We start from the raw sequence: 115,343 nt of genomic DNA, 5'->3' as shown, positions 1-115,343 counted from the left end.
TGCGCAGACGATCTTCGATGAAGAGGTGCCCGCGGGCGCGCTCGACATCGAGATCTTCCGTGCCGATCACACGGCTTACTCAAAGAAATTGCATCGCGTGGTCATGATGAGCGAAGCCCCGGATCACACCCCGGATGACTTCGTGCTCCTATCCGGAACGAAGGTACGCGAGATGTTGGGGAACGGGATCGCACCGCCAGCGGAGTTTTCGCGCCCCGAGGTTGCGCAGATCCTGATGGACTACTATCAATCCATGCGGTAAGGAATGGTTCGAGCCGCCGTGCACCACGCGCGGCGCGATCGCGCGTGGTGCGCGGACGCCCCGCGCGTTTCCGCAAGACGCTTGCGGCCCCGCGACCCGATACATCACCTCAGATTTTTTTTGTACGACGGGTAGACGGCATTGATCGCCTTTGAAAAGTTGGCGAATTCCATGGTGACACTCGCCAATTCGACGCCGGCGAAATTGGTATTGGTGACATCGGCGCGTCTGAGAATGGCACCACCGAGGACGGCATCGGTGAGATCGACGTCGGTCAGGTTGGCGTTACGAAAATTAGCCTCCTGCGCCGAGACGCCACGCATGTTTGCCCCCCGCAGATTGGCACCTTCGAAGTTGGCAAGATTGATGACGGTAAAGCCCTCGGGCGTCAGGCTGGTGAAATCCGCTGCTTGCAGGGAGGCCCCGGCGAGGTTTGCATCGTTTAGGTGACAGTCACGCAGGTCGGCGCCGCTCAGTTTGGCCTCGCGAAGATTGGCACGGATAAAGAGTGCGTTCGCCGCGGTGACGGCGGATAGGTCGCTGCCAGCGAAGTCGGTTCCGCGAAGGTCGGCGTGCGCGAGGTTTGCACCTTGGAGATCGGCGGATCGGACATCCGCTTCGCGCAGATCCGCGCGCTCGAGATTGGCGCCGGCGAGATTCGCACCGCTCAGGATGGCAGCGCGTGACGGCCGTTCGGCGCCGAGATGGGCTCGCCTGAGATCAGCGCCTCTGAGATCGGCCCGCGTCAGATCCGTGCCGACTAGGATGGCCTCGATCAAGCAGGCATCGGTCAGCAGGGCGTCGACGAGATCGCTCGAGGCCAGGTTCGTTCCGGTGAGGTCTGCCCCGTGCAGGTCGGCGCCGTTCAGTTGCATGTCGCGCAAGTCGGCGCCCGCTAGGCTGGTTGCATCGATCCGTTCGAGCACCTCGCCGGTTTCGCGGTGTTTGATTTCGATCATCCTCGCATCCCCTATGTTATTGTTTCACAGCAGCACAGCCTGATCGCGACATCCTTGCAAGTCGGTCAGAATCCAGCCGATCCGGCACCACCAACGTCAAGCAATCGACAGCCTTGCTTCCCCTCGCTACCATCCAGGGCCGGAAGCGCGAACCCGCCAGCGTGGGCCGACTCCCGAAGCGCGGCATCGCTCCCAGGCTCGCCCCGCCAGAGGGTGCCACGGGGCATCCGAGGCTGGCCCGCGCGCGCGGCGGCTCTGGTTCCGCAGGTCATTGAGCTGACTCTTTTTTTGATGATCAGCGGCGGCAAGGACAGGTCTTGCGAGTATAACAAGAGTTCAAATACCACCAGGAGTCCACATGCACATCGAAACCCTCGCGATCCACGCTGGCTTCGCCCCCGACCCAACCACCAAGGCCGTTGCGACACCCATCTACCAGACCACCAGTTACGCGTTCGATGACACACAGCATGGCGCTGATCTGTTCGATCTGAAGGTGGCGGGGAACATCTACACGCGGATCATGAATCCGACTAGTGATGTCCTCGAACAGCGCGTGACGGCCATGGAAGGGGGCGTCGGCGCCCTCGCTCTGGCATCCGGTATGGCCGCCGTCACCAATGCCATCTTCACCATCGCCCAGGCCGGTGACAATATCGTCGCGGTTTCGACCCTCTATGGCGGAACCTACAACCTCTTCGCCCACACCTTACCGCGGCTCGGGATCGAAGTCCGCTTTGCTCCGCCGAATGACCTCGACGCCATGGCCGCACAGATCGATGCGCGGACCAAGGCGATTTTCTGTGAGTCGATCGGGAATCCCGCTGGGAATGTCGCCGACCTGCGTGGTATCTCCGACCTGGCGCATGCGCATGGTCTGCCCGCCATCGTCGACAACACCGTGCCGAGCCCCTATCTGTGTCGACCGTTCGAACATGGCTGCGATATCGTGATCCATGCACTGACTAAGTACATGGGTGGTCATGGCACCAGTATCGGGGGGATCCTGGTGGATTCGGGACGATTCCCCTGGGCCGATCATGCGGCGCGCTTTCCGATGCTCAATGAACCTGACGTGTCCTACCACGGGGTCGTCTATACCGAGGCCCTAGGTCAGTCGGCCTATATCGGTCGGGCGCGCGTCGTGCCGTTGCGGAACATGGGCGCGGCCATCTCTCCATTTAACAGCTTTCTGATTTTGCAGGGAATCGAAACCTTACATGTACGCATGGATCGCCACTGTGACAATGCGCTGGCGGTCGCGCACTATTTGCGATCACAGCCCCAGGTGGAATGGGTTCGCTATGCCGGACTCCCGGACAGTCCCGATTTTCCTCTGGTTCAGCGCTACATGGATGGTGCGCGCGCCAGCGCGATCCTCTCCTTCGGCATCAAGGGCGGGCGCGACGCGGGCGCACGCTTCATCGATGCGCTCAAACTCGCGGTGCGTCTCGTCAATATTGGTGATGCGAAGACCTTGGCCTGCCATCCCGCGACCACGACCCATCGGCAACTCTCGCCGCAAGAACTCGAGCGGGCCGGTGTGTCCGAGGATTTGGTGCGGCTCTCGATCGGGATTGAGCACATCGATGACATCCTCGCCGATCTCGATCAGGCCCTAGCCGCGGCGTCCTAGGACGCGGTTGGTGGGGGACGCGGCGCGCTGGCATGGCGTGGGATCAGCGTCACCCACCCACGCGGATAGGACACGAAGCGAATCACGCTATGGATTCGGCGAAACGGACGCACATGAGTCTGCAGCGGTGGGCACCATCGGCGATTTGATCCGACACCCGAGCGCGCGTCTGTTCGCTCACTCGCGAGTCGCCGCTCACCGGCCTTGTTATGATTTCGCTTACATGGAGCCGCTTCCAGATGCAAAACTTCGTCTTCCACAATCCCACCAAGATCCTGTTCGGCGCCGGGCAGATCGCGGCCATTGGTCCGGAAATCCCGACCGGCGCGCGTGTGCTCATCACCTATGGTGGCGGCAGTATCATCAAGAACGGGACCCTGGATGAAGTAAAGCAGGCCTTGGCCGAGGTCGCGACGGTCGAGTTTGGAGGAATCGAGCCGAACCCGACCTATGAAACCCTGATGCAGGCCGTCGAGTTGGCCCGTCGTGAGCACGTCGACTTCCTGCTCGCGGTGGGTGGTGGCTCGGTCATCGACGGAACCAAATTCATCGCCGCGGCGATTCCCTTCGATGGGGACCCCTGGGAGATCCTGTCCAGGCAGGCGCCGATCCGGGCTGCCGTTCCCCTCGGGACCGTCTTGACCTTGCCCGCGACCGGGTCGGAGATGAATGGGGCGGCGGTCATCACGCGGGCGGCGACGCACGATAAGCTCGCCTTCATCGACCCCAGCGTGTTTCCGCGGTTTTCCGTGCTCGACCCCACCAAGACCTTCACCCTGCCGCCCCGCCAGATCGCCAATGGCATCGTCGACGCCTTCGCCCACATTGCCGAGCAGTACCTGACCTACCCGGCCGACGCCAAGGTGCAAGACCGGTTCGCGGAAGGACTGTTGCTGACGCTGATCGAGGAAGGCCCGAAGGCCCTAGCCGAACCGCGCGATGAGGCGGTTCGTGCAAACCTAATGTGGACAGCAACCTTGGCCCTGAACGGCTTGATCGGCGCGGGTGTCCCGCAGGACTGGGCAACCCACATGGTTGGCCATGAGATCACCGCACTCCATGGCTTGGATCACGCGCAGACGCTCGCGGTTGTGTTGCCCGCGATGCTGCAGATCCGCCGGCTCGACAAGCGCGCGAAGCTGCTCCAGTATGCCGAGCGGGTCTGGAACCTGACTGAGGGGCAGGAGGATGAGCGCATCGATGCGGCCATCACTCGGACCCGGGACTTTTTCGAATCATTGCAGGTCCCGACACGCCTGTCTGGATACGGGATCGGCGAGGAGGCCATCGCGCCGCTTGTTGCTCAACTCGAGCGCCATGGCATGACCCGCCTGGGCGAGCGAGCGGATGTCGATCTCGAGCGCTCTCGCCAGGTGCTTGAACTCGCGCTCTAGTCGCCCGGACGGGGCCGCCGCGCTGCTGCTGGCGGATTGCGCGTCCTGAGGACGGGCCATGCCCAGGCGGTGCATCAGGCTGGGCTTCTGGTATACTGAATCCCACTCGGATGACGGGTTTTTAAGTTGAAAAGGTTGGCTTTTCAATTGCCTGATCTCTTTTGCATGGATTCTGTCGATGAGGGGACATCGCGTCACCGCGATGCGGGCGCGCGCCTCTAGGCGTCGGCCCGCGGCCACCGTGACGTCCCAGTCGCCTGCCCTGGCAGAATCGCAAACCGATGGGCCATCCGTTGATTCACCTGGGTGAATGACCAGAGCCTGTCGTGCATCCCTGCCGATGTCGAGGAGCCATGTCTGCTGAAAACGTCTTCTTCGTTCCCGTGCGGGATCTCTGCCAGCGTGATGTCGTCACCTGTGAACAAGACACATCGCTGGTGTCGGCCGCGGCCGTGATGAGCGAGCGCAACATCTCAAGCATCGTGGTCTGCGCCGATCAGGTTCCGGTCGGTATGGTCACGGATCGCGATTTGCGCAACAAGGTTGTCGCGCAAGGACGCAGCCCAAGCGATCTGCTGGTCAGCGATGTCATGAATCGCCCACTCGTGACGATCGGAGAGGACGACTATCTCTTCGACGCCCTCTATCTGATGACGCGGCGTCGCATCCATCGCTTGTGTGTCATTGACGCCAACGGCGAGCTCTGTGGGATCGTGACCGATTCGGACGCACTGCGACTGCAAAGCCGCTCACCACAGCTCCTCATGAAAGAGATCGAGGAGGCGACAGGAGTCGACGAACTCAAAAGCTTGCATCGCAAACTTGAACAACTCGTGATCCATCTGGCCGGCACCGGGGTCGCGACCAAGGATTTGGTTCAGACTGTCGCTCACCTCAATGATCGCATTCTGATCCGCTTGATCGAACTGGTGCGCAGCGCGCGTTATCCGGATCTGACCGATCGTTTCGCCTTCCTCGCCCTCGGCAGCGAGGGCCGACAAGAACAGACCCTGTCGACTGATCAGGACAACGCCATCGTCTTTGCCGACGACCTGTCCGAGAGCGAACGTGAGCGTTTGGCGGCCTTTAGCGAAGATCTCATCGATCGCTTGATCGAGATCGGTGTGCCGCCCTGCGCGGGTGGGATCATGGCGAAAAATCCAGCCTGGCGGCGCAGCCTCTCCGAGTGGAAGCTGGTCCTCGAGAAATGGCTCCGGACCCCGTCACCCGAGAACATTCTGTCCGGGAGCATGTTCTTCGATTTACGCACGCTCTATGGCGATTCGGGCTTCGAGTCCGAACTCAAGGCACATATCCAGAGCCAACTGCAGGCCAACAATCTCTTCCTGGCGCACAGCGCGGCCAATGCGGTGGGCTTCAAGCCGCCATTGGGCCTCTTAGGACAGATCAAACCCGAGCGGCGTGGACCCAATCGCGGCAGTATCGAGCTGAAGAAAGCCGGCATCTTTCCGATCACCGAAGGGATCAAGGCAATGGCGTTGCAGGCGGGGGTCGGCGATGGCGGCACCCGCGGACGCGTGTTCGGACTTGAGCGGGTCGGTGTGCTGCGCCCGGAGCAAGCGGATCATCTGATCACAGCGCTGGATTTTCTCGTGACCCTCCGATTGCGCGGCCAGTTGCTAGCGATCGAGCAAGGGCGTACCCCCAATAATTATCTCCCACTCGAGCGTCTGAATCGGATCGAGGAAGGGCGTTTGAAGCTTGCCCTCAAGGAGGTCAGTCGTTTTCAGACCTTCCTGTATGGCCGGTTCCATCTCAATCAAATGAGTCGCTAAGCTCTGCTACCGCGCACACGCTGCTGGACCTTGAGCGTGTGACGCGGGCCGGGCGGTGCCTGATCAGCGCTCATCGTCATGACCGTACGCGATCGCGATCCTGTGTCTTGCCGCTGAACGCAAGGGAATGCGGTTCCGCACCCGGTGGTCGATCCCCTCCCGTCAACCCCGAGCGGAGACGGCCGTTTCGGTCTCTCCCGTCAGGATGCGCCCCGCATGGCGGATCGGTAACGAATAGTGACCCTCACCGGGTAGAACATGGAGGTGGCAGTGGGGGAGATGGGCGGCGTACCAGCGGGCGTGTGCGAGCGGGACAGTGTTGTCCGTATCGCCGTGCCAAAGATCGATCGGGTGCTCCAAGGAGGCGAACGCGATCCCCCAAGGCCTGGTGTAGAGGTCGAGATCTTGTCGGGAACCCAGGGCGCCTGCCTGCATGGCGGCCTGCACGCTCCGCGTCAAGATGCTCGCGACCCGCGGCGCGCGCAAGACCGCGCGATCAGCCGGACCCGCGTTGCCGGCGCGCACGCGGTCGATCAACCAGGGAGACGCGCCGATCAGGGTCGGTAGCGCGCCTCGGTGGAGGACCGCGGCGAGTCTGGGGACGCGGCGCGTCAGGGTGAAGCTCAACCGGGTGCCGAGCCGCATCTGGAGTCGCACTGAGTCGAGGAAGATCGGCCCGAGTGGACAGACCAGGGTGCACCGCGCAATCCGGTTTGGGATGCATGCGAGACAGGCCAGGGCATAGGGACCACCACCCGACACTCCAAGGAGGTCGAGTTGATCAAGCCCCAGGTGGTCGGCCAGTGCCTGTGCGTCAGCCGCCCAGCTCAGGAGCGTCCGTTGTGGGTCCGGGGCGGAATCACCATAGCCTGGGCGGTCGGGGGCGATGATACGCACGCCGGCATCCCGGGCAGCCAGATCGAATAACTCCGCTTCAAGGCGCGAACTTGGGAAACCATGACAGTAGAGGGTGGGCCGTCCCAGCGGGTCACCGTACTCGCAATAGGCGAGGAGGCGTCCATCCGGCAGCATCACCTGATGGAGGGTGGGGCTGCACGGTTCGGAAGCGGACTGGCGCAGAGGGGCCTGCGTCGCACTCATGGCCGCCGAGACCCGAACCGAAGTTCAAACCGCGTGAGACGATATCCCACGCTGGTTGCGCCAGGCCAGGATGGCCTCCCGATCGATGGTCTGGTCATGAGCATAGAGCCGCTTGAGCTTGGCGTGATCCGAGTGTGAGAGCGCGGACAGCAGCTCCGCAACGGTCATGACAGGTCCGTCGCGCAACTGCCCGCCGCCGGTGACGGCCGCAAGGTAAGTGGTACGGTCCCCGATGTCCATGCGCGATTCGATCGCGCAATCGAGCCAGCTGCTCGCGGCCTTGATCAGGGGCATCCCGGCAGGGGTGGTGTCGTGTGGCAGATCGGCGAATTTGTCGCCGGCATGGCCGCTTGCGAGACCAAAGCGGTGGACTAGATCGACTGCATCGCAGGGAAGCAGATGAAGCGCGAAGCGGTCACTCCGCTCGATGAGATCCCAAGTGAAATGATGTTTCGCGACCGCGAGTAGGATTCTCGGCAGCTCAGGCACGATGGATACGCGAGTGACGGAGGTGGCGATGAATCCTCCCCGACGCCCATCAGCGCACGCCGTGACCAGCCACAGGGGTGGGTCGTAACGGTGAAAGATGGCGTTGACCACGGACTCGGTGGCGGCAGGCAGCTGCTCCTGTCCGCTGCCGAGTCCGGGTGGCTGAGTCGTCATCGTGACGGACCCCTAGCAGGGGCTTGGGGGGATCAGGGTTTCGAGCTGTTCCATGATGCTCTGCTCGATCCGTTCCCTGAACGGCTTGAACAGGAACCCGAGGTGCACCTCAAGGGTGAGCAGACTGTCGGTGACCTCAACACAGCCGCTCGCACCGGACCGCGCAAAGTCGAGCCGATTGCCGTTCCAGGTGCACTCGGCATCCAATTCGCTGACCAATAACTCAGCGAGAGCGTCGACCTGGTCGAGGGCCCGATCGAGTCCGAGACGATGGATGCGTTCGATGAAGATGTCAGCCATGATGCTATTGTTTGATGTTCAGATGCATCGGTCAAGTCGGCTGACATGACACGCGCGGTCATGAAGGCGCAGTCTGGATCCATCCATGGATGGCCATGGGTGGGGCCGTTCCCGGCGTGCGTGCGTTCATGCGTCACTCGATTGCTCGAGATCCTCATAAACCTCGGGCCGGAACCGTGGTGTGCAGAGGGCGAGAAAGATCAGGTCGCTAGACCCGGTGTTGGTGATGCGTTGCCCATGATCGCTTGGGATGTAGACAAGATCGCCAGGGCCAACCGGGCGCGGGGGGATGCCGTGGAGTTCCATCACACCCGTGCCCGCGAGGATCAGATAGCGCTCAATGGTTCCACGCAGACGGTGCCAGCGGGTCGTCACCCCCGGCGTGACCCGCGCACGCACGATCGAAAGGTTTGGATCCTCGGCGCGGTTCCATGTTTCGAGGATATGGCAACCTTCCACGAAGAAATATTCCAGACTCTCGTCGGGAGACTGGATCAGTCCGGTGGTTGTGAAGCTCATAGGTTCGTGCTGCGCGCTAGGCGGTAGGCGGCGGAGCGCCGATCTCCACCCCGTTGACGCGGCAGTGCTCGACGATTGAGTTCCGATTCGATGGTGTTACAGAACCGGCTCTCGCCGAGCACCCAGGCCTTATTGGTCGCATCCCGGATGCGGGTTACGCGCGCTTTATCCTCAGGCATCCTGCTCTGTTTCGCATAGGCATTCTGACGGGCCTTGGCACCACGCCCGAGACGCAGGTATTCGCGGTGCGGGGTCACCAAGGCGTCATCCGCACCCAGGGCATTTGCCCCATAGCTCGACCAGTCGTACTCCGCGTTGTCATCGACGAGTCCTGCTCGGACGGGATTGGCCTCGATATAGTGGGAGACCGCAAGCAGATAGTCCTTAGGATCAAGCAATGTTGCGCGATAACGGCCCTCCCAGAGGGTACCGCTGCGGGCATAGCGAAAGTTGAAATGCTGAACATAGTAACGTCCGACATACTGCATCAGCTTCCCCACGCCATTGTCGGTGTGCGGCGTCAACAAAAGATGGAAATGATTCGGCATCAAGACGTAGGCATGCAGCTCGCAATCGAATTTTTCGGCCGCCGCACCGAGTTTTTCCCACATGAACCAGTAATCCTCTTCGTCATAGAGGATCCGTTCACGGTTGTGCCCGCGCTGAATCACATGCTGAGGGTAACCGGGTAAGACGAAGCGAGGTAGACGGGCCATGCTTAGGGTCGGAGCCAGTAGGTTGTCCTGCATCGAAGTATAGAACTGATCCAATCAACGAGTAGGGCACGCGCGATTTGTTTTCCTGATTGTTGACCCAGTTCAAAAAATGCCTCAGTTGTCATCGGTCACTGCAAGGGCCTAGGACCGGACCCATGCAAGGATGAGGATCGAAGGTGTCACAGATCGAGCGATGGCCGGTCACCTGGTCTGGGGTCCGGGTAACGGGGTATCATGAGTGAATTTTCGCGCCGGAGTGTTCGATGATCGACATCAATCCCATTGCCTATCAGATCAGTGATCTCAAGGGACGGATCGACTCCCTTAGGGGGTATCTTTAACTACCCGGAACGCCAGGAACGGCTGACCGAGGTGTTGCGGGAACTCGAGGATCCCAGCGTGTGGAGTGAGCCCGAGCGGGCTCAGGCACTTGGGCGCGAGCGGGCGACCCTCGAGGCCATTGTCGTCACCATCGACGAGCTCACGACCGGACTCACCGATGCCGATGATCTCCTCGCCATGGCGGCCGAGGAGGAGGACGAACCCACGCTTGTGGCGCTCGCGGCGGATCTCGAACGGCACGAGGCGCGCGTCGCCGAGCTTGAGTTTCGTCGCATGTTCGCCGGGGAGATGGACGCAAGCAACGCCTTCGTGGATATCCAGGCCGGTTCGGGTGGCACGGAGGCGCAAGACTGGGCCGAGATGCTGCTGCGCATGTATTTACGGTGGGGTGAGCGTCGGGGGTTCAAAACGGAACTCCTTGAGGTCTCCCCTGGCGAGGTCGCCGGGATCAAGTCTGCCACCATCCTTTTCACCGGAGAGTATGCCTTCGGTTGGCTGCGCACCGAGACCGGGGTGCATCGTCTGGTGCGCAAGTCGCCGTTCGATTCAGGAAACCGTCGTCACACTTCGTTTGCCGCTGTGTTCGTCTCTCCCGAGGTCGACGACAGTATCGATATCGAGATCAATCCCGCCGACTTGCGGATCGACGTCTATCGTGCGAGTGGGGCCGGTGGTCAGCATGTGAACCGGACCGAATCCGCTGTGCGTATCACCCACAATCCGACCGGGATCGTCGTGCAGTGCCAAACCGACCGCTCCCAGCACAAGAACAAGGATCACGCGATGAAACAGCTCAAGGCCAAACTCTATGAGCTGGAGATGCAGAATCGCCGCGCGAGTCAACAGGTGATCGAGGATAGTAAGTCCGACATCGGCTGGGGCAGTCAGATCCGCTCCTATGTGTTGGACCAATCCCGCATCAAGGATTTGCGCACCCATGTCGAGATCGCCAATACGCAAGCGGTCCTCGATGGCAATCTTGATCCATTCATCGAGGCGAGCCTGAAAAGTGGTCTCTGATGATGTGCGTGAACAGGAGAGAGTTGGGGTGAGTGAAGAATCCGAGCCGGTCGGCCAGGCCGAGTCCGCTGATCCACAGGTCGTCGATGAGCACAAACTGATCGCGCAACGACGCGAGAAGTTGGCGCAGATACGGGCGCAAGGGCCAGCCTTTCCAAATGATTTTCGCCGCGATGTGATCGCGGGCGAAGTGCTTGCGGAGTACGGCGAGAGCACGCCTGAGCACCTCGACGCAGCGCCAGTCCGGGTCAAGGTCGCCGGTCGTCTGATGAGCCGACGGGTCATGGGCAAGGCAAGTTTTGCGCACCTCCAAGACCTGTCGGGGCGCATCCAACTCTTCGTTCAGCGCGACCTTGTTGGCGAGGAGAGCTACGCCCGTTTCAAACGGGATTTCGACCTTGGCGACATCCTCGGCGCCGAGGGGGTCCTATTCAAGACCAAGACCGGCGAACTCTCCATCAAGTGCGAAACGCTGCGCTTGTTGACCAAGGCGCTGCGCCCACTGCCGGAGAAATTTCACGGTCTCTCGGACATGGAGAGCCGCTACCGGCAGCGCTACCTTGATCTGATCATGAACGCGGGCACGCGCGAGACCTTCCGCATCCGCACGCGTGTCATCCAGTTCATCCGTGACTATCTCAACGCGCGTGGCTATCTCGAGGTCGAGACACCCATGATGCAGGTGATTCCAGGGGGCGCCGTGGCCCGACCCTTTATCACCCATCACAACGCGCTGGACATGCAATTGTTTCTGCGGATCGCGCCAGAGCTCTTCCTCAAGCGACTGGTGGTCGGTGGGCTGGAGAAGGTCTATGAGATCAATCGGAATTTCCGCAACGAGGGATTGTCGACGCGGCACAATCCCGAGTTCACCATGCTCGAATTCTACGAGGCCTACGCGGATTACCTGGATTTGATGGATCTGACCGAGTCGATGCTGCGTGCGATGACCGAGAGCGTCTTGGGTCAGACGCGGATCCGCTATCAGGGGCGTGAGTATGACTTCGCACGACCCTTCGTGCGCATGACTGTGCGAGAGGCGATCCTGCATTTCAATCCTGGTCTCGCCGCGGCTGAGCTCGATGATCTGGAATCGCTCCGACGGGTTGCCGAGCGTCTCGAAATCGCTGTCAAACCAACCTGGGGATTGGGAAAACTGCAGATCGAGCTGTTCGAGCGGACCGCTGAACATCGACTCATGGAGCCGACCTTTATCACCGAATATCCCACTGAGGTCTCACCACTGGCGCGGCGGAATGACCGCAACCCCTTTGTCACCGATCGGTTCGAGTTTTTCGTCGCAGGACGCGAGATTGCCAATGGGTTCTCCGAGCTGAACGATGCCGAGGATCAGGCCGAGCGGTTTCGTCAGCAGGTCGCCGAGAAGGATGCCGGGGATCTCGAGGCGATGTACTACGACACGGATTATATCCGCGCCCTCGAACACGGCATGCCGCCAACCGCCGGGGAGGGCGTGGGCATTGATCGGCTGGTGATGCTGTTGACGGATTCTCCATCGATCCGCGACGTGCTGCTCTTTCCTCACATGCGCCCCGAGGGAAGCTGAACGCCGGCCGAAAGCCAGTCTCGCGTCACGATAGGCGTGGAGCGCTCCGGGTCAGCGGCCTCTTGGAAAGCTGGAGCACCTGCGCGGCTCGGCGTTCGCGATGGGCCTCGCGCGCCCGTTGCCGTGTTCAGGATTGCGTGTGCTCGCAACGGATCTGTGTGGGCGCGACCCCGGCGCGGCGGATGAGGCGTGCGAGTTCCTCGACCGGTGCGGCCGGTCCGGCAAGATAGAACTGTCGTCCTGTCAGATCGGGATGGTCGGCTTGCATGACGGCCCAAACGTCGCGCGGCTGACAACCGAGCAAGGGTGTGAAGAAAAAGTTATCCAATGCATCGGTCAAGGCACGGCCCCAGCGCCCGTGGTGATGGCCTTCGCCATGGTTGGTGTCCCAATAGAGGTGATAAGACTCGATGAGATCGATCGAGACCGCATGTTCGATCAGGCTCTTGATGGGTGCGATCCCGTCACCAAAGGCGATAAAGACGGCTGGCTCGGGCGCGTCTTCACAGAGTACGAACGAGCCGTGGGGCCCCTCGACGTGGATCAGATGGCCGGGTCGCAGTGGTTTGAACACGGCCTCGGAGAAGGCATCCTGGTCACGCCGAACATCGAACCACAGATTGCGTCCATTGCATGGACAACTGGCGATGTGCAGTTCGCGGCTCGCGCCCCCTTCGAGCGTCAGCCGGACCCGCTGACCAGACATGAAGCGCAGCGTTTGTGTGCGGGGTGTCTGCACGTTGAGCGATACGAGTTGTGCGGATATCGGCTCGACCTTGCGCAGGCTCGCACGGATCTCCTGATGAGGTAGATCGGCGACCGATTGCGCCTCGGCGGCCTCGATCACCAGATCGGTCACCGCCGTGTGCGAGCAGGTGAGCAGATACCCCATGGCCTTTTCGCGCTCACTCAAGACATAGTCGTGATCACGAATGCGGCGAGTTTCGCCGCTGATTAGGCGTGCCTTGCAGGCGCCACAGTTGCCACTGGAGCAGCCGTAATTCAGATTGAGTCCAGAGCGGACCGATGCCTCGAGAATGGATTCATTGCCTTCGACGAAATAGTCGTGTCCGCTTGGAATCAATTTGACATGTGCGGCCATGATGCGCAGTAAGGTCTCTCTTGCGAAAAATAGATCCTGTTCGGACGGTGCGGGCGTGACCTCCGCTTGCCGTTGGGCCTCGCCGAGCCAGTCATGCAGCGCGCGGACCGCCGCCGCCAGATCACCCTGGTCGGGCTCCGTGACCAGGGCTCCGAGACGTACCCCGACCTCTTGCAGCAGGGCCTGCGCGGCATTCAGGGCAGACCATTGCTCTCCCAGTGTCGTGCTCATGGCCCGCAGGCGCGCGATCAACACCTGCGGGCTGGGAAGTTCGGCATCCCGCGATTCGGTCTTTGGCAAGGCGTCGAATTTGATGCGTTCGACCCGTTCGAGCGCTGAGTCGTCACCAAGGTTGACGCGTGGGTAAGCGCGCAACAAATCGCTGACCGCCACCGATCCCTCGAAGGTTGCGATATCGCCGCTGCGGATGCGTCGTTGTAACTCAGCGCGCGTCACGCCAGCCAAACGAGCGGCTCGTGAAAGGCTCAGGTAATCCATGATCATGCGCTCCGGTTGGGCGGATTTGAATCGCCAGGATAGCCCATCGAAGTTGGTCCCCGTCGCCCCGATTCTCTCAACAGCCAACGCGTGGGGAGGTCACCGGCCATCCTGGATGGTCGCCCGCAACCGGCGTGGTGATCCTGAAGTCTTGCCACAATAAGCCTCCGCCCATCATCGCGGAACAAGTCGAGGAGAGAACCGTGAACGAGACGAATCAAATCGAGATCGAAGCCGCTACCTTTCGCGCGCTGGTCGCGCATCTGCAGTCCCGGACCGATGTCCAGAACATCGACCTGATGAACCTGGCGGGTTTCTGTCGTAACTGTCTGGCAAAGTGGTACCTGAAGGCCGCGGGCGAACAGGGACATGTCCTGACAGAGGAGAGCGCACGGGAACTCATCTACGGCATGCCCTATGCCGAATGGAAAACCCGCTATCAACGGGAGGCGAGCGCCGAGCAGCTGCAACGATTCAAGGACACCGAGTCGCAGCATGCCTTTGTCAGTGAGTCGGTCCAGCGGGACAGCACGACGGCGTCCTAACCGGGCTTGTGTGCGACGCTCGCGGCACACGCCCGGTTGGGAACCAGCGGCTGCGACGATTTAGAGATCGCCGGTGGCGCCCGCGGTCATGATCTCCTCAATGGTGTCCCGCACCGAGATGGCACGGTCCATGAGGCTCGCCGGCAGACCGGCCATGCCAATGACCTGATTGAGGTCCAGCGTCGTTAGCCATGCTTGACCGTCATCGTCCTCGATCAAGGTGATGCGACAGGGGAGATAGGCGGAGAAATCGATGTTTTCCTGGAGCATTTCATGGGCGATACGCGCGTCACAGAACTGGAAAATCTCGATCCGTCGCGTTTCGACCCCCATCGACTCGAGTTCCTGATAGAGTGGCAGGTGCGAGACCATCTTGAAGTTGAGGGTGTTCGCGCGCAGCAACATGGAGTCGACCGCTTCGTCCATCGAGACATCCTCGGCGAGCGGTATCTTATACACGGTATCAGCGATCGACATCCCTTCGGCCTGCACGGACGAGACCAGCATGGCGAAGGGCAGAAGGGCAATGAGGCAGGACTGTCGGATTGCGTTCATGGTGACTCTCTTCGGTGGGCGACGTCCGGGTCGGCGCCGCGGTTCAAGGGCCGCCGTGCGGGAGGAGTGCACGGCGCGTTCGGGGTGGAGCTGGACGATCGCCGTGCGACCACGTTGCATGCGATACGGTGTCGTCGCAGTTTCAGTCGAAACGGTAGTGTTTTTCGACCGGCTCGAAGATCTCCCAAGTACATTCCAGGCCAGCGGGGAAGGTGATCAGGTCGCCACGGCCGAAGGTCATGGGGGTGCCACCGCTGGGCGTCACCTGGAAGCGACCACGCATGACGTAGCATGTTTCGGCACGATCATAGCGCCAGGGGAAGGTCGAGGGTTCTTTTTTCCAAACCGACCAATCCTCGACGCCGAGCACGTCAAGCTTGGCCGGTGATGGCTTGTGTTCGCAATAGATCTCGAATTCACTCATCGTGTAGACTCCCGAATCAGGCTGATCATCGCGGCATGCTGATGGATCAGGACGTCATGGTGACCGCAAGCGGGGTCTTTTTCCAGTCATCGCGCGTCCGGCTGATTGAGGACACGTGCCGCGCGAATCACATTGAACGCAGTTGACTGTTGTCACCAGGAACTCATGACGAAACCAAACCTCGACGATCCGTTCGATCCGCGCGTGGGGCGCCTTGCCGAGCATCTGCAACGCGCCCGCCTGCGGGTGGCGGTCGCCGAATCCTGCACCGGGGGCTGGCTCGCCAAGGTGCTGACCGATCGGTCGGGCAGCAGCAATTGGTTTGATCGCGGCTTCGTGACCTACACCAATGCGGCGAAGCAGGACATGCTCGGCGTGAGCGCGACAACACTGGCCACCCAGGGTGCGGTGAGTGAAGCGACCGTTCTCGAGATGGTTCAGGGCGCGCTCGCGCGCAGTCAGGCGCAGGTTGCGGTCGCGATCAGCGGCATCGCCGGTCCTGGTGGCGGAAGTGCCGAGAAGCCCGTGGGAACGGTCTGTCTGGCCTGGGCTTGGCCCAGCGCGCGCAGCGAGACGGCACGCTATCACTTCCTGGGTGACCGTGATGCGGTGCGGCGCCAATCCGTGATGGCCGCACTCGACGGACTCCTAGAGCGTCTGGCCATGGCGGACTGAGGCAAGTGTGAGCGGGCGACCATCACCGGATCCGCGCGGGATGATGTCGCTGCTTGAGGCACCCTCACCCTGCCGTTTGCCGAATCCCTATGCGATAATCGAGCGGCACCAGCGGCGACACCAGGGTCAACACAGGATGGGGCGCCTAGGCCCTTAGGATGAACCATCGCCGCGCCGGCCGCCCGAGCGGGGTATGAGCGTATCGGGCTCGTGCATCCCAACCGAGAAGCCGAGACCATCGGATCGGACCTAACAGGACCTGATGCCTTTCGGGATCAGGCTCAATGGAGATCGAATGGACGAGAATCGCAAAAAGGCACTCGCTGCCGCACTGACCCAGATCGAAAAGCAGTTCGGTAAGGGCTCGGTCATGCGCATGGGGGATGTGGGCGCGGTGCGCGAGGTCGAGGCCATTTCGACCGGTTCGCTCGGGCTGGACCTCGCGCTCGGGATCGGTGGGGTGCCGAAGGGACGGGTGGTTGAGATCTACGGCCCGGAATCATCGGGCAAGACGACGCTGACGCTGCACATCATCGCCGAGGCGCAGAAAACGGGCGGCACCGCGGCCTTCGTCGATGCCGAACATGCCCTCGACCCCATCTATGCCGAGAAGCTCGGTGTGAACATGCAGGATCTCTTGGTCTCGCAGCCGGACACGGGGGAGCAGGCGCTCGAGATCACCGACATGCTGGTGCGCTCCGGAGCCGTTGACGTGGTCGTCGTCGACTCGGTTGCGGCCTTGACCCCCAAGGCCGAGATCGAGGGCGAGATGGGCGATTCGCATGTCGGTCTGCAAGCGCGGCTGATGTCACAGGCGCTGCGCAAGCTCACTGGGAATATCAAGCGTTCGAACTGTCTGGTCATCTTCATCAATCAGATTCGGATGAAGATCGGTGTCATGTTCGGCTCGCCCGAGACGACCACCGGCGGCAATGCGCTCAAATTCTACGCCTCGGTCCGTCTTGACATCCGGCGCATCGGAAGCATCAAGAAAGGGGATGAAGTCATCGGCAACGAGACTAAGGTGAAGGTCGTGAAGAACAAGGTTGCGCCCCCCTTCCGGCAGGCCGAGTTCGATATCCTCTATGGCCAGGGGATCTCGCGTGAGGGTGAGATCATCAACCTGGGCGTGACTGAAGGCTTCATCGAGAAATCGGGTGCCTGGTACAGTTACGGGGGGAATCGGATTGGCCAGGGGCGCGATAATGTCCGCGTTTTTCTGTGCGAAAACCCCGAAATCGCGCATGACATTGAAATGAAGATCCGCGCCAAACTCCTGCCGAAGCCGAGTGATGTTCCGACCGCCCCCGTGGCACCTCCGGAGGAGGCCTGAGTCGGAATGAGAGTTTAAGCAGACGCTTGGAGCGCACGACGCCGAGATCGCGCGATGCACGAACCGAATTCAACGGCTAAGATCGAGGAACTCGCCCGACGCCTGCTGGCGCGTCGCGAACACTCATCGCTCGAGTTGATGCGCAAGTTACGTCAACGTGGTCATGACGCGAGTGCGATTGCCGGCGTGCTCGATCGACTGGTGTCCGAGGGAGCGTTGGATGAGGTTCGAATGGTCGAGCAATATGTCGGTGAGCGTGCCGCGAAAGGGTTTGGCCCCCTGCGGATTCGTGCCGATCTCCTTGAAAAAGGGGTGTCCGAGACACTCATTGATCCGCAACTCGAGGCCGTGCGCAATGACTGGGACGCCTATCTCGCCGAAATTTGCGACCGACGCTTCGGTCCCGAGCCGCCCGAAAATCTGGATGAGTATGCCCGACGCGGCCGCTTCCTCGAACAACGGGGATTTCCCGTCGAGATGATCCGTCGTTTCCTGCGCTGGCCCGATTGAACGGCCCGTGCCCCTCGTAGAACCGAGCAAACCCATGATCACCAGTGCTGAACTCCGTGCGAGTTTTCTCGATTATTTCGTCGAACGCGGTCACGCGCTGGTGCCATCGAGCCCGCTGATCCCGGCGAACGATCCCACCCTCCTGTTCACCAACGCCGGGATGGTGCAATTCAAGGAGGTGTTTCTCGGGCGAGAGCGTCGCGCGGAACCACGTGCCGTCAGCGCGCAACGCTGTGTGCGTGCCGGAGGGAAACACAACGACCTCGAGAATGTGGGTTACACGGCTCGCCACCACACCTTCTTCGAGATGCTCGGTAACTTCAGTTTCGGCGATTACTTCAAACGGGATGCGATTGAGTTTGCCTGGGATTATCTCGTCCGGGTCCTCGGCCTGCCGCCGCAGCGTCTGTGGATCACGGTGTACACCGAGGACGATGAAGCCGCGGATATCTGGTTGAACGATATTGGGGTCGATCCCGCGCGCTTTTCCCGTTGCGGCGCGAAGGACAACTTCTGGTCGATGGGCGAGACTGGACCCTGCGGACCCTGCTCCGAGATTTTTTACGATCACGGTCCTGAGATCCCCGGCGGCCCACCGGGCTCGCCTGACGAAGACGGTGACCGCTACGTCGAGATCTGGAACCTGGTCTTCATGCAGTTCAACCGTGATGCCGATGGGCAACTCACGCCCTTGCCGCGACCTTCAGTCGATACCGGCATGGGCTTGGAGCGACTCGCGGCTGTGCTGCAACAGGTGCATAGCAACTACGAAATCGATCTGTTCGTCCGCCTGATCGATGCCGCGGCCACCCTGACCGGCTGCGACGACCGTGAGAACAAATCGTTGCGGGTCATCGCCGATCATATTCGTTCCGTGGCCTTCCTCATCACGGATGGGGTGACGCCTGGCAACGAGGGACGAGGATACGTCCTGCGCCGAATCATGCGCCGAGCGATCCGTCACGGTTATCAGATCGGATGCACCACACCCTTCTTCCATCGTCTGGTCGAGACCCTCATCGCTGAGATGGGAGCGGCTTATCCCGAATTGGTCGCGGCCCGCGCGCACGTCGAGCGGATCATCCTGCTCGAGGAAGAGCGTTTTGCCGAAACCTTGGAACATGGGATGCGGCTCCTTGAGGAGGCGATCGCGACGCTCTCGGGCATGCAGATCCCGGGGCCGACCGTCTTCAAGCTCTATGACACCTATGGTTTTCCCACCGATCTGACCGCCGATATCGCCCGTGAGCGCGGCCTGACACTCGATCTGGCCGGCTTCGAGCAGGCCATGACGCAACAGCGCGAGCGCGCGCGCGCGGCGAGCCAATTCGGCACGACCTCGAATCATGCGATTGATGTGCAAGGTGAGACCGAGTTCTGCGGCTACGAGCGATTGCAGGACGAGGCGAATGTGGTTGCCATCTTTTCCGCGGAGGGTTCGCGTGACCAACTGGCCCAGGGTGAGGAGGGGTTAGTAGTCCTGGATCTCTCGCCCTTTTATGCTGAGTCGGGTGGTCAGGTCGGTGATCGTGGCTGGCTGATCGGCGAAACGGGTCGCTTCGAGGTGTTCGACACCCAGAAACAGGGGGAGGGCACCATTTGTCACATTGGGCGGGTGCGTGAAGGGGTGTTGGCGGTGGGCGATCGTGCCACGGCCCAGGTCGATGGCGAGCGTCGGCGAGCGACCGCGCTCAATCACTCCGCGACCCATCTCTTGCATGCCGCATTGCGGACTGTGCTCGGAGGCCATGTGCAACAGAAAGGCTCGTTGGTGGGGCCGGAGCGCCTGCGGTTCGATTTCTCGCACTATGAGGCGGTGACGCGGGAGCAACTCGTGGCCATCGAGCGGCTGATCAACCGCGAGGTGCGCGAGAACCATCTGGTCGAGACCCGCATCATGAACCTCGAGGATGCGAAAGCCTCCGGTGCCCTGGCCCTGTTCGGCGAAAAGTATAGAGAACAGGTGCGGGTGCTGCGGATGGGTGAATTCTCGACTGAGCTCTGCGGCGGCACCCATGTGAAGGCGGTTGGCGACATCGGTTTGGTGAAGATCATCGGTGAGAGTGGGATTGCATCGGGGGTGCGACGCATCGAGGCCGTGACCGGTGAGCGGGCGATCGACTGGATCGAAGCCGACGAGGAACGCCTGCTCCGGGTCGCCGGGTTGCTCAAGGGCGGGCGCGAGGAGGTTGATCAACGGGTCTTGCAACTGTTGGAGCGGAGCCGCCGACTCGAGAAAGAACTCGAGCAACTCAAGGCGAAACTCGCTCAGGCCTCGGGGCAAGACCTTGTCGGTCAGGCAGTCGCGGTGGGCGGAATCAAGGTCCTGGCGGCACGGCTGGATGGGAGTGATTCGAAGGCTCTGCGCACCACCCTGGATCGGCTCAAGGACCAACTCGGCTCGGCCGTGATCGTGCTGGCTGCCGAAACGGATGGAAAGGTGAGCCTCATCGCGGGCGTCACGAAAGACCTCACCGGCCGACTCAAGGCTGGTGATCTGATCCGTGAGGTAGCGTCTTGCGTTGGTGGGAAGGGCGGGGGGCGCCCGGACATGGCCCAAGCCGGTGGCAGTGATCCCGCGGGACTCCCCGCGGCCTTGGACCTGGTCGAGCCCTGGGTGCGACAGCGGCTTGATGGCTGATCCGCGAGCCTCGTGCGCGTTGCACTGACGTGAGATGGGTGTCCGGCATGTTTGAGATTGAGACTGAACTGAGGTCGAGAAACGAGGCGTACGCATGATGAAACCAGACCGCACTGCACAGACCGGGATCCCTGCATGGCGCTGATCGTTCAAAAATACGGCGGCACCTCGGTCGGCAGCATTGAGCGCATCCAGACTGTTGCCGCGCGCGTGAAGCGCTCGCGCGATCAGGGGGACCAAGTGGTGGTCGTGGTCTCGGCCATGTCCGGTGAGACCGATCGGCTGATTGGCTTGGCGCGAGAGATTCAGGAGCGCCCCGTCCCCCGTGAGCTAGATGTGCTGCTCTCAACCGGCGAGCAAGTGACCATCGCGCTGCTGAGCATGGCGCTCGAGGCGGCTGGTTGTCCGGCGCGCTCGTACACCGGCGCACAAGTGCATATCCTGACCGACAGCGCTCATAACAAGGCACGGATCCGCGACATCGATGCCGCGCGTGTCGGCGCCGACCTTGATGCCGGGCGCGTGGTCGTGGTCGCGGGTTTCCAGGGCGTTGATGAGTTGGGTAACATCACCACACTTGGGCGTGGTGGTTCGGATACCTCCGCGGTGGCCATCGCCGCGGCGCTCAAGGCAAACGAATGCCAGATCTACACCGACGTCGACGGTGTCTATACCACAGACCCACGCGTCGAACCCAAGGCACGCAAGCTTGACCGGATCACCTTCGAGGAGATGCTGGAGATGGCGAGCCTAGGTTCGAAAGTCCTGCAGATCCGTTCAGTTGAGTTCGCCGGCAAATACCGGGTGCCCCTGCGTGTGCTCTCGAGCTTCGGCGAGGGCGATGGCACGCTCATCACCTTCGAGGAAGATATTGTGGAAGAGGCCAAGATCTCGGGAATCGCCTTCAGTCGTGACGAGGCCAAGTTGACCGTGCTCGGTGTGCCCGATCAACCGGGTGTCGCCTATCAGATCCTGGGCCCCATTGCCGATGCCAACATCGAAGTGGACATGATCATCCAGAACATCGCGGCGCAAGAAGCGACGACGGACTTCACCTTTACCGTCCACCGCAATGACTTCCCGCGCGCCCTGGAGATCCTTGACCAGACCGCCGCGCATCTGGGCGCTCGCCAAGTGCTCGGAGATACCGGGATCGTGAAAATCTCACTCGTCGGCGTGGGCATGCGTAGCCATGCCGGGATCGCCAGTCTGATGTTCTCGACGCTGGCCAACGAAGGTATCAATATCAGGATGATCTCAACCTCGGAGATCAAGATTTCCGTCGTGGTCGATGAGAAATATCTTGAGCTTGGCGTGCGTGCGCTTCACGCCGCGTTCGGGCTCGATGGTTCGACATCATCGAGTTCGCTGTCCTAGACTGGTGCCATGCGCCAGACCCCTCTGTTGGTTTTTTTGGTGGGTTGATTCGCTCGATTGAGCACAAACCATCATCCTTGTGGGCATGAGACGTTGTACCGCTGTAACCCGTACGACTGCTGGATGAGTGGGCTGAGGCGGCCCTCGTGACGTAGGGTCGGACTGTACGGGTTGTTTATGAAGCCATCTCGGGTTCTCGATCTGGGTAACCCGTTTCACTCAAGTAAGGGACTTAAATAGGGAGAGAGTAGCGATGTTGATCTTGACTCGCCGCGTTGGCGAAACACTGATGATCGGGGACGAAGTGACGGTAACCGTTCTCGGTGTCAAAGGAAATCAGGTGCGGATCGGTGTGAACGCACCGCGCGACGTCGCTGTGCATCGTGAGGAGATCTACGAACGGATCAAACGCGAGCAGTCCGAGGGGACGGCACCTGTGGTGATGCCGGGCAATCATCTAGACTGAGTAGCCAAGGACGCGTCGCCAGGTTAGAATTAGCCCTGCGATGCAATCGTGAGCCTCTAACCATGAGGCTCACGGTTAGCCAGACCGGCTCCCACCCTAAAACCGGTCCATTGCATCATGGAGAGATGGCCGAGTGGCTGAAGGCGCTCCCCTGCTAAGGGAGTATAGGCTAATCCCCTATCGAGGGTTCGAATCCCTCTCTCTCCGCCATCAGCCCAGCGATGACGCGCCTTCAGGCGCGTTTTTTGTTTCTACCCGACATACAACCCGCCATCCTCAGGCCCCGCTCGCGCAGTCCGGTGAGCAGCTCAAGCCAGCTCGCCTCGGACTCGCGGTGGCCATCTTCGACGGCGATGAGCTCCTGGTGGCCGTGCTCGGTGACGCCGATGACGACCAGCAGGCACAGGCGGTCGTCTGCGGTCGCGGACCTGTGGCACCCGCACCGCAACCGCGCCGATCCCGGTCTGCACCGTGCGCTCGGGCAGGTCGCTGTTGCGCACCACCGCACGGCGCCCGTCCTCCAGGCGCCGGTCGCCGTAGGCATCCAGGAACACGGCTCGCTCCGCCTCCACCGCCTTGGTGATCAGCTCCCGGCGGGCCCCCTCGCGCAGCAGCGCGTGCAGCGCGTCGGTTTCCTCGATCTCTGGTTGTGAAAGAACGCTCAGCATAGACTCGGACATGGCGTATCCACCTCTGCTGACTGTGATCTTGGCGGTGATCAGTCAACAGGATACGCCAACCCTCCCGGCCTACGCGTACACCAGAAATCACCATAACTCTGCTGATCGCGCTGGTCATCTATCTGGGCATGCTCGGTCCGAGCGCACGGGTGAGCGTGGAGGACCTCTATTCCGGAGCAGTGCACCGGGTCGACAACGTCCCCCTGGGCGTGGCCGCCGTGGGTTCGGCGCTCTCGCAGGTGGGCTACGGCGTCACCCGGCTCTTCGAGCAGGCGTTCTCTACCCCGGCGATGACCGATTATGGGTTTGCCGCACCCCTGCAGATCCTGCAGCACGTGCGCGCGGGGACCCTCTCGCGCCCGCGGCTCGGAGCGGCCAACAGCCCGACACCGGGCGCGGACATCGAGCGCTCCTTCGTCAACTACATCGCCGAGTGCGTGCTCTACGACGTGGACACCGGACAGCGCTCCCTGGACAGCGTGCTGCGTGATCCGAGCTGGACCGGTGCACTGGCGGTCGCCAATCCGATGCCGACCACCGAGCTGTGGTTGGGCGGCGCCCCGGTCGTGAAGGCATGCGACGACGCCTGGGCGGATCTATCCGCCTACACGACGAGCGAGTTCCTGCCGGCGTTGCGCGGCTCGCTCGCGGCCACCCTCGCTGTGCAGGCCGGGGAGGTGGACAACGCCGTGCAGACCGCGCTGGATGCCGTCGCCGGCGCCGGGGTGGACGCGCAGAACTATATGGTGATGTCGGTGGCGGCGAGCTTCTTGCCCAAGGGCGAGGCGCAGGTGTGGGAGGAGCTCGGGCGCTGGGAAACCGCTGCGACCATCACCCAGGCGGCCCAGCAGCGCAACACCCAATGGGCGGCCGAGGAGACCCTGTTCGCGCGTATCGTGCGCCCCATGATGACCTTCTTCGAGGCGTTCCTGTTCGCCGTCTCCCCGCTGATGGTCTTCGCCATCGGGCTCGGCACCATCGGCATCCGGATGATCGGCAAGTACCTGTTGTTCGGTCTGTGGATCCAGCTCTGGCAGCCGATCCTCGCCGTGATCAACCTCTACATCATCCTGACGACCCAAGGCAAACTCGACGCCCTGCGCAACGCCGGCATGGGCAACCTGGAGCTGCCCTCGATCTTCGCGCTGTGGAAGCTCGACTTCATCCTCTCGGATTATCTCGGGGTCGGCGGGATGCTCGCGGCGAGCACGCCGGCGATCTCCCTGATGCTGATCTACGGCTCGGCGGTGACCGCGACCCATCTGGCCGGGCGCCTGCAAGGCGGGGACCACATCAACGAGAAGATCGCGAGCCCCGATGCGGTGAATCCCGCGGCCGCCTTGTCGATGGGATCGCTCAAGACCCATGCCCCGCTCACCGGCACGACGACGCCGAACGCCAATTCCGTGCTCTGGTCGGCGGATGTCGGGCGCTCCATGCAGGACAGCGTGCGCTCCGGCGAGCAGGCCGTGCAGCAGGCCAGCTTTCGTTTCTCCTCTGCCTTGGGTGCGGCCGCGAGCGCAACGGCCTCCCGGTCGGGCGAGAGCTTCGACGCGCGTTCGAAGGGCTGGGAGTATGCGGCCACGGGCAGTGCGACGGATAAGACGCTCCTGGCCGAAGCCGAATCGATCGCCTCGGGCTACCGGCAGGACGAGGTGTCGCGCTCGGGCATCGCAGCCGCTTTGGCAGGCGGTCTGTCGGGCGGGCGAAACGATCAAGGACGCGCCGGGAAGGCGTCGATTTCGGGCGAGCTTCAGCGAACCTACGGCGTCGATAAAACGATCGCCGATTCCCTTGCCGGCGAGATCTCCCGACGCGTCACGGGTGACGCGGGGTTCGAGGCCCGCCTGGCCGAGTCGATCAAGATCGACGAACAGACTGGGCACCGAAACGTGTTCTCGCAACGGCTCACCGACGAGGAGAGCGCGCGCCTGACCCGCTCCGCCGACGATGTCGTCACCACTTCGCTCTCGCTGGAACGCGCGCGGTCCATGGAGAGTCGCTACGGCGCGATGGGTCGCTTCGGAGCCTCGGAAATCGGTCATGCCATCGCCGAGAATCCGGCAATGATGACGCGGGTGATGCAGGAGATCGATCGGCGCAACCTTGCCGGGGATCACCAGACGCTGGCGGGTTCCTGGGCGTACGCGAAGAACATGACGGCGGCGTCCGCGCAGGCGGCGGCCGGGATCGCACTCCTGATCGGCCATGCGGACGGTGCGACCACGCGCACCTTCAGCCCCGCCGAGGCGCAAAGCGCGAAGGAGGCGGGATACGGCATTCTGGGGGATCTCTTCGGGACCCATCGTCCCGGACCCGACAGCGACCCGAACCGTCACGCCGGCCTTGCGGACGGAGCGCCAAGCTTCGGAACGGCACGGGAGACCTTCGAACGGGCAGGGGTGAGCGATCCGAGCGCACGGGTGGCCGGGTTGCACGGCGAGATCGACGCGCACGGGCGCATCGCCGGCAGCGCCGACGATCCGTCCGCCGTCGAGGAATTCCATGACCGAAGTCGCGACGCGGTTGCGAGCCGCCGAGAGGCGCACGAGGCGGAGGTGCGTTCGCAGAACCGCGAACGGCTCGGTGCGCTTATCGATCGGCAGGCCATCCTGCCGCGCTCCGCCGCACGGACACTGCACAACGAGGTCGGCGGGATCCTGATCAAGGCGGCCGAGGTCGGGACTCTGACGGCGGCCGGCGCGGGAGGGAGTCTGGATCGCACGGTCGCGGCCGCGAAGGCGTTCGGATCCACCTTGGCGGGCGGGGGCGGTGTGGCGGACGCGCTCGCGGCCGGAAAGGCGGCTGCCGGCGGCGAAGCCGGCTGGACCAAAGCCGTCGGCACCATCGTCGCGGCGCGGATGCAGGAGGTCGCCGGATTCGGGTTGACATCCGCCCAACACGAGCTGTTTCGGGAGTCCACCGGATCGGTGTTTGCGGACCTGCCCAGTCAAGCCCAACAAGCCGCCAGAGCCGCGGTGGTCGCGGAAGCCGGGGGCGGGGCTCGGGGTGAACACATCGCCGAGCTGATCGAGCGCGCGGCGGTCTCGCGCGAAGACACCGACCTTCGCCTGATCGGAAACTACAACAGCCACGGGGCCGCGACGGAAAAAAAACTTAACAATCCGGGTTAGGCTTGCATCGAACGCCGACGCCGACTGAAACCCCGATCCAAGTCTCGGCAGGCGCGGGCACGGGGGCGGGTACATCGACCGTCGGCGGTGCGGCCGGAGGCGTGCTGGACATCATCGCAAACGCCGAGTCCGGCGGGAACTACAATGCCTGGTACGGCAACGCGGGTCAGAATGCGGTGGATCTGTCGACGCTGACGCTCGATCGGATCCGCGATCTGCAAAAGGACTTGGTGAAGACCCGGGGTGGCTCTCCGATCGGGCGCTACCAGATCCTCGACGACACGCTGGATCGCCTCGCGGTGCGGATGGGTCTCTCGGGCAGCGAGCCATTCACGCCCGAGCTTCAAGACCGGATGGGTCTGCTCTTGATGCGCGATGCAGGCTTCAACGCCTGGCAGCGCGGGAGCATCGACGACGCGACGTTCAATTATCGACTGTCCAAGGTTTGGGCCGGACTCCCGATGGACGCGTCGAACCAAAGCTACTACGAGGGCAAGGCGGGCAATCGCGCCACCGTGGATTATGCTGTCGTGATGGACGGGCTGCGACGGCTCAAAGGATCGGGGACAGTGGAGAGAGGGTCTTGATGATGAAACCGAAACACGTCTTTCGCGCGCTGCGGAGCATTCCGCGGCGCGTCCGGTGGATGCTCGCCGGACCGGTTGTGATTGCGGCGGCATTCGCGATTGATGCCGATGCGGGTTTTGCGTCGCTGATGGTCCTGACAGCCGTCGGCGTCGTGCGGACTCTCTTAGATGGCGAACGAGCTCCGAGTGTTGACGGGGACGAGTTCGATGAGGAGGACGATCCATCCTATGGTCGTTTGTTTCCGCTCCGTCTCGTGAGGAATCCGTTCGATCCGAGTGACCCCTTTCTCATGCGACGGCACGATGATGCGGACATGCATCATCATCACTTCGAGAGCGACTGATCCGGGTGGTTTGAAGACCGGATCCTTGTGCCCACGAGCCGAGGTCCGCTCGTCGGACGCGATCGCCATGATCCCGATCCGGTGATGATGACGTCCGTGATCGCGATCGCGCCGCGATCGCCGAGGTGGCAATCGCGGCTTTTCATGACCTGGATATCGACAGCCAGACGGGACCCTCCATCATCGACGCGCTCCGTGCCGCCGAGGCATGCGACCTCCGCTGCTGGTTCGGCGTCGATGGATTATCGTTGCCAGTGGAATGCGACGGGTGTTCTCTATGGGATTGGGCCACCGAGGCCGCGACCCTGTCGCGACCCGAGGGGACCAGTTCAAGCTCGGCCGGCGATCGTGTGCGCGGGCATTGCAGTCGAGCCATTTCCCGTGATCGGGCGAGGAGACGACTCGGATCTACCGCTCGGCGCCTCGTCCCCGGCGACCGTTCTGGACACGTAGCGGTCGCTCGCGGGCAGCCCGCTGGATGGCTCGGTTTGCGCCCCAGAGCGGACATCGACCGTCTCGCTGCCACCGAGCGCTTGCCCCCGGCTATCCGCCATGGCGCACTTCGCCGATACGTGCGCCCAAGCGCTCTTTGCTGTACTGCGCCGACGTTCGACTTGGATGTGTAATGAGGCACCTCGCCCATACCGCAGTGGCAGCATAAACCGGCCATGGTCATGTATTGGTTCGCCGCCGGGAAAACAAACTCGCTTTCAGTCGATCCAGTTCCTGCGGGATTTTCCCGAGATTGATCTGGGCTTGAACGACGCCCTGTAACAATTCAAGCTTCTTGTCCCTCCCAATACCCTTGGTATGAACAAACTCCACGACGCGATCAAAGATCTGCTTACCCGAAAACTTGGTCTTCCAAGTTCCATGGGTCAGGGCAGTGGAAAAGTGATTTTGCTGGCGATTCAGCTCCACTTCCAGCCAATCGCGTGTCGCCATGGAGGGCAGTTGGGCGGCGTGCTGCGAGAACCACCGGCTTGACTGAATGTATTGGAGGGCCGAGGCTAGGCCAACCACCGCTGCGCTTTTGGGGGGATATGTGGGGAAGTCCGCGTTGCGCTGCCGGCGGACCGTATCCAGAACGGCGCAACAGGCCATCCACCAGACCATACACGTCACTGCCTCTATCATTCTTTCCTCAATCTGCTCCTTGCTGCGCCGCCCGGTGTTGTAGGCACAGGCCGCCAGCGCCTCGGGATCGAGCGCCAGATTCTCGATCTCTGGGGATTCGAGGACATAAACTCTCAGGTCATCGCCCGGATTCTGCCAGCGACCGGAGTTGCTGTGCCCGAAATCGCGATCAACCACGCCGAATACATGACGCAACCCGTCCCTCCAAGCGTCCTCAACCACCGCCCGGATGGTCTCGTTGCCGCCTCCGACGTAGATGGCAACCGACTCTCCCGCCCACGCGGTGGTAAGAACGCGGCGCGTGTCTTCGTCCTCTACCCAGACCACCAGCGGCTGCGCCGCATAGAGCGCCGAGAGGACGGTCACGGTCCCTCCCTGCGGCAGCGCGGGTCATGTGCGGGCAGGAGCAGCACCCGCTGGAACGGCAGCGCCTGATCCCAAGGGTAGGCCGAGTGCGTTGCCACCAGAATCTGAGCTTGCGGAACGAGCTTGCGCAAGGTGGGCAGGAGTTTCGCCTGCCATTGCGGGTGGAGGTGCAGTTCCGGCTCATCGATGAGCAAAAGGCCGTCGAACCCCTCGACGATTAGCTGTCCTGCCAGCGTCACCCATTCCAATTCACCAGAGCTGGCACGATCAAGTTCGCACATGGGTTGCGGCCCTATCTCAGGGATGTCGCGCAGGATGAAGAGGTCGTAGGGACGCTCAGCCTCCCCGGTCGGAAGCGCGTCGATCCACGTATCTCCCGAGTCGTGCCAATCGCGCCAGATATCATTCAAGCGGTCAAGCCACCGCTGATCCGAGGCATCTTCGGACGAAAAGCCGCGCTTAGCTCGTTCGCTGACAATGCGCTGCTTTAGGCGATAGAGGCGGTACCGCTCGTTCTCCGCCTCTTCCCCCGCTAGCCCCGAAAGCCTGACCCCACCGAGCTGGAAGGGGGTGCGCCAAGAGGAGAGGTACTCGATAGGGCGCTCGTCGACGAATTGACGGCGAACCAACTCGGGCAACCGTTTAGGTCCCTCAGCCCCTCCGAGTAGCTCAAGTCGCCATTCGGCGACTGTGCGTACCACCCGGACATCGCAAGGGGCGTAGGCGCCAAGCTCGGTGCCTGGGGCGCTGCGAATGTGAAAGGTGAGTGCAATCGATGCGATATCGGGAATCACCGTCCGCCAATGGTCGTCGTCCGACTCCTGACTGAGCGAATTACGTATCAGCCGCTCGCGCCCCATCGCGATCAAGACTGCCTCCAAGAGCGAACTCTTTCCAGCGCCATTGGGCCCAGCGATGACGAGCACATCGGTGGGGTCGCCCAGAGGACTTCGGAACGATACCTTGTAGGACTTTTGAAAGGCGCGAAAACCTGATACCTTGATGTCCACCAGACGGATATTGCTCATTGGGCCCTCTTGGGAACCACGGGGTGGGCCCGATCACGCGGCTGGCCCGCGTAGGAGCGGAACCATGCCTCTTGGCCCACCATCGGAAAACGGCTGACCACGCTTTCCGTGTGAAAAAAGATGGAGTCACCTCCCTGCTTCGGGCGCAGAAAACCAAAGCTGCGTCCCGGATACCCCTCGACGACACCAATCCGCCGCCCCTCCACGAGGCCATAGCAGAGGCGATCACACAACTCGACCAACTGGAGCGCGTCCGGGCGCTGACTCACGTCGCGTTGCAGGCACTGCAAGAGAACGCCATAGAGTTCGCGTCCGAGGTGCCGGAACTGGGGGTGCACCTGGAGCGCCTGAGGCATGGGTGGTGATGCCGCGGCCTGAATGCGTGGAACGGCGGCGAAGCCCTGCCCGAACGGTAGGTCCCCAGTAAGAAGTTGATATCCCAGCGCCCCAACCGCCCAGATATCGGCTGGTGGCTCGGGCGAAGTCGGGGACTCGATAACCTCGGGCGCCATGTAGGGGAGCGCGCCGATGGCGGTCTTGGAGGTGGTTACCGTGCCCAGACGGGCTGCCTCCTCGATCTCCTGGGCCGCCATCTGCGCCACCCCGAAGTCGGTGATCTTCAGTCCGGTGAAGCCCCACCCCCCCAGCACCATGATGTTGCCGGGTTTGAGGTCGCGGTGGACGATGTTGTGCCGATGAACCGCCGCCAGTCCGCGTGCCAGGTGGTGAAGCACCCAAGCCGCGGCGTCAGGGTCGAATTGGGGAATTTCATCCAGCAGGGCGTCCAGATTGCGTCCATCGATAAACTCCTCGATCAAATACTGGCGCTGGTTGTCTTCCAGGTAATCGAAGGTACGGGCGGCGTTGGGGTGGTTGATCTGCGCGCTCAGACTCGCGCTGCGTTTAAACCGCTTTTCCCCAGACGTGTTGAAGGGGGTCTTGAGGGCGACGGGCCGATTCAGCACTATATCGGTTGCGGAATAGACCTCCTGCATACCTCCGGCGGCCAAGTAGTCGCCAATACAATAGCGACCAGCGATAACGTCTTGAGGGGCGTGGATTGGCATCAGAAGATCACTTCCGGATGGGTGATATCAAGAGTCACGAAATAGCGCTCATTCCACGGACGGGTCGATGCCCCCAAGGTGATGACGCAGGAGCCGTCGATGACAAATCCGGGCCAGACGGGAAGATTGTTGCGGTAGACTTCGCCATCACACTCGCGCACGGAGAACTGCAGACCGTCGTAATGGAGGACGATGGTCGCCACGCCGGTGGTGGGATGGGCTAGCCGCAAAGCGGGTTGAGCGCGGTTCATCTCGGTCGGCTGACCCCGATAAACCGTAACCGCCCGATGCCGATCTCGTAGGCAATGAGCGCGGATTCGCTCGCGATACTTCCCGATGGAAGACCCTGACTCCGGAGTTCCGTTCAGTAAACCCATGAGAATAGGGTCACTCACCGCGACGAGTGGCTTGGCAGTGGCTTGGGTGTATCGCAAAGCCAGTTCCTTGGCGTGTTCGGACAGTTCAAGTAATAGATTTGTCGATCCGAATCGGGGCTCCAGCACACCTGCCTCCATGAGGGGGTAGAGCGACAGGTTTAGGATTCCCTCGTCATCGAATCGCCAGTGCTCGGCGCCCAGCGATGCGGCGACCAGGCCCGCAGTCTCCAAGACGAGCAGCGCGTTGGCGATCTGCAGCAGCGTGCGCAAGACGTCACCCTCATCGGTCGGCCCGGCAGCCATCCATTCGATGAGCGTCTGGCCCTCGATAGACTCCTCGACGATGGCCAACTGGTCGTCTGGGAGCGACAATAGGTCGTAGACGTCAGCGAGATGACGACTTTGGCTGGCTGATAGAGTAGCGATCTGGGATTGAAGCTGCGGGCGGTGCTCTTCGGTCCATCCCCGCTTCACCATGACGTGTCGATCAAGGTGGGAGTCGCGGGCACGAACGCTATGGTCCATGCATTGAGGGTCGAAGTCGTAGCGGCCGGCCTGACTCATCATGAATCCGATTGTTTCGACGATGGGGAATCCTGCCCTGGGGTTATTGGCTCCAGGGTCACCTGAAGATCAGGGCGCTTGTCGGGATGCGTGCTGGGATCGTTCGGGGGCGCCTCGGAGTCAGATGGCGGAGGGGAGGTAGTTGTACTGGCCACCGTCGCTGGTTCGGATTTGGAGCGACTTGCGGCAGGACTATTGCCTCTTTTCGGGGTTGTGCGGCGCGGCTTGGTGGATTTCCTGGAGCCACTAACAGAGGCGGTTGCATTCGGCGCGTCGAGGCACCCAAGAACCAAGCGATGATGTTGTCCAGGCGTCCAAACATCGCAGGCTGCCTGGCTGCCTTCCTGCGAACTATCGAGCAGCCCTACGGCGGTGGTGGCATTGTCTTCGCCTCCGCACCACAGGGCGATGTGGACCATTCGATCGACCAGCGCCGAGCTATTACGTTGGGCGGTTCTCGCCAAGGCCGGGAGCAGGAGATCGACGTATTGATGAACACCGTCGGTAGTAATCAGTGCGAGGTGATGGGTAGGGGAAATCAGCCCGACGTGGGGCACTAGTCCTTGTCCGATGCCGATGAATTGCACCAGTCCTCGCCCGAGCGGCAGGGAGTCGTCCTGGGTCAGTTGTGAGACACCCCCTTGGGCGTCGATGCCGTAGATGCGTGAGTCGCCTACGTTGACCCAGGCCCGCTGTTCCCCTCGAACCCCGACCGCCGACAATGTGCTCCCTTCCTTGCCGCGCCAACGTTCATGAACGGTTTGGTTGGCGCGGCGGGAAGCTCTCTCAACATGCGTTGGGAGGGAAACATCCGAGAACTCCAACAGGTCGGCGATGAATGCCGAAAGGGCAGTGGCGGCGGCCGCCCCTCCCTCGCTGCCCCCTCCGATCCCGTCGGCGACCGCGAGCACCCAGGCGGTCTGACCGTCGTCTTGCCATCGGGCCATTACGGCACGGTCCTGGTTCTCGGAACGCACGTTGCCCTGGTGGGTGCGCATCGCAAACCACTCCGGGATCGCCGCATCCGCGCTGCGATCGGGCGCATGGGCAAGGCAAGACTCTAGGAACTCTTTAACTACGGCAAACGGGCGGGACATGAACACCAGGATCTAATGTTGATTTCCGGACTGCGGCAGCGATCTGAAGCCAGAGCGCATGCTGTTGATTTTTAAATGGTTAGGTTGTAGTCAACCTGGGTGGATAAGCTGAAGTCGAGTCTACGCTGAAGCTGGTCCGATGACTAGGTACGGGGCAGGTAGCCTGAAGCACGAGAGCTGAGTCCCACAAGAGCGGGGCAGCAAAAGGAATACGGTCAGGTCGCCCGTTCCACATTGGTCTTCGGCTGCCGCATCGAGCGAGATCTGGGAGGCAAGCATGGCACCGTTCGATCATCTGCATCTGTGATTATCCGCCAGCCGGTTAGATAGCGCGTCCGGTGCGTTGCCTAAGCCGTTCCTCGCCGCTCCCGGCTGAGTGACCGGTTGGGGGCCGTAACCGGCCCATTCGGAGGGTGACTGCCAGCGTCCGCAATGCGCGTTTTGCTGTCAGTCGAGTCGCCGGAGTGGGTGACGGTTCGGCTCCATGACCGATCGATGGATCCGAGGATCCTAGGGGTAGGTCACGGCCGAATTCCGCCGCCCCGCAGTCCCGGATCGTATCGTCGCGCCTGATTGCACGATCGTTCAAGAGACACCAGTTCGATGGGATGTTCCGGGAGATTCCCGCCCTGATCGTCAACCTTACCCCTCCGCCAACCGCTCCCGCAACCGCGTCAACCGCCCGGCCCCGGTCTGTTTGACCGCCATGGCGAGCGCCTTGGGCTGGGCGATCAGCACCACCAGCCGCTTGCCGCGGGTCACGGCGGTGTAGAGCAGGTTGCGCTGCAGCAAGGTGTCATGCTGGGTCGCCAGCGGGATGACCACCGCCGGGTACTCCGAGCCCTGGGCCTTGTGCACGCTGGTGGCGTAGGCGAGCGCGAGGGCGTCGAGCTCGCCGGTCTCGTAGGTGACGGGGCGCCCGTCGAAGTCGATGGTCAGGAGCCCTTCTTCCAGATCGATCGTGCGGATCCGCCCGATGTCGCCGTTGAAGACCTCCTTGTCGTAGTCGTTCACCAGCTGGATGACCTTGTCGCCCGGGGCGTAGGTCCAGCCGAAGCGCTCGATGCGCGGCTGTGCGTCGGGATTCAGCGCCGCCTGCAGGGCGACGTTGAGCGCCCGCGCCCCGAGCCCGCCGCGGTTCATCGGGGTCAGCACCTGGATGTCGCGCACCGGATCCAGACCGAAGCGCGCCGGGATGCGTTCGGTCACCACCCGCAGGAGCCGCTCGTGGATCGCCTCCGGGGTGTCGACCCGGATCAGATGAAAGTCGCTGTCCGGTCCGTTCGGGGCCGCCGGCTCCGGTTGGTGACCGGCATTGATGCGGTGGGCGTTGACGATGATCCGCGAGGCGGCGGCCTGGCGGAAGATCTCGGTCAGGCGCAGGGTCGGCAGGGTGCCAGAGGCGATCAGGTCGGCGAGCACCGCACCGGGTCCGACCGAGGGGAGCTGATCGACATCCCCGACCAGCAGCAGCGCCGCAAAGCTCGGCACAGCGCGCAGCAACTGGTTCATCAGCACGATGTCGACCATCGAGGTCTCGTCGACCACCACCAGATCCGCCTCCAGCGGATGCTCGGCATCGCGCTTGAAGCCCATCACCTGCGGGTCGAATTCAAGCAGCCGGTGGATGGTCTTGGCCTCCCGGCCGGTCGACTCGGAGAGCCGCTTGGCGGCACGCCCGGTCGGGGCGCACAGGAGGACCGCCACGCCCTTGGCCGCGAGGATCCCCAGCAGGCTGTTGACCACCGTGGTCTTGCCCACACCCGGACCGCCCGTGATGATGGCGACCTTGGCCTTGAGCACCGTCGCGACCGCGGTGCGCTGCGAGGCCGAGAGCACTTGTCCGGTGCGTGTCTCCACCCACGGCAGCGCCTTCTCGGCGTCGATCGGACCCCAGGGCGGCGGATCCTGCGCGAGCCGGCGCAGATGACCGGCGACCCCGCGCTCGGCGCGCTGCAGGGGTGCGAGGAAGAGGGCAGGGCGCTCGCCGATCGGCTCGGCGACCAAGCGCTCCTCGGCCAGCTCGCTGTCGATCGCCGCCGCGATGATTGGGGTGGGGATCTCCAAGAGACGCACGGCCTGCGTGCTCAGGTCATCCCGCCAGGCGGCGCAGTGGCCTTCGGTGGAGAGCTCCTGGAGCACATGCCGCACCCCGGCCTGTGCCCGGATCGGCGCATCGCGCGCGATGCCGAGGCGCTCGGCAATCGCATCGGCGGTCTTGAAGCCGATGCCCCAGATGTCCAAGGCCAGGCGATAGGGATTCTCCCGGACCTTCTCGACCGCGGCGTCCCCGTAGGTCTTGTAGATGCGCACTGCGCGCGCGGTGCCGACACCGTGGGACTGCAGAAACACCATGATCTCGCGGATCACCTTCTGCTCGGCCCACGCCGAGGTCACCCGCTGTTGGCGCTTCGGACCGATGCCCGGCAGCGCGAGCAGCCGCTCCGGGGTCTCCTCGATGACCGTGAAGACGTCCTCGCCGAAGGCCGCAACCAGGGTGCGGGCGAAGTGCGGTCCGATGCCCTTGACCATCCCCGAGCCGAGGTAGCGCTCGATCCCCTCCAGGCTGCGCGGCGGGACGATCCGCAGATTGGTCGCCTTGTACTGCAGCCCGTGCTGCCGATCGTTGACCCAATGCCCCTCGGCCTCAAGATGCTCGCCGGGCGAGACACTGGCCGCGGAGCCGATCAGGGTGACCAGATCCCGCTGACCGCGCACCTGGACCCGCAGCACGCAGAAGCCGCTCTCGGGGCTGTGGTAGGTGACGCGCTCGACGGCACCGCTGAGCGGCTCGGTCGGGGCGGGCGATGCAGGCGGCGCGGTGGGATTCATCGCCGGATTGTAGACCCGGCGAACGCTGTCGAGGGCCGGGATCGTCAACCGCCGGAGAGTCGCGTGTCGCGGGTGAACATCACTGCCGTTGCAGCCCGGCGGCCACATCCCTGAAGGACGCCAGTGCCGCTTCCAGGTGCTCGATGATCTCTTGCTGAAGCACATCCGGCGGCGGCAGGTCATCGAGATTCTCCAGGCTGTCGTCCTTCAACCAGAAGATGTCCAGGCTGGCCTTGTCGCGCGCCATCAGCTCGTCGTAGCTGTAATACTTGAAGCGCTCCGTTTCGCTGCGCTCGTGCCGGTTGTCCGGGTGGTAGCGGGCGATGAAATCCTGCAGATCATCAAGCTTCAAGGTTCGCGTCTTCAGCGTGAAGTGCTTGTTGGTGCGCAGGTCGTAGAACCAGACCCCTTTGGTGTGAATCCGACCGTCCTTCGGCGCGGCATCGAAGAACACCACGTTCGCCTTCACGCCCTGTGCGTAAAAGATGCCCGTGGGGAGACGCAGGACGGTGTGAAGGTCGCAGTTCTCCAGCAGCTTGCGGCGGATCTTCTCGCCGGCGCCACCTTCGAACAGCACGTTGTCCGGCAGCACCACCGCTGCCTTGCCGTCCACCTTCAGCATGCTGACGATGTGCTGCAGGAAGTTGAGCTGCTTGTTCGACGTGGTTTCCCAGAAATCCTGCCGCTCGTAGGTCAGGGCTTCTCTGTCTTCCTCACCCTCTTCGTTGGTGATGGTCATGCTGCTCTTCTTGCCGAAGGGCGGATTGGCCAGCACGTAGTCCACCTTGCGTTTCGGCTCCGAGATCAGCGCATCCGATCGCGCGACGGAAGGCTCGCCGTCCAGCTCGCCGAATCAGCGCGCGCGGGGTGAAATACTGCCCCGCACCGCTCTTGGTGTCTTCCGCGTTCTTCTGCAGCAGACCTTCGTAGAGATCGCCCTTGGTGTCGGCATCCAGGCTGATCCAGCTCTCGGCATCGATCAGCTGCACCAGCCGCGAGAGCTTGGCCGGATCCTGGATCTTGTTCTGCGCCTTGAAGAAGATGGCGCCCAGCATCCCCTGTTCCTGACCCAGCCGGTGCAGGGTGACGAGGTAATGCGCCTCCAGCGGCTCGCCCACCTTCGAGGTGAGACTGGCCCAGTCGTATCCCTTGGGGATGCGCGTGTCGCGGTTGTACGGCTCCTGCGCATATTCATGCGCCAGCTTCAGGAACAGCAGATAGGTGAGCTGTTCCAGGTAGTCGCCGTAGCCCACGCCGTCGTCGCGCAGGGTGTGGCAGAAGTTCCAGAGTTTCTTGACCAGGGTGGATGCGTTCATTCGTGGGCCTTGTTGTCCAACCGCGCACGCGCGGCCAGCATGGCGTCGTGGATTTTTCGTGCGAAGACGTCGCGCGGCGGCAGCACGGCCAGGTACTCGGCCACGTGGATGCCGGATTTGTCCAGCTCCAGCAGCTCGATCTGTTCGTGCTTCTTGCCGGTGCACAGGATGATGCCGAGCGGCGGCCCGTCACCCGGCTCCTGGTCGTGCCGGGCCAGCCAGCGCAGGTACAGCTCCATCTGGCCCTTGTACTCGGCCTTGAAATCGCCCAGCTTCAGCTCGACGGCCACCAAGCGGCGCAGCTTGCGGTTGTAGAACAGCAGGTCGATGTAGAAATCGTCACCGTCGAGTTGGATACGCCGCTGCCGCGCCACGAAGGTGAAGCCCGCGCCAAGCTCCAGCAGAAAGGTCTCCAACTCGCGCAGGATGGCGTCTTCCAGGTCTTTCTCGAGGTAGCGGTCGTTCAGGCCCAGAAAGTCCAGCACATAGGGATCCTTGAGCAGCATGGGCGGCGTGAGCTCGTCCTTGGCGCGCAAAGCGGCCAGCTCCATGCGGATCAACTCGTCGGGCTGGCGGGACAAGGCGGTGCGCTCGAAGAGCATGGAGTCGATGCGTTCGCTCAAGGTGCGCACGCTCCAGCCCTCGATACGGCACATCTCGGCGTAGAACTCGCGCTGCAGCGGGCGTTTGAGCGGCAACAGCTCGCGAAAGTGCGACCAGCTCAATTGTCGCCACAGCGTGGCGACAATCTGCTCGTCGGGAAACGCCTCGGCGAACTGCACTATTCGGTGTAGATTCCTGCGCTCGAACCCGCGCCCGTGCTCGGCCACCAATTGTCGCGACAGCGTGGCGACAATCTCCTCCCCGTACCCGGCACGCCCGCCGGCCAGCACGTCTTCGCGGATGCGCCGGCCGATTCGCCAGTACAGCATGGTGAGGCTGACATTGACCGCCACGGCGGCCGAATGGCGCGCCTCGACGATCATCTGTCGGATGTCGCCCAGCAGAGCGGTGTCGACGGTGGCGTCGGCGTCGGCCAACGCGGTGGCGGGCGCGGCCTTCCCGGCCCCTTTCTTGGCGGGCATGGCGGCAGGCTTTCGGCTCATGCGGGCTCCTTGACTGCACGCCGCTTGGCCACCTTGCGCGTCTTGGGCTGCTTCGCACGTTCCGCCCGTTCGGCGCGGATGCGTTCCAGCAGAACGCTGGCGGGCTCGTCGTTGGGGTCCTGCGGGACCAGTTGGCCGGAGAAGGCGTCGCGGAGGATGTTTTGGCGTTGGGCGGTGGATTGTTTGAGGGATGTGAGGATCGCCATCTCCTGCCGAACAACAGCGCTCAGATGCATCGCTATGAGCGACATGAGTGCCCGGATTTCACCCGTTCCAGGCAAAGGCACCTTTACTGCAACCACCTGCTGAAGATTCAATCCTGGTTTTCCCGCTCCGTAGGCTTCCTTATCCAACTGTCCACGCCCTCCGGCATCCGCAGTCAGAAACAAATGAACGAACTCGGCCAATGCTGAATCTACTAGTCTAATAAGCGCGACGTGCTGACTGACATAGGCCTCATCAAGAACCGCAGTAACCTGTGCTGTTTTCCCAACGTTGGCGCCCGTAATGGTGAGCAAGAGATCGTTTCGTTGAACGCGAGTACGTGAACCTTCAGCGCTGCTGGGCGGGTTCACGAACGCGATGTCGGATAGATCAAGCCAGTCTTTGTTGATGTTTTGCGAGCGTATGAATGTTGCGCCTTGCGCTGCGTAGTATGCGGCCCAACCCCTGGAACCGCTTGTAGCGAACTCCGAGAGCATGTCCAGGCTCGCCCAAACCCAACCCTCCGGCAATTTCGGCAAACCGCTGGTACTGGGCCTCACCGGTTCGGGGTATTTCTTCTGCCAGTCTTTCGGCGGGGTCTTGCCTTGCTCCTTGAACTTGGCCAGTTGGTTGGCTTCCCAGCGAGCGCGACGCTCGGTGAGGATGCGTTGCAGCAGTTGCGCGCCGGTTTCAGACGGCCTGTTGTGCTGGCGCCATTCGGCGGTGAGCACGCCTTCCACGGCGGCTTTCAGCAAGGACTGGCGGTATTGTCCCAGCTTCTTCTGCGCTGCTTTGAGTTCGGCCACGCCGGCATCGAGGTCGGAGAGCAGTTCTTCGAGCTTTTCGACGATGCGGAGTTGTTGATTCGGTGACTGAAGGATGAATCTGAATGAGGCGATGTCTCTTGGTCTAACCGCAGGATAGAGAGCGCCCTGCACAACTTGGCACATTGCATCGACAAAGCCATCTGTCTGCACGAGAAAGAAAAGAAACTCTGGCTTGATCCATTTTGATCGCAAGATATGAAAGCCCGTTGAACCAATTGCCCCATCAAAATTATCCTTAACCAACGCAACCGCATTCAAGTTCGGTCGTGTCATCGAGACAAGAACGTCGCCAGACTTCAATACTTGCTTGGCACGGCTCGGAGCCGCATCAACTTGTAGAGTTTTGGCGCCATGGATCGTCTTGTTTTCGCGATCAATGCTGCTGATATCCACGTAGACGAAATCGTTCGAGGGTCCGCATTGCTCAACGGGTTCAGACGCAGCTTCACCGAGTGATATCAGTGGATCGGCATTCATATCACTCACGCCACCAACTCCTCATTCATCGGCATTCGTGCCTATTTCCCGCCCTTCGACAAGCTCAGGGCGAACGGTGGTGATAATTCGATCGTGGTGAGCCCTTCGGTTTGGCTCAGGGGAGCCCTGTCATTCCACAGGCTCAGACCCTTCTACAAGCCTGTCCCGAGTTGAGTCGAAGGGCTCAGAACGAACGGCGGTAGTAGGAATAACAACGGCCTGCAAATCCGTTCGTGCTGAGCTTGTCGAAGCATGAACGGATTTGCCGCGCGCCAACTTGGAAACCTCCGCCCAATCGCCGCGCATCATGGCCTCCTTCTTCTTGCGGCTCCAGCCCTTGATTTTCTGCTCGGCTGACAATGCCTCCTCGCGAGTGACGCATTCCTGGCACCAAGCCAGGACGACCGGCCGCCGCGACGCGGTGTAGCCATCACATTCGCCGGTCTGATGTTGACCAAACCGACGCTCCAGATCGTCCGTGTGGCCGGTGTAGTAGGAGCCATCCGCGCAACGGAGGATGTAGACCCAGAATGGTTTCACGGCTCAGTCTTCCTTATTGGCGGGTGGTGTGGAACTTCCTTCGACCAGCCTGTCCTGAGCACAGCCTCGGAGCGTAATTTTCCGTTCATCCTTCGACCCTTCGGCAAGCTCAGGACTCAGGACGAACGGAAAATTGACAAAGTGTCTTTTTCGGAATTCACCTAGAGAAAGTTCAGGTTGCAAATGCGCCCACGCGGCGTCCTCCTCATCGGATAACCAATCCCTGGACAGGGTGGATTCGCTGAGTGCCAGACCGCTTAAGGCTTCATCATCTAACATCACGCCACCAACTCCTCATTCATTTCATCCATCAGCCCATCCAGCTCCTTGCCGAACAACCCCCACGCTTTCTGCAAGCCGCCCTTGTCGGCCAGCTCGGCGTAGTCGAAGTCATCCCGGCCGATGCTGCATGAGCTGGCGATGTGGTCCTTCATCAGCCGCAGCCATTCGGTCTGCTCGGGCGTGAAGGCCGTGCCGCGCTGGGCATTGTGGCGGAAGATCCATTCCTGAAAGCGCTTGTCCACCTGCTCGCTGAAGGGCTTGAGCTCGGTGTCCAGGCCCAGGGCTAAGCGCACCAGCGAGACCAGGTCGGTAAGCTGGCGGCGGCTGGTCAAGCCTTTCACCTGGCCGGCCTGGACACGGGCGTAGGCGCTCCAGAGGCGCTCTGTGGTCAGCATCAGCGGTGGTTTGCTCAGGTGCTCGTGCAACTCCTCGATCATGTCGAAGGTGAGCTGTCGGCGCCGGTAGGGCTGCTGGTAGAAAAAGTCCAGGGCCGCGATTTCGTCTTTGTGGGCGGCGATGTAGTCCGCGAAGCGCTGGACGAGCGCGTTGGCCAGGGTTTCCGCCTGCTCGCTGAAGCCCGAGAAGGTCACCTGATCGAGGTTGATGTGATCGATGAGCTGCTCGCGTTCGCGGCGGGCGCCTTCAATCTCGTCGCGCAGCTCGGGTTTATCGAAAGGGGCGCAGGCGGCGGCCACGCGCTCGGCGCGGGCGGCTTCGATCTCCTCGGGAGACAGGGTGTCTTCGCTGCGCGTGATGCCTTTGGCCCGGGCGTTGTCGAGCGCGGCGGCGACGACGGCATCCGGGTCGAGCGCGACGATCAACCCTTTGCCTAGCTCGGCGACCGCGATGCCGCCTGATGCCTTTTCGATACGCGCCCGAGCCTTATCGTCCAGTTGCTTCGCCGTCTGCTGCACTTCGTTGAGCGACAGGTCCTCGGCCGATTCGTCCATGGGCTCGCCGGACAGGATCGAATACATGCGCTGGATGGTGCTGATGCACACCTGCGAATGCGGATCGATGCTGGACGAGGCCAAGCGCTGCACGTTGTACAGCTCGGTGAACTTGCGCGGATCGTCCGGCGGCGTGTAGGCCATGAACTTCTGGTGCGCCTGTTTGCCGAGGTTACGGGTGTCGACCAGGAACAGAATGCGCTTGGCTCCGCCGAACTTGAGCAGGCGGTAGACTGCGGTGATGGCAGTGAAGGTCTTGCCCGCGCCGGTGGCCACGTGCACCAAGGCACGCGGCTTGTAAAGCGCCAGCGACTGTTCCAGCCCGGTGACGGCGCCGATCTGGCAATCGCGCAGGTTCGTCGAGGGGAGCGCCGGCATCTGCTCGGCCAGCCGACGACGCAGGGTTTCCGGCTGGGCCAGCCAGGCGACCAGGGTTTCGGGTCTGAAGAAGTGGAAGATCTCACGGGAGCGCGGAGCCGGGTCGGCGATGTCCGTGAAGCGGATGGTCTGGCCGGTGGCCTCGAACCGGAAGCGCAACGGCGTGTCGTCGGTGCGCCATTTGAGATGAGCGGCGCCGTAGCGCTCGGTCTGGACCTCGGTGACGGTGAGGTTTTCCCTGGCGCTGTCCTCCTTGGCCTCGATCACGCCCACGCCATGGCGATTCACAAACAGCACGTAGTCGGCTGGACCCGAGTCGGTGGGGCATTCGCGCACGGCTACACCCACGGCCGCCGACAGGTCGAGCTGTTGCAGTCCTGGACGACCCAGCCGACCTGTTCGAGCTTTCGGTCGATGTGCTGGCGCGCCTTCGCTTCCGGGGTCATAGGTCTCGTGTCGAAAGTGCGTGCTGATTTGTCGGGTCGGCCTCGGTGTCATGCGCGTGCGCCTTCGACCGGCGATTGCCGAACCGGTGGTTGGCGAGCGTTTCAGCATGTGCTCGCCGAGGATGGGTTGTCAGTCTATCCCGGATCGCGCGAGCTATTGTCAAATCTGGTGTACAGCCGACAGCTCCAGGACCGGATGGCGTTGCGTCTCGCAAACGACGCCGGCATGAGTAGTTGGATGCGTGGTGGGATCAGCGATCACGACTTCGCCCACAACTTGTCCCGCATCTGGGCCGGGCTACCCAAGGATGCGTCGAACGAGAGCTTCTATCAAAAAGACGGTGTCAACAAAGCCCACATCGATTACGGTGTCGTGATCGCAACACTCGGTGAAATTTACGAGCGATCGGGATCCTGAAGCGTGGGCGCTTCGCGGGTGAACGGCACATTGTCTTCGACTCCACGGCAATGTCGAGACGACGTCCCAAGAACGAAACGGAGGTCAGGAATGAACAGCATCAAACGCGTGTTGCGCGCATTGAAAACGGTGCGGTCGCGTGTCTGGTGGATCATCGGTGTGCCCTGCGGTTTCGTCGGCGTGTTCATGCTCGACAGGCACCTGGCCATCACGGTGTTGGTTTTCGGAATGGTGGCCCTCTGGTTGACCTTCCCGCGAGACGGGCACAAACCAAAGGCGGATGCGGAGAGCGATGACTTCTGGATCAACCCATCGACCGGAATGCCGATGGATTCTCCGAGTGGCGTTGATGCAACTGGTTATTCCTACGGCGAGGATGCGTTTTGAAAGTGGGTTTCGGAGTTCCGCGTCCCGCTCGGGGCTCACGAAAAGAAGCTGGTTCGCCCATGCAACGGGAGCGGTCTTCTCCCCACGCCGACGGAACCGACCAGTACGCACGGCGGGTTGCCGAGTGGAGGTAAACGAAATCATGACGTCGGATATGAGGATCAGGAACGAGACGAACGACGATATCGCCGCGATCGCAGAGGTGACGGTCGCGGCGTTTCGGGACCTTGAGATCAGCAACCAGACCGAACACTTCATCATCGACGCGCTCCGCGCCGCCGAGGTCCTTGCACTCTCGCTCGTCGCGGAGGTCGATGGCCGTGTCGTCGGCCACATTGCCTTCTCGCCCGTCACCCTGTCGGACGGCACACCGGACTGGTAAGGACTTGGCCCGGTTTCGGTCTTGCCCCAGGTTCAGCGCCGAGGGATCGGCCAAGCCTTGGTGCGTGAAGGCTTGTCGCGGCTTAAGCGCATGCAGGCGCGCGGCTGCTGCCTGGTGGGGCATCCGGAGTACTACCGAAGATTCGGGTTCGAGAACTGCCCGCAGCTCGTCCTCGAAGGCGTCCCGCCGGAGGTTTTCTTCGCCATGTCTTTCGACGGGACGCTGCCGCGGGGCACCGTTGCGTTCCACGAGGGATTCGGGGCGGTCGATCCGTCGGCGCATGCGAACGAGGTTTGAAGGCGCCTGATTGGTGATGGATCGTTGAGTGGGGCCATAGACCCGATGATCTGTCTTCAACGCGTCAGTGCGCTAGTTGCGCATCGTCGGCTGGACGTCGTTGGCTATGCTGACCTGATCGCAATGCTTCGGGACGGGGAGTGGCAATGGGGCGACGACCAGTTCTGGGTAGAGCCGACCGACGATGACGACATGCCGGCCCAAACATGGTCGGTGCTCGATGGCGAGGAGATTTCGGCCACCCTGGTCGATAGTCTGGAATCTGCCGCCCGTAAGGGCTGCGCGCTCGCCCTCCACGCATTGGATCTGATTTACGCGCCTGGCGAGGACGATGAACCGGAGGTTGGCAGTTCCTACTGGAATTCTAAGGAGTAGCAGGGTCGCGTACTCACCGGTAATGCCGTGGTGGTCATCTGCTCCGGCACCTCTCGTCGCATGAGGGCCATGCCCATGGGTTTCCAGAACTGGGCGGAGCTGTCGTTCTCGACGGAGAGGGATTCGTTAAAGCCATTGCCGTTCATAACGTTACTGTTGGAATAGCGCAGTCCGGGTGAGCACCAATGTTCCCGGGCGTGCCAGATGCCGCAGCGGGTCCGTTCCGAGCCGTTTAGGTCGATGGTGGCCTCGAAGCGGTCGGTGTCGATGCGTCTGAAACTGGTGTGCGTATGAGAAGAACACCTTCGCCATCTCAGCCCCTGGGCTTTTCGCCGCTATGGCCTCCGTTGACATGGCCATGAGCCGACTACTTCACTCCAAATCCTGCCAAATCCGTTTGACGCCCCTTCGTGCCGGGGTCTATAAGCAGAGTCAAGTGGTGCAACCAGATCGGGGGAACGACTTGGAAGATCGCTGGCGGTCGGTCGATGAGATCGCGGAATATCTCGGCGTTTCCAAGGACACGGTGTACGCCTGGGTGACCGGCAAGGGCATGCCTGGGCACAAAGTTGGGCGGTTCTGGAAATTCAAGCGGCAGGACGTGGACGAGTGGGTGCGCAGCGGAGGTGCGGTCGATGCCGACGCGGGGAAGCAGGACGAATAGGGAACGAAGCGAGGGCATGTCCTACCTGGAAGGTCACCGTCAGCGACTGCGAGACCGCTTCAATGGGAGCGTTCTCAGCGCGTTCGAGGATCATGAGGTTCTCGAGCTGCTGTTGACCTATGCCGTCCCGCGCAAGGATGTGAAGCCCATTGCGCGCGCCTTGCTGGATCGGTTCGGAGCGCTCTCCAACGTACTCGATACCCCGGCGGCGGAACTGGCCAAAATCGACGGAATCGGCGATTCCGCAGCCACGCTGCTCAACCTGATGCCGGCGCTCACGCGGCGCTACCTGCGAGTTCGCTGGGGGCACAAGCCGCAACTCAGCACGCGCGAGGACCTGGGTGGCTCGGCATGAGCGTGGCGATCGAAAAAGACATGGTGCTGAAAGGACCGCTGTGGCCCGAGCCGGTTCGCGTACTCAGTGTCGAGCACTTCGGCGCCATGCTCCAGATCGACGCCGTCGGCACCCGCACGCGCCAGTTCTATCCGGGCATCATCGTTACGGCAGAGCAGGCGCAGCGGCTGACGATCGTCTCCAGCGCCAAGGGCATGGACTTCTCCGGGGACCCCGAGGCCTTCCATCTTGCCATCGAGGCCCTGCGCATCCGCCTCGCCTACGAGTACGACCCGCACTTCGCGGTCAACGCCTCGGCCATCACCCCGCTGCCGCATCAGCTCGATGCGGTCTATCGCTACATACTCAAGTCGCCGCTGGTGCGTCTTCTGCTCGCCGACGACCCTGGTGCCGGCAAGACCATCATGGCCGGGCTGCTGCTCAAAGAGCTGCGCTTCCGCGGACTGGCGGACCGCGTGCTGATCGTCGTACCGCCGCTAGTCTCCCGCCAATGGCAGGAAGAGCTCATCGAGAAGTTCTCCGAGGAGTTCACCATCGTCGACAACGGCGTGCTCAAGGCTAATGTCGGCCGCAACCCCTGGACCGAGAACGACCGCTGCATCACCTCGGTCTACTGGGCCGCGCGCGACAATGTGCTCGAGACGCTCAAGGAGGCGAACTGGGACCTGGTCATCGCCGACGAGGCCCACAAGATGGCCGCCTACAGCCATGGCGTGCGCGCGAAGCAGACCCGCAAGACTCGGCTCTATCGGCTCGGCGAAGAGCTCTCCGTTCGCACTAAGCATCTGCTGTTGCTGACCGCCACGCCGCACAAGGGCGATCCCGAGAACTTCCGTCTCCTGCTCGAATTGCTCGACAAGGATCTGTTTGCCGATCGGCACATCCTCGAGGAGGCCATGTCCTCGGCGGACAACCCGATCATCCTGCGCCGGCTCAAGGAGGAGATGTGCCGATTGGACGGGTCGCCGCTGTTTCCTCAGCGCACCGTCAAGACCGTCACCTTTGATCTCAGCCGTGCGGAGCGCGCCCTCTACGACGCGGTCACGGAGTACGTCACCGAGCATTTCAATAAGGCGATGCTCGAGGAGAAGCGCAACGTCGGCTTCGCCATGACCATTCTGCAGCGGCGCCTGACATCGAGCCTCGCCGCCATCACCGCGTCGCTCAGCCGTCGTCACGAGCGTCTCCAGGAACTGCTCGAGCAGGTGCGTGCGCTCGCCGCCACGAAGGCCAGGGCGACACTGCGCGGCGGCAACGGAGATGCTGCCATCGATGATCTGCTCGGCGGCGCCGAGGTGGATGATCTCGACGACCTCTCCGAGACCGAGCGCTGGGACGTCGAGGATTCGCTGGTCGAACGTCTCACCAACGCCGAGTCCATCGGTGAGTTGGAGGCCGAGGTTCACGCACTGGAGCGGCTCTTGCGTCAGGCGTGCGCGGCGCTGGGCAGTGGCATCGAGGCCAAACTGATCCAGCTCACGGACGCCATCCTGCGCGACGAGGGCCTGGCCGCGCGGGGCGAGAAGCTGCTGATCTTCACCGAGGCCAAGGACACGCTCACATTTCTCGTGGAGCAGCTCCGCGCCCAGGGTTTCATCGTCGCCGTCATCGAGGGTTCGCTCTCCATGGATCAGCGGCGCCAACAGCAGGAGCTGTTCCGGGGTGAGGCGCAGATCATGGTGGCGACCGAGGCCGGTGGCGAGTCCATCAACCTCCAGTTCTGCAACCAGATGGTTAACTACGACATCCCGTGGAATCCCAACCGGCTCGAACAGCGCATGGGTCGTATCCACCGTATCGGCCAGCAGAACGAGGTCTTCATCTTCAACCTCGTCGCGACCGATACCCGCGAGGGTGCCGTACTGGCCGCGCTGCTGCGCAAGATGGAAGAGATGCGCAAGGGGCTCGGTTCCGACCGCGTCTTCGATCTGGTGGGCGAACTGCTCGAAGACCACGAGATCTCGCTCTCGGAGCTGATCATCGATTGCATCACCAACCGTCGGCGCCTCGCCGACGCGGTGACCAGCATCGAGCAGGCCGTCAGCCCCGATCACCAACACTCGCTGATGGCCGCCCGTGAGGAGGGGCTCGCACGCCGCTTCGTGAATCTACCCGAGCTGCGCATCGACGCCACGCGCTCAGCGGGCCAGGCCTTGCTGCCGTCACACCTGGAGCTGTTTTTCACCAGAACCCTGGAGCGCCATCGCGGCCGTTGGGAACGGCGGGCCGACGGCAAGCTGCGGGTCGAGCGGGTGCCGGTGAATCTCCGTCACGAGCAGGAGATCGACTTCCGACGCCGTCATGGCACCGTGAACCGAGCCTATCTCTCCCTCACCTTCGACAAGGCCGAGGTCGGCGAAGACGGCCGCACCGAGCTGCTCGGTCCCGGGCACCCACTGTTCGAGTCGATCCTTAAGGCCGCCGAGACCGGCTTCACGGATTCCCTGGCGCGCGGCGCCGTGTTCTTCGACGTCGACGCGCGTGGGCCGGAGCGACTCTGGTTCTTCCGCGGTGTGGTCGGCGATGGCACTGGACGCGTGCTCTCCCAGCGGCTCTTCGCCGTCCGCGAGGACGCCACATCTGTCGAGTCACCAGGCGCCGGCGAATGCGCCGACGCCGCGTTCACGCCCGTGCACCCGATCCGGCTCCACGACCTCCATCCCCGTTCCGACGGGCCTGTGCCGCCCGCCATGACGGACTTCGACCTGCGCAAGCACGCCGCGACGCGTTACTGTCTAGAGCACCTGGTGTCGCGCTTCGTCGACGAGGTCCCGAGCGGGCGCCTGAAGGAGCTGAGCCTCAAGGAACGCTATTTGGAGCGATCCTTTCGCGTCGTCATCAGCCGGCATGCCGACCGTCTCCTCGACTTCGAGGCCAAGTCCGTCCAAGGACAGGACATGAGCCTGGCCATCGGTCGCGAGCAGCGGCTGATGCAGGAGGCGAAGCGTCGCCAGGAAGAGCGGCTCGCGGAGATTCGGCTGGAGCTGCAGCTGGTGCCCCGAGTCCCTGAGTTCCTCGGTGTGGTCAGGGTGCTGCCACCCGATGACAACGCGAACGTGGACCGCGCGAGCCCACCGACAGCCGCCAGCGATGCGCTGCTCGCGCAGGTGCGCGAGGTCGAGGTCGCGCAAGGGCGCGTCCTCGACGACATCCGCGATCAGGGGCTCGGTCTCGATGCCATCGCGCGGGATGCCGACGGTCAGGATGCCCGCTTCGTCCTCGCCCGCGAGCTCGACGCCGACGCGCGGCTGTGGCTGCGTGCAAGCACCTGGGCCCTGGCGCAACACCTGGATGATCGGGTCGCACTGTACGCGGCTCGAGACGGCCAGCTCCTGACGCTGACCGCGCGGGACGCAACGCTTGCGGCCAAGGTCGATGAGTTGAATCGAAGGGTCTCCATCGATCTCGGTGGACTCGATGTCCGGCGCCCGAGCACAACGCCGAACCGGGGTGAGACATGAGCAACGCCGATCTCAACGCACTCGTCTCCCTGTTCGCGCAGACCCACCGCGCGTTGCAACAGCGTGCCGCGCGCACCGTGGACAGGGTCCTGGTCGTGCGCAATTGGTTGTTCGGCTACTACCTCGTCGAGTACGAGGGCGCGGGTGCCTCGCGCGCGGACCTCTACGGTAAAGCACTCATCGCCGAGGTATCGGCGGCGCTCACCTCGCGGGGCATCAAGGGTCTGTCCCCGACGAACCTGCGCAAATGTCGAGCCTTCTACGAGACCTACAAGGACGCCGGTGACCCCCGGTTCGCTCGGGACGACTCTCCGCCGTCGCCGCGGATTCAACAGGCAGCGCCCGTTGAATCTTCGCCGGCGGAGACCTTCGTCACTGCCCTGAGGCCTGCCGGCAATCTCGCCGACGCCACCTTCGAACCGCTGGTGGAAGCGATGATGGAGACGCTGGGCGGGCGCTTCTCCCTGGGCTGGACCCATTACGTCACCCTGTTGACGGTCACCAACCCGGAGGCCCGGCGCTTCTACGAGATCGAAGCCACCTCGAACGGTTGGGGAACCCGCGAGCTCGAACGACAGATCGCCAGCTCCCTCTACGAGCGGCTCGCGCTTAGCCGCGACAAAGAAGAGATCCGCAAACTGGCCGAACAGGGCTTGGTGGTCGCGCAGGCCGCCGACATCATCAAGAATCCCTATGTCCTGGAGTTTCTCGACCTCCAGGAGCACAGCGCGTATAGCGAGCGCGAGCTCGAGACGGCCATTATCGGCAAGCTCGAACAGTTCCTGCTGGAGCTTGGCAAGGGCTTCCTGTTCGAGGCGCGGCAGAAGCGCTTCACCTTCGACAACGATCACTTCTATGTCGACCTGGTGTTCTACAACCGCCTGCTGCGCTGTTACGTCCTGCTCGACCTCAAGCTCGACAAGCTGACCCATCAGGATCTCGGGCAGATGCAGATGTACGTCAACTACTTCGACCGTCACGTCAAGACGGCCGAAGAGGCCCCGACCATCGGCATCCTGCTCTGCCGTCGCAAGAGCGACGCCCTGGTCGAGCTCACCCTACCCGAGGATGCCAACATTCACGCGTCCGAATACCAGCTCTACCTGCCCTCGAAAGAGGAACTACAGAAAAAACTCATGGCCTGGACCAGGGAGTTGGAAGCATGACCGATCGGCGCCTCATTGAGGACAGCCTTCCTCTGGCGGAGATCAGCGTACAGAGCGCGAGGGAGAAATACATCCGCAAGGGGCATATCAGTACGCTCCATCTCTGGTGGGCGCGGCGCCCGCTTGCCGCATGTCGCGCAGCGGTCTATGCGGCACTGGTTGATGCTCCCGTGGACGACGAAGAGCGGCAGCGCCACCACGAACTGCTGAAGAAGATCGTCGATTGGGACCTGCTCGATCCCTCGCACCCGGACCATGGGCTCCTCAAGGTGGCGCAGGCAAACATCGCTCGATCACACGCCGCGCGCGTCGCACGAAGACACGGCTCCCACGACGGCGCTGATCGCCCCCGGGTGCTGGATCCCTTCTCCGGCGGTGGAGCCATCCCCCTTGAGGCGCAGCGTCTCGGTTGCGAGACCTACGCAAATGACCTCAATCCGGTTGCCCACGTGATTGAGCTGGGATCCATCTATACCCTCAACGTTTCGCGGAAGATGTCATTCGTCCGAGAAGCAGCGATCAGCTGCAGAACCTCGACGCGCCCGCGGAACCTCGACTCGCGGTTGAAGTCCAGCGTTGGGCCGAGTGGGTACAAGGGCGCGTCGATTCCGAGGTCGGCTTGCTCTACCCGTCCAGCGCGAAAGACCGCGAGATTCTCGGTTACTTTTGGGTGCGGCAGGTGCATTGTTCGAATCCGGCCTGTCGCGTCCTGATTCCAGTGGTCAATCAGACATGGCTTGCGAACAAGTCGAGCCGCCGTATCGCCTACCGAATCAAGCCAAACGCGCAACGGACGGGCATCGAATATTCGCTCCACTACGACGACGAGATCGACTTCGACCCCAAAGAGGCGACCTACGGGAACAACAAGCTCCTCTGTCCGTGCTGTGGCGAGGTGACGCCTGGCAAGTACATGCGAGTTGAGGGGATGGCCGGCCGCATCGAGCAGGAACTCGTGCTTGCCTGCGAGGTGTCCAGCCAGCAACAGGGACGGTTCTATCGGCTGGCGAATGACACTGACCGAAACGCGTGGCGCAGGGCTGTCGAGATGGCCGCATCGGTGATACCGATTGAGGGCGACGTCTCGCCCGACCGTCCATCGGGCAATGCGCGAGGGTTGAGTGCCGTCACGCGCTACGGCATGTTGAAGTTTGCGGATTTCTTCAATGCACGACAGACCGTGACGCTGGACGCGTTCGCGCGGACCATTCGAGCGACGAGGGAAGAGATCGCGAAGTCCGGGGAGTCAGTCGAGGCGCTGCGGGGATTGACGAACCACGACATTGCTGTACGCTTTCAAGCAGTACATTTTGGAGGGCGCACCATGCCGCAGACAGCATCGGAGACCAATCGACGGGTGTCTCTGCGAATTCCGCCGGAAGACAAGGCCCTGCTGATGCGAGCGGCGGCCTTGGAACAGACCAACCTGACCGAGTTCATGGTGCGCGCTTCGCTTGAGGCAGCGCGGGGCACGATCCATCGGGCCGAGCGCCTTGCGCTCAGTGAGCGCGACAGTCTTGCGGTGCTCGACCTGCTGGAAAACCCTCCTGCGCCCAATGCCAGGCTGGTGGCAGCCGCCGGTGGGCTTCCAGACCATCAGTGACCACACTGGTCTGGCATGAGGAGGCGATCGGTCGGCAGCATGATCGATCCGCCTTCGATTGCGGTGACCCGGCGCTGAACCTGTTCTTGCAGCGCCACGCGCGGCAGAGCCACGAGCGCGGTGGCGCCAAGACCTTTCTCGCGATCGAGGATGTCAGTGGCGGGATTCTCGGTTTCTACAGCCTTTCGCCGGCGTCCGTCGAATACGCGCGCACACCGGAGACCCTGCGCAGGGGGCTCGCGCGCCATGAAGTGCCGGCCTTTCGTCTGGGGCGCCTTGCGGTGCATCGCTCGATGCAGGGTCAGGGCCTTGGTGGTCGATTGTTGATGGCGGCGGGACGGCGTTGCCTGCGTGTCGCCGCCGAGGTCGGTGGGGTCGCGCTGCTGATCGATGCCAAGAACGCCAAGGTCGCATCATGGTACGCGGGCTTTGGCGCGGTTCCGCTCTTCGATGAGCCGCTCGCGCTCGTTCTGCCGCTGCGGACGATCGCGGCGGCGCTGGCCGCAGCGGAGAATGGGTGAACAGAGGAAAGCAATGGCCAATACGACCCCTTGGCGGCAAGTTGTCACGCCGCACGACAACATCCAGCAGGGTAGAGTGAAGCAGAACGACTTTGCTGCAAGCCTGGCGGATGTGCTGCACCAGAGCGGTAACCCGGATTACTACGACTCCTGGCGCTGGTGGTGGCGGATCTGCTCAAGAAGAACCACAAGGGCGGGCTCATCCAGGCCAGCGACATCGATCTGACGAATGAGGAGATCCGCTCTGAGCTCTTGGAGCTCGTGGACCGCGAGTTCCGCTCGGCGCTTGAAGCGGACATCATCGGTAAGGACGCCAACGCGGCCGGTCTGGACCGGCAAAGCCCTCAGATGACCGAGTGGCGCATCGCCACCGGGCTCGCAACAACCGCGTTTCTCTATACCTGCGAGGCAGGCAACGGGTCTCGTGGCGCCACGCTCGCGGAGCTGCACCTGACGGCTGCCCGGCCCGAGATCGACTTCGGGACCATCCCCGGTGTGATCCTGCAGATAAAGGAACGTTTCCACTTCATCAACACCGAGGGGGAGCGCTTCCGCTTCTCGACCACCCCGAACCTGAATCGGATTCTGCTCGACGCCAAAAACGGCGTGGACGACCAGCAGGTCCGCGAGCGCCTGGAGGCGGAGATTCGCAAGCTGCTCTCGCAGGCACCGCTGTCGCCCTACATCTGGCCGGAAGGCCCCGGGGACATCGCCGACAGCGCAAGCAACAAGGTGGTGGTGATGCCGCCGGAGCGGACCTTCACGGCCACTAACCAGGGTGACTCGCAGCAGGCGGTGTTGGACATCCTGACCAAGAGCGGCACGACGCACCGGACCCGCCGCAACACGCTGGTCTTCCTCGTTGCCGAGGAGGCCGAGGTCTCGATGTTGAAAGAGGGTATTCGCGGTTTGCTGGCCGCCGAGAGTGTCGACACCAATCGGGAGCGCCACAACCTGTCGAAGACCCAGGTGACCCAGCTGCAAGCGGAGAAGGGCACGGCGGCCAAGGGTGTGCGCCAACAGATTCTGCGGGCCTATCGGCATGCCGCGTGGGGAGGCAGCAACGGCGAGCCCCTGAAGGCGCTCGACATGGGGCAGCCGCCTGCATCGACAGACCAGAATCTGACGGACCTGGTGGTCGCCTTCCTCAAGGAAAAGCAGAAATATCTGGAGCAGATCGCCTCGATCCTGCTGGTCCATCCGACCAAGTTCAAGGTCTGGCCGGATGAGGAGCCGGTGCTCAGTCTGAAGGCGCTGCCGGGCTACTTCCGCAATTTCACGCATCTGCCGATTCTTCGGGATGACGATGTGCTGAAGCAGTCGATTGTCGATGGGGTACGCGCCGGCCACTTTGCGCTGTGCGAGGGGGCGTGCGCCGGCGATGCGAAGGTGATGCACTTCAAGGCCGCGCTGAGTCCCGAGGGGGTCATGCTCGAAGAGGGCTACCTGCTGGTACGTCCGGACCTGGCCGAGCAGAAGCTCGAGGCGGAGAAGACGAAGGCGGCCGGAGGCACGTCCGTGGGGACGGTAACGCCGACCCCGACGCCCGGCATTGGCCAACCAACGCCAGACTCGACAAGCACGACTGTGGTGCCGGGCACAGGGACGCCACCCGTTGGCGGTACCACGGTGACACCTCCCGGTGGGACGGAAACAGAGGCGCAACGAGATGCTGGACACGGTCGAGGCGCTTCGGGCATTCCATGGCCAAGCCGTTGAGGATATCGATCCCAGTGCCTTTCAAGCTGTGGTCGAGAGCGCCGCGCCGCGCTGGCATTCGAGTGCCTGGCTGCACAAGTACCTGCATCTCAACTTCCCGGACCTGGTGACCTGGAATGCCACGCAGGCATGGTCGGAGGCCGAGCTCTACTCTGTTGGCGTCGTGCCGACAGGAGCCGGTCTGTACGCTCAGGACGTCCAGATCATCCGTTTTTGGAACAGCCTGTCGGCGCTTGGAGAGCTGCCGGTTCAGATGCGCTACCGCGTCGGAAAGGGCCTAGCGCCACGCGATCACTGGTGCCTCGGTCTCGCGGGAGAGGTGTCCGCGTGGAAGGAGATGCTCGCGCATGAGTATCTCGCGTTGGGTCCAACGAAGGTGGGAAGCCTGGCCGAGGCGATCACGCTTACGAAGAAACGGGATATTCGGACCGCGGTAGAAACAGCGTTCACGGACGCTGGTCTGCGTCCCGAATCGCAGGAGGCGCACAACCTCACGGAGCTGGTTTATCGACTCAAAGAGGGTAGTCTCGTCGCGCTGTTCTCGGATGCTTCGACGGTTGAAGCCGTCGGCGAGGTGACCGGTGGCTACCGCTTCGCCCGCGGTGGGGACCGGCCCCATCGGGTGCCTGTTCGCTGGTACCACAACCGTAGCTTCGAGACCTCCGTGCATGTCGATGTCGGACGGAACCTGATGATCCTGGAGCCAACGCATGCGGCGGTTGCCGATGTCGAGGCATCTCTGCTGATCAATGGAATCGGCCCCTGGCCCGGGTTCGGGACCAGTGGGCAGGATGGCTCGAATCTTCCATCGAGGCATTCGCTGGCTGTCGGCAGCGGGACTACCGGCTCCGACGCCGAACCCTTTGCTCCACTGGAGGGTATCGCCCGCCACGTGGTAGACATGCTCGAACGCAAGCGCCAGGTCATCCTCTATGGCCCGCCAGGCACCGGGAAGACCTACCATGCGGAGCGCATCGCGCTGGAGATCGTCGCCAGGGAGAACTTCTATTGTTTGCCTTCCCAGCTCTCCGACCGGCAGCGTGATGCCGTGTATGGCCGCGATGGCGCGGACCGCTTCATCGCGACCTGCACCTTTCACCCCGTGTACTCCTACGAGGATTTCATCGAGGGCTACAGGCCGGATGGCGAAGGCTTTGCACTGGATGACGGCATCTTCAAACAGATGGTGACCAAGGCCCAGGCGCAGCCCAGGAAGCGCTTCGTGCTCATCATTGATGAGATCAACCGAGGCAACATCCCGAAGATCTTCGGCGAGCTGATCACCTTGATCGAGGCATCGAAGCGGGGTACGACCAGCTCCATGCTGCCGTTGTCGAAGAAACCGTTTTCCGTTCCGGACAATCTGCTTGTCATCGGCACGATGAACACGGCGGATCGGTCCATCCTGTTGCTCGATACGGCCCTTCGGCGCCGCTTCGGCTTCAAAGAGCTGCTGCCGGAGCCGCACCTGCTCCGAACCGGCTTCATCGCTGACACCACATTGAGTACCTGGCTGCGGGCGTTGAATCGGCGCATTGTCGAACAGCTGGGGCGCGACGGCCGCAACCTGCAGGTTGGGCATGCCTATCTGATGCCCGGTGGCAAACCGGCCGCGACCATCAGCCGCATCGGCGAGATCGTGCGTGATGAGCTGTGGCCGCTGTTGCAGGAATATTGCTACGAGGACCCGAACAAGCTCGCGAACATCCTGGCTGCCGATAAGGGCGGCATCTATGACCGACAGAGCGCCAACCTGCGCTTCGATCTGTTCGATGCCGGGCGGGAAGATGCACTGGCTCAAGCCCTGATTGCCATCGTGACGCCGGACGACAAGAAACAGGACGCCATCCTTGGGGAGGACGTGCAGGACGACGAGGATGCGGAGGAGCCGTTGACAGACGAGTCGGGGACTGCATGACGCCAACCCCGTCGGTGCAGATCGGCGAGTGGAGCAGGATCACCCCAGATAGCCCGGTCGTCGGTTCGGTGCTGCGTGGCGCTTTGCTGTCGGCCGCGGACCGCGAGCTGCTCGCTGAGCTAGAGGGGCGGGTGAGCCTGCGCATCACCGAGCTTCGAACCGGCCTCGCCATTTCGGTGGGACCGCATATCGGTACCGTGAGCCTCAGTTGTCTCCGGCTCGTGGTGATGCCAAAGATCCGCATCGACAACCTGATGCGGATGGTCGCCTACGCGTTCGAGCTGTCGGATTTGGTGGTGACCGAGACGAGGAGCACCTACACAACGGCCGAGCACGGGCTCATTGATCTACTCGGCCTATCCTTGCTGCGTTCGGTCGAGCGCATTGCGCGCGGCGGGCTGTTGCCCGACTACCAGTCGCGTTGCGAGGACCTGGCGACACCACGTGGGCGCCTGGATATGCGCCATATCTCGACGCATCCGAGACAGGCCACCTTGCGGTGCCGTTACGATGACCTGACGGTTGATCATGCGCTGAACCAGGCCGTCGCCGCGGGTCTGCGGCTCGCGGCTGCCATGATGCAGTCTGTCGACCTGCGTCTCGATCCATGGCGCGGGCGACGCCCTCGTCCTCGCGGCGATCGATCTCCTCACGGTCCAGGCAGCCAGCGTAGTTCAGCAGCAGACCGCCCGTGGTGGTGATCCAGTCCCAGTCGTGATCGTAGTTCTGCCAGGGGTTCGGTACGGTCCGGGGCGATGTCGGCGCCTTGCCGCTTTCCGACAGGCTGTCCGCCTGATCCTTGGGTAACCTCCGCTTGGTCTTGTCCACGACGTAGAACTCGCCGGTCAGGTCCTCGACGGTGAGGGTGTCCAGGGTCGGGAAGTGCCCGGTCTCATAGAGGATCGCCAGCCACTCGTCGAGATTCACCCGGGTCCAGTCGACGCGCGCAAAATCCCGGATGTCGATCCCCGAGCACTCCGGTGATTGCGCCTCGCCCCAGTCGCGCCCGAACTGCGGGCGGATCTGTTGGTTCAAGATCCGCGCGAGTGGGGTGTTGAAGCAGCAATCGCTCTCGCGCTTCTCCACGCACCAGGTCAGCACCTCCTGCTTGCAGTAGGCATCGATCTTGCCGAGTGCGAAGATCAGACTGACGTAATCCGCCAGCGACACGCCTTGGGGTCGCGTGCAGCAGTTGACGATCCCCCCGACCGCACGTTGGCACCGATGGGCGCTGCCCGAGAACACCCGACAGCTCCCGCCCGGCGTGCACTGCATGTCCGAGACCGCCATCTGCACGGTCTGCAACGCGCCGACCGCCTTGGCGAAGCCCGCCGACTGCTCCTCGGGAAATTCCGCGCAGTCGGTGCCCAGGCAGCGCACTGGACCGGCACAGTCCAGCGTGCGGTTGTGCTCCAGGAACGGGATGGTGCGCGCGGTGCCGCAGTCCCAGGTCGCCTCGTACAGAAAACAGATCCCGCGGTTGTCGACGGCTCCCTCGATACATTCGGACGTGATGAAGCCGCAGGCGGGATCCTCTTCCAAGGCGATGCAGTCGGAGGGTTGATCGCCATCGTTGTAGGGACACTGCAGCTGTCCCTGCGGATCGGTCCAGCACGACATCGGCCCTTGGTTGACCTCCTCGGGCTCGGGCTGCGCCGGGTGCTCCTTGAAGCCTCGAAGGTGTCGAGCACGTCGTCGGTCTGCGCCCACAGCGGATCGATGCGCATGTCGGGACGGGAGCGCTCGACCGAGCCGCGCAGGGTGCGGTAGGCCTCACCGACCGCGGGGATGCTGCGCCACTCCCACCAAGTGAACGGGCTTTCGCCGATCACGTGGGCGCGCTGCGTCTCGGGCAGGGGATAGAACATCGAGAGCTTGTACTGACTCTTCGGGAGGAAGGGCGCGATCGGGGAGCCGCACAGCGCGTCGTTGCCCATGGTGCGACGCGCGAGACCACGGCGATGCAGGGCCGCCAGTGACCGGACCGAGGCCAGACTGGTTTCGCGCGCACGCGAGCCGACGGTCGGCCCGCGCCCGGTAAAGGGATAAAGGTTGCCCCAGGTCCCGGCACACCAGAAAAACGCATCGATCGGGGTGCCGGTCGACCGGCGTGGTGGCGATGGTAGTAAGCGCTCGAAAACGCGGGTTTACTCGCAGTTGTCCATGCGTCCAACCCTGCAGCGCATCGCGCAAGTCATCCAGGCGCCGGGAGATCCGCGGACGCGTTGCTCACAATCCCTGTGGCCATTGATCCTTGCTCCGAACGCCTGCATCGACAATCGACGACGACACTATGCGCTACACCGACGAACAACTTCAGGCCATCGAGCACACGGGAGGTCATTCGCTCACCTTTGCGGTCGCGGGCTCGGGCAAGACGCAGATGCTACTCGGGCGGGTGCGCTTCCTTCTGGAGCAGGGGGTCCCGCCCGAACGCGTCCGCGTGCTGGCCTTCAACAAGGCCGCCGCACTCGAGCTCAAAGAGCGCCTCGCATGTGCCTTGCCGGCATCATTGCAGGCGCCGAAGGTTTCGACCTTCCACAGTCTCGGGCTGAAACTGATTGCGCTGTTCGAGCGCCATGAGCTCGTTGCGCGCCTGCGTTTGGAGGAGAACGAGGCTGTCGAGAAGACGCTTGCGCGGGAGGCGGCTTTGGCAGCGATCAAAGAGGGACACTCCGACGACTACCCGAGCCATGATGATCTGGATGCCTTCCACGCCTTTATCGGCCTGGTGAAGTCGGACATCCGCACGCCGCGGGACGCGTTCAAGGCATTCGGAATTCCGGGCCACTACGGCTATTTCGTCCGCGCCTTCGATCGCTTCGAGACGGCCCGCAAGCAGGCCGGCCTGCGCTTCTTCGCGGACCTGCTGTGCGAGCCTGCGACGCTCATGTTGACGAATCCCCGCGCCCTTGCGCTGGTCACCAACAAACTCGATGTGGTGATCGTGGACGAGTTTCAGGATGTCAGTCGCATCCAGGTCGAACTGCTCACCCGGTTGATCGGGACGCGCGCGACCTTGAACGCCGTCGGCGACGACTCCCAATGCATCTACGCCTGGCGTGGATCCCGTCCGGAATTCATGGGCGAGGACTTCGATCGCTTTTTCCCAGATGCGACCCGCTATACCTTGACCAGGACCTTTCGCTTCGGGCATCGGGTCTCGCTCGCCGCCGCCATGCTGATCGAGAACAACCGCAATCGGATGGCGACCCTCTGCGTCTCGGCGCCGTCCACGCCGCAGACCGCCATCGACGTGGTTCGAGCCAGCGCATCAGGCGATCAGGCCGCGGTCGTCGGCGTGATCGAAGGCTGGCGTCGTGACGGTCGCAGTCTCCGCGACTGTGCCGTCCTCGCACGACTCTGGGCGCAGACCTTGGGTCTCGAGCTGGAGTTCATGGATCGGGGTATTCCCTACTTCAAGCCAAAGGGGGACGTGTTCACCAATCGCGATGTCGTCGGTCTTCTCGGCTGGTTGCGCCTTGCCGATGGTTCGCTCTTCGCGGACACGCGCGCGCCCGAGATCATCCGCGCAATGCTGGCGACGCCTACGCTTTGGCTCCCCGCGAAGACCATCGGTGATCTCGCCGACGCGATCGCCCGCCACCCAGCCGGCGCGCGCAGTCGTCTGTTCGACTTGGCGGCGAAGATCCGGAAGCCTTACCAGGCTGCGAAGATTCGCGATCGCGCCGACCTCTGGAGCGAGGCCCCGAGCTGGAGCGCTCTGCCTGCGGCCGAGGCACTGCGGCGGTATGCATCCCGGACGGATCTGATCGAGTCCTTCGCGCGTTCCGCGAGCAGGGACGTGGCGTCCGAGAAGGAGATCGCCTACCAGACCCTCCTCGGCTGGGCGACGCGCAGCCGAACCCTGATCGGGGATTTTCTCAAGCGCTTGGATCGGTTGCGGCTGTCTCGCCAATGCTACGAGGCCGGCGGTGAAGTCGTTCTGCTGTCCACGATTCACCAAGCGAAGGGGTTAGAGTGGCCGCTGGTCATCGTCACCGGACTCGAGGACGATCAGTTCCCGGCCAACCGATCCGACTCGGAGGAGGAGCGACGGCTGGCTTACGTGGCGTTCACCCGCGCCAAGGAGCAACTGCAGCTCGTCATCCCGCCGGATGAGCGCTTCGATGCGGCATGGGAGGGTCGCGAGTCGCGAGGACCTGGGCTGTCACGCACGCCGGCCAGTCGGTTTGTCTTCGAAGCGCGACTCGGGACCGCGGTGTCCGTCGGGGGTGCCGTGTCCAAACGCCTGTTCGGAGCCGAGCCCGAGGCCAAGCTCCCCGATGCACCGCCTGAAGCGACCGGTCTGTTGAACCGCTATCTGGAGGCGGTCGGTATCCCCGAACGCTACGCCGTGCCGAAGCCGCCATCCGCGAGCTCGCACGCGGATGGCACGCAGCGGTGGGCGGTGGGCGATCGGATCCGCCATCGGGTCTTCGGCGAGGGTCGGATCGTCGGCTTGCGTGACAAGGATGTCCTCGACATCGACTTCGCCGGACATCGCCGTTCGATCAAAGTCGGCATCGTCCCGCTGGAGCGGATCCGATGAGGGACCCTTTCGGTCGACCGAAAAACGAATGTGGCCGGCGTTGGTCCTCGGGAGCCGGGTTTGCCCCTCCGGGAGCGGCGATGCCTCGTGGTTCAGTGCGCTATCGAGGATCCCGCCGCTCACCGGATCGTCGCTCGATCCCGTCATACGAGAGCGACGGGTAAGCGTAACGGCGTCGGTCGTGGGTGCCGCACCCCGGATCAGTGCTGTCGGAGCCAGGCGTCAAGGCCAAGAGAGCCGCGAGGTCATTGAGGGGTTGCTGCGTCGAGGAATGGTGCGACTCGCGATCTGCATACAGACGGCGCGGGCTGGCGCGCCTATGCTGCCGGCGCGCACCATCAGCGACGTCACGCTACGGCGCGTAGCCAGCTGTCGCCGGAACCCCAGATTGCGCTGAAAATGCCCCTGGTGATCGATGTGAAAAACCGCAAACGCGATCTCGACACCTTGGCGGAGTATCGGTTGACAGTGGGCCGATTGGTTCCACAAGAAGGCGTCTGGCCAAGACCTGAGCTACAAAGGCCTTTCATGGCCTTTTGCGAGGGGTCCTATGCGGCAACGCGGGCGCTCGTGAGTGGGGCTCGGGCGCAGCAAGCGAAGCGCGGACGCTGATGCTGGAATGGATTCATCGCAAGGCCATAAGACCCTCATGACGCCGATCAAGACTCTCGAACGGCTATTCACGACCGGCACCTGTGCGGCCGGCGACGCGTCTCTGGCGCGACTGCTCAAGGGGCTGACCCACTTGAGCATGGCTGGACCGCAAGGACGGCCATCAACTCCTGCTCGATCTGCCCGCCAGGCCGACCATCGCTGGCTGCTGACCGAATATCAACATCCCGATGTGCGATCGAGTTGGGGCTGATCCGGGAATGGGAATCGGTGGGCCGCCGAGCTGGATGGGTTGGTTAGGTTGCGTCCAGGCCGAGGAGCGGTCCCTGGATCCGAGAGGTCTTGGGGGAAAGGGATCGGCCATAACTGGTCACCTAGCGCCCGAAAGGCGGTGACTCTTCTTCTTGGTACGGCAGAAACGGACAAGAAGCGGGTGCTGACCGGGCCGGCGTTGCGAACCCCGAGTCTGAGGGCAAGGTTGACTGGTCCCTTATCCTGTGCTCGACTCAGTGCCCATATCAGTACGGAGCCAAACGTGAATAGCATTCCAGCTCAAGACATCAAGCGCCGTGGGATCTCCGCCGTTGACGAGGCGCTCCGCGAGGGCCCGGTCCATATCATCAAGAACAACCGACCGAGCTATGTCGTGCTCAGTGAAGCGGCCTATGCCGAGCTGTTGGAGTCCTCCAGTGACGCAGCGAGAGAACGCCTACGTGAGTCTTTGGCAGATCTGGACGCCGGCCGAACCAACCGCTACGGGGACGCCGATACGTTGCTGCAGGCTCTCGACGGCGACGTGCCGTGAGCTTTGTGCTGGTCACAACCCGGCTATTCGAACGTCGCGCACGCAAGTTTCTTCGCAAGCATCCCGATCTGCGCCCCGCTTTGCGGGAGACCCTGGATGACCTCAGCCGAGATCCCTTCCAATCGAAGCTCAAGCTGCATCCACTCTCCGGTAATCTAGCCGGAGTGCAGGCGGTCAGCCTGACCTATTCGTACCGACTGACCTTGCTACTAAGAGTGACCGAGCAGGAGGTTGTCCTGCTCGACATCGGCACCCACGACGAGGTCTATCGTTGAGGATCTCCGCCAAGGACGCTGCTCCCAGCGCGATAGCACACGTTGAATCAATGGCCGTTTCGTGTTGAGATAATGAGCTTGATCGTCGGTGTCCGAGTGAGCGGAGTGATCTGAAACAACGAGGCAGATCAGTCCCCAAGGGTACAGAGGATTCTATCCAGATCGCTGCCTCCGAGACCGCAAGTTCTCAGATCGTCTTCTCGAAACCCAACGGAACCGTCTTGGCGTCGATCGATCTGATGAAGTCGGCACGTAGACGTCAGCCCAGGCATCGCAGACACCATGAGCCCAGCACTGCCATTCTTTGGCGCCTATTTTCCCTCCTGGCTGATCTTTGCCACGATTGGCATCCTGGGATCGGTGCTGGTGCGGGTTGTCCTCATTCATTTTGGGCTTGACGAGGGCATCCCGTTTCGCACACTGGTCTATATCGCGCTTGCCTGCCTGATCGCCTTTACCCTTGCGGCCACCGCAATCGGGCCCTAACGCATGGCCTCATCTGCCTATGCGCACCGACACACTCTGATCGGAATCATCATTGCGCTGGTGATCCTCATCGGTGCGGTGGTTTCGGGTTGGTGGTTCGTGCATCGCGCCGCGAACAACCCCATGTCCGAGGATGCCGTGCTGACGGCGAACGTGGTGAACGTCGCTACGACCATCGCGGGACGGGTCGTGACCATTGCGGTGGCCGACAATCAGCGTGTTGACAAGGGTGATCTGCTCTTTGCGCTGGACCCCGAGCCCTACGAGCTCGCCGTGGCGCAGGTCACGGCGGACCTGCGACTGGCCGAGGCGACCCGCGATGCCCAGCGTCGGACGATCTCGGCCGAGCAGTCGAACGCGGCGGTGGCGGCCGAGCAGGTGCAGCGTGCTCGCACCAACCTCGCGCTCGCCGAGGCGACGCTGGCCCGACTCCTGCCCTTGGCCCCCAAGGGCTATGTCACCGCGCAGCAGGTCGACGATGCCCGCACCGCGCGGGATGATGCGCAATCGAGCCTTGATCAGGCGCAGCGTCAGGCCGATGCCGCCAACGCGCTGGTGACCACGCTCGACGCCTCGGATGCCCTGGTTGCCGCCCGCCGCGCCGCACTCGCCATCGCCGAGCGTGATCTGGCGGCGACCGTGGTCCGGGCGCCTCATGATGGGCTGGTGGTTGGCCTGACCGTCTCGACTGGGGAGATCGTCGCGCCCGGTCAGTCACTCTTCACCCTGATCGACACCGAACACTGGTATGCCTCGGCCACCTTTCCCGAGACTCAGCTCTCCCAGATCGCGATTGGTGACTGCGCGACCATCTATGTGCTGGCCGATCGCTCGCGTCCGGTCACCGGACGGGTCGAAAGCATCGGCTGGGGGGTTCTCTCCGAGGATCTGGTGAACCTGCCCCGCGGCATGCCTTATGTTCCGAAGTCGCTCAACTGGGTGCGGATCATCCAGCGTTTCCCGGTGCGCATTGAACTCATCGATCCTCCCGCGTCGTTGATGCGATTGGGCGCGTCGGCCGTTGCGGTGATCCGCCATGGCGAAAACTGTGACAACCGCGCATCCGAGTGACCCGGTCGCCGCGCCGCCCTCGCAGTGGCGGCAGGTGCTCGAGGATCTGCAACCCTTCCCCGGGCGGGTCGGCATGACCTGGCGGGTAGCCTTGCTCTGTGCCCTCGTGACCGGCGCCGCCATGTTGTACGAGATCCCCGAGGCGGCGATCAGTTGTTACCTGGTCATTTTCCTGATGAAGCCTGACGCGGTGGTGAACATCGGCACTGGGATCGGTTTTCTGCTGCTGCTGCCTGGACTGGTTGCCTTTCTCGTCTGGATCGTGAACCTGACCAGCGGCTCGACCATGCACATCATGGCGGCGATCGTCATTACCTCCTGTGTGCTGCTGTACCTTGGCGCGGCGACGCAACTGGGCGAGCAGGGCAGTGTGGCGGCACTGATCATCGCCTTCGTGCTGACCTTGATCGTTCAGGCGCCGTTCGGTGACGCGGCGACCTTCGCCTTGCGCGAGGCTTGGGCCATGGCCGCGCTGCCGATGATCCTGATGGTTGGCTTCAATCTCGTGCTCGGCTTTTCGCCCGTGGGGCTGTTGCGTGACAAGCTGCGCGCGCGGCTTGACGCTGCCGCGGATGCGCTGGAGACGGGGGATTCGCAGGCGTTGCGCGATCTGCTGCGCGAAGGCAACGCGCTCTTCGAACCGCAAGCACTGGCAGCGCGGCTGCTGTGGTTGGTGCCGCGCGCGGCCGCACAACAAATCGCCGCCGATGTCCGGGCCGGGTTTGCGCTCATGCTCGCGGTGTCGGCACTCCCCGCGGAGCTCGACCCGGCGCGGCGCGGCGCGCTGGCGAACCAGATCCGCGCGGTCCACGCCGCGCTCGGCAAAGGTGAGGCCCCGCCTCCGCCTCCCACCGCGACTCGGGGTCTGCCGGCGGATGCCAGTCCGGCCGAGCGCACGGCCTGGGATGCGCTCGATGTGCTCGCCGGAGCGCCCGAGCCCGCAGTCGTGCCCGCGCCGGCAACGCCCTTCGTCGCCCCGGATGCGCTGAGCAATCCCGCCTATATCCACTTTGCGCTCAAGACCACGGCCGCGGCGGTGATCTGCTTTTTGACCTATACGGCGATCGACTGGCAAGGCATCCATACGGCCATGATCACCTGCTATGTAGCCGCACTTGGCACCACCGGCGAGACCGTGCACAAGCTCGCGTTGCGCATCACCGGCTGCCTGATCGGGGCGGCGATCGGGGTTGCGGCGATCTTCTGGGTGATTCCCCATATCGACGGGATTGGCGCGCTGATGGCCCTGGTGTTCTGCGGCTGTCTCGTTGGTGCCTGGGTCTCGACTGGCCCCGAGCGCATCGCCTATGCTGGCGTGCAGGTGGCCCTAGCATTTCTGCTAACGGTGCTGCAGGGCTTTGGGCCGAGTGTTAGCCTGGACACGGCACAGGGGCGCATCGTGGGTATCCTGCTCGGTAATCTCGTGATGTATCTCATCTTTACGCGCATCTGGCCGATGCCGGTCGCGGGCGAGGCCCGGACACACTTCGCCCGCGCCCTCTCGGAGCTGGCTCGCATGGCCCGGCTTGCCCCGGACAGGCGAGCGAATGCCGTGGGCAGTGCCGCCTTGGTTGAGTCGCTCGCCGGCAAGAGTGAGGAGGTGCTGCGCTTGTTGCCCTTCGAACCCCGCGAGCTTCGGCCGACACCGGCGCGCGAGGCGGCGCTCGAAGGCGCGGTGAGCGAGATCGAGGCGCTGAATCGGGCCATCTGGTTGAGCCCCGATGCGGACCTCGAGCCCACCGCCGAGCGGCTCGAACGTCTCGCCGAACGGTTTGCCGAACCGATCGCAGCAGCCGGTCTCCAGCATGTCGATGGTGTCTTGGAGCCCGCGCCGGCGCGGACCGGTCCAGCGCCGATCGACGATCCCTTCATTGGCCAACTCAACCGACTCCAGGGAGCTGCGGGATGAGGGTTCATCATTCCTTGCCCAGTTGCGTTGGGGCCGCCGTCCTGGCACTGGCGGTCGCTGGCTGCGCCTCCAATGCGGAGAATATGACCTCCGCCTCGCCCGACCAGCCCTGGACGCCACGGGGCGACGAGCAGACCCTCTTGTGGAGTCTTGCGCGTGAGGAGCAGCCCGCGGCCACGGGGGGCGTGGCGGATTTTCGCATCCCAGCCGACTCGGCACGGGCGCGGCTCACCACGGCCGAGGGGATGGATCCAGCCCGCGTCTATAACCTGCCCGAGCTCATCGATCTCGCCCAACGGGTGAATCCGGCGACACACACTGCCTGGCAGCAGGCGCGGCAGGCGGCTCTGGCCGTCGGGATGGTGGAGGCGACCTATCTGCCTGTTCTCTCCGCCAGCGTGATCGGAGGCTATCAGGAACTGGTCACCCCGTTTCCGACCTTGCTGGACGAAAGCTTCAGTTTCGAGACCACCGAAAGGGGGTCGGCGCAAATTCTTGCGCTGCAGTGGCTGCTATTTGATTTCGGCCAGCGCGAGGCCCTCGCGGCGGCGGCCAAGCACTCGGCCATTGCCGCGAACATCCTCTTCAATGGCACCCATCAACGGCTGATCTTCGAGGTGTCACAGGCCTATTACATCTATGGTGCCGCAATCCAGCGTCGCGGCTTCGCCGAAACGGCATTGCAGAATGCCGTAGCGGTTCAGTCCGCGGTGGAGGCGCGCGCGGCCCAGGGGCTCGCCACCAGTGTGGAAACGGCGCAGGCGCGCCAGGCGGTGGCGCAGGCCGAGCTGCGTCGCGTCCAAGCGGAAGGGGAGGAGCGCGATGCGTATCAGAACTTGCTCGCCGCCGTGGGGGTGAATACGGACTTGCAGGTTGACGCGGTGAGTGCCGCGCGCCGGCCACTTCCGGCGCCGGCGACCGCATCGCTCGACGCCTCGATCCAACAGGCGCTGTCGCAGCGGCCCGATGTCGCGGCCAGCTACGCGGCGATGCAAGCAAGCAAGGCCGGTGTCAAGGCCGCGCAGGCGAACTATCTCCCCAAGATCTATGCTGGTGGCAACCTCTCGACGGGCACCGGAAACTTCGATGTGAATGGCCTCCCGACGATCGGCCAGCAAGGCTCGGGCACCGGGCTGTTGGTCGGGGTGAGCGTTCCGCTGTACGACGCCGGTCTCCGGGCGGCCCAGGTGCGGCAGGCCGAATCCCAGGCCGAGATGGCTGTCGATGCGTTTCGACAGGTGCAGACCGCCGCGGTGACTGAAATCGTTGCGGCCCGCAATGCGCTGCGCACCGCGCTCGAATCGCACCACGCGGCCACGGCGCTCGTCGCGGCCGCCGCGACCACCTACGATGCCGCCTTCGCCGCTTACCGCAATGGCGTCGGTACGGTCGATGCCGTGACAGCGGCCGACACCCTGTTGCTCGATGCACGCCAGGCGCAGGCAGAGGCGCATGCGGCGGCGCTGATCGGCGCGGTGAATCTCGCCTTTGCCGTCGGCTCCCTGACCTCGCGCGAGCCGCTACCCTGAGGGGCGGACGCTGGGTGCATTCGCAGCCCGCGGCCTCCGAACCCGGTCCAACACCCGTTGCATGAATCAGTCGTCTGCGCGTCGCGCGGGTGATCCGCCTCGGGTGTCATGGGGTCGCAGTGGTCCGGTTACTGCGGCGGGTAGCCTGCTGACGCCAGAGAGGCACGCCCTCCAGGGCTGGCACGGAGCCGCCCCAATGGCGAGATCACCCGCGGATGATCGGTATGATTTCGACGTCTGGTCTGTGTAAACTGAGGTTCAGTTCATCCATAACGAGCGACACCGCATGCGCATGCCCTCACCATCCGTGATCTTCGCACTCCTCGCCGCCGGCGCGGTTGGCCTCGGATTCCTCGCCCGTGATCGCGCTCCTGCAACCGAATTGGCGACGCTCGCCCCGGCGAACGCGCCGGAAGTGAGCGCCGCGGCTCCTGCAACCGCAGCTTTGTCTTCGCCGTCGGCTGAATTGGAACGCCCGGCGGCTCCCGACCTCACCCTGGAGGAGCAAGTGAAGGCAGGCGCCTATCTGGCGGCAGCCGGCGACTGCTCGGCCTGTCACACGCGACCGGACGGCAGGCCGTTTGAGGGTGGGCTCCCCATCGAAACGCCGTTCGGCACCATCTACACGCCCAATATCACACCGTCTGAACAATACGGGATCGGCAGCTTCAGCGACCATGATTTCTTGCGGGCGCTGCAGCATGGACTTTCGCCGAAGGGGACACCCTACTATCCCGCATTCCCCTATACGTCCTACACCTTGGTCACGGACGAGGATCTGCTGGCCATCAAGGCCTATCTGATGTCTCTGGAGCCATCGAGCTATCAGCCACCGAAAACCGAATTACACTGGCCGTTCTCGATGCGCCCCCTGCTGTTCGGTTGGCAGGAACTCTACTTCAAGGCCGGACGTTTCCAAGCGGACCCGAATCGCAGTGAGGATTGGAACCGAGGCGCCTATCTGGTCGAAGGTTTGGGCCACTGCGGGGAGTGCCATACCCCCCGCAACCTCGCGGGGGCCACCGAATCGTCGAAGGCCATGACCGGCGCCGTCATCGATGGTTGGTATGCGCCCAATCTGACGGAGGACCTGGATTCCGGACTCGGGAACTGGAGCCTCGATGAACTCGCGGAATTTCTCAGTACGGGGATTGCCCGGACAGCCCAGGTTGATGCGAGTGACGACAGTGAAGCCCCGCCCGTGACCGAGGCACTCGGCCCGATGGCGGAGGTGGTCCACAACAGCCTAGCCAAACTGACTGCAGCGGACATCCGTGCGATGGCGGTTTATCTCAAGGACTTGCCCGCCAAGGCCGCGCCGACCCACCGGCCGCGGGTGCCACCGCAATTGAGTCAGGCTGATTTCGAGAGCGGCCGGGATCTCTACATGACCCACTGTCAAGCCTGTCATCAGGATCACGGGCAAGGCCTCGCACCTTATTTCCCGGCGCTGCGCGGCAATCCTGTCGTGACCATCGCAGAGTCCAATGATGTTATCAAGACCATTCTGCTCGGTGCGCCGGCTGATCCGTCCGAAGCCTTTTCGCCGTATGTGGTGATGCCCCCCTTCGCGGCGACCCTGACAGATGACCAAATCGCGACCGTGGCGAGCTACATTCGCGCGGCCTGGGGCAATGAGGCCGCGGCGGTGAGCAGCGCCGACGTCGCGGCGTTGCGTTGACGGTCATCACCTGAGTGGAACGCGCCTGGAGCCATGGCTTCAGGTGCCTAGCCGATTCGGAATCGGCTCCGGACCGCCACGGGATCACGGGATCGTGAGTGGCGATCGCAGGTCATTCAGGTCATGAAGGGTAGGGCAGCCTCGGCTTGCAGAGGTCGCGGACAGGGGTTAACGTTTGCGCCAGTGAGGACGCAGGCCGTGTCGCTCGTTCCAACGGGGCCAGGACGCCGCGACTCACATGCCGAGCGAATGAGGGTAGGGTCGGTCTGAAACGGACGACGCATCGTTGCGGGTGCGGATAAACCAATAAACCTAAAACAGGATTCAGCGACATGGCTTCAATCGAAGAGATCGAAATGGCCCGTTATGCGAAAGAGCTCGAGGACGATGTGCGTCACCTCGTGAAAAAATACGGCCGGATCATGGGCTGGGATGTCCCTGATCTCGACGAGCAAGAGGCGCGTCGCCTCATCCTGGATGCCCTCCACGCAGCGGTGACACACGTGGGTTCGGACACCAAACTCTAATCCCTCGAGCCGGCTGCGCCGGACCCCACGCGAGCAATCCGGTGCGCCCCGGGTTGCTCGCACCACGGCCTGTTGGGTGTGATGAGCCTGATCATCAGGGTGCGATCAGCCATCATTCGCGTGATCCACACACCCCAATCACCTTCCGGTTTGGTTCTTCAGATGAGCAGATATCAAACAGATTCGCGGCGTCTCGATGCTCGGCACAGGTTCGTGCTGGTCTTGTTCTTGCTATCGAGTGCGGTGTTCGCCTTCGCGCTCGGCCACAGCGCGCTTGCGCAGCCGGTTGAGGGCGCGGCGCAGCAGCCGACCGAGCGTCATGTCCAAGAACAGGCGGAACTCCATGCCGGTGAAGTCAAGATCGATGTGCAGGCGCACCGTTTCGCCAGCGCGATCACCAAGGACATCGAGCATGTCGAGCCCTATCTTGACCGCTACGGCTACTGGGCGGTGTTCGCGGCGGTCGGGATCGAGGGCCTCGGGATTCCAGCACCCGGGCAGACACTCTTGGAGGCTGGCGCGCTGGTCTCCGCGGTCCCCGGCAGCCGTCTCAACATTTCAATGCTGTTATTCGTGACCATCCTGGCAACCACGATCGGTCAGACCCTGGGTTATCTGATCGGTCGATCCGGTGGGCGCGCGGTGCTCAATCGGTTGCCACTCTCCAAGGAAGGCCTCGAGAAGATCGAGCACGCCTTCCATCGGTATGGAGGATGGCTGGTCGTCTTTGGCCGCTTCGTGGACGGACCACGCCAGTTGATCGGTCTCTTTTCCGGTGTCCTCGTGATGTCATGGGGCCGCTTCATGCTGCTGAATGTCATCGGCGCCGTTCTGTGGGCGAGCTTCTGGGCGCTCGGGGTCTATTATCTCGATCTGCATTTCGACGTCCTGGTCACCGCGCTGCGACACATCAATCCCTGGATCGGATGGCTCACCGTCATCGCTGGCGTGGCCCTGCTCGTCTACCTGGTGATCGCACTGATCCGCCAGCGGGGCCAGCGGCACTCAACCTAGTAGGGTTAAAACCCAGCGATGACGTTTTCCTGGCGGCTCTACGTTGCGGCAACCCTCGTCGGTGTCCTTGCGGGACTGATTGGGGCGTCCTTCCATGCGCTACTCGATCTAGCTGCCGCACACCGCGGTGACTTGAAAGTGCTGCTCGAAGCGGCACCAGTCCCGGGCTGGCTGCTGCTGATGCTGCTCGGTGCCCTGGTCTTGGTCGCTGCCATGTGGCTGGTGCGCCGCTTCGCTCCGGAGACAGCCGGCAGTGGCGTGCAAGAGGTCGAGGCCATCCTCGCCGGCGAGCGCCAACTGCGGTGGAAGCGGGTGCTGCCGGTGAAGTTCGTGGCCGGCACCCTGGCCGTCGGTTCCGGGCTCGTGCTCGGCCGGGAAGGGCCGACCATCCACATGGGCGCGGCCCTGGGGCAGATGGCCAGCGAGCGTATCGAGTCGCAACCTGGCGCCAACCGGGCCCTCATCGCAGCCGGCGCGGCGGCGGGCCTGGCCACGGCCTTCAATGCACCGTTGGCGTCCATTGTCTTCGTCACCGAGGAACTGCGCGAGCACTTCGAATATCGCTTTGCGACCATCCAGTCGGTCATCCTCGCCTGCTGCGCCGCGGTCGTCGTGAGTGGCTGGATGCTCGGTCAGGGTCCCGATCTGGCGATGCCGGATTTGAATATGGCCCCGCTGGAGGCACTGCCACTGTTCCTGGTGCTCGGCATCCTCATCGGTGCGCTTGGGGTCCTGTTCAACCGGCTGCTGCTCGGTTCGGTGGCCTCGTTCCGGGCGCTTGGTTCTCCGGGGGCCTACACCGCCGCCGCCGTCTCCGGCCTCATGCTCGGTGCCTTAATCTGGTTCGCGCCCAATACCGTCGGCGGCGGAGAAACCCTGGTCGAGAATCTCATGCATGGGCAACCGGCGTTGCTCTTCTTGCTCGCGCTGCTCGCGGTGCGGCTGCTGACGTCCATCGGCTCCTATGGCCTGGGTCTCCCGGGTGGCATCTTTGCGCCGATGCTGGCGCTCGGCACCATTTGCGGAGCGGCCTTCGCGGCCTTGGTGACGCTGTTGGCACCGACCCTGGACCTCGCGCCCGAGGTCTTCGCGGTCGCCGCCATGGGAGCCCTGTTCGCGGCGACCGTGCGTGCGCCGCTCACCGGCATCATCCTGGTGATCGAACTCACCGGCGCGCAAGCCCTGGCGCTTCCGATCATTCTCACCTGTCTGGCCGCCACCTTCACCGCCGAGGGGATCGGGGGGCGGCCGATCTACAGTGCTCTGCTCGGGCTCCAACATCAGCCGCCACCACGCGCACCGGCGCGGCGAATTGCGGCGGCGGCGATGATCCTGATTGCCTTCATCGCCATCGAGCGACTGGATGTCGCGTTCCAAGGGACCGGCATGGAGCCGACCAAGACCTTAGCCGAGGTGGAGTCGCCGATGCCGACCCTGGCGGAACGGGCGACCACCGATTTGCCGCGGGTCGCGCCGGAGATGGCCTCGCCACCGCTGCCCAGGGTGGCGACCACACCAGCCATCCCGGCACCAGATCCGGAACAGACCAGCCCTGCGCCCGCGCCACGGGAACCCTTGGCCGCTGCGTCCACGCCGGAGGCGGTGTCCCCACGGCCCCCCGAGGCGGTATTGCCTGAACCGGAACGGTCTACCGTTCCGGCCCTGTCCGATGAACGGCCGAGTCCAGCGACCTTGCCGGTTCCAGAGACCTCTCCTGAACCCGCATTGGCGCAGGCGGCTGGCGAACACGCCGAACAGGAGGAGGCCGCGTCGCCGACGCCCGCACCCGAGTCGGCTGCCACCATTGCGACAGACGCACGTTTCAGCATCCAATTGATCAGCTTCCGCAATATCGGCAGTCAGGTGCGTTTCGCCGAGGATGAGGGGCTGCTCGGTGAGGCCCTGAGGTTCGAGACGGACGATCAAGGTGCGCGCTGGCATCCCGTGCTGCTCGGCGCCTATGCCGACCGCGCGGCGGCCGAGACCGCGCTAGCCGCACTGCCGGAGCCTTTGCAACGCCTCAATCCGATCATCCGCCCGCTCGCCCCCGGCGAACGTTTGGTGTTGATCAAAGCGCCCTGAACGGAGGAGATGTGAATGTGTACTTCGCTCGTTTATCGTGACGCCGCGGGCAGATCCTATTTCGGGCGGACGCTCGAACTGACGATCGATTTGCCCTATCTCATCACCTGGTTTCCCAAGGGCTTCGCGATGAGTTCGCAGATTGCGAATCACCCCCCCGTGCGCATCACGACCCAGTATGGTGTGTTCGCCGTGACCATGCCGGCACGGATCCCGACACAGGACAACCCCATCGGTCCGCGGGATCTCAAGGTCTTGGAGGGGCTGAACGATCAGGGCCTGACTTTCAGTCTCTTGTCCTACCCAACGGCGGCCGGAGATGAGGTGCCGGTCCCGAGTGAGACGGCGGTGCTGTCGGCCTCTGATCTTGGGCTCTGGGCGCTGGGGCAGTTTCGTTCCGTTGCCGAAGTCAAGGCCGCGCTGGTCACGCAGCCGGTGATGTTGGAGGCCCTCGCGATGCTGGGTGGCGTCGTGTCTCCCTTCCACTATCTGGTGAATGACGCCTCCGGCGCCTCCTTGGTCATCGAATTCCATCAGGGCAAGATGTCGGTCTACGACAATCCGGTGCGCGTGCTGACCAACGCGCCTCCCTTTGACTGGCATTTGACGAATCTCGACAACTACACCTACCTCAGTAACGTGGATCGGCCGACGGCGACCTTTGGTGACTATCTGGCGAGCCAGCCGGATTCGGGGGTCGCGACCTCGGGCTTGCCGGCCTCCAACACCTCGGTCGGGCGCTTCGTGCGCGCCGCCTTCTATGCGCAGTACACCGAGAAGGTGGAGACGCCGGACCGGGCCGTCACGACGCTCGCTCACGTGATGAACAATTTCGACCGGCCACGCGGGGTGACGATTGATCTGCCCGAGGCCGGAATCAGCCACCTGGAGGTGAAGGGTCTCGATGAGGCAGGCGATGGGGCGGCCACCGAATTCACCTGTTGGACGAGCCTCTCCGACCTGGATCGCAAGCTCTTCTTTTTGCGGTCTTACGATACCTTCAACTACACGCGCTTCGATCTCACGGCACTCGCTGGAGCAGATCGCCCTCTCGTGTTGCCGTCAAAAAGGTTTGGGGCTGATGCGCTCGAGGGGACGGCCGCGTTGTTGGAGTCCGCCCGTGATTGAGATCTCCCACCGGCCCATTCTCGGTTAAGCTCAGATCTTTCGGGTGAGCGTTACCGATGGCACCCCCGCGGGATGGGTCGCGGGCCCCTGGGAAGTTGCCCTCATGCCCGCGGCAGCGCCAAGCGGCGATGACGCGTCCGAATCAAGGTCCATCGCATGTTCGATAGGCATCGCGGGCATCATGCAACGACTGATTTGATGCGCGGCTCCGCGCACGATGAGCGCCCAACCCGCTTTGCCATGTTGCTCCTCAGCCTGCTGGTGCTCGGTGGCGCCAGTGGCTTTGCGACCACCGATATCGGGGAGTTGGTCGCTAATATCGCGGCATCGGCGGTGCTGCTCGCCGGCATGGCCTCGCTCTATCACAACCGGATCCTGCTCCTGATCGGCTGCGTGCTGCTGGTGCCGGCATTGGCTACGCGCTGGACCTTTTTCTGGCTCCAAGGCTCAGCGCTGGCGCCGGTCTCGATCTTGTTCTCGCTCCTGTTTACCGTTTTCAACGCGGGTGCCCTGTTCCTCTACATCCAGCGCCGCGGATCGCCAACCAACGACACGGTGTACGGCGGCATCTGCGTCTACATCCTGCTCGGCTACTGCTTTGCGCTCGTGTTCATGCTGCTGGAGGTGCTCTCACCGGGCTCGTTCGCCTACACCCATGAGGTTCCGGTTGGCATTGCCCAGATCGAGAGTGATCTGATCTATTACAGCTTCGTGACCTTGACCACCGTTGGCTTCGGCGATATCACGCCTTTGACGCCGCCGGCAAAGTCTTTGACGATGATCGAGTCCGTGGTCGGACCGATGTTCGTCGCCGTCTTCATCGCCCGCCTGGTTGGGATACGGACCTCGAGGTAGGACATCGCGCCCAGTCAGCGTCCGCGATTCGGCCGGCGCCAAGGTCCTCGGCTTGCGAACCATGCGATCGCTCTTCGGCTTGATGAGATACAGAGGGGATCTTGGAGATCAAGAAGGTGTGCGGCGGGGTGGCCAATCTCATGGTGTTGGCTTGACCGCGGCGCTCAAGTGATCAGCACGATCACAATGCCGAACAGCGTGAGGATAATGCTCGAGGTCGCATAGGCGACGGAATAGCCAATCGCCGGCACGTCGCTGTTCGCCTTGTCTGTAATCATGCTGAGCGCGGCGGCGGCGGTGCGTGAACCCGCGCAACAACCAAACAGGATCGCATCATCGAAGCGGAAGAGATATTTTCCGATGTAGAGCGAGAGCAACATGGGCACCGCCGCCGCGGCGATGCTCCAGAGCACGAAAATGGATCCTAGCTGTTGCAGTCCGGCCAGGACACCGGGGCCGGCGCTGAGACCAACAACGGCAATGAACATGTTCAGGCCGATTGAACTCATAAACCAGGTCGTCGCCCGCGGCACTCGACCAAACGCAGGCCGGACCGAGCGCAGCCAGCCAAAGAGCAGGCCGATCAGCAGCACGCCGCCCGCCGTGGAGAGGGTGAGCGGGATCGAGCCGACGTTCAGCGTGAGGGTCCCAATCAACGCGCCGAGGGCGATTGCCGCGCCGATGAAGGCAATATCAGCGCGCTCGGTCTTCTGGTCGAGATAGCCAAATCGTTTGGCAATGGCGGCAATATCGGCCGGACGACCAACCACCGAGACCACGTCGCCGCGATAGAGTCTGGTGTCGGGGAGGATCGGGATCGACACCGACATCGCGCCTCTGTGGATCGCGGTCAAGAAGATGCCGCGTGTCTCCGGCATCCGCGCGATCTCGCTCAGCGTCTGATGATGGATCTGCTTCGCGGTCACCAGAATGTCGGTGCCCTCAACCTGAACACCAAGCAATTCTGGGTCATCCACTTCGGTCAAAACCTGACCGACCTCATTCAACAGGACACTACGCACGCCGGAGATGGCGATGATATCGCCCACTTCCAGCACCGTGGCGGTGGTCGCTTCGACGATGGTGTTCTGACGACGTAGCCGTGCGATAAAGAGGTGATGATTCTCAAAGGCGTGTTCGGCCTGCACGACCGTCATCCCGACCAGTGCCGATCCCGCATCGATGCGATAGGCGCGTGCGACATACTGGTGCCATGCCGTGCCGCGACCGCTTCGATCCGTTTCCCCACCGACCCGTTTGACATAGTCACGGCAGGCTGCGGGAAGGTTGATCCGCAGCAGTTTCGGCCCGAGGATGCCCAGCACGATGACCGAGCCGAATGTGCCGATGACATAGCTGATTGAGAATGCGGCGGGCAGCATGTGGATGCTGTCGGCTTTGACGGAATCGGCGAGCGCGGAATGCTCGATCGCGGTCTGTGACAGACCAATCGCGGATGACGTGGTCGTAGATCCGGCATAGAGGCCCGCGGCGATCCCGACATCATAGCCCGCTAGGATGACCACCAGATAGACGCAGCCGAGACTCAAGACGCACACCACGACGGCGAACAGCGCCTGCTGGAGTCCGCCTGAAAACAGACCGCGCACGAACTGCGGTCCGGCGCTGTAGCCAATCGCAAAGAGGTAGAGTGCGAAGAAGACGGTCTTGACGTCGGGAGAGACGGTGATGCCGATTTGGCCGATCACCAAGGCGGCGAGCAGCGTTGCGGTCACGTCCCCGAGCGCAATGCCGGCGATCTGAACCCGGCCAACCGAATAGCCGATGAGAAGTGACAGAAAGAGCGGGATTTCAACATTGTCGCGCAGAGTCGCGATCAACCATTCCATCATTGCGCGGTGGTTCCGATTGTTTGGTTTCGGACTGGAACTCCAAACGCCCCGAATCGTCCGGTGATGTACTGAACCGGTAGGCTAGTCAGGGTCGGAGGTGAGGTCAAGGCTTGGAAACGGGGGGAAGGGTCACGCGAGAATCGGTTCCTGAACGCACGTTGTCCGTGCACCGCACGGGGTTCAGTCCAAGGAAATCCGTCCGAGATTGCTAATCTTCAGGGCGAGTTGCGCTTGCCGATTGACGCCGGCTTTGCGAAAGACGGTCTTGAGGACATTCCGAGCCGTTCCAAGCGCGATACCCAGTGTCTCGGCGACCTCTTCGATGGGCATGCCGCAACCAATGAGGGACGCGAGTCTGGCCTCGCTAATGGTCAAATTCATGCAATCTCTCAACACCACCGGATCGACCTGCGTATCACGCACGAAGGGCGTTGCCAAGACGAGGATCGCGGCGGCGGACCAATGCCCGAACCGCATGCGTGCGGCATTGCTGACCGGCACCGCCCACACGACCAGTCGCGTTCCATTCGTCCCGGTCAGGATGCACGGCTTTGGTGTTTCGCACTCCGAGATCGCTTGGTGTGTCTTGAGGACATAGTTTCTGAAGGTGTCTCGCTCCCCGGGGACACGCGCGGTCAAGTATCCGTCACTCGCATCGAAATATGCCTCGAATTGTGCTCGGCCCGCGCGATTGCTGAAGAGGATGCGGCCATCCGCGCTGAGGGTATGCATGCCCGCATCGACAGCGTTGAGCGCTTGCCGCAGGGCTGTCCCCATGCTTTCCATGTTGGTCAGGTACAAGGAGATCCGCAAGGCCTGCTCGACGTGCCGTCCGAGCAGGCCCAGGGTTTGCATTTCTTCGTGCGTAAACGGCCCTTTGGCCTTAGCTCTTGGCACCGACAGGACGACCAGGCCGTGGCGGTCCGGAAGGATGAGGCAGGACATCAGCCAACCGAACCCAACGCGCCGGAAAAAGTCGGTGTAGATCGGATGCGTCTGGATCTCCAATTCGCTGGCGACGGTTTGATCGCTCATGACCTCGAGGCCTTGCAGATTCAAGGCAATCGCCCGCTGCGCGTGCAGATCCTGCTCCCACCAATGCTCCTCTAAATAGACGGTCACGGCTGGATGCAGTTTTTCCGGATAGATGAAGACGGGATTCGGTTGGGTCTCGTAAAACAGGATGACGCTTCCTTCCCCGTCAAAATAGTCTCCGATGCGTTCTAGGACGTCGGGCCATCGTTCAGGGTTCGGACCGGCCGAATAAATCGCCTCGATGGTGTCGCTAAGGGCCTGTATCTGCGCGTTCATTGAACTCTAGCCCTCTGTGAGAAAGCGCCGCGAGGTCGAAGTACGTGGTCATGGACGTCACTCATGAATCGGCCCAAACATGCGATCCGGCGCGATGATGGGCTGTCGAGTCCATCAGGACAAGCGTGCCGGAGTCTGGGCGCGATCCGCCGTTCGACCTCGTGGGCCTGGCGTGCTTAGGACTCCGGTCGCTCCCGCGGACGGCGTGGCGACCGCCTCGGGCAGGGCGACTGGGGAGTAGGGATGCGGGGCGGAATTTATCCAAAATGGGACATTGACGCCTGTTTCCCTGCGTCGGAAGATCATTGGGGAATGAGGCAGAGCAACCCATTGATGGTGGACGTCTCCGTTGCGGGATTCATGCCGAAGCGTACCACATGCCTGGCGTCGTTTCTGTTGCCCTCCGTACCCGCGCAGCCTGGGCAGAATGTCTGCACTGATACAGGAGATGTTCGTGCTGCTTGGTCGCCTGCCGAGCAAGCAGCCGAGCTTGAGATGTGGTTCCGGTTTCCCCCTTTTCCACAGTCGAGGAGTGTACAACGATGGCACAGCACGATGCTCGCGCGCCAAGCGGTGGCAACGACCAAGATCCGATCTTCGATGCGGCCGAGAACGACATGGATGAGACCTACGGCTCGAGCGAGCTTGCCACGGGACTCCCGAAGTTGACCTTCCCCGAACGCGAGCGCGATCCGCGACGCATTTATGCCGCGGTCCGCGATGAACTGATGCTCGACGGGAATTCGCGTCAAAATCTCGCGACCTTCTGCCAGACCTGGGAGGAGCCCGAGATCCATCAACTGATGGATGACTGCATCGACAAGAATATGATCGACAAAGACGAGTATCCGCAGACGGCCGAGATCGAATCGCGCTGTGTGCGAATGCTCGCCGATCTCTGGCATGCCCCTGCCGGCGAGCAGGCCGTCGGTTGCTCCACCACCGGCTCGAGCGAGGCCGCCATGTTGGGCGGACTGGCGATGAAGCGCCGTTGGGAGACAAGGCGCCGGGCCGCGGGCAAGCCCACCGATAAGCCCAATCTGGTCACCGGGCCGGTCCAGGTTTGCTGGCACAAATTTACCCGCTACTGGGATATCGAGCACCGCGAGATCCCGATGGAGCAGGGGCGCCTCCTGATGACGCCCGAGGAAGTGCTGAGCCGCTGCGACGAGAACACGATCGGCGTCGTGCCGACCCTGGGCGTGACCTTCACCGGAGAGTACGAGCCGGTGAAGGCGATCAGCGATGCGCTCGACGGCTTCCAGGCCAAGACCGGTCTGGACATTCCGATCCACGTCGATGGTGCCAGCGGCGGCTTCCTCGCCCCCTTCTGCGCACCCGAGCTGGAGTGGGACTTCCGCCTGCCACGGGTGCGCTCGATCAACGCCTCGGGTCATAAGTTCGGCCTCGCCCCGCTCGGTGTGGGTTGGGTGTTGTGGCGCGAAGAGCAGGACCTCCCCGAGAGCATGGTGTTCTGGGTGAATTATCTCGGCGGCAACATGCGCGATATCGCGCTGAACTTCTCGCGCCCGGCCGGGCAGATCGTGTGTCAGTACTACAACTTCCTGCGTCTCGGGCAGGAGGGCTACCGTAAGGTCCATACCGCCTGTTATCGCAGCGCCGAATACCTGGCTGAGGAGATCGCGAAGATGGGGCCGTTCGAGATGGTCTTCGGCGGCGACATGGCGCGCGGCATCCCGGCGGTGTCCTGGAAGCTGATCGACGGCACTGATCCAGGCTTCACCCTGTTCGATCTGGCCGATCGGTTGCGGGTCCGCGGCTGGCAAGTGCCGGCCTACACCTTGCCCGCGAATTGCCAGGACCAGGCGATCCAGCGGATCTTGGTGCGCAACGGTGTCAGCCGTGACCTCTGTATGCTGCTCATCGAGCATATGCAGGCGGCCCTGAGCCATATCGACGCGCATCCGATTCAGGCGTCGCTCACGAGCAAAGAGGCCTCGGGTTTCCATCACTAGGACAAGCACCCCAAGAGCTTCCCCTGGGTGTTTAGACCCTGCATCGGCGGTGCGGCGGCGCGAGGTCGGCCATTCTCAAGCGTGTATCCGGCGGAGTGCACAGCACCGCCCTGAAGCGGTTTGCGGGTTGAGGAGACGGTGACCCACCGAGGTGATCTGAAGAGGACATTCGACATGGCTGCCGATGCCGCAAACACACCATCGAAACAGCTCTCGTTACTGGGGTTCTTCGCCATCACGGCCTCCATGGTGATGGCCGTCTATGAGTATCCGGCGTTTGCCACCTCCGGCTTCAGCCTGGTGTTCTTCCTGTTGCTGGGTGGTCTCCTTTGGTTCATCCCGGTCGGCCTGTGCGCGGCCGAGATGGCCACCGTGGAAGGCTGGCAGGAGGGCGGTGTCTTTGCCTGGGTGTCCAACACCCTTGGCGAGCGCTGGGGGTTCGCGGCGATCTCCTTCACCTATCTGCAGATCGCGGTCGGCTTTGTCCCCATGCTCTACTTCGTGCTCGGAGCCTTGTCCTACATCCTAGCCTGGCCGGAATTGAACACGGATCCGGTCGTCAAGACCATCGCCGCGCTCATCATCCTGTGGGGCCTCGCCGCGACCCAGCTCGGCGGCACCAAATACACCGCCAAGATCTCCAAGGCGGGTTTTTTCGGCGGGATCCTGCTGCCCGCCCTCATCCTGGTCTGCCTGGCGATCCTGCACCTAGCGAGCGGGTCGAAGCTCGAAATTATCATGGATGCATCGACCTTTTTCCCCAATTTTAGTCAGATCGGAACGCTGGTGGTGTTCGTGGCCTTCATCCTCAGCTACATGGGGGTCGAGGCGTCAGCCACCCATGTCAATGAGATGCGCAATCCCGGACGGGATTATCCGCTCGCGATCTTCTTGCTGATGTTGGCGGCGATCACGCTCAGCTCGATTGGTGGGCTGTCGGTCGCGGCCGTGATCCCTCATGACCAGATCAACCTGAGCTCAGGCGTGGTCCAGACCTTCCATCAGCTCATCCTCACCCATGGCGGGAGTGGTCTCGGCTGGGCGGTTCGGATCATTGCCGCGCTGTTGATGCTCGGTGTGCTGGCAGAAATCGCGGCCTGGATCGTGGGGCCCTCGCGCGGCATGTATGTGACGGCCGAGAAGGGGATCCTGCCGTCCGCCATGGCCAAGGTGAACAAGAATGGCGTACCCGTGCCGCTGGTCGTCTTCCAGCTCTTGCTGACCACTGTCGCCATCATCGTGCTCACCAATACCGGCGGCGGCAATAACATGTCGTTCCTGATCGCACTAGCGCTCACGGTCGTGCTCTATCTCATGACTTATTTCATGCTGTTTCTCGGCTACATGACGCTGGTGCTCAAACACCCCGAGAAAAAGCGTGGCTTCAACATTCCCGGCGGCAAGGTGGTGAAGCTGTTGGTCGCGAGTTCCGGCTTCTTGGTCTCGTTGCTGGCCTTCGTGGTGTCATTTTTTCCGCCGAGCGGTCTGCCCGGCGGTGAGAGTACCGACGTCTACGTGGGGCTGTTGTTGGTGAGCTTTCTGGTGGTGGTCATGATCCCCTTCATCGTCTACGCGCTGCACGGGAACCGGCCGGGGCGCTTGGTGCACATCAAGCACCAGAATGCCCCGCTCGGCCACTTCGCGATTCATCCCCGGGGGCGCGGGAGTCATCTCCTCGTGCCGATCGACGAGAGCAAGGACACCGCGTAGAGGGCTCATGCCCCCTCGGGCGGAGAGCAACGCCGATCCGCGGCGTTCTCTTCGCCACGACCTCTCGGGTTGAGCGCGGCGCTGAAACCACCAGTTCGCATTCGCGCATGCCGCTGCGCCGTCTCCATCTCTTCGCGCGCAAGGAGATTCAGCATCATGAGTTACCGAAAACGATTTGGCGTCGCACCTGACTCCAAGGTGGACTTGAGCAAGATCGACGCATCCTTCAAGGATCAGCATGAAACCCATGAGGATGCGCTGGCGGACATTGAGGCGCAGAAACAGAGGCTACGCGATCTGCAATATCTGCTCTACGCCGAGGGTCAGCAATCCCTGCTGATCGTGTTGCAGGGGCGTGACGCCGCGGGGAAGGATGGCACGATCAACCACGTGCTCGGGGCGATGAATCCGCAGGGATGTTCCGTCACGGGTTTCAAGGTCCCGTCCAAGGAGGAAGCCGCCCATGACTTCCTGTGGCGCTATCACCAGCATGCGCCAGGCAGGGGACAGGTGGCGATCTTCAATCGCTCCCATTACGAAGACGTTTTGGTACAGCGGGTGCACGACATGGTTCCGCGTGCGGTCTGGTCCAAGCGCTATGCCCACATCAATGCCTTCGAGCAGATGCTCGCCGACCATGGCACGCGGATCCTGAAGTTCTATCTTCACATCGACAGCGACGAGCAACTTCGGCGCTTCAAGCAGCGCATCGACGATCCGGCACGGCATTGGAAAATCAGCGAGGGGGATTATGCCGAACGCCCGTTTTGGGATGCTTACACCAGCGCTTTTGAAGACGCCCTGAGTCAATGCAGTACCGAGCACGCGCCCTGGTTTGTCATTCCGTCCAATCACAAATGGTTCCGGAATCTTGCCATCTCGAAAATCGTCGTGGAGACGCTCGAGTCTCTGAAGATGTCCTTCCCGGCGCCGTCAGTGGAGATGGCGGAGATCGTGAGCAAGTACCACAGCATGGCGGAACAAGCGGGCATCGCTGATGCGGAGACGTCTGCCGATGCGTCGCTCGTGGCCAAGCGCGACGCCGCCAAGCACAGCAAGAAAAAGCAAAAGCAAAAGAAGAAGAGCAAGAAGCACGGCGCGCGCGACCACTGATCAGACGATCGGCGGCGCGCGCCGAGTGCTTGCGTTTTCTGGACCCCATGCGGTTTTGACACCACGACGACCGGCGCGCCCTGGCACCGTCTCACGGCGGCGTCATTCGGTGGCATCGGGACGTCTGCAGGATCAAGCGCCAGGAGCGAACAGATGAATGAATCGAATGCCGTAAGCAACCCGGCTTCGGTCGGTGGGTTAGTCGATCTGGACAAGCGTCCGGTTGCCGAGGTGCTGGCCGCACTGGACGTGAAGGCGGATGCGGGATTGAGCAACGCGGAAGCGGAGCAGCGGCTGGCACAGTACGGCCCCAACGCGTTGGTGGAACAGCAAAAGGGGCTGCTAGCCACGCTGCTCGGCCCCTTTACGGGACCGATCGCTTACATGATCGAGGCCGCCGCTTTGGTCTCGGCTTTCCTCGGGCGCTGGAACGACTTTGCCGTCATCTTCGGCCTCCTGCTCTTCAATGCGGCCCTGGAGTTTTGGCAGGAACGCAAGGCCTCCAATGCCCTGGCGGCCCTGAAGAACAGCCTGGCGCCAGAGGCGACCGCGCTGCGCGCGGGCCAATGGCAGACGGTCCCGGCGTCAACCTTAGTCCCGGGGGACATCGTCAAGATTCGGCTAGGCGTCATCGTTCCAGCCGATTTACGGTTGGTGAGCGGCGACTACGCCGCCATTGACCAGGCGGCACTGACTGGCGAGTCACTCCCCGCCAGCAAGAAGGTGGGCGACGAGGCGTATTCCGGCAGTGTGGTGAAAGAGGGTGAGATGGAGGGTGTCGTCATTGCCACCGGCTCCAACACCTTTTTCGGTCGGACCGCTCAATTGGTCGCCGGTGCCGGATCGGTCAGCCATGCCCAGACCGCCATGTTTCAGATCGCCAATTTCCTCATCGTCGTCGCGGTGGTGCTGGCGCTGATCATGGTCGGATTCGATGTCTGGCGCGACATCGTGGTTCAGGATGACTGGAAATGGGAGGACGCGCTCAACATCCTGCAGTTCGTGTTGATCTTGCTGGTGGCGTCGATCCCGGTCGCGATGCCAGCGGTGTTCTCGATCACCATGGCGTTGGGAGCGCTGGCCCTGTCCAAGCAGAAGGCGATTGTCTCCAAACTCTCGGCAATCGAGGAAATGGCGGGCGTCGACATCCTCTGCTCGGATAAAACGGGTACCCTAACCAAGAACGTCCTGACGCTCGCCGAACCCATCCTGTTCGCCAGCACCGACCCGCAGGAGGTGATCCGATCCGGTGCCTTGGCCTCCAAGATCGAAGACCGCGACGCCATCGACACGGCCGTGATCGGCGCTTTGCAGGATCAAGCCGTCCTCTCCGCTTACAAACAGATCAACTACAAGCCGTTCGACCCAGTCGGCAAGCGCACCCAGGCCGAAGTCTCGACGCCAGACGGCAAGACCATACTGGTCTCCAAGGGCGCCCCCCAGGTGATCGCCGCCTTGGCCAACCTGGACGATCCCGATGCTGCGAAGGTCAAGCAGGCCGTCGAGGACCTAGGCGCCAAGGGCTATCGTGCGCTCGGCGTCGCGCGCTCTGAGGACGATGGCAAGACCTGGAGTCTGCTCGGCATCCTGCCGATGTTCGACCCGCCGCGGGACGATTCCAAGGCCACCATCGATGAGGCCGCTCGCAAGGGCGTCCGGGTCAAGATGGTGACCGGCGACGATACCGCCATCGCCCGGGAAACCGCTCGCCAGCTCGGCCTTGGGACCCATATCATCCCGGCGGCGGAAGCCTTTCCCAAGGACATGGACCCCAACAAGGTTCCGCCCGATATTGCCGAGGCGATCGAGCGGGCGGATGGGTTCGCGCGGGTCTTTCCGGAGCACAAGTACGCCATCGTCAAGGCATTACAGGATCGCGGCCATCTGGTCGCCATGACCGGGGACGGTGTCAATGACGCGCCGGCGCTGAAACAGGCGGATTGCGGCACCGCCGTGTCCGGGGCCACCGACGCCGCCCGGGGCGCCGCCGCGTTGATCCTCACGGCCCCAGGCTTGTCGGTCATCAACAGCGCGGTCGATGAGGCGCGGCGCATTTTCGGCCGGATCAACAGCTACACCATCTACCGCGTCGCACTGACCATGGACATCATGTTCCTGGTCGTGCTGTCCACACTGCTGCTGGACTTCACGCCGCTGACCGCGATCATGATCGTGATGCTGGCGGTGCTCGATGACGCGCCGATCATGGCCATCGCCTACGACAATACCGAGGTGGCGCCGCAGCCGATCCGCTGGAAGATGCGCCGTGTGCTGGCCGTGTCCTCCGTGCTTGGCTTGTTCTCCGTGGTGCAGTCCTTCGGTCTGCTGCTGATCGGTTTCACGATCCTGAACAGCGCACCGGATCAGGCCTTCTTTCAACTCTTCACCCAGGCTGAGCTGCAATCCGTGATGTTCCTGCAGATCGTCCTCGGCGGTCACTTTCTGCTCTACAATACGCGCACCGCACGATGGTTCTTTTTGCCACCGTTCCCGAGCCTCCCGCTCAATGCCGCACTCTGGGCAACCAACATCCTCGCGATCCTCATGTGCGCCTATGGCTGGCTGGTGCCCAAGCTGTCGTGGACGACGATTGGTTGGGTCCTGGCCTATACGCTGGTCTGGGTCTTCTTGATGGATGTGATCAAGCGGATCACCTATGCCCTGGCCGATCACAAGACCGAATGGCAGGCAAAGCACCGGCGTGCGGTCAATCAACAGCTTGGAGCCTAATCGCACAACCCTGATCTGGTCGACCTGGACGATAAGAATGTCGTCCGCGTTCGCCAACCGTTCGTGAGGGCGAGAATGTGTCCATCACCCTGATCGTCTTTCTGGTGGTCTATCTCGGCATGATTCTGGGCGGATTGCCCGGTCTGAAGATGGACCGTGCCTCGGTGGCGCTCGGCGGCGCCGTTGCGTTGCTCGCGTTTGGCGCCTTGGATGGGGCGGCGGCCATCGCCACCATCGACTTCGGGACGTTGGGGATGCTGTTCGGGCTGATGCTCGTGTCGGTACAACTGCAGACGGCGGGCTTCTACGCGGCACTCTCGGGCATGGTGGCTCGCATTCAAGCCACACAGGTGATGCTGTTAGGCCTGCTGATCGCGTTGGTGGGGGTGCTCTCGGCCTTTCTCACCAACGATGTGGTCGCGGTGGCGATGACTCCGGTGGTGCTCGCGATCGCGCTGCGCCGTGGCATGAATCCGTTGCCGTTCTTGCTGGCGATCGCGCTGGCGGCTAATGCCGGTTCGGTCGCGACCATTATCGGTAGCCCCCAAAACATGTTGATCGCACAGCGGCTGGAGCTGGGTTTCGGCGGGTATCTGGTGTACGCACTGGTGCCGGCGCTGTTGGCGCTCCTTGTGGTCTGGGCGGTGCTTGCCTTCGCCTATCGTGGTCGTTGGACGCTGGAAGGCAGTGAGGCGCCACGGCCGGATGCCTTGCCTGATCCATCCTTCGACCGCTGGGAGACGATCAAGGGTCTGTTGGTGTTGTTCTTTTTGCTCTACGCGTTCGTCTTCACCGAATGGGACCGTGGCATGGTCGCGACCGTCGGTGGCGTGCTGATGCTGTTCAACGCACGTTTCATGGCGCGGCCGATGCTTGAAAAGGTGGACTGGGACTTGCTGATCCTGTTCGTCGGACTGTTCATCGTCAATGGTGCCTTTGCCAACGCCGGTTTCTCGACGGAATTGGTGACATGGCTGCGGACGATGGGGGTTGACTTGCACAACTCGAGCGTATTATTCGCGGCCACGGCGGTCCTGAGTGATATCACCTCCAATGTGCCAACCGTGATGCTGCTGCTCCCCTTTGCCGGAGAAGATCCGCTTGCCGGGCCGCTGATGGCGCTCGCCAGTGGTCTCTCTAGCAACCTGATCATCATCGGCAGCCTCGCCAACATCATCGTTGTCGATGCGGCGGCGGCAAAGGGTCTGAAGATCTCCTTCTGGAACTTCGCCAAGATCGGTCTCCCCGTATCCGTTGTGACCTTGTCCATCGCCTATCTGTGGGTCCGGCTCGTGGTTGCGCACTGAGCGGCTTTGTGGCTCGGTGTGATGGTGATGATCGTGGCCTGGATCCTGGACTCATCGCAAGGCCGGTCTGTGACGGCGAAGTAGGGGATCGTGACGAGTGCGATGACCCGGCACGGCAAGGAGGACGTTCCCGTGCCGCCGGCGCCGCGGTCGCGACCGCGGCTAGGGACAGACCGTCGTGACATGAGAACATGAGAAACTCCGAACTCGGTTTAGTATCCCTCGTATGAAGACGACGGCGAATCGGCGCTCACTGCGCAATCCGTTTATTTCGCGCGTGGTGCAAACACTGGACGACGGTCATCAACTGGTGTTCCTCTCGAGGCGCCAGCGCAAGCGACTGCGGCCGTTTCATCTGACTCCGAATCACCTCAACGCGCATGTGATAACACCCCGGCCGCAGCAACCGCACACGGCCTGGTTGCGCCTCTGGGCACCTCAGAGTCTAGCCTGGTGGATTGCGCTTCTGTTCCTCATCGGGTCCGCCTGTTTCGCCTACGGCGGCTTTGCCGCCAACTGGCCCGAGCTGCTGAAGCCTGACATGGCCACGACACCCGTCATCGGGGTCGTGTTTTTCGTCGGTTCCTTGTTCTTTACCTCGGCCGCTGGTCTGCAACTGCTCGAAGCGATCAACGGTGATATCGCCGACCTGGGAACGGGGCCGTCCGGTCAGCGTCGGGCTTGGCACTGGTGGGCGTGGAAACCACACAACGCTGGCTATTTGTCCAGTCTGATCCAGTTTGCGGGCACCCTATTGTTCAACTTCAATACCGGCGACGCGCTGCTCGCGGGACTGGGTTGGGTGGAAAAGGATGTGCTGATCTGGACCCCCGATATGATCGGGAGTCTCTGTTTCCTAGCGGCCAGTTACTTGGCATTGATGGAGATCTCGCACGGTTGGTGGTCGTTCGAGCCGCGCCAGGTCGCCTGGTGGGTGGTCATGATCAACTTGGCCGGTTCGATCGCCTTCCAGGTCTCGGCCTTCTATGCGTTCTTCCCGCCACCGCCCGATGTGAGCTGGAGCTGGATCTGGGATGCCAATCTATGGACCTTCATTGGCGCTCTGTGCTTCTTTGTTGCCAGTTACCTGATGATCCCGGAGCTGTTCGATGCCGATTCTGGCAAGACGGTCGTCTTGTCTCCACACGAGCGACTCAGCGCCTGAAACATGGTACCCATGATCCAATACTCCAATGACCATCCTGACAAGGAAGGGTACGCCATGATTGCGCAGTCCCAGTCGATATCCGGCATCATTGTCGCGGTGGTTTTGACCGGGCTCGCAAATCCAGCGCTGGCCCAGGGCGGGGCTGCTGAATCACCACTGTTGGGCATGAGCGAGGTTGTGGAGGTCGGGAGGATCGGTCGGGTGCATGACCGTATCCGCCGGGCCAACTTGTGGTCGGAGTGGAATCAGGAGCTGACCGGTCTGTATGGTGACTATTCGCGCTTCAAGCGCTCCGTCACCAAGGCGACGGGGCTGTCCTGGTCGCTGACCACGAGCTATCTGCAGCAATGGGGTGAGCCCGACGGCGGCTGGACATCAGGGCAAATCCTGCTGACACCGGGATTCGACTGGACCTTGTTCGACAGCACGCGGTTTGGCAGTGGCTCGCTGCAGGCCTCCTACACCCTCGTCGATTACCCCTGGCGGCAGACCGCCGCGAACATCGCTGAAAATCTCGGAATCATTACTGAGATGAATGACTTCCCGGGCTCCGGCGACGATGCCTTTGATCAGCTCACCTATACCCAGGCGCTGCCCGGGAACAAGCTCTTGCTGAGCATCGGCCAGTATCCGTTCTACAATTTCGACGGCAATCAATACCTTGCTGATCAGCAGCAGAATTTCAACAGCTATGTGTTGGCCCAGAACGGGAGCTCCACCTACCCGACCGCCGGGCTGGGTGCCTATGCCCAGGTCAACCTGACCAGCACCCTACAGCTCGTCGGCGGGTTTCAGAACGCCACCAACCTCTCCGGTGCCAACCTCTCCACTCGAGGTCTCGCGGGGCACAATTTGGCCTGGATCGGGTATCTCCAGTGGACACCTCGGTTTCGCGGTCTCGGTTCGGCTCAATACGCGTTCAACTATTACGATGTGCCGACGGTGCCAACGCAGCCGCGCGGCACGGGCTGGTCCTTCAGTGGGGTGCAGAATTTGGATGACCGGTGGGCGGTGTTCGGACGAGCCAACGGGGCTTGGGGCTTCACCACACCCATTCGCGCCTCCTATGCCTTGGGCGGAGCCATGAATAACCCGCTCGGTCGCAGCAAGACCGATCAGATCGGTCTCGCCTTCGGCTACAGCGATGCCGCAGGGCCGCCGGTCAACCCGGCTGGGGCCCGTAACGAGAAGCTCGTTGAGCTCTACTGGAACTGGACCCTGTTCGGCGGCCTATTGCTGACGCCAGACGTGCAATACATCCAGGACCCGGCACTGAATCCGGAGCGCGATCATGTCTGGGCCTTCTCGTTGCGCACGACCCTCTTACTCTGATGCATCCCAGCCTGGCTCTTGCCAGCTTGGTGTCTGAGCAGGTCACGGGCAGGCATGAGCCAAGCCGGAGGTGGGCTCTGGTCGTCGCGGAGCCGGGGCGGCCATAGGATGGCGCTCAGCGCGTCCGGAGCAATGGGCTCGCCGCGCGCAACAGAGTGTCTGGATCGATCTCGCCCGAGTAGTGGTAGGGAATCGGCACTACGCCGGCGACGGTCACGGTGCCCGCAATGCGGTATTGCGCCGGCTGAGCTTGGAGCAATAACCGCGGCAGCAGCGCAGCCAGCGTGCTAGCGCTGCCAGTCACCGAGACCTCGACCTCTTCCTCGCCGAATGCTGGGATTTGGCGATCGAGCGTGCCTCCACCAGCGGCGATCTGGGTCCCCTCCAGGGACAAAGCGTAGGTCATCGCCTTGATCGGTAGCGTTCGGTCGTTTGGATTTCTGATCCGTAAACCAATCAGGAAAGACTGCTCCTCAAGCGTGATCTGCCGCGGCCTCAGCGAGGTCAGCGAGACCTCCGGCTCCAGCCAAGGCTGGGTCAGCCCCGCGCAGCCGAGCAATGTCAGCAAGGTCACGGCCAGCAGACATCGGGTCAGGCTGCGCGGGCGGCTCAGGCCGATGGAGCGCGGCGGCCCCGGATGCCGGACAAACAGTGTTAAGGCTCGCCTGGTTAAAGGCATGGTCTTGTCCTTGAGGTGATCCAATCGGCTTGAGGCAGGCTCCCGCTCGAGTGGGTGCGTGCAGGTCGGTGCCTGCTGGGAGAGCAGGCGGATTGTCCTTGGCGATGCCCTTCCACATGACGATGAGATCCTGTCGGGCCTGTTTGGAGATGGTGAGATCCTGCGGTCGACGGGAGGCGTAGCGGGTCTGCTACGAGTCATGTCGGAATGCGATTCATGGTGACTCGGTGAGGGCGGGATTCAAATCCACGACAGGACCTGGTCACGCCCGATGATCAACAGCAGGCTGACCACGAATCCGATCAGCAACAAACCGAGGTAGAGCGCGAAAAAGATGCGTTCGGAGGCGGTGCGATAGAATCGCCGGCCGATCAGGCTGCCGAGGAGCGTAACCGGGATCAGGGCGAGCGCAGCCCCGGCATTGCCCAGATGCAGAATCCCGAGCAGGAGTAACGGTGCCAGTTTGAGCAGATTCTGAACCAACAGGAAGTCCAGTTGGGCCGCCACAAAATGCGCTTTGGGGATGCCGTGCCGCAGGAAGTACAGGGTCAAGAGGGGCGAACCTGAGTTGGCAACGGTCTGACTGATGCCGAGCCCAGTTCCGACCAGGAAGAGCCCCCGGGCGTGGGGTGGCCCCCCGCCGCCTCCGATGCTCGCAATCTTGTTCCGCGCTGCCACCATCGCAACGTAGACGAGCGACAAGCCTGCCACCACAAGTTCCAAACGTCGATGGATGAGCGCCATCTCACCGTCGGCGACCATCAGCCAGAGCAGGAGACCGCCGAGAGCAGTTCCAAGAAAAGCCGCGGGAATCAAGGGCCGCAGCAGCTCAGGACCGGCCTCCCCGCGATGCTGCCAAACGCCGAGCAGCGCCGCCGGCAACATGAGGACGGCGACGATGGCAAGTCCGTCGCTCGCGCCGAGTGCGAACACCATCAAGGGCGAGACCACAAAGCCCCCGGTCCCCAGACCGCTGCGTGCGAAGCCAAGCAGGAAGGCCGCGGACAGCGCCAGGGTCACGGCGAGCCAGGCAATCGGCTGGTCGATGAAGGGACTGATGAGGGTCATGCCGACGGGGCCTCTGTGGGAACGAACCGATGTCGCTAGGCTGTCAGTGATAACTCGCCGTCGGGGAGACCTTGCCGCGAAAGATCCAATAAACGCCGATGGTATAGGCCAAGATCACCGGCAAGACGACCAACCCAATGCCATAGAACATGAAACTCAGCGAGGACAGAGGTGCTGCCGCCTGCTCGATACTGAGGTGATAGGGTAGGATCCAAGGCCAAAAACTGCCGGCGAGCATCGCAAACGCAGCGATGAAGAGTGCCGAGGCCATCAACCAAGGCTGCCAATCGCGCCGTGCCTGCACGCCGCGTAAGAGGCCCCAAACCGCGGCACCGGCAAGCAGGGGAAAGAGGATGAGCCATGGCTGCGCGAGCCAGCGCAGGACGACCTCGTAATTGCCGATCAGCGTTGTGATCAAGGCCAGTGCCACGACAGCGATCACCCCCTTCAGCAACCGCGGCAGCCAAGCATAGGCCCAATCGCGCAGCTCCCCCGTGGTCTTCAACACCAGCCAACCGGCCCCGAGTAGGGCATAACCGACGACTAAGCCGAGGCCGCAGAGCACCGCGAAGGGCGTCAGCCAGTCGAAGGGGCCGCCGACGAAGCGGCCGTCCTCGACGGCGATACCGGCGACCATCGCACCGATCGCGGCCCCCTGGACGAAGGCGGCGATGATGGAGCCGACAATGAAGCCGAGATCCCAGAGCCAGCGGTGGCGTTCCTCCTTGTAGCGGAACTCGAAGGCGACGCCGCGCAGGATTAGGGCCACGAGCAGGAGGGCGACCGGTAGGTAGAAGGCGGACAGGAAGATCGCATAGACCACCGGGAAGGCGCCGAAGAGCACGGTGCCGATGATGACCAGCCAGGTCTCATTGCCATCCCAGACCGGTGCGATCGAACCCATCATCTGTTGGCGGTGCGCCTCGTTACGGTTGAGGGCGAAGAGGACGCCAACCCCGAGGTCGAAGCCATCAAGGAGCACATAAACCAGGATCGAGAACGCGAGGACGCCCGCCCAGAACACTGGCAGTGAGAACGGAAGTTGCTCGATCATGCTGGACCTCCAGCCATGCCGGGCGTGCGCTCAGCTGGCGCGCTCGCCGTGGTCGCGGTGGGATGGGGACCGCCAACCGCGAGCGGCCGCCCCGGGTTGAGACCTGCCGCGGCCTGAGCGATTCCGATAGCGCCGCCCGCGGGACCATCGGCCGGACCTGAGCCAGCGGGATCGCTGGGGCCCTCGCGCAGGAGCCGGTAGAGATACAGGGTCCCCGCTGAAAAAATCAGTGTGTAGACGATCACGTAGGACACCAGCGAGATGAGCGCGACGCTGCTCGAAAGACTCGGGGTCACGGCCTCGGCCGTGCGCATGGCCCCGAAGATGGCCCAGGGTTGGCGACCGACCTCAGCGGTGAGCCAGCCGGTGATGACGGCGATGAAGCCGCTCGGCCAGGCCAGAAAGGTTGCCCAGAGGAACCAGCGCGGGAGCTGGTTCGGATCGCGTGGACGGGCTCGCGCCATGAGCCAGAGTCCGCCCCAAGAGAGGGCCAGCATCACCAAACCGAGACCAACCATGATCCGGAACGCAAAGAACGGGATCAGGAAGGGAGGACGGTCCTCCACCGGCACCGTCACGATGCCGGGCTCCTCGGCAGTGAAGTTACCCTGGTCGACAAAGCTACCGAGATAGGGCAGGGCGATCTCGAAGTGGTTGCGCTCCGCGGCAACATCCGGCCAGGCGAAGAGGATGAGGCGTGCCGGCTGTTCGGTCTGCCAGCGACCCTCGATGATGGTGAACTTACTCGGCTGGTGTTCGGCCGTGTATTCGCCGTTGAGGTGGCCGAAGAGGATTTGCGCAGGGATCAGCAGCGCGGCGATCCCCAGCCCCATGGTCAGCATCACGCGCGCCTCGTTCAGGAGTCGTCCACGCAGCAGATACCAGGCACCGGTCGCCGCAACACAGAAGGCCGTGGTCAGATAGGCGCCGAGCAGCATGTGTGGGAAACGAACCCAGAGCACCGGGTCGAAGAGGATTTCGCCCCAATCGCGTGGTGTAAAGATGCCGTCGACCAACTCATAACCTACTGGCACCTGCATCCAAGAGTTATTGGCCATGATCCAGAAGGCCGAAAAGGTGGTGCCGAGCGCCACCATCAGGGCCGAGAGAAAATAGGCCCAGCGTGGCAGCTTCTCGCGCCCGAACAGGAGCACCCCGAAGAACGTCGCCTCGAGCAGGAAGGCGGTGAAGGATTCGTAGGCGAGCAGCGGCCCTTGAATGGGGCCGGCGCGGGTTGCGAGCTCGCTCCAGTTGGTGCCGAACTGAAATGCCATGACCAGCCCCGAGACGACACCGAGACCGAAGGCAACCGCAAAGATTTTAAGCCAGAAATCGAACAGGCGCCGGTAGACAGCGCGACCGGTGAACAGCGACAGGCCTTCCAAGGTGGCCAGCCAAGCCGCAAGACCGATGGTGAACGCCGGAAAGATGATATGAAAGGAGACCGTGAAGGCGAACTGAAGTCGCGAGACCGAGACCGGATCAATGTCCATCGTCGGGACCTACAACGTCATCGTGATGTGTGATGGCTGGGATTATCAAATGGGCCATAGTGGCTGTCAACGATGATCCCATGTCTCGGCTCGCGTCACGCACTGCAACGGGCTAAAGCAACCTGTGTTCTCATGCTTCAACTTGGCCTGCCTGAACTTCGGTTGCGGGCTTCACGATGGACCTGCTGGCCGAAACCGCGCGCTCTTGACTGACAACGAATCGTCGTCTAGGCTCGAGAAGAGTGTTTCTAATTGATCGACGTGGTCTTGATCGGGTTGCTCACTCGGTTCAATCCGCCCGATTGCCACATCCTGGGCCATCCATAGGGGCTTGGAATATCGCTTGGAATATCAAGGATGCAGCCACTCAGTTGCATCCGATGCCAGATGTTGAACACCCCGCTCAGTCACCGGATGAACGCATGGTCGCTTGAGGCATTATCTAATCGTCAATCCTCGCTGGTCACGATCGTGCCGAGCGAAGTCGCCCGCAGCTTCACTCCATCGTGATCCATGTATCAGGCCAGCATCTAAAGAGCATCTCGAAGGGACCAACCGATGGCCGCTCGTCCGAACCAGGACTTGATATTGTGATGGGCAAAACCTGACCATGTTCATCCTCGTTGGCGATCGTCGCCCGAGAGCCGCTCGCGACGCTGCCCCGCCGATCACGCTGATCATTCAGCGAGCGCCTTATCCTCTTCCCGCCGCGATTCCTCATCCCCGGCCAACGTCCGAACCGACTATCAAGGCCCCCGTGGTGTTGCCCCTGTGTTGCCGTCCTGCCGCCACAGCGTCGACAATGGGCCCTGCGTCAAAGCGGAGCGAACAATGAAAATTTGGAAGCGCCTGGCCCTTGTGATCGTCATTCTGCTCATCGTCTTGATGATTGCGATGACGGTATTTTACATGGACGGTTTCATCGTCAACCTCTGGTGGTTCCAGGCATTGGACTATGGGTTCTACTTCTGGATGCGATTGCTCTACCAATCGGTGATGTTTCTGGTCGTGACCCTATTTTTGTTTCTCTTTTTCTTCCTCAACTTCTGGGTCGGGTCAAGATATCTCGGCGCCGCGGTCCCGGCGGAAGCGAACCGCGAACCGCGTGCCTCGATCCCAACGGTTCGTCTGGCCGGTGTCCCCACCGGGACGGCCCAGCCGGCGGGATCTGGATCCGGATCGGGATCGGGGCGGCGGGCGCGATACCAGCGCATGTATGATCGTTTCCAGCGCCGTTCGTTGCTGTTCTACCTGCCATTGACCCTGGTACTGGCAGTCCTTGTCGCACTACCTGTGTATGGCCACTGGGAGACGGCAGTCCTGTATTTTTTCTCTCGCGACAGCGGCATCACCGACCCTGCGTTCGGTCACGACATCAGCTACTACCTCTTCTCTCTGCCCTTTTATCTGCTGCTTTGGCGTGGCTTACTGTTTGCTTCGGTCGTGCTGCTGTTGGGCCTTGCGCTGCTGTACTGGTTCGAACGCTGGATCGTCACCGGGTCCGCTCAGCCCTTGCGGCGGGGAGCAAAGCTGCATTTGAACCTCGCGGCAGGCACGGTGGTGTTGATCGGCGCCTGGTATTTCATGCTCGACCGTCATTTGCTGCTCTACACCAATCCACATCTCCCGGTCTTTTCCGGTCCAGGTTATGTCGAGATGACGTTCATCCTGCCATTGATCTGGGCCGCGTTCATCCTGACCCTGCTGCTCGGCGCCCTGTTCATCTGGCTTGTGAACACCCGCAAAGGACTGCTCGGCTTCGCCATCGTCGCGGTCCTGTTTGCCGCTACGCTCACCTTGCGTTACTCGCCAGTGGTGCCGGATCTGCTGCAAGAGTACGTCGTCAAGCCTGACGAGCTCTCGCTCCAAGCACGCTATATCGATCACAACATCCGGGCGACGCTGGCCGCCTATGATCTCGACGAGGTCGAGACCCGACAATACCCGATTAAGAGGATCCCCTGGAATACGGCAACGCGCGAATTCCAGGCCGGTATCGTCAACATCCCGATTTGGGACGAGGTCCGCCTGCGCAAAGTCTTCCAGGAGCTCCAGGAGATCCGCAGTTACTACACGTTAAAGAGCATTGATGTTGACCGCTACACCGTCAATGGCGCCTATCAGCAGGTCGCGGTATCGCCGCGCGAGATTGACCTCGACAACCTGCCGGTGGGCTCCCGCAACTGGGTCAATGAATGGATGAAGTATACGCACGGCTACGGTGCCGTGATGGCGCCACCGGCGCAGCAAAGGGCGGGCGCCATCCGCTGGCTGATGCAGGGGATCCCGCCACAGTCGGCATTCGGCTTAAGTATCGATGAGCCTGGGATCTATTTCGGCGCTGGCGACTACTCGCCGGTGATCGCTCCGAATAACCTCAGGGAAATCGACTATGTCAGCGACAATGACATCGTCCTGTCGGATTATAGCGGCACTGGTGGTGTGCGGATCTCGAGCTTGTTCCGCCGGCTCGTCTTTGCGCTTTATTTCGGTGAGATCAATATCTTCCTCACCAATCAGATCAACGACGACAGCCGTATTCTGTTTCGCCGCAATATTGTCGAGCGCGTCTCGACCTTGACCCCGTTCCTGTTGTTGGACCCCGATCCCTACACCGTGGTCACACCCGAACGGATCTATTGGATTCAGGATGCCTATACCCTGTCCCAATGGTATCCCTACGCCTACACGGCCACTGCCGAGTTCGCAGGCGTTCCGTATCACTTCAACACGATTCGCAACGCTGTAAAAGTGGTGATCGACGCCTATGATGGCAGCGTCAACTACTATGTTTCCGAGCCTGATGACCCGATCATCCAGGCCTATGCGCGAGCCTATCCCGGTGTCTTCAAACCGCTCTCGGAGATGCCTGAGCCGTTACAGCAACACGTGCGTTACCCGAGACACCTGTTTGATATCCAATTGGACATCTATGGTCGCTATCAGCAGCGCGATCCCGGCACGTTTTTCAAGCAAGAAGATCTGTGGGTCTATCCGGAAGTGCAATGGGAGGACGAGGTTCATGTCATTAAGCCTTATTATGTGACGCTGAACCTGTTGGATCCGGAGCGGTTCGAATTCAGCCTGATCGCGCCGATGAACCCGAAGGGCAGGAACAACATGCGCGCACTCGTGGTGGCCGGCAACGACGGCGACAACTATGGCCGGATCGTTGCCTATAGCTTCCCGCGAGGGACGCTGGTCTATGGACCGGCCCAGGCCGACGCCTTTTTGAAACAGGACCCCCGGATCACCCAGGAGTTTGCACTCTGGGATCGCCGGGGTGCTCAGGCGGAGCGGGGCCGGTTGGTGGTGATCCCGATCGACGGCGTCATCGCCTATGTGCAGGGCGTGTTCCTCAAGGCCCAAACCGGTGCCAGCTTTCCGGAACTGGTGCGCTTCATCGTGAACGTCGGCGACCAGGTGGCGATGGAGGCAACCCTGGAGGCGGCGTTCAGCGCCATCAACATGGCCGCGGCAGCTGGGGACACAGAATCCACCTCCAGTGGCGCGGCACTGCTCCCGGACAGCGAAGAGATCGAGTTGGATCTTGAGGGTACGCCGACAGTGGACGCCGAGGAGACGCACGAGGAGACGCACGAGGAGACGCACGAGGAGTGAGCGATCGCCCAGGGCCGCGCCGCGTTCTCCATCGTCAGTTGGTGCACGGCAACCGACGGTGCGCGTGAGCACATGACCGGACGTGGGCATGGCCGCTCATCAAGGTTACTCATCGTCACTCATCCACGCTTCGATATGAATCAACCTCCCATCGAACTCAGTTTGTACGGTGTTTACTACCCACCTTGGCTGCTTGCTGCCGCAATTGGCTTGGCACTGGCGATGACGCTGACGGCCCTGGGGAATCTGACGGGTCTGAGCCGTTGGATCTGGCATCCGCCTCTCTTCTTCATTGCACTGGTCGTCGTCTGTACAATCCTGATCAGTGTGACGCTGGTCCCGTCGTTCTTCGTCTAGCAGGCTAGGTTTGCCCATGACAGGCTCAGAGTCGAGTCGCCAACTTCTGTTCGATCTGATTCGCGTGCTGGTCACGGTGGCGATGGTGGCGCTGGCCGCGGCCGGGATCTATTGGGTTATGCAGCAGCAGAAGGCCCATCCCTGGACACGGGATGGACAGGTCCTCGCCAACGTGGTGCATGTGGCGCCCCAGGTGAGCGGTCCTGTGATCCGGGTGGCGGTCACGGACAATCAATTGGTCGCGAAAGGCGACCCACTCTTCGAGATCGAGCCTGCCCCGTATCATCAAGGGGTCCAACTGGCACTGGCACAGCTGGCACAGGTGCAAGCCGAGGCCAAGAGCGCTGCTGCCGATGCTGAGCGAGCACAGGCGCTGATTGCGCATGACGATATCTCGCAGCAAAACCTCGTCATCAAACAGGCACTGGCCGAGGCCCAGGCAGCGTCAGTCGATGCCGCTAGGGTCGAACTCGCAAGGGCGCAACTGAAGCTGGCTGAAACCAGGGTCGCGGCGCCCGTGGCGGGTTATGTCACCAATCTCGAACTCGACGTGGGGACCTATGCAACCAGCGGACAGCCGGTGCTGGCATTGATCGAGGCCAATTCATTCTGGGTCGATGGTTATTTCAAGGAGGTCGATCTGCCGTTCATCGCCCTTGGCGATCCGGCCGTCGTTACCCTCATGGCCTACCCGAATCAGCCCCTGAACGGGCATGTTCAGAGCATCGCCTTTGGCATCGCTCGGCGCAACAGCAGCATAGAGCCCGGCGATCTGGCCCAGGTGTCCCCCACCTTCGAGTGGATTCGTCTCTCTCAACGCATTCCAGTTCGCATCGCGCTTGAGACGTTGCCGGAGACGATTCCGCTGCGGATCGGTTATACCGCGAGCGTCGCGATCCTTCCTTCGCACAGCGCTGATCAACGCTGACACCTGCTCATCTGCCGTGCGCCTCTGGAGTCCAACGGCCGTCGTCGATGCCCTGAAGACCAGTCTTGGCATCCTCATCGCGTGGGGCATCGCGCTGCAGTTGCAGTGGCCAGACCCCTTCATGGCACCGCTCGCGGTGCTGGTCTTGCAGACCCCCTTCCTCGGTGCCTCACTGCGTAAAGGCGTGATGCGGGTGCTGGGCACCTTGGCTGGCGCGGCGCTGGCACTGGTCCTGATCGGGTTATTCGTGCAAGAGCCATGGATCCTGCTCACGCTCCTGTCATTGATCCTGGTGATCTCGGTCTACCACATGCGGCTGAGTTCCTACGGCTATGCCTGGTTCATGGTTGCACTCGCCGTCTCGGTGATCGTCTGGGATGCCAGCGCGGCACCCCACACGGTCTTTCAGGCGGCGATCTATCGGACCTCCGAGGCCATCATTGGCATCCTCGTGGTGCTGGTGGTGAACGGGATCCTCTGGCCGCGTACCGCGGGGCACCGCTATCTGGATCAACAACGCCATGTCTTGGTTGAGCTTGCCGGACATCTGCGTCGCACCGGTGCCGCGGTCACCTCAGAGGGTGCAGTGGGGTTCGCACCAATGCCCAAGGCGCTGCTGCGTGCGCCGCCCGAGTTGCGCGAGCTCCTGGCGGCGGCCAAGCTCGACAGCAGTCGCGTTCAGCGCAGACACCGGACCTATGAGGCGCAGATTCAAGCCTTGACCGCAAGCCTCGGCTCGATGATGGGCTTGTCCGAAAATCTCCGCTTGGCGGCTGTTGGTCGGCGCGCCTTCTTGACGCAACCGCAACGTCAGGTGCTGCGCGAAGCGCTCGAGCAGCTTGCGAGTGCGCTCGAGGCGGCGGGGACCGCCGCCTCGCAGGCAAGCTCCGCGGCCGTGCCGCCATCGACACCGCCGCGGCAAGACGCGACGGTGAACGGGTCCACCGCAGACGGCATCACCGAGGCTGCCGCGGTGGCACTGGCCGCGGCGGAGGCGTGCCGACAACCGCTCTTGACTGGTCCGAGCCTGGCGCAGCAAACCGCTGGTGACAGTGCCCTCGCACATGCGTTGGCGGCACAGCTGCAGGCACTGGCAAGCGATGTTGAGCGCCTGGTCGAGGCGAGCACCGCGGTCGGCAGCGACCGGGCGTTACCGACTGGCAAGCTACCGCGAGAGCTGGTGGTCCCTTGGCGCAGACGCGTCGCGCTCGCAGGACCGAACGCCCTCGCGACCGGGCTGGCGTTTTGGGTGCTGGTCGTGCTTTGGGTCAACGTGCAATGGCCGCCGCTCGGATTGCTTGCCGTCGTCATGGCCGTTGTCTTAATCGGTGGGCCGACACTCAAGAAAACCGAGGCACTGCCTTCGGCGAAGCTGACCGTGCTCGGATTCGTGCTGGGCATTCTCATCACCGCGCCGATCTATCTGATGGTGATGCCACGATTGGACGGCTTCTTCGAGCTTGCGCTCGTGCTTTTTCCAGTCTACTTCACGATCACCTATTGTTTGCAAGTGCTGCCACCGCCGTATCAGTCGATGTTCCTGCGGATTGGGATCCTCGCGATCATGCTGCTCAACGTGGAACCACAGCAGTTGTACAGTGCCGTGAGCTACATCGACACCGCGCTGAGCATCGGCACCGGCTTCTTGGTTGGGGTCGGCGCCTTGGCCTTGCTGAATGGCGCACCACCACACGTCCAGGTGCGCCATCACATCAAACGGCTGTTGTCGTCCCTGAGTCAGGCCCAGGTGGCACTCGCGGACTTCGGCGCGGCGAACTTTGCCGCGGCCGTCGCGCACCATGATCAGCACTTGCGTGCTGAACTGCAGGGCCTATCCGAACTCCTCCCAGCAGCCTATACGCCACGGGTTCCACACAATGATCATGAACGCATCGAGGCCCTCGGCGATGCGCTGACAGGCCTGGTCACACGGTTTCGCGGCCTTCAACAGGCGCGTTTGCGTTGGGGGGTCCAGTTGCGTGATCAGGGATTGGGAACCAGCCTTGGCCGTCAACTGCTCGGTCCATTTGTGACCACCTACCAGGCCTTCATCCAGAAACTGGATCACCCGGCCCTGCCTGCCTCGGTTGCGGCACTGGATGCCATCACCCATGACGTCCGCCGGGAGCTGAGCCGCATCGACGGGTACCGACACAATGAGCAAGTGAACCCGGATAACCTCTACACCCTGACGATCGCCGGCCACTACATCGCCGTGATGCACGCGTTGCGGGAACTCGCCGCGGCCCTTGATGAGATCGATTGGACCGCCTGGCGTGCACCCGATCCGTAGGTTGAGATGGGACGCCACCATCCGCCTCACCGACGCTGGGCAGATGGTGGGGCCCGCCGCGCGCTGCGCTCGGATCAGCCGAAGGCGATCACCATCAAGGGGATCGTGATCAACGACAGGAGGGTGGTGAAAAGAATCAGTGAGGCCGCGAGTGCCCCATCACATCCATACTGCCGCACGAAGATGGCCGATAAGGCGGTGACCGGTGCCGCGCCTTGTAGGATCAGGGTTGCGATGATCGACGCCGGCAGCGACCAGAGCCAGGAGCCGATGGCCAATAAGACCGGTTGCAACACGAGCTGTACGGCGGCAACGAACGCGAACAGCGGCAGCAGGTTGTGAACGGCGATCGGGCGGATCATCAGACCAATCGCCAGACCGACCAGGGGCAGTAAGGCGGCTTCCAGATGGTCGAGTGTCAGGAAGAGGGTCCCCAACGCGAGATTGCCGTCACGCGGTAGACCGAATTGGCCCCAGAGGATGCCCGCAATGGCGGCTAGGACAATGGGCGAGCGCAGGATGAGCAAGGCCCCCGCGCCGAGCGAGAAGCCTTCGCGCCGGCCGTAGTAGGACGCGATCAAGGGGCCGAGGATGAAGAGCGGCAGCTCAACGCCCAGGACACCGATCAAGATGCTCTCCTGCAGGTCCAACTCCGGATGGGCGATCTCGACGAGCGGGATCCCCACCAGGGTCGCCGCGCCGAAGCCAGTACAAAGGATTAGGGCGCCCAGTTGCAATCGTCCCAGGTGCAGCACCCGCGTCCCGACAGACCAGGCGAGCACCATCAGTATCAGCCCACTAATGAAGAGCATCGTCGGCGCCTGCAGCATGTCAGCACTGATCGGGTGCGCGGACAGGTGATTGAAGACGAGTGCGGGCAGCACCAGCAGCGTGATCACGCGCGAGAACACGTCCGCGTGTTCCTCGGTGAGGGCGCCCGCGGCGCGCAGCATCAAGGCGGCGCTGATCAAGAGCACCAGCAGCAGCATCGCTTCGATGATTGGCGTGTAAAGCTCCATGAACGATTCTCCAGGTCGAATGTGATGGGGTGGAAAGGCGTCTGTGCCCTGTGAGTTGCCTCGGTTTGCGCGAGCCTCTCGCAGTCTGGCACAGTGAGTGGACAGCAAGCAGCATCCGGGTCGGCTTGGCCATCCGGACTTGGCGCCTGGAGGAACAATCCACGGCCGATCCGCTGCAATGCGTCGAGATCCTTTCAATCGTTTCCGGTTCGTGAGACCGATGTCAATAGGGTACGACCCACCGAGGCAGGACAATCCATGCACAATCTGCTGCAGATGACCCCCGAGAGTCGCGTGGCCTTCGCGCGACTGCGCGAGCGGCATGCCGCCAAGCTCGCCGATCGCTTCGAGCCACGCGACGCCGAGATGTTCTGGCTGCGCGCTGAGCGCTGGTTCGAGGATGCACGGCGGCCCTTTCTCGCCCTCTACGGCGACCGCGACGATGCCACGGTGCAGGCCGATGCCATCTTCGATTGCGTGGTCGACGGGTATTTGGCTCGGCCAGAACCCTTGCGGCTGTTGGACCTGGAACGTCAGTTGACGCCCGACTGGTTCGAGCGGCCGAATCTGATCGGTTACGTGCTCTATCCCCAGCGCTTTGCCGGAACCCTCAACGATGTCCAGGACCGACTCGATTACCTGCGGGAGCTGCACATCACCTACTTACACGTGATGTCACTCCTCAAGCCGCGGCCGGGCGAGAACGATGGCGGTTACGCCATCATGGATTATCGCTCCATCGCCCCCGAACTCGGGACGCTCGAGGATCTGCGCGCGCTGACCACGGCGCTGCGGGCGCGTGGGATCGCGCTGTGCGCGGACTTGGTGCTCAATCACACGGCCGCAGAGCATGACTGGGCCGTGCGGGCGCGCCGTGGCGACCCGGATTACCTGGACTACTACTACACCTTCACGGACCGCGAACTCCCAGATGCCTACGAGCGCAGCTTACCCGAGGTCTTTCCCGACGAGGCGCCCGGTAATTTCACCTTTGTACCGGACATGGCCGGTGACGGGCGCTGGGTCTGGACGACCTTTAATCGCTACCAATGGGATCTGAATTACAGGAATCCGGCGGTGTTTCGCGAGATGCTGGCGGTCATGTGCTTCTTGGCGAATCAAGGGGTCGATGTGCTGCGACTCGATGCCGCGCCCTTCCTGTGGAAACGGATGGGCACCAATTGCCAGAATCAACCGGAGGTCCAGCTCCTGATCGAGACTTACCGAGCGTTGATGCGCGTGGTTGCACCAGGGGTGATCTTCAAAGCCGAGGCGATCGTGCCGCCCGACGAACTGCTGCACTACATCGGGGTTGACGCCAATGCTGGCAAGCGCTGCGAGTTGGCCTACAACAATCAATTCATGGTGAATCTGTGGAGCGGTCTGGCAACCCGCAAGGCCACCTTGGCGACCGCGGCCATGCACATGGCCCCCCGGCTGCTGCTGGGCGCGACGGCCATCCACTATGTCCGCTGTCACGATGATATCGGCTGGGGGATGAGCGATGAGACCTTGCGCCAGATCGGCGAGGATCCCCAGGCGCATCGTCATTTTCTTAATGCGTTCTACACTGGGCGTTTTCCCGGCTCGTTCGCGCGCGGGGATTACTTTCAGTTCGACCCGGTTTCTGGTGATGCTCGGATCAGCGGGACCACGGCGTCGCTCGCCGGGTTGGAGCGGGCGATCGAGATCGGCGACCCGGCCGAACTCGACTTGGCGGTCAGCCGGATCCTATTGGTCTACGGTCTGATCCTAGGGCGCGCCGGGGTTCCGTTAATCTACATGGGCGATGAGATTGGCCTGCTCAACGATCCAAGTTATCGTGACGATCCAGAACAGGCCCATGACAGTCGTTGGCTGCATCGACCACGAATGGACTGGACGAAGGCCGCACGGCGTCATGATCCAGGCACGCTCGAAGGCCGGCTGTTTCAGGGTTTCAAGAGATTGATCGAGGCCCGCCGCGCCCATCCTCACACCCACAATTTTGGTCTGTTTCACCCCCTGTGGAGCGACAACGTCCACGTCCTCGCCTTCGCCCGCCACCGTCAGGATGGCCATCTCCTGGTGCTCGCCAACTTCAGCGAGCATGCGCAGTCGGTTCAGGGCGATCTCCCGCGCCATGCCGGTCTAACGGGTGCGCTGACGGATCTGCTGGGCGGAGACGGTGTGACCGACCCGAGCGATCGCATCAGGCTGCCGCCCTATGGTTTGAAATGGTTGGTTGGAAACGGTCGACTCTGAGCCCTGGTCTCGACCGAGCAGCGATCCCAGGATCACAACCGCTCCGACTCCTTTGACCACCGACCCGCTCGCCCAGAGCGACGCCGACGGGCGGGTCTGCGAGGATCTAGGATGATTGCTCTGCGCGAGCATCCGCTGCCGCGCACGCCGCTCAAGCCCAAGCCTCTCAAGAGCGGCAGCTGGGTCACGTTCAGGCCTGCTGTGCGAGCTCCTCAACCGTGATGCGCTGAGCGCCACGGTACAGCTGCAGACAGACGACGTGGCCACGGCGCGGAGTCACGACGAGAATCCCCGCGTTGAGCAGACCGCGTGCCACGAGCGGGGAATGGCCTTGCCAGCACACCGGAGCGATCGCGCCCCTATCGGTGGCGATGCCGCCGGTGTCCGCAACAGACCACGGCGCGGTGTGACGGCCTGGATGGCACGGCGACGGGGCGGCGTTGCGTTGCAGCAGCAGTGACGGATGGCTCCAGGGAAGATGCTCTTCGGCGATCGGTTCCCCGAGGGATGCGCCACTCTGCCCATCCCATAGGCGCAGCGTGCGGTCCAAGGACCAGGAGAGGAGACGCCCGTCGGAAAGTTGTTGCGCCCCCCACACCAGGGCACTGTGCCCGGCGAGGGTGGCGAGCGGGGCGCCGGTTTCTCCATCCCACAGACGCAGGGTGCGGTCGTCGGACCAGGAGAGCACACGCCCGTCGGCGAGCTGTCGAGCTCCCCAGACAACAGCGGTATGCCCGACAAGGGTGGTGCGCGGAGCGCCGGTTTGTCCATCCCACAGACGCAGGGTGCGGTCCCAGGACCAGGAGAGCAGTCGCCCGTCGGCGAGGACGTGCGCGCCGTTGAGGGCGTTCGCATGCCCGACCAGGGTGGCCAGTGGGGCTCCGGTGTGTCCGTCCCATAGGCGCAAGCTGTGGTCGTTAGACCAAGACAGCAGGCGCCCGTCGGGTAAGACCTGGGCGCCGGTCACCTGTTGGGTATGTCCGGCGAGGATGGCGAGCGGGGCACCCGTCCGCCCGTCCCACAGCCGCAGGGTCCGATCCCGAGACCAGGAGAGGAGGCGTCCATCGGGCAACTCCAGGGCCCCCGTGACCGTTCGGGCGTGTCCGACCAGGGTGACGAGCGCCGCACCTGTTTGCCCGTCCCACAGCCGCAGGGTCCCGTCGGAGGACCAGGACAGGAGGCGCCCGTCGGCGAGGATCTGGGCGCCGGTGACCGGGAGCCGGTGTCCGACCAGGGTCGCGAGCGGCCGGCCTGTGTGTCCGTCCCACAGGCTCAAGGTGTTGTCGGTCGACCAGGCGAGGATGCGTCCGTCGGGGCTGACCTGGGCCTGCCCGCCCTCGCTGTGGTCCCCGGCGAGGGTGGCGAGCGGGGCGCCGATCGGGCTCTCCCAGAGCTGTAGGCTGTGGTCCCGCGACCAGGAGAGCAGCCGTCCATCGGGCAGCACCCGGGCGCCCCGGACGCGGACGGACGGTTCAGCACGCGAGGCGAGCGGGGCGCCGCTCTGCCCGTCCCACTGCCGCAAGGTCCCGTCCCGGGACCAGGAGAGCAGCGGCCCGTCCGGAAGGATTTGGGCACCCTTGACCTCGCTGGGGTGCCCGGTCAGCGTGGCGAGTGCAGCACCGGTCCGCCCGTCCCAGAGGCGGAGAGTCCCGTCCCCAGACCAGGAGAGAAGGTGCCCGTTGGGGAGGACCTGGGCGCCAGTGATGGGCCGTGTGTGCCCAGTGAGTACGGCCATCAGGGCGCCGGTTTGTCCATCCCATAGGCGCAGGCTGTGGTCGTCGGACCAGGAGAGCACACGCCCGTCGGTGAGCCCCAGAGCGCCGCTGACCTGGCGAGTATGTCCGGAGAGGATGGCGAGTGGAGCGCCGGTCTGCCCGTCCCACAGCCGCAGGGTGCCGTCCCGGGACCAGGAGAGGAGTCGCCCATCGGTGAGCACCCGGGCGCCGGTCACCTTGCGCGTGTGCCCGACCAGAGTGGCGAGGAGGCTGCCGCTCGCTCCCTCCCTCAGACAGAGGGTGCGGTCGGTGGACCAGGAGAGGAAACGTCCGTCGGACAGGACCAGAACGCCATCGATCGTGGCGGTATGTCCGGCGAGGGTCGCGAGGGCTGTTCCGCTTGCTCCGTCCCACAGGCGCAGGGTCCCGTCGGTGGACCAGGAGAGGAGGCGCCCGTCGGGGAGCCTCCGGGCGCCATTGACCCAGCCGGTGTGTCCGGAAAGTGTCAGGCGTGGGGTGTCATCTTGTCCGTCCCACAGGCGCAACGTGCGATCGCGAGACCAAGAGAGCAGGCGTCCGTCGGGGAGCCTCCGGACGCCCGTTACGGCCGCCGTGTGTCCGCTCAAGGTGGCCAGGGGCGCACCGTCCGTTCCGTTCCACAAGCGCAGGGTGCCGTCGTCGGACCAGGACAGCACCCGCCCGTCGGGGAGCCGCTGGGCTCCGTTGACCTCGCCGGTGTGTCCCTTCAGCACACGCAAGCCAGGCGTTGCGAGGCGTCGCGCCGGCCGCCGCGGATTGCGGAGCCACAGCCAATCGCACTGGCCCTGGGCCAACCAGGCCTCGGCCTCCCGGGTCACCGGGCTGTCATCCCCATGCTCCATCGCACGTTGCAGCAGGATCTTGTACGCCGGCCAGCGTGCATCCCCCCGTCGGAGGAAGGGTTCGTGCGCGCGCCAGAAGGTCTCCCACAGGCGCGCGCGCGGGTCGATATCCGGATGCGCGGCCAGAGTGGCCGCCCAGTCGCGGGTGATGCCCCGCACCCCCTCCGGATCCTGCAGCGTTTGCAGTCGCGACATCCAATAGTCGAAGCGAGTGAGCAGTCCCAGGGCGGCTTGAACGCGCCCGCTCTGGAGCAAATCGATGATCCGGTGTTGGGAGCGATGAGGGTTGGGCGCGGCCGCCGGCTGGCCGAGCGCTGCAATCGCCGCAAGCAGATGCTGGCGGTGGTCCGCGGGAACGCCTAACGCATCGAGCCGCGACTCAGTCAGGCGCGGCAGGGTCGCGAGGTCGATCCGCGCGGCCTGCAAGGCCTCGGCGTGCTCGCCAAGTCCCAGCGCCTCCAACCAAGCTGTCAGGGACGTTGTTGTCATCGCGTACCGTGCCGCGTCTGGTGTGTGCGGTTAAAGCATTCCGCACTTCGTGACCGATGGTCAAGCAGCGCCGAGGGTTCGTGTGGGCTGGTGAGGTCTAGGCTGGACCAGAGCCTCATCACGTCGCCATGGACGGCGGGCAACAGACCGGCAGACCAATTGCCCAAACGCCCCACTCACCCTGATCTCGACTTATCTCCGATCCCAATGGTGTTGACGTGAGCGCGTGAAGATCTCGTGCAGCAGTGCCGCGGGTTTGTGCAAAGAGCGCTCGCGGAGCAGCGGCCTTGGATCATTCGAATTGTCCGTGGAAAACCAACCAAGATCGTCTATATTAAGCCACTCATGATGACTGGAGCCGCGATTGCGATGCCCCTGAGCTTGTCGGATGGATCGTCACCGCCACCGCCGTTTTGATGTCGTACCAACCGCTGATTGACGTCGATCCGGGCTCGCGGCCTCAGCCGTCTGAGGCGATGCCGGCTGCCCTCTATCTGCTGCGGGTGGATGCCAATGGCCACCCTTCCTTTTGCTTCGTCACCGAGCGGCTGCTCGCGATGCTCGATCTGCCGCGAGAACTGGTCCTCGTCGACGCGGCGACCGTGTTCCAGCGCGTGCATCCGGACGACTATCCGGCGTTTCTGGCGCTGAATCACCAGGTCTTCGTCGAGCCGCGACCGTTCCTGTGGGAAGGCCGGGTTGTGATCCGGAGTGTCATCCGCTGGTGGCGCCTGGAGTCGTTGCCGCGTGCGCTGCCCGGTGGCGACACCCTCTGGGAAGGGATCGCCATCGACATCACCGACGCCAAGGAGGCCGATGCCTCACGGCGGGCCGGCGAGGCGCGCTTTGAGCACCTGCTGCACTTCGCGCCAGTCCCCCTGGGCCATCTCGATCGCGCACACCGGACGCGTTTCTACAACGCTGTGTTCACCAAAACCTACGGTTACGGCGAGTCGGATCTACCCGACGAGCAGCGCTGGTGGGAGCTGGCTTATCCGGACCCGGCGGACCGTTGTCAAATTCGCCAACGCTGGGATGCCGCCCTCGCCGCGCTGGCCGCGGGGGATAGCAGCCAGATGCCGTTCACCGCCGAGGTGACCTGCAAGAATGGCGCGCGCCGCACGGTCGAGATCCATTACGCGGTGCTCGATGACGGCTTTCTCGGTGCCTTTGTCGACGTCACCGAACGGCGGCAATCGCAGCAGCATGAGCGCGAGGTCCAGGCGATCCTGCGCGACATCCTGAACGACGAACCGCTGGAGACCATTGGCGAGCGCATCGTCCGCGCCGCCGAGACCGCGGTGCCGGACGGTCTCTGTTCGCTGTTGCTGGTCGACGAGGACAGCCGCCGGTTGCGCGTGCTCGCCGCTCCCAGCCTGCCGGCCGTCTTCAACACGGCGGTCGACGGCCTCGCGATCGGCGAGGGACAGGGCGCCTGCGGCACCGCTGCCGTGCGCGGCGAACGGGTGATCAGTGAGGACATCCGCGTCGATCCGGCCTGGGCGGCCTATCGGGAAGTTGCCGCTCGGGCTGGCCTGCGGACTTGCTGGTCGGAGCCGGTCCTGGCCAAGGACGGCGAGGTGCTGGCCACCTTTGCTCTCTATGCCCGGGCACTGCGGACTCCATCGGCGTGGGAGATCGAGCGAATCACGGGCGCCGCCAGCCTGGCCGGGCTCGCGATCGAGCGCGCCCGGGGGCGTGAGGACCTGGCTAGGCGCACCGCCTGCGAGGAAGCGGTGCGCGACATCTCGCGGATGTTCCTGACCCTGAGCGAGCCTGGCTTCGATGCGGCAATCGACACCGCGTTGACCCGCATCGGCAGTTGTCTGGGTGCGCATCGCTGCTATCTCTTTCAGATGGCCGAAGGCGGCACCACGATGACTTGCACCCACGAATGGTGCGCGCCCGGCGCACGACCGCAGCGCGACGAGCTGCGCGACCTGGCGGTGGATCGCTACCCCTGGTTGCCGGAGATTGCCCATAGCCGGCAGGCCGCCTGGGTCACCCAGGACGACATCGGGCAGCTCTCGCCCGAGGAGCAGACATTGATCCGCGACGGCGAGATCCAGTCCATGCTGGCGATCCCGATGTTCGGGACCGGGCCGATGCGCGGCATACTGGGTCTCGACGACGTCCAGGTGCGCAAGCGCTGGAGCGACTTCGAACAAAGCCTGCTGCGGCTCGTGGCCGACATGATCAGCGCGGCAATGGTCCGCCATGAACTTCAGCAGGCGCTGCGCGCCCAAGCCTACCAGGATGCACTGACCGGACTGCCGAACCGGCGCGCCTTCGACGAACGGTTGCGCCTCGAGATCCTGCGCGCGCGACGCTACCACCACGTCTTTTCGTTACTTCTGCTCGACATCGACCGGTTCAAGACGATCAATGACGTGCGCGGCCATGACGTCGGCGATCAGGCGTTACGGGCGCTGGCCAGGATCCTTGGGGGGCGGGTGCGCGAAGCCGACGGGTTAGCGCGTTGGGGCGGTGAGGAATTCAGTCTGCTGCTTCCGCAGACCAACGCCGAGGGCGCCCGCTGCTTCGCCGAGCAGCTCCGAGTCGCGGTTGCCGCGGCCCGGATTCCAGGCGTGGGGCGGCTCACGGTCAGCCTCGGTATCGCGCAGTTTACCCCCCACGACACCGTCGAGACGCTCTTCCGACGCGTCGATCAGGCGCTCTACGCCGCTAAGGATCAGGGCCGGAATCGCTGCGTGCTCGGGTGAGCGGCCTACCCCCGCACTTGAGTCCCCGTCACGAGCGCTCGCGATCTCGGAGCGATTGAGTTCGCTATGTGGCGGGTTTATCCTTGGCGATTGGTTTTTTGCGAGGTGAGGAGCCATGGGAGCGAAGACCCTATACGACAAGCTGTGGGATGCCCATGTCGTCGAGACCGATGAGAACGGCGCCGCGTTGCTCTACATCGATCGGCAACTGGTGCATGAGGTGACCTCGCCGCAGGCGTTCGAGGGTCTGCGCCTGGCGGGTCGGCGGCCGTGGCGAACGGACTCCCATCTCGCGGTGCCGGATCATAATGTCCCGACCCGTGATCTGCATGAGGGTATCACCGACCCGGTCTCGCGCATCCAGGTCGAGACCCTCGATCAGCATTGCAGCGATTTCGGCATTACGCTCTTCCGCATGGCCGATCCGCGCCAGGGGATCGTGCATGTCATCGGCGCGGAGCAGGGCTTCACCCTGCCAGGCGCGACGCTCGTGTGCGGCGACTCGCACACCTCGACACACGGGGCCTTCGGGGCGCTGGCCTTCGGCATCGGCACCTCGGAGGTCGAGCATGTGTTGGCGACCCAGACGCTGATCCAGCGCAAATCCAAGACGCTGCTGATCAGCGTCGACGGGGAGGTCGGTCCCGGGATCACGGCCAAGGACATCGTGCTTGCGATCATCGGCGAGATCGGCACGGCGGGTGGCACCGGTTCGGTGATCGAATTCGCTGGCGAGGCCATCCGCGCCCTCTCGATGGAGGGCCGCATGACCGTCTGCAACATGGCCATCGAGGCCGGTGCGCGGGCCGGGTTGATCGGGGTCGACGAGAAGACGATCGCCTACCTGCGTGGCCGTCCCTACGCCCCGAGTGGCGAGCTGTTCGAGCGGGCCGCCGACCAGTGGCGGACCCTCGTCAGTGATCCGGGCGCACACTTTGACCGGGTGGTGCGGATCGATGCCGCCTGTATCCTGCCTCAGGTGACCTGGGGCACCTCGCCGGAGATGGTGGCGCCAGTCGGCGCGCGGGTGCCGAATCCAGCCGATCAGTCGGACCCGGTCAAGGCCGAGGGGATGCGTCGTGCCCTGGAATACATGGGGCTCGAGCCGGGCACGGCGATCACCGAAATCCGCCCGGATAAGATCTTCATCGGCTCCTGTACGAATTCTCGTATCGAGGACCTGCGCGCCGCGGCGGCCGTGGTGAAGGGCCGTAAGGTGGCGGCTGGAATCCAATTGGCGTTGGTCGTGCCGGGTTCGGGATTGGTCAAGGCACAGGCCGAGGCAGAGGGCCTCGACCGTATCTTCGTCGAGGCGGGGTTCGAATGGCGTGAGCCAGGGTGTTCCATGTGCCTGGCGATGAACGCCGACCGTCTCGAGCCGGGCGAGCGGTGTGCATCGACCTCGAACCGGAATTTCGAGGGGCGCCAAGGGCAAGGCGGGCGCACCCATCTGGTCAGTCCAGCGATGGCCGCCGCCGCCGCCGTGACCGGTCACTTCATCGACGTGAGGCAGCTCTGAGATGGAACCTTTCAAGAATTTCACCGGCCTGCTCGCACCACTCGACCGGGCGAACGTGGACACCGATGCCATCATCCCGAAACAGTTCTTGAAGAGTATCGCCCGGACGGGGTTTGGCCCCTACCTGTTCGACGAGCTCCGTTATCTTGACCACGGCGAGCCGGGGATGGACTGTAGCCATCGGCCGCTCAATCCTGAGTTCGTCTTGAACGATCCGCGCTATCAAAACGCCGACATTCTGCTGGCACGCGAGAATTTCGGTTGCGGTTCATCGCGCGAGCATGCACCTTGGGCGCTGGCCGACTATGGGTTCCGCGTGATCCTTGCGCCGAGCTTCGCCGACATCTTCTTCAACAACTGTTTCAAGAATGGTTTGTTGCCGATCGTGCTGGCGGCGGACGTCATCGATGACCTCTTCGGCCAGGCCTACGGACCGGAGGCCCTGCGCCTGCGGGTCGATCTCCCGGCACAGCAGCTCACGCTGGTGAGCCGCGGGGAGCGGATTGCATTCGAGGTCGACCCCGGCCACAAGGACCGCTTGCTCAAGGGGCTCGATGATATCGGGGTGACGCTGAGCCGTGCCGATGCCATCCGCGCCTACGAGGCACGGCGGGGGGTCGAGGCGCCCTGGCTGTTTTTCAGCGCGTCCTGACGGCGCGTTGGTTCCCGAGGTCTTTCCAATCCATCGAGTGAGTGAGCATTGAGCAAGCAGATTTTGGTGTTGGCCGGTGATGGGATCGGCCCTGAGATCGTCAGCGAGGCGGTCAAGGTCCTGCGGGCGCTGCATGACGAGGGGGCAATCGACGTCACCTTGCAGGAGGGTCTCGTCGGTGGCGCGGCCTATGATGCGCTGGGTGATCCCTTGCCCGAGGAGACACTCACTGCCGCGCGGGACGCGGATGCGGTGCTGCTCGGCGCGGTGGGAGGGCCACAGTGGGAGCCATTGCACATCTCCAAACGGCCTGAAAAAGGCCTGCTGGGACTGCGCGCCGGCCTGGGATTGTTCGCCAATCTGCGCCCGGCGATCCTCTATCCCCAGCTGGCGGGGGCTTCGACACTCAAGCCCGAGGTGGTCTCGGGGCTCGATCTCATGATCGTGCGTGAGTTGACCGGTGGCATCTATTTTGGGCAGCCACGTGGGGTCGAGACCTTACCTTCCGGTGAGCGGCGGGGCTTCAATACCCTGGTTTACACCGAATCCGAGGTGGAACGGATCTGTCGGGTGGCCTTCGACATCGCGATGAAACGGGGCAAACGCGTCTGCTCGGTGGACAAGGCCAATGTGCTCGAGTGCACCGAGATGTGGCGCGAGGTGGCGACGGCCACCGCGCGAGACTACCCCGAGATCGAACTCAGTCACCTCTATGTGGACAACGCGGCCATGCAGTTGGTGCGCGCGCCCAAGCAGTTCGACGTCATGGTGACCACGAACATGTTTGGTGACATCCTCTCGGACTGCGCCGCCATGCTCACGGGCTCCATCGGGATGCTGCCCTCGGCCTCGCTGAACGCGCATGGCCAGGGCATGTACGAGCCCATCCATGGTTCGGCGCCGGACATCGCGGGGCGGGGCGTTGCCAACCCGCTCGCCACCATCCTCTCGGTGGCGATGATGCTACGCTACTCACTTGACGCCGCCGGGGCAGCCATGCGCATCGAGGCAGCCGTCTCGAGGGTGCTCGATCAGGGGCTGCGAACCGCGGATATCCTCTCCGAGGGCATGCGCGAGGTGGGCACCGCCGAGATGGGGGATGCGGTGGTGGCGGCGTTGTAACGTGCCCATGCGGGCGGCGCGCCGCCCCGGACAGTCGAGCGACCCGAAGCAGCTGTGCTGCGGCGCAACCCGGGTGCCTCGGATCATCGATTGCGGAGTTTGAGCATGAAGCGTGTCGGGTTCGTTGGATGGCGAGGGATGGTCGGGTCGGTCCTGATGGACCGGATGCGTGCGGAGGGCGATTTCGCGCACATCCCGGAGGCAGTCTTTTTCACCACCTCCCAGGTCGGGGAGGCGGGGCCGGATGTGGGGCAGGGCGCGCGCCCGTTGCAGGACGCGACCTCGCTCGATGCCTTGCGTGACATGGATCTCATCTTGACCTGTCAGGGTGGTGACTACACCAAGTCAGTCTACCCAGTGCTGCGTGCGAGTGGCTGGGATGGCTACTGGATCGATGCGGCCTCGGCCTTGCGGATGGATCCGAATGCGACCGTCATCCTCGATCCGGTGAATCGTGCCCTGATCGATCGGGCCTTGGAACAAGGCAAGCGCGATTTCATCGGCGGCAATTGCACCGTGAGCCTGATGCTGATGGCGCTCGGTGGTCTGTTCCGCGCGGGGCTGGTCGAATGGGTCAGTGCCATGACCTATCAGGCCGCTTCGGGCGCGGGTGCGAAGAACATGCGTGAACTGCTGGCGCAGATGGGGGTTCTGCATGAGGTAGTGATGCCGCTTTTGCAGGATCCGGGCGCGGCGATTCTCGAAATCGACCGGCGCGTCACCGAGGTCATGCATGGCAACGGGTTCCCGGTCGAGAACTTCGGGGTTCCCCTCGCCGGCAGTCTGATTCCCTGGATCGATACCCAGTTGCCAAACGGCCAGAGCCGCGAGGAATGGAAGGGCATGGCCGAGACCAATAAAATCCTCGGTTCAGAGGGGGATGCGATCCCGGTCGACGGACTCTGTGTGCGGGTCGGCGCGATGCGTTGCCACAGTCAGGCGTTGACCATCAAACTGACGCGCGATTGCTCGATCGCGGCGATCGAGGAGACGATCGCCGCGGCCAACGACTGGGTGCGGGTGATTCCGAATGATCGCGAACGGACCATCCAATCCTTGTCTCCAGCAGCCGTGACGGGGACCTTACTGATCCCGGTCGGTCGGCTGCGCAAGATGAATCTGGGTGAGCGTTATCTCAGTGCCTTTACGGTCGGGGATCAATTGCTCTGGGGCGCGGCTGAACCCCTGCGGCGGATGTTGCGCATCCTGAGCGAGCGTTGACCTCGTTGCGACCAGTGGGCGAAGGCATCGGCGTTGACACGGATCCATCTCGAACCAGATTGATCGTTGGCTGTTCTGGTGGCGGGTTTCGCCCCATTCATCGAGGGTAAGGATGTCTCGCCACGTTGTTCCAGCCTCATTGGTCGTGTGTGCGCTCATCAGCGGCCCCGAGGCAGTGGCGCTTGGGCTAGGGTCCTTGCGCACGGACTCTGGGCTCAATCAGCCGTTCGTGGGCGAGATCGATCTGGTCGACGTCCGGGCGGATGAGCTCGACACCGTCCGCGTCACACTGGCCCCCCCGAATGACTTCGCCCGCTCCGGGCTGGAGCGCTTTCACTTCCTCAGTGGCCTGAGCTTCACCCCGGAGGTTTCCGCACGGGGCACGCCCGTGATCCAGGTGCGCAGCTCGGAACCGATTCGCGAACCCTTTCTGGATTTTCTCGTCGAGGTGGTCTGGCCGGCGGGCCGCTTGGTGAAGGGGTACACGGTCCTGCTGGATCCGCCCGGATTGGGTCCGCGCCCGGCGGTGCCGGCCCCGTCACCACAGCCTGAAGCCCCGGTCCCCGCCGCGGTTCCTGCCCGAGGAGCCACGGCCCGAACCACGGCCGCGCCCGTGAGTCCGCCACCTTCCGTGGCCGCGCCCCCATCACCGCCTGCCCCGGTCGCAATGACGCCGGGGGCCGACGGGTTCCCGATGACGTTCGGTCCGGTGCCGGCGGGCACGGGACTGCTGCGCCTTGCGGGGAGCCAGGGTCCCGCCGGGGCCACCATTGAGCAGACCGCGATGGCGCTCTATCGGAACAACCAGGCCGCCTTCGGTCGAGGCGACATCAATCTCCTCCGGGCTGGTGTGACCCTGGTGATCCCAAGCCGAGCGGAGCTGTTCGCGCTCGATCCCACGGGGGCCGAGCGGGAACTCCAGGCCGCATTACAGGGCCGCCCGAGTACGCGCGAACCCCTCACCGATGTGGCGGCGGCACTCACAGCGACGCAAGTGCCGGCGGTCACGCCGATCGCGGGTCTTGCGGGTGAGGCTGCGAGCCGTCTGCCGGCTCCGGTCGAGACCACCGATGCCATCGTCGCCGGCGCGCGCGACGAAGCGCCGGCCACGGCCGCTCCCCAGGAGACCGATGCCCTGCGGGGCCGGGTCCTCGAGTTAGAGGCCGAAGTGGCCATGCTGGAGGAGCTGCTCGCGGAGCGTGATGCGGAGGTCGCGCGTCTGCAGGATCTCGTTGGGTCCGCCGCCACGCTGGGCCTGTTGGGCGCTCAGCCGCCCGCCCCGGAGGCGGTGACGGAGACCGCCGTGACGGAGGCGGAGGTGAGCGTGACCGCGCCGGAACCGGTCGCGGACGAGATCGCCGAGCCCGCGGTCGCCGCCGATGCCGACACCGTCGAAGCGGATGAGCAGCTCGCTGAGACGGTGCCCACCGGGGTGGAGGACGCGGTGCCGTCACCCCCTCTGGACGTGGCGGAGAGCGAGTCGGTGGTGAGCGAAGCGGTGATCGATCAGGATCCCCCAGCGCCCGTGGTCGAGGCGCCCGCAGCCATCGTCCCGGAGGTCGTGGCGCCGCCCGCGCGCCCCTTCTGGCAGACCTATCTGCTGCCACTCGGGGCCTTTGCCGCGGTGACGGCCGTGGGTGTCGCGGTCTTCGGTTGGTTGGCTTGGCGTCGGCGTCGTCGGGACACCGCGGAACCCGCGCTCGAGGAGGAGGAATCGTTCGAGTTGGATCTCTCCTCGCCGCCCGAGAGCCCAAGCGCGGCGGTCCCCACGTCACCCGCAACCGGGACTGGGACCGCTGCGCGGGTGGGGGCGGTGGTGGCAGCGGGCCCAGT

The 115,343-nt window shown here is 63.0% G+C and carries 92 protein-coding genes, 1 tRNA gene and 4 pseudogenes (1 of these 97 running past the window's edge); 63 read left to right on the top strand and 34 right to left on the bottom strand.

Going from position 1 to position 115,343, the window contains the following annotated elements:
* Nucleotides 1–262 carry the final stretch of a sulfate adenylyltransferase gene (gene sat, locus CKO25_RS04515; RefSeq protein ID WP_200386743.1) on the top strand. 926 nt of this gene lie to the left of the window's left edge, so 262 of the gene's 1,188 nt are visible here — the last part of the coding sequence; its start codon lies beyond the left edge, outside the window; it ends in the stop codon at nucleotides 260–262.
* Nucleotides 263–366: 104 nt separating this feature from the next.
* On the opposite strand, the gene CKO25_RS04510 is transcribed toward sat, so the two are convergent.
* A complete protein-coding gene (locus tag CKO25_RS04510) occupies nucleotides 367–1,221 on the bottom strand; it encodes a pentapeptide repeat-containing protein (protein WP_200386742.1) in 855 nt (284 codons plus the stop codon).
* 358 nt (nucleotides 1,222–1,579) lie between these two features.
* Between CKO25_RS04510 and CKO25_RS04505 the strand changes: the two genes are divergently transcribed.
* The 3 genes from CKO25_RS04505 to CKO25_RS04495 all read left to right on the top strand — a co-directional run bounded on the left by CKO25_RS04505 (nucleotide 1,580) and on the right by CKO25_RS04495 (nucleotide 6,047).
* Nucleotides 1,580–2,857 carry an O-acetylhomoserine aminocarboxypropyltransferase/cysteine synthase family protein gene (locus tag CKO25_RS04505; protein WP_200386741.1) on the top strand — a complete coding sequence of 426 codons (1,278 nt, stop codon included), beginning with the start codon at nucleotides 1,580–1,582 and terminating at the stop codon, nucleotides 2,855–2,857.
* Nucleotides 2,858–3,096: 239 nt separating this feature from the next.
* The gene (locus tag CKO25_RS04500) at nucleotides 3,097–4,251 is read left to right on the top strand and encodes an iron-containing alcohol dehydrogenase (protein ID WP_200386740.1); all 1,155 of its coding nucleotides are present in this window, start codon (nucleotides 3,097–3,099) and stop codon (nucleotides 4,249–4,251) included.
* 353 nt (nucleotides 4,252–4,604) lie between these two features.
* Complete coding sequence (locus CKO25_RS04495) at nucleotides 4,605–6,047, top strand: DUF294 nucleotidyltransferase-like domain-containing protein (RefSeq protein ID WP_200386739.1); 1,443 nt, start codon at nucleotides 4,605–4,607, stop codon at nucleotides 6,045–6,047.
* 162 nt (nucleotides 6,048–6,209) lie between these two features.
* Here CKO25_RS04495 and CKO25_RS04490 read toward each other — a convergent pair whose 3' ends face one another.
* The 5 genes from CKO25_RS04490 to CKO25_RS04470 form a co-directional block, all read right to left on the bottom strand.
* On the bottom strand, nucleotides 6,210–7,148 hold the full coding sequence (locus CKO25_RS04490) for an alpha/beta fold hydrolase (RefSeq protein ID WP_200386738.1): 939 nt from the start codon (nucleotides 7,146–7,148) through the stop codon (nucleotides 6,210–6,212).
* Between the two features lie 24 nt (nucleotides 7,149–7,172).
* On the bottom strand, nucleotides 7,173–7,811 hold the full coding sequence (locus tag CKO25_RS04485; protein ID WP_200386737.1) for a flavin reductase family protein: 639 nt from the start codon (nucleotides 7,809–7,811) through the stop codon (nucleotides 7,173–7,175).
* A 12-nt stretch (nucleotides 7,812–7,823) separates the two neighbouring features.
* Nucleotides 7,824–8,111: a polyhydroxyalkanoic acid system family protein gene (locus CKO25_RS04480; protein ID WP_200386736.1), complete on the bottom strand. Its 288-nt coding sequence runs from the start codon at nucleotides 8,109–8,111 to the stop codon at nucleotides 7,824–7,826.
* Nucleotides 8,112–8,237: 126 nt separating this feature from the next.
* The gene (locus CKO25_RS04475) at nucleotides 8,238–8,630 is read right to left on the bottom strand and encodes a cupin domain-containing protein (RefSeq protein ID WP_200386735.1); all 393 of its coding nucleotides are present in this window, start codon (nucleotides 8,628–8,630) and stop codon (nucleotides 8,238–8,240) included.
* A complete protein-coding gene (locus CKO25_RS04470) occupies nucleotides 8,627–9,346 on the bottom strand; it encodes a transposase (RefSeq protein WP_200386734.1) in 720 nt (239 codons plus the stop codon). The genes CKO25_RS04475 and CKO25_RS04470 overlap by 4 nt, the downstream gene beginning before the upstream one ends.
* Before the next feature lie 263 nt (nucleotides 9,347–9,609).
* On the opposite strand from CKO25_RS04470, the gene prfB reads away from it, so the two are divergent.
* Together prfB and lysS are read left to right on the top strand one after the other, a co-directional pair.
* Nucleotides 9,610–10,708, top strand: a protein-coding gene (gene prfB, locus CKO25_RS04465) for a peptide chain release factor 2 (protein ID WP_200386733.1) whose coding sequence is annotated in 2 segments (ribosomal slippage) — nucleotides 9,610–9,684 and nucleotides 9,686–10,708 — 1,098 coding nt in all. Because the reading frame shifts where the segments join, the coding sequence is not laid out codon by codon here.
* Between the two features lie 28 nt (nucleotides 10,709–10,736).
* On the top strand, nucleotides 10,737–12,275 hold the full coding sequence (lysS, locus tag CKO25_RS04460; RefSeq protein WP_200386732.1) for a lysine--tRNA ligase: 1,539 nt from the start codon (nucleotides 10,737–10,739) through the stop codon (nucleotides 12,273–12,275).
* A 127-nt stretch (nucleotides 12,276–12,402) separates the two neighbouring features.
* Here the strand turns inward: lysS and CKO25_RS04455 are convergent, their stop codons facing one another.
* Nucleotides 12,403–13,875, bottom strand: a complete 1,473-nt coding sequence (locus CKO25_RS04455) for a 2Fe-2S iron-sulfur cluster-binding protein (RefSeq protein ID WP_200386731.1) — start codon at nucleotides 13,873–13,875, stop codon at nucleotides 12,403–12,405.
* A gap of 203 nt (nucleotides 13,876–14,078) precedes the next feature.
* Between CKO25_RS04455 and CKO25_RS04450 the strand changes: the two genes are divergently transcribed.
* The gene (locus CKO25_RS04450) at nucleotides 14,079–14,420 is read left to right on the top strand and encodes a DUF1244 domain-containing protein (protein ID WP_200386730.1); all 342 of its coding nucleotides are present in this window, start codon (nucleotides 14,079–14,081) and stop codon (nucleotides 14,418–14,420) included.
* A 60-nt stretch (nucleotides 14,421–14,480) separates the two neighbouring features.
* Here the strand turns inward: CKO25_RS04450 and CKO25_RS04445 are convergent, their stop codons facing one another.
* Nucleotides 14,481–14,975 carry a DUF302 domain-containing protein gene (locus CKO25_RS04445; protein WP_200386729.1) on the bottom strand — a complete coding sequence of 165 codons (495 nt, stop codon included), beginning with the start codon at nucleotides 14,973–14,975 and terminating at the stop codon, nucleotides 14,481–14,483.
* Nucleotides 14,976–15,117: 142 nt separating this feature from the next.
* The gene (locus tag CKO25_RS04440) at nucleotides 15,118–15,399 is read right to left on the bottom strand and encodes a cupin domain-containing protein (protein WP_200386728.1); all 282 of its coding nucleotides are present in this window, start codon (nucleotides 15,397–15,399) and stop codon (nucleotides 15,118–15,120) included.
* Nucleotides 15,400–15,564: 165 nt separating this feature from the next.
* Here CKO25_RS04440 and CKO25_RS04435 point away from each other — a divergent pair, with 165 nt between their 5' ends.
* From CKO25_RS04435 to CKO25_RS04405, 7 genes are all read left to right on the top strand, one after another.
* Complete coding sequence (locus tag CKO25_RS04435; RefSeq protein WP_200386727.1) at nucleotides 15,565–16,074, top strand: CinA family protein; 510 nt, start codon at nucleotides 15,565–15,567, stop codon at nucleotides 16,072–16,074.
* A gap of 295 nt (nucleotides 16,075–16,369) precedes the next feature.
* A complete protein-coding gene (recA, locus tag CKO25_RS04430; protein WP_200386726.1) occupies nucleotides 16,370–17,407 on the top strand; it encodes a recombinase RecA in 1,038 nt (345 codons plus the stop codon).
* A gap of 54 nt (nucleotides 17,408–17,461) precedes the next feature.
* Nucleotides 17,462–17,917 (top strand): regulatory protein RecX, encoded by a 456-nt coding sequence (locus CKO25_RS04425; protein ID WP_200386725.1) that lies wholly within the window; start codon nucleotides 17,462–17,464, stop codon nucleotides 17,915–17,917.
* 34 nt (nucleotides 17,918–17,951) lie between these two features.
* Nucleotides 17,952–20,558, top strand: coding sequence for an alanine--tRNA ligase (alaS, locus tag CKO25_RS04420; RefSeq protein ID WP_200386724.1), 2,607 nt, complete (start codon nucleotides 17,952–17,954; stop codon nucleotides 20,556–20,558).
* A 135-nt stretch (nucleotides 20,559–20,693) separates the two neighbouring features.
* Nucleotides 20,694–21,935, top strand: a complete 1,242-nt coding sequence (locus CKO25_RS04415; protein WP_200386723.1) for an aspartate kinase — start codon at nucleotides 20,694–20,696, stop codon at nucleotides 21,933–21,935.
* Nucleotides 21,936–22,188: 253 nt separating this feature from the next.
* Nucleotides 22,189–22,401 carry a carbon storage regulator CsrA gene (gene csrA, locus CKO25_RS04410; RefSeq protein WP_200386722.1) on the top strand — a complete coding sequence of 71 codons (213 nt, stop codon included), beginning with the start codon at nucleotides 22,189–22,191 and terminating at the stop codon, nucleotides 22,399–22,401.
* 119 nt (nucleotides 22,402–22,520) lie between these two features.
* A tRNA-Ser gene (locus CKO25_RS04405) sits at nucleotides 22,521–22,611 on the top strand.
* 67 nt (nucleotides 22,612–22,678) lie between these two features.
* On the opposite strand, the pseudogene CKO25_RS04400 reads toward CKO25_RS04405, so the two are convergent.
* Nucleotides 22,679–23,081 (bottom strand): annotated as a pseudogene (locus CKO25_RS04400) (transposase); the annotation flags it as partial.
* Between the two features lie 128 nt (nucleotides 23,082–23,209).
* Here CKO25_RS04400 and CKO25_RS04395 point away from each other — a divergent pair.
* The 3 genes from CKO25_RS04395 (at nucleotide 23,210) to CKO25_RS04385 (ending at nucleotide 27,146) form a co-directional block, all read left to right on the top strand.
* Complete coding sequence (locus CKO25_RS04395; protein WP_200386861.1) at nucleotides 23,210–26,215, top strand: conjugal transfer protein TraG N-terminal domain-containing protein; 3,006 nt, start codon at nucleotides 23,210–23,212, stop codon at nucleotides 26,213–26,215.
* A gap of 101 nt (nucleotides 26,216–26,316) precedes the next feature.
* Complete coding sequence (locus CKO25_RS04390; protein WP_200386721.1) at nucleotides 26,317–26,802, top strand: lysozyme family protein; 486 nt, start codon at nucleotides 26,317–26,319, stop codon at nucleotides 26,800–26,802.
* Nucleotides 26,802–27,146 (top strand): hypothetical protein, encoded by a 345-nt coding sequence (locus CKO25_RS04385; protein ID WP_200386720.1) that lies wholly within the window; start codon nucleotides 26,802–26,804, stop codon nucleotides 27,144–27,146. The genes CKO25_RS04390 and CKO25_RS04385 overlap by 1 nt, the downstream gene beginning before the upstream one ends.
* A 672-nt stretch (nucleotides 27,147–27,818) precedes the next feature.
* Here CKO25_RS04385 and CKO25_RS04380 read toward each other — a convergent pair.
* The 13 genes from CKO25_RS04380 to CKO25_RS04325 all read right to left on the bottom strand — a co-directional run bounded on the left by CKO25_RS04380 (nucleotide 27,819) and on the right by CKO25_RS04325 (nucleotide 42,249).
* Entirely contained in the window at nucleotides 27,819–28,649 is an 831-nt protein-coding gene (locus CKO25_RS04380) for a hypothetical protein (RefSeq protein ID WP_200386719.1), read from the bottom strand.
* A complete protein-coding gene (locus CKO25_RS04375) occupies nucleotides 28,646–29,677 on the bottom strand; it encodes an AAA family ATPase (RefSeq protein WP_200386718.1) in 1,032 nt (343 codons plus the stop codon). Before CKO25_RS04375 ends, CKO25_RS04380 begins: the two co-directional genes overlap by 4 nt.
* A complete protein-coding gene (locus CKO25_RS04370) occupies nucleotides 29,674–30,744 on the bottom strand; it encodes a protein kinase domain-containing protein (RefSeq protein ID WP_200386717.1) in 1,071 nt (356 codons plus the stop codon). Before CKO25_RS04370 ends, CKO25_RS04375 begins: the two co-directional genes overlap by 4 nt.
* Nucleotides 30,744–31,688 carry a protein kinase family protein gene (locus tag CKO25_RS04365; protein ID WP_200386716.1) on the bottom strand — a complete coding sequence of 315 codons (945 nt, stop codon included), beginning with the start codon at nucleotides 31,686–31,688 and terminating at the stop codon, nucleotides 30,744–30,746. The genes CKO25_RS04370 and CKO25_RS04365 overlap by 1 nt, the downstream gene beginning before the upstream one ends.
* A complete protein-coding gene (locus CKO25_RS04360; protein ID WP_200386715.1) occupies nucleotides 31,685–32,782 on the bottom strand; it encodes a PP2C family protein-serine/threonine phosphatase in 1,098 nt (365 codons plus the stop codon). The genes CKO25_RS04365 and CKO25_RS04360 overlap by 4 nt, the downstream gene beginning before the upstream one ends.
* 642 nt (nucleotides 32,783–33,424) lie before the next feature.
* The gene (gene recD2 / locus CKO25_RS04355) at nucleotides 33,425–35,614 is read right to left on the bottom strand and encodes an SF1B family DNA helicase RecD2 (protein WP_200386860.1); all 2,190 of its coding nucleotides are present in this window, start codon (nucleotides 35,612–35,614) and stop codon (nucleotides 33,425–33,427) included.
* Between the two features lie 79 nt (nucleotides 35,615–35,693).
* Nucleotides 35,694–36,398: an HsdM family class I SAM-dependent methyltransferase gene (locus CKO25_RS22130; protein ID WP_338115064.1), complete on the bottom strand. Its 705-nt coding sequence runs from the start codon at nucleotides 36,396–36,398 to the stop codon at nucleotides 35,694–35,696.
* The gene (locus CKO25_RS22125) at nucleotides 36,328–36,930 is read right to left on the bottom strand and encodes a type I restriction-modification system subunit M N-terminal domain-containing protein (RefSeq protein ID WP_242467409.1); all 603 of its coding nucleotides are present in this window, start codon (nucleotides 36,928–36,930) and stop codon (nucleotides 36,328–36,330) included. Before CKO25_RS22125 ends, CKO25_RS22130 begins: the two co-directional genes overlap by 71 nt.
* The gene (locus CKO25_RS04345) at nucleotides 36,927–38,036 is read right to left on the bottom strand and encodes a PDDEXK nuclease domain-containing protein (RefSeq protein WP_242467408.1); all 1,110 of its coding nucleotides are present in this window, start codon (nucleotides 38,034–38,036) and stop codon (nucleotides 36,927–36,929) included. The genes CKO25_RS22125 and CKO25_RS04345 overlap by 4 nt, the downstream gene beginning before the upstream one ends.
* Complete coding sequence (locus CKO25_RS04340; RefSeq protein ID WP_200386714.1) at nucleotides 38,033–39,553, bottom strand: restriction endonuclease subunit S; 1,521 nt, start codon at nucleotides 39,551–39,553, stop codon at nucleotides 38,033–38,035. The genes CKO25_RS04345 and CKO25_RS04340 overlap by 4 nt, the downstream gene beginning before the upstream one ends.
* 120 nt (nucleotides 39,554–39,673) lie before the next feature.
* Nucleotides 39,674–40,084, bottom strand: a complete 411-nt coding sequence (locus tag CKO25_RS04335) for a GIY-YIG nuclease family protein (RefSeq protein WP_200386713.1) — start codon at nucleotides 40,082–40,084, stop codon at nucleotides 39,674–39,676.
* 3 nt (nucleotides 40,085–40,087) lie between these two features.
* Nucleotides 40,088–40,363 carry a hypothetical protein gene (locus CKO25_RS04330; protein WP_200386712.1) on the bottom strand — a complete coding sequence of 92 codons (276 nt, stop codon included), beginning with the start codon at nucleotides 40,361–40,363 and terminating at the stop codon, nucleotides 40,088–40,090.
* Nucleotides 40,363–42,249: a type I restriction endonuclease subunit R gene (locus tag CKO25_RS04325; protein WP_200386711.1), complete on the bottom strand. Its 1,887-nt coding sequence runs from the start codon at nucleotides 42,247–42,249 to the stop codon at nucleotides 40,363–40,365. Before CKO25_RS04325 ends, CKO25_RS04330 begins: the two co-directional genes overlap by 1 nt.
* Between CKO25_RS04325 and CKO25_RS04320 the strand changes: the two genes are divergently transcribed.
* The 5 genes and pseudogenes from CKO25_RS04320 (at nucleotide 42,250) to CKO25_RS04305 (ending at nucleotide 43,999) form a co-directional block, all read left to right on the top strand.
* A complete protein-coding gene (locus tag CKO25_RS04320; protein WP_200386710.1) occupies nucleotides 42,250–42,558 on the top strand; it encodes a hypothetical protein in 309 nt (102 codons plus the stop codon).
* 90 nt (nucleotides 42,559–42,648) lie between these two features.
* The gene (locus tag CKO25_RS04315) at nucleotides 42,649–42,945 is read left to right on the top strand and encodes a hypothetical protein (protein ID WP_200386709.1); all 297 of its coding nucleotides are present in this window, start codon (nucleotides 42,649–42,651) and stop codon (nucleotides 42,943–42,945) included.
* 154 nt (nucleotides 42,946–43,099) lie between these two features.
* Nucleotides 43,100–43,327: a GNAT family N-acetyltransferase gene (locus tag CKO25_RS21030; RefSeq protein WP_242467407.1), complete on the top strand. Its 228-nt coding sequence runs from the start codon at nucleotides 43,100–43,102 to the stop codon at nucleotides 43,325–43,327.
* A 12-nt stretch (nucleotides 43,328–43,339) separates the two neighbouring features.
* A pseudogene (locus CKO25_RS21025) lies at nucleotides 43,340–43,624 on the top strand (GNAT family N-acetyltransferase); the annotation flags it as partial.
* Nucleotides 43,625–43,669: 45 nt separating this feature from the next.
* A complete protein-coding gene (locus tag CKO25_RS04305; RefSeq protein ID WP_200386708.1) occupies nucleotides 43,670–43,999 on the top strand; it encodes a hypothetical protein in 330 nt (109 codons plus the stop codon).
* Here CKO25_RS04305 and CKO25_RS22205 read toward each other — a convergent pair.
* Nucleotides 43,978–44,316, bottom strand: coding sequence for a hypothetical protein (locus CKO25_RS22205; protein ID WP_503663877.1), 339 nt, complete (start codon nucleotides 44,314–44,316; stop codon nucleotides 43,978–43,980). The genes CKO25_RS04305 and CKO25_RS22205 overlap by 22 nt on opposite strands.
* A gap of 41 nt (nucleotides 44,317–44,357) precedes the next feature.
* Here CKO25_RS22205 and mads1 point away from each other — a divergent pair, with 41 nt between their 5' ends.
* The 10 genes from mads1 (at nucleotide 44,358) to CKO25_RS21910 (ending at nucleotide 56,107) form a co-directional block, all read left to right on the top strand.
* Nucleotides 44,358–44,663, top strand: a complete 306-nt coding sequence (gene mads1 / locus CKO25_RS04300; protein ID WP_200386707.1) for a methylation-associated defense system helix-turn-helix domain-containing protein MAD1 — start codon at nucleotides 44,358–44,360, stop codon at nucleotides 44,661–44,663.
* A gap of 16 nt (nucleotides 44,664–44,679) precedes the next feature.
* A complete protein-coding gene (locus CKO25_RS04295; protein WP_200386706.1) occupies nucleotides 44,680–45,018 on the top strand; it encodes a JAB domain-containing protein in 339 nt (112 codons plus the stop codon).
* Complete coding sequence (locus tag CKO25_RS04290) at nucleotides 45,015–48,479, top strand: helicase-related protein (RefSeq protein ID WP_200386705.1); 3,465 nt, start codon at nucleotides 45,015–45,017, stop codon at nucleotides 48,477–48,479. The genes CKO25_RS04295 and CKO25_RS04290 overlap by 4 nt, the downstream gene beginning before the upstream one ends.
* On the top strand, nucleotides 48,476–49,645 hold the full coding sequence (locus CKO25_RS04285) for a PDDEXK nuclease domain-containing protein (RefSeq protein WP_200386704.1): 1,170 nt from the start codon (nucleotides 48,476–48,478) through the stop codon (nucleotides 49,643–49,645). Before CKO25_RS04290 ends, CKO25_RS04285 begins: the two co-directional genes overlap by 4 nt.
* Complete coding sequence (locus tag CKO25_RS21915) at nucleotides 49,642–50,358, top strand: DUF1156 domain-containing protein (RefSeq protein ID WP_200386703.1); 717 nt, start codon at nucleotides 49,642–49,644, stop codon at nucleotides 50,356–50,358. The genes CKO25_RS04285 and CKO25_RS21915 overlap by 4 nt, the downstream gene beginning before the upstream one ends.
* Entirely contained in the window at nucleotides 50,265–51,248 is a 984-nt protein-coding gene (locus CKO25_RS04275) for a type II toxin-antitoxin system TacA family antitoxin (RefSeq protein ID WP_200386702.1), read from the top strand. The genes CKO25_RS21915 and CKO25_RS04275 overlap by 94 nt, the downstream gene beginning before the upstream one ends.
* Nucleotides 51,245–51,769, top strand: coding sequence for a GNAT family N-acetyltransferase (locus tag CKO25_RS04270; RefSeq protein ID WP_200386701.1), 525 nt, complete (start codon nucleotides 51,245–51,247; stop codon nucleotides 51,767–51,769). The genes CKO25_RS04275 and CKO25_RS04270 overlap by 4 nt, the downstream gene beginning before the upstream one ends.
* 162 nt (nucleotides 51,770–51,931) lie before the next feature.
* Nucleotides 51,932–53,488, top strand: coding sequence for a DUF499 family protein (locus CKO25_RS04265; protein WP_200386700.1), 1,557 nt, complete (start codon nucleotides 51,932–51,934; stop codon nucleotides 53,486–53,488).
* Nucleotides 53,439–55,406, top strand: coding sequence for an McrB family protein (locus tag CKO25_RS04260; RefSeq protein WP_200386699.1), 1,968 nt, complete (start codon nucleotides 53,439–53,441; stop codon nucleotides 55,404–55,406). The genes CKO25_RS04265 and CKO25_RS04260 overlap by 50 nt, the downstream gene beginning before the upstream one ends.
* A complete protein-coding gene (locus CKO25_RS21910; protein ID WP_371829697.1) occupies nucleotides 55,403–56,107 on the top strand; it encodes a 5-methylcytosine restriction system specificity protein McrC in 705 nt (234 codons plus the stop codon). Before CKO25_RS04260 ends, CKO25_RS21910 begins: the two co-directional genes overlap by 4 nt.
* Before the next feature lie 274 nt (nucleotides 56,108–56,381).
* On the opposite strand, the pseudogene traN reads toward CKO25_RS21910, so the two are convergent.
* A pseudogene (gene traN, locus CKO25_RS21905) lies at nucleotides 56,382–57,026 on the bottom strand (conjugal transfer protein TraN); the annotation flags it as partial.
* A gap of 152 nt (nucleotides 57,027–57,178) precedes the next feature.
* Nucleotides 57,179–57,511, bottom strand: a pseudogene (locus CKO25_RS04245) (TraU family protein); the annotation flags it as partial.
* Nucleotides 57,512–57,699: 188 nt separating this feature from the next.
* Here CKO25_RS04245 and CKO25_RS04240 point away from each other — a divergent pair.
* The 13 genes from CKO25_RS04240 (at nucleotide 57,700) to CKO25_RS04180 (ending at nucleotide 73,932) form a co-directional block, all read left to right on the top strand.
* A complete protein-coding gene (locus CKO25_RS04240) occupies nucleotides 57,700–59,958 on the top strand; it encodes an ATP-dependent helicase (protein ID WP_200386697.1) in 2,259 nt (752 codons plus the stop codon).
* Nucleotides 59,959–61,105: 1,147 nt separating this feature from the next.
* Complete coding sequence (locus tag CKO25_RS04235; RefSeq protein WP_200386696.1) at nucleotides 61,106–61,375, top strand: type II toxin-antitoxin system Phd/YefM family antitoxin; 270 nt, start codon at nucleotides 61,106–61,108, stop codon at nucleotides 61,373–61,375.
* A complete protein-coding gene (locus CKO25_RS04230) occupies nucleotides 61,372–61,650 on the top strand; it encodes a plasmid stabilization protein (protein ID WP_200386695.1) in 279 nt (92 codons plus the stop codon). The genes CKO25_RS04235 and CKO25_RS04230 overlap by 4 nt, the downstream gene beginning before the upstream one ends.
* A 282-nt stretch (nucleotides 61,651–61,932) precedes the next feature.
* The gene (locus tag CKO25_RS04225) at nucleotides 61,933–62,136 is read left to right on the top strand and encodes a YtcA family lipoprotein (RefSeq protein ID WP_200386694.1); all 204 of its coding nucleotides are present in this window, start codon (nucleotides 61,933–61,935) and stop codon (nucleotides 62,134–62,136) included.
* Nucleotides 62,137–62,139: 3 nt separating this feature from the next.
* Nucleotides 62,140–63,207: a multidrug transporter subunit MdtN gene (gene mdtN / locus CKO25_RS04220; protein ID WP_200386693.1), complete on the top strand. Its 1,068-nt coding sequence runs from the start codon at nucleotides 62,140–62,142 to the stop codon at nucleotides 63,205–63,207.
* Entirely contained in the window at nucleotides 63,173–65,116 is a 1,944-nt protein-coding gene (locus CKO25_RS04215; RefSeq protein WP_200386692.1) for an FUSC family protein, read from the top strand. Before mdtN ends, CKO25_RS04215 begins: the two co-directional genes overlap by 35 nt.
* Nucleotides 65,113–66,645 carry a TolC family protein gene (locus CKO25_RS04210; protein WP_200386691.1) on the top strand — a complete coding sequence of 511 codons (1,533 nt, stop codon included), beginning with the start codon at nucleotides 65,113–65,115 and terminating at the stop codon, nucleotides 66,643–66,645. The genes CKO25_RS04215 and CKO25_RS04210 overlap by 4 nt, the downstream gene beginning before the upstream one ends.
* 286 nt (nucleotides 66,646–66,931) lie before the next feature.
* Nucleotides 66,932–68,326, top strand: a complete 1,395-nt coding sequence (locus CKO25_RS04205) for a cytochrome c (RefSeq protein ID WP_200386690.1) — start codon at nucleotides 66,932–66,934, stop codon at nucleotides 68,324–68,326.
* A gap of 332 nt (nucleotides 68,327–68,658) precedes the next feature.
* Nucleotides 68,659–68,853: a hypothetical protein gene (locus CKO25_RS04200; RefSeq protein ID WP_200386689.1), complete on the top strand. Its 195-nt coding sequence runs from the start codon at nucleotides 68,659–68,661 to the stop codon at nucleotides 68,851–68,853.
* A 162-nt stretch (nucleotides 68,854–69,015) separates the two neighbouring features.
* Nucleotides 69,016–69,867, top strand: coding sequence for a DedA family protein (locus CKO25_RS04195; RefSeq protein WP_200386688.1), 852 nt, complete (start codon nucleotides 69,016–69,018; stop codon nucleotides 69,865–69,867).
* An 18-nt stretch (nucleotides 69,868–69,885) separates the two neighbouring features.
* Nucleotides 69,886–71,949, top strand: coding sequence for a H(+)/Cl(-) exchange transporter ClcA (gene clcA / locus CKO25_RS04190; protein ID WP_200386687.1), 2,064 nt, complete (start codon nucleotides 69,886–69,888; stop codon nucleotides 71,947–71,949).
* A gap of 15 nt (nucleotides 71,950–71,964) precedes the next feature.
* Nucleotides 71,965–73,077 carry a linear amide C-N hydrolase gene (locus tag CKO25_RS04185; protein WP_200386686.1) on the top strand — a complete coding sequence of 371 codons (1,113 nt, stop codon included), beginning with the start codon at nucleotides 71,965–71,967 and terminating at the stop codon, nucleotides 73,075–73,077.
* Nucleotides 73,078–73,275: 198 nt separating this feature from the next.
* A complete protein-coding gene (locus CKO25_RS04180; protein WP_200386685.1) occupies nucleotides 73,276–73,932 on the top strand; it encodes a potassium channel family protein in 657 nt (218 codons plus the stop codon).
* Between the two features lie 164 nt (nucleotides 73,933–74,096).
* Here the strand turns inward: CKO25_RS04180 and aspT are convergent, their stop codons facing one another.
* Together aspT and CKO25_RS04170 are read right to left on the bottom strand one after the other, a co-directional pair.
* A complete protein-coding gene (aspT, locus tag CKO25_RS04175; protein WP_200386684.1) occupies nucleotides 74,097–75,785 on the bottom strand; it encodes an aspartate-alanine antiporter in 1,689 nt (562 codons plus the stop codon).
* Between the two features lie 180 nt (nucleotides 75,786–75,965).
* Nucleotides 75,966–77,096, bottom strand: coding sequence for a helix-turn-helix transcriptional regulator (locus CKO25_RS04170; RefSeq protein ID WP_200386683.1), 1,131 nt, complete (start codon nucleotides 77,094–77,096; stop codon nucleotides 75,966–75,968).
* Nucleotides 77,097–77,638: 542 nt separating this feature from the next.
* On the opposite strand from CKO25_RS04170, the gene gad reads away from it, so the two are divergent.
* The 7 genes from gad to CKO25_RS04135 all read left to right on the top strand — a co-directional run bounded on the left by gad (nucleotide 77,639) and on the right by CKO25_RS04135 (nucleotide 88,432).
* Nucleotides 77,639–79,072, top strand: coding sequence for a glutamate decarboxylase (gene gad, locus CKO25_RS04165; protein WP_200386682.1), 1,434 nt, complete (start codon nucleotides 77,639–77,641; stop codon nucleotides 79,070–79,072).
* 174 nt (nucleotides 79,073–79,246) lie between these two features.
* Nucleotides 79,247–80,782 carry a glutamate/gamma-aminobutyrate antiporter gene (gene gadC, locus CKO25_RS04160; protein WP_200386681.1) on the top strand — a complete coding sequence of 512 codons (1,536 nt, stop codon included), beginning with the start codon at nucleotides 79,247–79,249 and terminating at the stop codon, nucleotides 80,780–80,782.
* A 69-nt stretch (nucleotides 80,783–80,851) separates the two neighbouring features.
* Nucleotides 80,852–81,895: a polyphosphate kinase 2 family protein gene (locus tag CKO25_RS04155; protein ID WP_242467404.1), complete on the top strand. Its 1,044-nt coding sequence runs from the start codon at nucleotides 80,852–80,854 to the stop codon at nucleotides 81,893–81,895.
* A 153-nt stretch (nucleotides 81,896–82,048) separates the two neighbouring features.
* Entirely contained in the window at nucleotides 82,049–84,625 is a 2,577-nt protein-coding gene (locus CKO25_RS04150) for a plasma-membrane proton-efflux P-type ATPase (RefSeq protein WP_200386680.1), read from the top strand.
* Nucleotides 84,626–84,702: 77 nt separating this feature from the next.
* Entirely contained in the window at nucleotides 84,703–85,932 is a 1,230-nt protein-coding gene (locus tag CKO25_RS04145) for an SLC13 family permease (protein WP_200386679.1), read from the top strand.
* A 226-nt stretch (nucleotides 85,933–86,158) separates the two neighbouring features.
* Nucleotides 86,159–87,097 (top strand): hypothetical protein, encoded by a 939-nt coding sequence (locus tag CKO25_RS04140; protein ID WP_200386678.1) that lies wholly within the window; start codon nucleotides 86,159–86,161, stop codon nucleotides 87,095–87,097.
* Between the two features lie 12 nt (nucleotides 87,098–87,109).
* The gene (locus tag CKO25_RS04135) at nucleotides 87,110–88,432 is read left to right on the top strand and encodes a carbohydrate porin (protein WP_200386677.1); all 1,323 of its coding nucleotides are present in this window, start codon (nucleotides 87,110–87,112) and stop codon (nucleotides 88,430–88,432) included.
* Between the two features lie 115 nt (nucleotides 88,433–88,547).
* On the opposite strand, the gene CKO25_RS04130 is transcribed toward CKO25_RS04135, so the two are convergent.
* The 4 genes from CKO25_RS04130 to CKO25_RS04115 form a co-directional block, all read right to left on the bottom strand.
* Entirely contained in the window at nucleotides 88,548–89,111 is a 564-nt protein-coding gene (locus CKO25_RS04130) for an LEA/WHy family protein (RefSeq protein WP_200386676.1), read from the bottom strand.
* A gap of 240 nt (nucleotides 89,112–89,351) precedes the next feature.
* Entirely contained in the window at nucleotides 89,352–90,179 is an 828-nt protein-coding gene (locus CKO25_RS04125) for a TSUP family transporter (RefSeq protein WP_200386675.1), read from the bottom strand.
* 43 nt (nucleotides 90,180–90,222) lie between these two features.
* Complete coding sequence (gene cydB / locus CKO25_RS04120) at nucleotides 90,223–91,233, bottom strand: cytochrome d ubiquinol oxidase subunit II (RefSeq protein WP_200386674.1); 1,011 nt, start codon at nucleotides 91,231–91,233, stop codon at nucleotides 90,223–90,225.
* Nucleotides 91,230–92,726 (bottom strand): cytochrome ubiquinol oxidase subunit I, encoded by a 1,497-nt coding sequence (locus CKO25_RS04115; RefSeq protein WP_200386673.1) that lies wholly within the window; start codon nucleotides 92,724–92,726, stop codon nucleotides 91,230–91,232. The genes cydB and CKO25_RS04115 overlap by 4 nt, the downstream gene beginning before the upstream one ends.
* An 831-nt stretch (nucleotides 92,727–93,557) precedes the next feature.
* On the opposite strand from CKO25_RS04115, the gene CKO25_RS04110 reads away from it, so the two are divergent.
* From CKO25_RS04110 to CKO25_RS04095, 4 genes are all read left to right on the top strand, one after another.
* Entirely contained in the window at nucleotides 93,558–96,347 is a 2,790-nt protein-coding gene (locus CKO25_RS04110; RefSeq protein ID WP_200386672.1) for a UPF0182 family protein, read from the top strand.
* A 135-nt stretch (nucleotides 96,348–96,482) separates the two neighbouring features.
* On the top strand, nucleotides 96,483–96,704 hold the full coding sequence (locus CKO25_RS04105; protein WP_200386671.1) for a DUF1656 domain-containing protein: 222 nt from the start codon (nucleotides 96,483–96,485) through the stop codon (nucleotides 96,702–96,704).
* 16 nt (nucleotides 96,705–96,720) lie between these two features.
* Entirely contained in the window at nucleotides 96,721–97,632 is a 912-nt protein-coding gene (locus CKO25_RS04100; RefSeq protein WP_200386670.1) for an efflux RND transporter periplasmic adaptor subunit, read from the top strand.
* 16 nt (nucleotides 97,633–97,648) lie between these two features.
* Nucleotides 97,649–99,925: an FUSC family protein gene (locus CKO25_RS04095; RefSeq protein WP_200386669.1), complete on the top strand. Its 2,277-nt coding sequence runs from the start codon at nucleotides 97,649–97,651 to the stop codon at nucleotides 99,923–99,925.
* A gap of 74 nt (nucleotides 99,926–99,999) precedes the next feature.
* Here CKO25_RS04095 and CKO25_RS04090 read toward each other — a convergent pair whose 3' ends face one another.
* Entirely contained in the window at nucleotides 100,000–100,944 is a 945-nt protein-coding gene (locus CKO25_RS04090; RefSeq protein ID WP_200386668.1) for an AEC family transporter, read from the bottom strand.
* Nucleotides 100,945–101,202: 258 nt separating this feature from the next.
* Between CKO25_RS04090 and CKO25_RS04085 the strand changes: the two genes are divergently transcribed.
* Entirely contained in the window at nucleotides 101,203–103,188 is a 1,986-nt protein-coding gene (locus CKO25_RS04085; RefSeq protein WP_200386667.1) for an alpha-amylase family glycosyl hydrolase, read from the top strand.
* A gap of 190 nt (nucleotides 103,189–103,378) precedes the next feature.
* Here the strand turns inward: CKO25_RS04085 and CKO25_RS04080 are convergent, their stop codons facing one another.
* Entirely contained in the window at nucleotides 103,379–106,273 is a 2,895-nt protein-coding gene (locus CKO25_RS04080; RefSeq protein WP_200386666.1) for a hypothetical protein, read from the bottom strand.
* Between the two features lie 476 nt (nucleotides 106,274–106,749).
* On the opposite strand from CKO25_RS04080, the gene CKO25_RS04075 reads away from it, so the two are divergent.
* The 6 genes from CKO25_RS04075 to CKO25_RS04050 all read left to right on the top strand — a co-directional run.
* Nucleotides 106,750–108,996: a sensor domain-containing diguanylate cyclase gene (locus tag CKO25_RS04075; protein ID WP_200386665.1), complete on the top strand. Its 2,247-nt coding sequence runs from the start codon at nucleotides 106,750–106,752 to the stop codon at nucleotides 108,994–108,996.
* Between the two features lie 115 nt (nucleotides 108,997–109,111).
* Complete coding sequence (gene leuC / locus CKO25_RS04070; RefSeq protein ID WP_200386664.1) at nucleotides 109,112–110,515, top strand: 3-isopropylmalate dehydratase large subunit; 1,404 nt, start codon at nucleotides 109,112–109,114, stop codon at nucleotides 110,513–110,515.
* 1 nt (nucleotide 110,516) lies between these two features.
* Complete coding sequence (gene leuD, locus CKO25_RS04065; protein ID WP_200386663.1) at nucleotides 110,517–111,167, top strand: 3-isopropylmalate dehydratase small subunit; 651 nt, start codon at nucleotides 110,517–110,519, stop codon at nucleotides 111,165–111,167.
* A 48-nt stretch (nucleotides 111,168–111,215) separates the two neighbouring features.
* Nucleotides 111,216–112,289, top strand: coding sequence for a 3-isopropylmalate dehydrogenase (leuB, locus tag CKO25_RS04060; RefSeq protein WP_200386662.1), 1,074 nt, complete (start codon nucleotides 111,216–111,218; stop codon nucleotides 112,287–112,289).
* 105 nt (nucleotides 112,290–112,394) lie between these two features.
* Nucleotides 112,395–113,510 (top strand): aspartate-semialdehyde dehydrogenase, encoded by a 1,116-nt coding sequence (gene asd, locus CKO25_RS04055; protein WP_200386661.1) that lies wholly within the window; start codon nucleotides 112,395–112,397, stop codon nucleotides 113,508–113,510.
* A 112-nt stretch (nucleotides 113,511–113,622) separates the two neighbouring features.
* Nucleotides 113,623–115,343: type IV pilus assembly protein FimV (locus tag CKO25_RS04050; protein WP_443080706.1), on the top strand; the 1,721-nt coding region annotated here is incomplete at its 3' end.

The organism is Thiocapsa imhoffii (assembly GCF_016583985.1).
In the GTDB taxonomy this organism is placed as follows: Bacteria; Pseudomonadota; Gammaproteobacteria; order Chromatiales; family Chromatiaceae; genus Thiocapsa; species Thiocapsa imhoffii.
This window is presented reverse-complemented; position numbering and strand designations above follow the sequence as displayed.

Excerpts from the sequence above, each read along its gene's own strand:
- CKO25_RS04315 (WP_200386709.1), top strand. The coding sequence starts at position 42,649 with ATGAACAGCATCAAACGCGTGTTGCGCGCATTGAAAACGGTGCGGTCG.
- CKO25_RS04500 (WP_200386740.1), top strand. The coding sequence starts at position 3,097 with ATGCAAAACTTCGTCTTCCACAATCCCACCAAGATCCTGTTCGGCGCC.
- CKO25_RS04425 (WP_200386725.1), top strand. The coding sequence starts at position 17,462 with ATGCACGAACCGAATTCAACGGCTAAGATCGAGGAACTCGCCCGACGC.
- CKO25_RS04215 (WP_200386692.1), top strand. The coding sequence starts at position 63,173 with ATGGCGAAAACTGTGACAACCGCGCATCCGAGTGACCCGGTCGCCGCG.
- CKO25_RS04480 (WP_200386736.1), bottom strand. The coding sequence starts at position 8,111 with ATGGCTGACATCTTCATCGAACGCATCCATCGTCTCGGACTCGATCGG.
- CKO25_RS04505 (WP_200386741.1), top strand. The coding sequence starts at position 1,580 with ATGCACATCGAAACCCTCGCGATCCACGCTGGCTTCGCCCCCGACCCA.
- CKO25_RS04080 (WP_200386666.1), bottom strand. The coding sequence starts at position 106,273 with ATGACAACAACGTCCCTGACAGCTTGGTTGGAGGCGCTGGGACTTGGC.
- CKO25_RS04090 (WP_200386668.1), bottom strand. The coding sequence starts at position 100,944 with ATGGAGCTTTACACGCCAATCATCGAAGCGATGCTGCTGCTGGTGCTC.
- CKO25_RS04150 (WP_200386680.1), top strand. The coding sequence starts at position 82,049 with ATGAATGAATCGAATGCCGTAAGCAACCCGGCTTCGGTCGGTGGGTTA.
- CKO25_RS04395 (WP_200386861.1), top strand. The coding sequence starts at position 23,210 with ATGCTCGGTCCGAGCGCACGGGTGAGCGTGGAGGACCTCTATTCCGGA.
- CKO25_RS21915 (WP_200386703.1), top strand. The coding sequence starts at position 49,642 with ATGACCGATCGGCGCCTCATTGAGGACAGCCTTCCTCTGGCGGAGATC.
- CKO25_RS04295 (WP_200386706.1), top strand. The coding sequence starts at position 44,680 with ATGTCCTACCTGGAAGGTCACCGTCAGCGACTGCGAGACCGCTTCAAT.
- CKO25_RS04100 (WP_200386670.1), top strand. The coding sequence starts at position 96,721 with ATGACAGGCTCAGAGTCGAGTCGCCAACTTCTGTTCGATCTGATTCGC.
- CKO25_RS04470 (WP_200386734.1), bottom strand. The coding sequence starts at position 9,346 with ATGGCCCGTCTACCTCGCTTCGTCTTACCCGGTTACCCTCAGCATGTG.
- CKO25_RS04105 (WP_200386671.1), top strand. The coding sequence starts at position 96,483 with ATGAATCAACCTCCCATCGAACTCAGTTTGTACGGTGTTTACTACCCA.
- CKO25_RS04180 (WP_200386685.1), top strand. The coding sequence starts at position 73,276 with ATGCGCGGCTCCGCGCACGATGAGCGCCCAACCCGCTTTGCCATGTTG.
- CKO25_RS21030 (WP_242467407.1), top strand. The coding sequence starts at position 43,100 with ATGAGGATCAGGAACGAGACGAACGACGATATCGCCGCGATCGCAGAG.
- CKO25_RS04135 (WP_200386677.1), top strand. The coding sequence starts at position 87,110 with ATGATCCAATACTCCAATGACCATCCTGACAAGGAAGGGTACGCCATG.
- clcA (WP_200386687.1), top strand. The coding sequence starts at position 69,886 with ATGACGTTTTCCTGGCGGCTCTACGTTGCGGCAACCCTCGTCGGTGTC.
- CKO25_RS04415 (WP_200386723.1), top strand. The coding sequence starts at position 20,694 with ATGGCGCTGATCGTTCAAAAATACGGCGGCACCTCGGTCGGCAGCATT.
- mads1 (WP_200386707.1), top strand. The coding sequence starts at position 44,358 with ATGAGCCGACTACTTCACTCCAAATCCTGCCAAATCCGTTTGACGCCC.
- cydB (WP_200386674.1), bottom strand. The coding sequence starts at position 91,233 with ATGATCGAGCAACTTCCGTTCTCACTGCCAGTGTTCTGGGCGGGCGTC.
- CKO25_RS04125 (WP_200386675.1), bottom strand. The coding sequence starts at position 90,179 with ATGACCCTCATCAGTCCCTTCATCGACCAGCCGATTGCCTGGCTCGCC.
- CKO25_RS04445 (WP_200386729.1), bottom strand. The coding sequence starts at position 14,975 with ATGAACGCAATCCGACAGTCCTGCCTCATTGCCCTTCTGCCCTTCGCC.
- alaS (WP_200386724.1), top strand. The coding sequence starts at position 17,952 with ATGATCACCAGTGCTGAACTCCGTGCGAGTTTTCTCGATTATTTCGTC.
- CKO25_RS04365 (WP_200386716.1), bottom strand. The coding sequence starts at position 31,688 with ATGATGAGTCAGGCCGGCCGCTACGACTTCGACCCTCAATGCATGGAC.
- CKO25_RS04510 (WP_200386742.1), bottom strand. The coding sequence starts at position 1,221 with ATGATCGAAATCAAACACCGCGAAACCGGCGAGGTGCTCGAACGGATC.
- CKO25_RS04140 (WP_200386678.1), top strand. The coding sequence starts at position 86,159 with ATGAAGACGACGGCGAATCGGCGCTCACTGCGCAATCCGTTTATTTCG.
- CKO25_RS04290 (WP_200386705.1), top strand. The coding sequence starts at position 45,015 with ATGAGCGTGGCGATCGAAAAAGACATGGTGCTGAAAGGACCGCTGTGG.
- CKO25_RS04240 (WP_200386697.1), top strand. The coding sequence starts at position 57,700 with ATGCGCTACACCGACGAACAACTTCAGGCCATCGAGCACACGGGAGGT.
- CKO25_RS04455 (WP_200386731.1), bottom strand. The coding sequence starts at position 13,875 with ATGGATTACCTGAGCCTTTCACGAGCCGCTCGTTTGGCTGGCGTGACG.
- CKO25_RS04440 (WP_200386728.1), bottom strand. The coding sequence starts at position 15,399 with ATGAGTGAATTCGAGATCTATTGCGAACACAAGCCATCACCGGCCAAG.
- CKO25_RS04170 (WP_200386683.1), bottom strand. The coding sequence starts at position 77,096 with ATGAACGCGCAGATACAGGCCCTTAGCGACACCATCGAGGCGATTTAT.
- asd (WP_200386661.1), top strand. The coding sequence starts at position 112,395 with ATGAAGCGTGTCGGGTTCGTTGGATGGCGAGGGATGGTCGGGTCGGTC.
- CKO25_RS04285 (WP_200386704.1), top strand. The coding sequence starts at position 48,476 with ATGAGCAACGCCGATCTCAACGCACTCGTCTCCCTGTTCGCGCAGACC.
- CKO25_RS04195 (WP_200386688.1), top strand. The coding sequence starts at position 69,016 with ATGAGCAGATATCAAACAGATTCGCGGCGTCTCGATGCTCGGCACAGG.
- CKO25_RS04200 (WP_200386689.1), top strand. The coding sequence starts at position 68,659 with ATGGCTTCAATCGAAGAGATCGAAATGGCCCGTTATGCGAAAGAGCTC.
- CKO25_RS04435 (WP_200386727.1), top strand. The coding sequence starts at position 15,565 with ATGACGAAACCAAACCTCGACGATCCGTTCGATCCGCGCGTGGGGCGC.
- CKO25_RS04360 (WP_200386715.1), bottom strand. The coding sequence starts at position 32,782 with ATGTCCCGCCCGTTTGCCGTAGTTAAAGAGTTCCTAGAGTCTTGCCTT.
- CKO25_RS04075 (WP_200386665.1), top strand. The coding sequence starts at position 106,750 with ATGCCGGCTGCCCTCTATCTGCTGCGGGTGGATGCCAATGGCCACCCT.
- CKO25_RS04110 (WP_200386672.1), top strand. The coding sequence starts at position 93,558 with ATGAAAATTTGGAAGCGCCTGGCCCTTGTGATCGTCATTCTGCTCATC.
- csrA (WP_200386722.1), top strand. The coding sequence starts at position 22,189 with ATGTTGATCTTGACTCGCCGCGTTGGCGAAACACTGATGATCGGGGAC.
- CKO25_RS04345 (WP_242467408.1), bottom strand. The coding sequence starts at position 38,036 with ATGAGCCGAAAGCCTGCCGCCATGCCCGCCAAGAAAGGGGCCGGGAAG.
- CKO25_RS04495 (WP_200386739.1), top strand. The coding sequence starts at position 4,605 with ATGTCTGCTGAAAACGTCTTCTTCGTTCCCGTGCGGGATCTCTGCCAG.
- CKO25_RS04225 (WP_200386694.1), top strand. The coding sequence starts at position 61,933 with ATGAGCCCAGCACTGCCATTCTTTGGCGCCTATTTTCCCTCCTGGCTG.
- aspT (WP_200386684.1), bottom strand. The coding sequence starts at position 75,785 with ATGATGGAATGGTTGATCGCGACTCTGCGCGACAATGTTGAAATCCCG.
- CKO25_RS04085 (WP_200386667.1), top strand. The coding sequence starts at position 101,203 with ATGCACAATCTGCTGCAGATGACCCCCGAGAGTCGCGTGGCCTTCGCG.
- CKO25_RS04475 (WP_200386735.1), bottom strand. The coding sequence starts at position 8,630 with ATGAGCTTCACAACCACCGGACTGATCCAGTCTCCCGACGAGAGTCTG.
- CKO25_RS04325 (WP_200386711.1), bottom strand. The coding sequence starts at position 42,249 with ATGCTGAAACGCTCGCCAACCACCGGTTCGGCAATCGCCGGTCGAAGG.
- CKO25_RS22125 (WP_242467409.1), bottom strand. The coding sequence starts at position 36,930 with ATGAACGCATCCACCCTGGTCAAGAAACTCTGGAACTTCTGCCACACC.
- leuD (WP_200386663.1), top strand. The coding sequence starts at position 110,517 with ATGGAACCTTTCAAGAATTTCACCGGCCTGCTCGCACCACTCGACCGG.
- CKO25_RS04260 (WP_200386699.1), top strand. The coding sequence starts at position 53,439 with ATGCTGGACACGGTCGAGGCGCTTCGGGCATTCCATGGCCAAGCCGTT.
- CKO25_RS04205 (WP_200386690.1), top strand. The coding sequence starts at position 66,932 with ATGCGCATGCCCTCACCATCCGTGATCTTCGCACTCCTCGCCGCCGGC.
- gad (WP_200386682.1), top strand. The coding sequence starts at position 77,639 with ATGGCACAGCACGATGCTCGCGCGCCAAGCGGTGGCAACGACCAAGAT.
- CKO25_RS04305 (WP_200386708.1), top strand. The coding sequence starts at position 43,670 with ATGATCTGTCTTCAACGCGTCAGTGCGCTAGTTGCGCATCGTCGGCTG.
- recD2 (WP_200386860.1), bottom strand. The coding sequence starts at position 35,614 with ATGAATCCCACCGCGCCGCCTGCATCGCCCGCCCCGACCGAGCCGCTC.
- CKO25_RS04330 (WP_200386712.1), bottom strand. The coding sequence starts at position 40,363 with ATGTTAGATGATGAAGCCTTAAGCGGTCTGGCACTCAGCGAATCCACC.
- recA (WP_200386726.1), top strand. The coding sequence starts at position 16,370 with ATGGACGAGAATCGCAAAAAGGCACTCGCTGCCGCACTGACCCAGATC.
- leuC (WP_200386664.1), top strand. The coding sequence starts at position 109,112 with ATGGGAGCGAAGACCCTATACGACAAGCTGTGGGATGCCCATGTCGTC.
- CKO25_RS04375 (WP_200386718.1), bottom strand. The coding sequence starts at position 29,677 with ATGAGCAATATCCGTCTGGTGGACATCAAGGTATCAGGTTTTCGCGCC.
- CKO25_RS04130 (WP_200386676.1), bottom strand. The coding sequence starts at position 89,111 with ATGCCTTTAACCAGGCGAGCCTTAACACTGTTTGTCCGGCATCCGGGG.
- CKO25_RS21910 (WP_371829697.1), top strand. The coding sequence starts at position 55,403 with ATGACGCCAACCCCGTCGGTGCAGATCGGCGAGTGGAGCAGGATCACC.
- CKO25_RS04370 (WP_200386717.1), bottom strand. The coding sequence starts at position 30,744 with ATGCCAATCCACGCCCCTCAAGACGTTATCGCTGGTCGCTATTGTATT.
- CKO25_RS04115 (WP_200386673.1), bottom strand. The coding sequence starts at position 92,726 with ATGGACATTGATCCGGTCTCGGTCTCGCGACTTCAGTTCGCCTTCACG.
- CKO25_RS04185 (WP_200386686.1), top strand. The coding sequence starts at position 71,965 with ATGTGTACTTCGCTCGTTTATCGTGACGCCGCGGGCAGATCCTATTTC.
- CKO25_RS04490 (WP_200386738.1), bottom strand. The coding sequence starts at position 7,148 with ATGAGTGCGACGCAGGCCCCTCTGCGCCAGTCCGCTTCCGAACCGTGC.
- CKO25_RS04385 (WP_200386720.1), top strand. The coding sequence starts at position 26,802 with ATGATGAAACCGAAACACGTCTTTCGCGCGCTGCGGAGCATTCCGCGG.
- CKO25_RS04485 (WP_200386737.1), bottom strand. The coding sequence starts at position 7,811 with ATGACGACTCAGCCACCCGGACTCGGCAGCGGACAGGAGCAGCTGCCT.
- mdtN (WP_200386693.1), top strand. The coding sequence starts at position 62,140 with ATGGCCTCATCTGCCTATGCGCACCGACACACTCTGATCGGAATCATC.
- CKO25_RS04210 (WP_200386691.1), top strand. The coding sequence starts at position 65,113 with ATGAGGGTTCATCATTCCTTGCCCAGTTGCGTTGGGGCCGCCGTCCTG.
- gadC (WP_200386681.1), top strand. The coding sequence starts at position 79,247 with ATGGCTGCCGATGCCGCAAACACACCATCGAAACAGCTCTCGTTACTG.